At 48.0% G+C, this 115,343-nt stretch carries 91 protein-coding genes, 2 tRNA genes and 1 pseudogene (2 of these 94 cut by a window edge); 41 read left to right on the top strand and 53 right to left on the bottom strand.

Going from position 1 to position 115,343, the window contains the following annotated elements:
• The 9 genes from GV64_RS21385 to GV64_RS21425 all read left to right on the top strand — a co-directional run.
• Positions 1-485, top strand: partial view of a Na/Pi symporter gene (locus GV64_RS21385; protein ID WP_020582298.1) — the final stretch only. The gene continues 688 nt to the left of window position 1, outside the view; 485 of the gene's 1,173 nt are visible here — the last part of the coding sequence; the start codon falls outside the window, past its left edge; the stop codon is at positions 483-485.
• Positions 486-770: 285 nt separating this feature from the next.
• Positions 771-2,000, top strand: a complete 1,230-nt coding sequence (locus GV64_RS21390; RefSeq protein WP_020582299.1) for a lytic polysaccharide monooxygenase — start codon at positions 771-773, stop codon at positions 1,998-2,000.
• Positions 2,001-2,180: 180 nt separating this feature from the next.
• Entirely contained in the window at positions 2,181-2,945 is a 765-nt protein-coding gene (locus GV64_RS21395) for an energy transducer TonB (RefSeq protein ID WP_020582300.1), read from the top strand.
• Between the two features lie 92 nt (positions 2,946-3,037).
• Positions 3,038-4,369: a sensor histidine kinase gene (locus tag GV64_RS21400; protein ID WP_034844443.1), complete on the top strand. Its 1,332-nt coding sequence runs from the start codon at positions 3,038-3,040 to the stop codon at positions 4,367-4,369.
• Between the two features lie 20 nt (positions 4,370-4,389).
• Positions 4,390-4,971, top strand: coding sequence for a response regulator transcription factor (locus GV64_RS21405; protein WP_020582302.1), 582 nt, complete (start codon positions 4,390-4,392; stop codon positions 4,969-4,971).
• Between the two features lie 255 nt (positions 4,972-5,226).
• A complete protein-coding gene (locus GV64_RS21410) occupies positions 5,227-6,087 on the top strand; it encodes a TVP38/TMEM64 family protein (RefSeq protein WP_081622100.1) in 861 nt (286 codons plus the stop codon).
• The gene (locus GV64_RS21415) at positions 6,080-6,571 is read left to right on the top strand and encodes a LabA-like NYN domain-containing protein (protein WP_020582304.1); all 492 of its coding nucleotides are present in this window, start codon (positions 6,080-6,082) and stop codon (positions 6,569-6,571) included. Before GV64_RS21410 ends, GV64_RS21415 begins: the two co-directional genes overlap by 8 nt.
• A 356-nt stretch (positions 6,572-6,927) precedes the next feature.
• Complete coding sequence (locus tag GV64_RS21420) at positions 6,928-7,137, top strand: cold-shock protein (RefSeq protein ID WP_020582305.1); 210 nt, start codon at positions 6,928-6,930, stop codon at positions 7,135-7,137.
• 619 nt (positions 7,138-7,756) lie between these two features.
• Positions 7,757-8,287, top strand: coding sequence for a general stress protein (locus GV64_RS21425; RefSeq protein WP_020582307.1), 531 nt, complete (start codon positions 7,757-7,759; stop codon positions 8,285-8,287).
• A 74-nt stretch (positions 8,288-8,361) separates the two neighbouring features.
• Here GV64_RS21425 and modC read toward each other — a convergent pair whose 3' ends face one another.
• The 8 genes from modC to mobA all read right to left on the bottom strand — a co-directional run bounded on the left by modC (position 8,362) and on the right by mobA (position 13,485).
• Positions 8,362-9,435: a molybdenum ABC transporter ATP-binding protein gene (gene modC / locus GV64_RS21430; RefSeq protein WP_020582308.1), complete on the bottom strand. Its 1,074-nt coding sequence runs from the start codon at positions 9,433-9,435 to the stop codon at positions 8,362-8,364.
• Entirely contained in the window at positions 9,435-10,127 is a 693-nt protein-coding gene (modB, locus tag GV64_RS21435) for a molybdate ABC transporter permease subunit (RefSeq protein WP_020582309.1), read from the bottom strand. The genes modC and modB overlap by 1 nt, the downstream gene beginning before the upstream one ends.
• Positions 10,128-10,946: a molybdate ABC transporter substrate-binding protein gene (modA, locus tag GV64_RS21440; RefSeq protein WP_152554150.1), complete on the bottom strand. Its 819-nt coding sequence runs from the start codon at positions 10,944-10,946 to the stop codon at positions 10,128-10,130.
• 35 nt (positions 10,947-10,981) lie between these two features.
• The gene (gene moaE, locus GV64_RS21445) at positions 10,982-11,425 is read right to left on the bottom strand and encodes a molybdopterin synthase catalytic subunit MoaE (protein WP_020582311.1); all 444 of its coding nucleotides are present in this window, start codon (positions 11,423-11,425) and stop codon (positions 10,982-10,984) included.
• A 127-nt stretch (positions 11,426-11,552) separates the two neighbouring features.
• Positions 11,553-11,804, bottom strand: coding sequence for a molybdopterin converting factor subunit 1 (moaD, locus tag GV64_RS21450; RefSeq protein WP_020582312.1), 252 nt, complete (start codon positions 11,802-11,804; stop codon positions 11,553-11,555).
• Positions 11,801-12,316, bottom strand: a complete 516-nt coding sequence (gene moaC, locus GV64_RS21455) for a cyclic pyranopterin monophosphate synthase MoaC (protein WP_020582313.1) — start codon at positions 12,314-12,316, stop codon at positions 11,801-11,803. Before moaC ends, moaD begins: the two co-directional genes overlap by 4 nt.
• 2 nt (positions 12,317-12,318) lie before the next feature.
• Entirely contained in the window at positions 12,319-12,855 is a 537-nt protein-coding gene (gene moaB / locus GV64_RS21460) for a molybdenum cofactor biosynthesis protein B (RefSeq protein WP_020582314.1), read from the bottom strand.
• A gap of 24 nt (positions 12,856-12,879) precedes the next feature.
• Positions 12,880-13,485 carry a molybdenum cofactor guanylyltransferase gene (gene mobA / locus GV64_RS21465; protein WP_020582315.1) on the bottom strand — a complete coding sequence of 202 codons (606 nt, stop codon included), beginning with the start codon at positions 13,483-13,485 and terminating at the stop codon, positions 12,880-12,882.
• Between the two features lie 170 nt (positions 13,486-13,655).
• Here mobA and GV64_RS21470 point away from each other — a divergent pair, with 170 nt between their 5' ends.
• Complete coding sequence (locus tag GV64_RS21470; protein WP_026258224.1) at positions 13,656-14,414, top strand: HpcH/HpaI aldolase family protein; 759 nt, start codon at positions 13,656-13,658, stop codon at positions 14,412-14,414.
• Positions 14,415-14,440: 26 nt separating this feature from the next.
• On the opposite strand, the gene GV64_RS21475 is transcribed toward GV64_RS21470, so the two are convergent.
• Positions 14,441-14,896: a YcgN family cysteine cluster protein gene (locus GV64_RS21475; RefSeq protein ID WP_020582318.1), complete on the bottom strand. Its 456-nt coding sequence runs from the start codon at positions 14,894-14,896 to the stop codon at positions 14,441-14,443.
• Between the two features lie 231 nt (positions 14,897-15,127).
• On the opposite strand from GV64_RS21475, the gene GV64_RS21480 reads away from it, so the two are divergent.
• Positions 15,128-16,381, top strand: a complete 1,254-nt coding sequence (locus GV64_RS21480; protein WP_020582319.1) for an MFS transporter — start codon at positions 15,128-15,130, stop codon at positions 16,379-16,381.
• A 5-nt stretch (positions 16,382-16,386) separates the two neighbouring features.
• On the opposite strand, the gene GV64_RS21485 is transcribed toward GV64_RS21480, so the two are convergent.
• Positions 16,387-16,998: a YceH family protein gene (locus GV64_RS21485; protein ID WP_020582320.1), complete on the bottom strand. Its 612-nt coding sequence runs from the start codon at positions 16,996-16,998 to the stop codon at positions 16,387-16,389.
• A gap of 309 nt (positions 16,999-17,307) precedes the next feature.
• Between GV64_RS21485 and ushA the strand changes: the two genes are divergently transcribed.
• Positions 17,308-18,864, top strand: coding sequence for a bifunctional UDP-sugar hydrolase/5'-nucleotidase UshA (gene ushA, locus GV64_RS21490; protein ID WP_020582321.1), 1,557 nt, complete (start codon positions 17,308-17,310; stop codon positions 18,862-18,864).
• 61 nt (positions 18,865-18,925) lie between these two features.
• Here ushA and argC read toward each other — a convergent pair whose 3' ends face one another.
• The 6 genes from argC to GV64_RS21520 form a co-directional block, all read right to left on the bottom strand.
• The gene (argC, locus tag GV64_RS21495) at positions 18,926-19,969 is read right to left on the bottom strand and encodes an N-acetyl-gamma-glutamyl-phosphate reductase (RefSeq protein ID WP_020582322.1); all 1,044 of its coding nucleotides are present in this window, start codon (positions 19,967-19,969) and stop codon (positions 18,926-18,928) included.
• Positions 19,970-20,196: 227 nt separating this feature from the next.
• Positions 20,197-20,553, bottom strand: coding sequence for a HopJ type III effector protein (locus GV64_RS21500; RefSeq protein WP_020582323.1), 357 nt, complete (start codon positions 20,551-20,553; stop codon positions 20,197-20,199).
• Positions 20,554-20,603: 50 nt separating this feature from the next.
• A complete protein-coding gene (locus tag GV64_RS21505; RefSeq protein ID WP_020582324.1) occupies positions 20,604-20,819 on the bottom strand; it encodes a hypothetical protein in 216 nt (71 codons plus the stop codon).
• An 89-nt stretch (positions 20,820-20,908) separates the two neighbouring features.
• Positions 20,909-21,124 carry a DUF3820 family protein gene (locus GV64_RS21510; RefSeq protein WP_020582325.1) on the bottom strand — a complete coding sequence of 72 codons (216 nt, stop codon included), beginning with the start codon at positions 21,122-21,124 and terminating at the stop codon, positions 20,909-20,911.
• A gap of 23 nt (positions 21,125-21,147) precedes the next feature.
• Positions 21,148-21,876, bottom strand: coding sequence for an LrgB family protein (locus tag GV64_RS21515; RefSeq protein ID WP_020582326.1), 729 nt, complete (start codon positions 21,874-21,876; stop codon positions 21,148-21,150).
• Entirely contained in the window at positions 21,869-22,249 is a 381-nt protein-coding gene (locus GV64_RS21520) for a CidA/LrgA family protein (protein ID WP_020582327.1), read from the bottom strand. Before GV64_RS21520 ends, GV64_RS21515 begins: the two co-directional genes overlap by 8 nt.
• Before the next feature lie 398 nt (positions 22,250-22,647).
• On the opposite strand from GV64_RS21520, the gene GV64_RS21525 reads away from it, so the two are divergent.
• The 8 genes from GV64_RS21525 (at position 22,648) to GV64_RS21560 (ending at position 31,005) form a co-directional block, all read left to right on the top strand.
• A complete protein-coding gene (locus tag GV64_RS21525; protein WP_020582328.1) occupies positions 22,648-24,402 on the top strand; it encodes a chloride channel protein in 1,755 nt (584 codons plus the stop codon).
• 71 nt (positions 24,403-24,473) lie between these two features.
• Positions 24,474-24,893 (top strand): protoporphyrinogen oxidase HemJ, encoded by a 420-nt coding sequence (gene hemJ, locus GV64_RS21530; protein ID WP_020582329.1) that lies wholly within the window; start codon positions 24,474-24,476, stop codon positions 24,891-24,893.
• Between the two features lie 145 nt (positions 24,894-25,038).
• Positions 25,039-25,872, top strand: a complete 834-nt coding sequence (locus GV64_RS21535) for a DUF805 domain-containing protein (RefSeq protein ID WP_152554151.1) — start codon at positions 25,039-25,041, stop codon at positions 25,870-25,872.
• 295 nt (positions 25,873-26,167) lie between these two features.
• Complete coding sequence (locus GV64_RS21540; RefSeq protein ID WP_020582331.1) at positions 26,168-27,358, top strand: acetate kinase; 1,191 nt, start codon at positions 26,168-26,170, stop codon at positions 27,356-27,358.
• 73 nt (positions 27,359-27,431) lie between these two features.
• Complete coding sequence (gene pta, locus GV64_RS21545; RefSeq protein WP_026258226.1) at positions 27,432-29,522, top strand: phosphate acetyltransferase; 2,091 nt, start codon at positions 27,432-27,434, stop codon at positions 29,520-29,522.
• Between the two features lie 319 nt (positions 29,523-29,841).
• A complete protein-coding gene (locus tag GV64_RS21550; protein WP_020582333.1) occupies positions 29,842-30,138 on the top strand; it encodes a GDCCVxC domain-containing (seleno)protein in 297 nt (98 codons plus the stop codon).
• Positions 30,135-30,635, top strand: a complete 501-nt coding sequence (locus tag GV64_RS21555; RefSeq protein WP_020582334.1) for a hypothetical protein — start codon at positions 30,135-30,137, stop codon at positions 30,633-30,635. Before GV64_RS21550 ends, GV64_RS21555 begins: the two co-directional genes overlap by 4 nt.
• Before the next feature lie 73 nt (positions 30,636-30,708).
• Positions 30,709-31,005 (top strand): hypothetical protein, encoded by a 297-nt coding sequence (locus tag GV64_RS21560; RefSeq protein WP_020582335.1) that lies wholly within the window; start codon positions 30,709-30,711, stop codon positions 31,003-31,005.
• Here GV64_RS21560 and GV64_RS21565 read toward each other — a convergent pair.
• Positions 30,993-31,994 carry a DUF481 domain-containing protein gene (locus tag GV64_RS21565; RefSeq protein ID WP_157236990.1) on the bottom strand — a complete coding sequence of 334 codons (1,002 nt, stop codon included), beginning with the start codon at positions 31,992-31,994 and terminating at the stop codon, positions 30,993-30,995. The genes GV64_RS21560 and GV64_RS21565 overlap by 13 nt on opposite strands.
• A 417-nt stretch (positions 31,995-32,411) precedes the next feature.
• On the opposite strand from GV64_RS21565, the gene GV64_RS21570 reads away from it, so the two are divergent.
• Both GV64_RS21570 and GV64_RS21575 read left to right on the top strand, forming a co-directional pair.
• Complete coding sequence (locus tag GV64_RS21570) at positions 32,412-32,726, top strand: MGMT family protein (protein WP_026258227.1); 315 nt, start codon at positions 32,412-32,414, stop codon at positions 32,724-32,726.
• 4 nt (positions 32,727-32,730) lie between these two features.
• Positions 32,731-32,949, top strand: a complete 219-nt coding sequence (locus tag GV64_RS21575) for a hypothetical protein (RefSeq protein WP_152554152.1) — start codon at positions 32,731-32,733, stop codon at positions 32,947-32,949.
• A 227-nt stretch (positions 32,950-33,176) separates the two neighbouring features.
• Here GV64_RS21575 and GV64_RS21580 read toward each other — a convergent pair whose 3' ends face one another.
• From GV64_RS21580 to GV64_RS21590, 3 genes are all read right to left on the bottom strand, one after another.
• Positions 33,177-34,724, bottom strand: a complete 1,548-nt coding sequence (locus GV64_RS21580) for an AmpG family muropeptide MFS transporter (protein ID WP_020582339.1) — start codon at positions 34,722-34,724, stop codon at positions 33,177-33,179.
• A gap of 383 nt (positions 34,725-35,107) precedes the next feature.
• Positions 35,108-35,593 (bottom strand): YajQ family cyclic di-GMP-binding protein, encoded by a 486-nt coding sequence (locus GV64_RS21585; RefSeq protein ID WP_020582340.1) that lies wholly within the window; start codon positions 35,591-35,593, stop codon positions 35,108-35,110.
• A gap of 164 nt (positions 35,594-35,757) precedes the next feature.
• Entirely contained in the window at positions 35,758-35,973 is a 216-nt protein-coding gene (locus GV64_RS21590) for a dodecin (RefSeq protein WP_020582341.1), read from the bottom strand.
• 126 nt (positions 35,974-36,099) lie between these two features.
• Here GV64_RS21590 and GV64_RS21595 point away from each other — a divergent pair, with 126 nt between their 5' ends.
• The 4 genes from GV64_RS21595 to GV64_RS21610 all read left to right on the top strand — a co-directional run bounded on the left by GV64_RS21595 (position 36,100) and on the right by GV64_RS21610 (position 41,017).
• Positions 36,100-37,014: a ketopantoate reductase family protein gene (locus GV64_RS21595; RefSeq protein WP_020582342.1), complete on the top strand. Its 915-nt coding sequence runs from the start codon at positions 36,100-36,102 to the stop codon at positions 37,012-37,014.
• Positions 37,015-37,175: 161 nt separating this feature from the next.
• The gene (gene nadC, locus GV64_RS21600; protein ID WP_020582343.1) at positions 37,176-38,072 is read left to right on the top strand and encodes a carboxylating nicotinate-nucleotide diphosphorylase; all 897 of its coding nucleotides are present in this window, start codon (positions 37,176-37,178) and stop codon (positions 38,070-38,072) included.
• Positions 38,073-38,103: 31 nt separating this feature from the next.
• On the top strand, positions 38,104-39,120 hold the full coding sequence (gene galE / locus GV64_RS21605) for a UDP-glucose 4-epimerase GalE (RefSeq protein WP_020582344.1): 1,017 nt from the start codon (positions 38,104-38,106) through the stop codon (positions 39,118-39,120).
• 181 nt (positions 39,121-39,301) lie between these two features.
• Positions 39,302-41,017, top strand: coding sequence for a DNA ligase LigA-related protein (locus tag GV64_RS21610; protein ID WP_020582345.1), 1,716 nt, complete (start codon positions 39,302-39,304; stop codon positions 41,015-41,017).
• Between the two features lie 28 nt (positions 41,018-41,045).
• Here the strand turns inward: GV64_RS21610 and GV64_RS26210 are convergent, their stop codons facing one another.
• Positions 41,046-41,396 carry a pilin gene (locus tag GV64_RS26210; RefSeq protein WP_428829081.1) on the bottom strand — a complete coding sequence of 117 codons (351 nt, stop codon included), beginning with the start codon at positions 41,394-41,396 and terminating at the stop codon, positions 41,046-41,048.
• Positions 41,369-41,483, bottom strand: a pseudogene (locus tag GV64_RS26340) (pilin); the annotation flags it as partial. The pseudogene GV64_RS26340 and the gene GV64_RS26210, both read right to left, overlap by 28 nt.
• Before the next feature lie 411 nt (positions 41,484-41,894).
• On the opposite strand from GV64_RS26340, the gene GV64_RS21620 reads away from it, so the two are divergent.
• Positions 41,895-42,359, top strand: coding sequence for a hypothetical protein (locus GV64_RS21620; protein WP_020582347.1), 465 nt, complete (start codon positions 41,895-41,897; stop codon positions 42,357-42,359).
• Positions 42,360-42,565: 206 nt separating this feature from the next.
• Here the strand turns inward: GV64_RS21620 and GV64_RS21625 are convergent, their stop codons facing one another.
• Together GV64_RS21625 and GV64_RS26215 are read right to left on the bottom strand one after the other, a co-directional pair.
• Entirely contained in the window at positions 42,566-43,099 is a 534-nt protein-coding gene (locus GV64_RS21625; protein ID WP_020582348.1) for an REP-associated tyrosine transposase, read from the bottom strand.
• A gap of 600 nt (positions 43,100-43,699) precedes the next feature.
• Positions 43,700-44,206 (bottom strand): pilin, encoded by a 507-nt coding sequence (locus tag GV64_RS26215; protein ID WP_020582349.1) that lies wholly within the window; start codon positions 44,204-44,206, stop codon positions 43,700-43,702.
• A gap of 876 nt (positions 44,207-45,082) precedes the next feature.
• Between GV64_RS26215 and pilB the strand changes: the two genes are divergently transcribed.
• Entirely contained in the window at positions 45,083-46,792 is a 1,710-nt protein-coding gene (gene pilB, locus GV64_RS21635) for a type IV-A pilus assembly ATPase PilB (protein WP_020582350.1), read from the top strand.
• A gap of 179 nt (positions 46,793-46,971) precedes the next feature.
• Here the strand turns inward: pilB and putA are convergent, their stop codons facing one another.
• Positions 46,972-50,178 carry a bifunctional proline dehydrogenase/L-glutamate gamma-semialdehyde dehydrogenase PutA gene (putA, locus tag GV64_RS21640; RefSeq protein WP_020582351.1) on the bottom strand — a complete coding sequence of 1,069 codons (3,207 nt, stop codon included), beginning with the start codon at positions 50,176-50,178 and terminating at the stop codon, positions 46,972-46,974.
• An 835-nt stretch (positions 50,179-51,013) separates the two neighbouring features.
• Positions 51,014-51,385, bottom strand: a complete 372-nt coding sequence (locus GV64_RS24910; RefSeq protein ID WP_034844447.1) for a hypothetical protein — start codon at positions 51,383-51,385, stop codon at positions 51,014-51,016.
• 362 nt (positions 51,386-51,747) lie between these two features.
• Between GV64_RS24910 and GV64_RS24915 the strand changes: the two genes are divergently transcribed.
• Positions 51,748-52,497, top strand: a complete 750-nt coding sequence (locus GV64_RS24915; RefSeq protein ID WP_152554153.1) for a polyadenylate binding domain-containing protein — start codon at positions 51,748-51,750, stop codon at positions 52,495-52,497.
• Positions 52,498-52,839: 342 nt separating this feature from the next.
• On the opposite strand, the gene GV64_RS21655 is transcribed toward GV64_RS24915, so the two are convergent.
• The gene (locus GV64_RS21655) at positions 52,840-53,889 is read right to left on the bottom strand and encodes a PLP-dependent cysteine synthase family protein (RefSeq protein ID WP_020582354.1); all 1,050 of its coding nucleotides are present in this window, start codon (positions 53,887-53,889) and stop codon (positions 52,840-52,842) included.
• A gap of 297 nt (positions 53,890-54,186) precedes the next feature.
• On the opposite strand from GV64_RS21655, the gene GV64_RS21660 reads away from it, so the two are divergent.
• Both GV64_RS21660 and GV64_RS21665 read left to right on the top strand, forming a co-directional pair.
• Positions 54,187-55,326, top strand: coding sequence for a CCA tRNA nucleotidyltransferase (locus tag GV64_RS21660; protein WP_020582355.1), 1,140 nt, complete (start codon positions 54,187-54,189; stop codon positions 55,324-55,326).
• Between the two features lie 208 nt (positions 55,327-55,534).
• Positions 55,535-58,672: a hypothetical protein gene (locus GV64_RS21665; RefSeq protein ID WP_034844452.1), complete on the top strand. Its 3,138-nt coding sequence runs from the start codon at positions 55,535-55,537 to the stop codon at positions 58,670-58,672.
• Between the two features lie 170 nt (positions 58,673-58,842).
• Here GV64_RS21665 and GV64_RS21670 read toward each other — a convergent pair whose 3' ends face one another.
• From GV64_RS21670 to tsaD, 3 genes are all read right to left on the bottom strand, one after another.
• Positions 58,843-59,229, bottom strand: coding sequence for a 2-amino-4-hydroxy-6-hydroxymethyldihydropteridine diphosphokinase (locus GV64_RS21670; protein WP_020582357.1), 387 nt, complete (start codon positions 59,227-59,229; stop codon positions 58,843-58,845).
• A 15-nt stretch (positions 59,230-59,244) separates the two neighbouring features.
• On the bottom strand, positions 59,245-59,616 hold the full coding sequence (folB, locus tag GV64_RS21675; protein WP_020582358.1) for a dihydroneopterin aldolase: 372 nt from the start codon (positions 59,614-59,616) through the stop codon (positions 59,245-59,247).
• A 135-nt stretch (positions 59,617-59,751) separates the two neighbouring features.
• Positions 59,752-60,789, bottom strand: coding sequence for a tRNA (adenosine(37)-N6)-threonylcarbamoyltransferase complex transferase subunit TsaD (gene tsaD, locus GV64_RS21680; RefSeq protein WP_020582359.1), 1,038 nt, complete (start codon positions 60,787-60,789; stop codon positions 59,752-59,754).
• A 529-nt stretch (positions 60,790-61,318) separates the two neighbouring features.
• Here tsaD and rpsU point away from each other — a divergent pair.
• The 4 genes from rpsU (at position 61,319) to rpoD (ending at position 66,187) form a co-directional block, all read left to right on the top strand.
• Entirely contained in the window at positions 61,319-61,534 is a 216-nt protein-coding gene (gene rpsU / locus GV64_RS21685; RefSeq protein ID WP_020582360.1) for a 30S ribosomal protein S21, read from the top strand.
• Positions 61,535-61,628: 94 nt separating this feature from the next.
• Entirely contained in the window at positions 61,629-62,078 is a 450-nt protein-coding gene (locus GV64_RS21690; RefSeq protein ID WP_020582361.1) for a GatB/YqeY domain-containing protein, read from the top strand.
• A 67-nt stretch (positions 62,079-62,145) separates the two neighbouring features.
• On the top strand, positions 62,146-64,104 hold the full coding sequence (gene dnaG, locus GV64_RS21695) for a DNA primase (RefSeq protein ID WP_020582362.1): 1,959 nt from the start codon (positions 62,146-62,148) through the stop codon (positions 64,102-64,104).
• Positions 64,105-64,357: 253 nt separating this feature from the next.
• Entirely contained in the window at positions 64,358-66,187 is a 1,830-nt protein-coding gene (gene rpoD, locus GV64_RS21700; RefSeq protein ID WP_020582363.1) for an RNA polymerase sigma factor RpoD, read from the top strand.
• Between the two features lie 138 nt (positions 66,188-66,325).
• Here the strand turns inward: rpoD and pnp are convergent, their stop codons facing one another.
• The 8 genes from pnp to GV64_RS21745 form a co-directional block, all read right to left on the bottom strand.
• The gene (pnp, locus tag GV64_RS21705) at positions 66,326-68,458 is read right to left on the bottom strand and encodes a polyribonucleotide nucleotidyltransferase (RefSeq protein WP_020582364.1); all 2,133 of its coding nucleotides are present in this window, start codon (positions 68,456-68,458) and stop codon (positions 66,326-66,328) included.
• A 353-nt stretch (positions 68,459-68,811) separates the two neighbouring features.
• On the bottom strand, positions 68,812-69,081 hold the full coding sequence (rpsO, locus tag GV64_RS21715) for a 30S ribosomal protein S15 (protein WP_020582366.1): 270 nt from the start codon (positions 69,079-69,081) through the stop codon (positions 68,812-68,814).
• A 152-nt stretch (positions 69,082-69,233) separates the two neighbouring features.
• Positions 69,234-70,310 carry a tRNA pseudouridine(55) synthase TruB gene (truB, locus tag GV64_RS21720; protein WP_020582367.1) on the bottom strand — a complete coding sequence of 359 codons (1,077 nt, stop codon included), beginning with the start codon at positions 70,308-70,310 and terminating at the stop codon, positions 69,234-69,236.
• Between the two features lie 3 nt (positions 70,311-70,313).
• On the bottom strand, positions 70,314-70,709 hold the full coding sequence (gene rbfA, locus GV64_RS21725; protein WP_020582368.1) for a 30S ribosome-binding factor RbfA: 396 nt from the start codon (positions 70,707-70,709) through the stop codon (positions 70,314-70,316).
• Between the two features lie 145 nt (positions 70,710-70,854).
• Positions 70,855-73,431, bottom strand: coding sequence for a translation initiation factor IF-2 (gene infB, locus GV64_RS21730; protein ID WP_020582369.1), 2,577 nt, complete (start codon positions 73,429-73,431; stop codon positions 70,855-70,857).
• Positions 73,432-73,457: 26 nt separating this feature from the next.
• On the bottom strand, positions 73,458-74,951 hold the full coding sequence (nusA, locus tag GV64_RS21735; RefSeq protein ID WP_020582370.1) for a transcription termination factor NusA: 1,494 nt from the start codon (positions 74,949-74,951) through the stop codon (positions 73,458-73,460).
• Between the two features lie 90 nt (positions 74,952-75,041).
• Complete coding sequence (gene rimP, locus GV64_RS21740) at positions 75,042-75,500, bottom strand: ribosome maturation factor RimP (protein WP_020582371.1); 459 nt, start codon at positions 75,498-75,500, stop codon at positions 75,042-75,044.
• A gap of 134 nt (positions 75,501-75,634) precedes the next feature.
• Positions 75,635-75,711, bottom strand: a tRNA-Met gene (locus GV64_RS21745).
• 612 nt (positions 75,712-76,323) lie between these two features.
• Between GV64_RS21745 and GV64_RS21750 the strand changes: the two genes are divergently transcribed.
• Together GV64_RS21750 and GV64_RS21755 are read left to right on the top strand one after the other, a co-directional pair.
• Positions 76,324-93,960 (top strand): LamG-like jellyroll fold domain-containing protein, encoded by a 17,637-nt coding sequence (locus tag GV64_RS21750; RefSeq protein ID WP_020582372.1) that lies wholly within the window; start codon positions 76,324-76,326, stop codon positions 93,958-93,960.
• Between the two features lie 284 nt (positions 93,961-94,244).
• Complete coding sequence (locus GV64_RS21755) at positions 94,245-94,547, top strand: hypothetical protein (RefSeq protein WP_020582373.1); 303 nt, start codon at positions 94,245-94,247, stop codon at positions 94,545-94,547.
• Between the two features lie 881 nt (positions 94,548-95,428).
• Here the strand turns inward: GV64_RS21755 and GV64_RS21760 are convergent.
• The 3 genes from GV64_RS21760 to tpiA form a co-directional block, all read right to left on the bottom strand.
• Positions 95,429-95,515: transfer RNA gene (locus GV64_RS21760), tRNA-Leu, on the bottom strand.
• 70 nt (positions 95,516-95,585) lie between these two features.
• Complete coding sequence (gene secG / locus GV64_RS21765) at positions 95,586-95,993, bottom strand: preprotein translocase subunit SecG (RefSeq protein ID WP_020582374.1); 408 nt, start codon at positions 95,991-95,993, stop codon at positions 95,586-95,588.
• Positions 95,994-95,995: 2 nt separating this feature from the next.
• Positions 95,996-96,742, bottom strand: a complete 747-nt coding sequence (tpiA, locus tag GV64_RS21770) for a triose-phosphate isomerase (RefSeq protein WP_020582375.1) — start codon at positions 96,740-96,742, stop codon at positions 95,996-95,998.
• Between the two features lie 395 nt (positions 96,743-97,137).
• Between tpiA and GV64_RS21775 the strand changes: the two genes are divergently transcribed.
• Together GV64_RS21775 and GV64_RS21780 are read left to right on the top strand one after the other, a co-directional pair.
• On the top strand, positions 97,138-97,818 hold the full coding sequence (locus GV64_RS21775) for a YadA C-terminal domain-containing protein (RefSeq protein WP_020582376.1): 681 nt from the start codon (positions 97,138-97,140) through the stop codon (positions 97,816-97,818).
• A 124-nt stretch (positions 97,819-97,942) separates the two neighbouring features.
• The gene (locus tag GV64_RS21780; protein WP_152554156.1) at positions 97,943-98,410 is read left to right on the top strand and encodes a hypothetical protein; all 468 of its coding nucleotides are present in this window, start codon (positions 97,943-97,945) and stop codon (positions 98,408-98,410) included.
• A 38-nt stretch (positions 98,411-98,448) separates the two neighbouring features.
• Here GV64_RS21780 and glmM read toward each other — a convergent pair whose 3' ends face one another.
• The 6 genes from glmM to kch form a co-directional block, all read right to left on the bottom strand.
• Positions 98,449-99,786: a phosphoglucosamine mutase gene (gene glmM / locus GV64_RS21785; RefSeq protein WP_020582378.1), complete on the bottom strand. Its 1,338-nt coding sequence runs from the start codon at positions 99,784-99,786 to the stop codon at positions 98,449-98,451.
• A 201-nt stretch (positions 99,787-99,987) separates the two neighbouring features.
• A complete protein-coding gene (gene folP, locus GV64_RS21790; protein ID WP_020582379.1) occupies positions 99,988-100,833 on the bottom strand; it encodes a dihydropteroate synthase in 846 nt (281 codons plus the stop codon).
• A gap of 192 nt (positions 100,834-101,025) precedes the next feature.
• On the bottom strand, positions 101,026-102,981 hold the full coding sequence (gene ftsH, locus GV64_RS21795) for an ATP-dependent zinc metalloprotease FtsH (protein WP_020582380.1): 1,956 nt from the start codon (positions 102,979-102,981) through the stop codon (positions 101,026-101,028).
• A gap of 189 nt (positions 102,982-103,170) precedes the next feature.
• On the bottom strand, positions 103,171-103,791 hold the full coding sequence (rlmE, locus tag GV64_RS21800; RefSeq protein WP_020582381.1) for a 23S rRNA (uridine(2552)-2'-O)-methyltransferase RlmE: 621 nt from the start codon (positions 103,789-103,791) through the stop codon (positions 103,171-103,173).
• Positions 103,792-104,002: 211 nt separating this feature from the next.
• Complete coding sequence (locus tag GV64_RS21805) at positions 104,003-105,016, bottom strand: hypothetical protein (protein WP_020582382.1); 1,014 nt, start codon at positions 105,014-105,016, stop codon at positions 104,003-104,005.
• Positions 105,017-105,163: 147 nt separating this feature from the next.
• The gene (kch, locus tag GV64_RS21810) at positions 105,164-106,372 is read right to left on the bottom strand and encodes a voltage-gated potassium channel protein (RefSeq protein ID WP_201772507.1); all 1,209 of its coding nucleotides are present in this window, start codon (positions 106,370-106,372) and stop codon (positions 105,164-105,166) included.
• Between the two features lie 434 nt (positions 106,373-106,806).
• Here kch and GV64_RS21820 point away from each other — a divergent pair, with 434 nt between their 5' ends.
• Positions 106,807-107,118, top strand: coding sequence for a YhbY family RNA-binding protein (locus GV64_RS21820; RefSeq protein ID WP_020582385.1), 312 nt, complete (start codon positions 106,807-106,809; stop codon positions 107,116-107,118).
• Between the two features lie 209 nt (positions 107,119-107,327).
• Here GV64_RS21820 and GV64_RS21825 read toward each other — a convergent pair whose 3' ends face one another.
• Positions 107,328-107,708, bottom strand: a complete 381-nt coding sequence (locus tag GV64_RS21825) for a PH domain-containing protein (RefSeq protein ID WP_020582387.1) — start codon at positions 107,706-107,708, stop codon at positions 107,328-107,330.
• 62 nt (positions 107,709-107,770) lie between these two features.
• On the bottom strand, positions 107,771-108,157 hold the full coding sequence (gloA2, locus tag GV64_RS21830) for an SMU1112c/YaeR family gloxylase I-like metalloprotein (RefSeq protein ID WP_020582388.1): 387 nt from the start codon (positions 108,155-108,157) through the stop codon (positions 107,771-107,773).
• 200 nt (positions 108,158-108,357) lie between these two features.
• Between gloA2 and GV64_RS21835 the strand changes: the two genes are divergently transcribed.
• On the top strand, positions 108,358-110,589 hold the full coding sequence (locus tag GV64_RS21835; protein ID WP_020582389.1) for a hypothetical protein: 2,232 nt from the start codon (positions 108,358-108,360) through the stop codon (positions 110,587-110,589).
• Positions 110,590-110,702: 113 nt separating this feature from the next.
• On the opposite strand, the gene GV64_RS21840 is transcribed toward GV64_RS21835, so the two are convergent.
• The 4 genes from GV64_RS21840 to rpsD form a co-directional block, all read right to left on the bottom strand.
• The gene (locus GV64_RS21840; protein WP_020582390.1) at positions 110,703-113,552 is read right to left on the bottom strand and encodes a protein kinase domain-containing protein; all 2,850 of its coding nucleotides are present in this window, start codon (positions 113,550-113,552) and stop codon (positions 110,703-110,705) included.
• Positions 113,553-113,807: 255 nt separating this feature from the next.
• Positions 113,808-114,194, bottom strand: a complete 387-nt coding sequence (rplQ, locus tag GV64_RS21845) for a 50S ribosomal protein L17 (protein ID WP_020582391.1) — start codon at positions 114,192-114,194, stop codon at positions 113,808-113,810.
• 68 nt (positions 114,195-114,262) lie between these two features.
• Positions 114,263-115,264: a DNA-directed RNA polymerase subunit alpha gene (locus tag GV64_RS21850; RefSeq protein WP_020582392.1), complete on the bottom strand. Its 1,002-nt coding sequence runs from the start codon at positions 115,262-115,264 to the stop codon at positions 114,263-114,265.
• Between the two features lie 31 nt (positions 115,265-115,295).
• Positions 115,296-115,343 carry the final stretch of a 30S ribosomal protein S4 gene (gene rpsD / locus GV64_RS21855; protein WP_020582393.1) on the bottom strand. It continues 573 nt past the right edge of the window, so the window shows 48 of its 621 coding nt (coding positions 574-621); its start codon lies off the right edge, out of view; it ends in the stop codon at positions 115,296-115,298.

Genomic DNA, 115,343 nt, shown 5'->3' on the forward strand with positions numbered 1-115,343 from the left:
TTCGTCTGGGCAAGTTGCTCAAGAAAGTCATGGTGGGTAAAGCCAAGGATGCACTGCACAAATCCATTGGCCGTGGTCCAATCAGCGGTATTCTATCCGGTATGACCATGACGGTTATGGTTCAGTCTTCATCAACCACCACCAGCCTGATGGTCCCGATGGTGGCTAATGGTCTGTTCACTGTACGACAGATGTACCCTTTCACCCTGGGCGCCAATATCGGTACAACCATTACAGCCCTGCTGGCTGCGACAGCCATCACCGGTCCTGCAGCACTACCAGCACTGACCATTGCCATGGTTCACTTCTTCTTCAACTTCTGTGCCGTGGTTCTGATTTATGGCATCAAGTGGCTGAGAGAGATCCCGCTGTTTATGGCTGACAAATTGTCTGATCTGGCCGTGAAGAATAGAATGTACGCTTTTGCCTACCTGTTCATTGCCTTCTTTATTCTGCCAGGCATCATTATTTTTATGACAGCCTGATCAAGAGATACCGACTCTCTTACCAAAAGACCTGCTATGCTTTTCTTGCACCGCAGGTCTTTTTTATAGGGTCAATGCTATGGAACAAAAATTAAGTTTACTGTTTTCTCCAGACTCCCTCAAAAACACTCCAATAAGAAAAACCCCTCTCCTGAAACAAAAATTCTAGCGTTAATAAACAAAAGTACTGGCACCCTCATTTACTACTTTACTTGGTAAGTAAAACTGCCCCTCTTTGGCATACAAAATCTCCTATCCCCTGAAACATCAACAAGAGCAGTAATAATGATGATGTATTTCACCGATACTCCTTATAGAAAAACATTACTGGCTGCTTTATCACTATCGTTCACCGGTAGTGTCCTTGCCCATGGCTGGATAGCAGTGCCGAAAGCACGACAGATATATTGTTATGAGGATGGGGGTTACTGGACAGACTCTATACCCAACGAAGCCTGTCAGCAGGCTTATGACCAATCAGGTGATTACCCATTTACTCAGAAAAATGAGTTCTCCGCGCTGGTTCCTGATTACAACAACCAGGCAGCCGTTGAGACTGTCATTAAAGATGGCACACTCTGCGCTGCTGGCGACAAGAAAAAAGCAGGGATGGATATACCCGATAAAAACTGGCAAAAAACACCGATAAAGCCGGGTAAACACACCCTTAAAATTCATGTCACTGCCCCGCACCCAAACCATTTCTTTCAGATCTATCTCAGTAAACCCAGATTCAATTCTGCAACTCAGGCACTGACCTGGGGTGACCTGGAACTGATCGCTGAACATGGCGAAAAGCAGGTAATTAATGGATTCTATGAGATGGAATATACCATTCCAGAAGGAAGGACTGGCAGTGCGGTACTCTACACACGCTGGCAACGCAAAGATCCTGCTGGAGAGGGGTTTTATAACTGTTCTGACATTCGATTCTCAGATGATGGAGGCACGGACCCGGGTCCGGACCCAGACCCGGATCCACAACCAGATCTGGTCAAACTGGGACGTTACCTTACCTTCACAACCAACCCTGCTGAGCCAGGCGACAAAGCAAACTTTCGCTTGAGGAACGAATGGGGACAGGATGTGGTCAATGAAACGATCAAGATCACTGAAAAAAATGTTGATTTTACGCTCTGGAGTGCAGAACTAGCCCGTAAAGTAAATGATCTTCATGGAAAGACAGTCCAAATTGGGTTCTGGCATGACGAGATGAATCACTATATGTACGACGAGGTGAATATCTTCAAAAACTCAGTATTCGCAAAAAGTACCGATTACACTTTTTCCACGTCTGTCATTGATAAAGATGTACCACTTCCTCCTGCCAACTACGATTACGTCTATCCAGAGGGTATAGGCAGCTACTCAGCAGGGACAAAAGTACTTGCCAGTGATAATAACGTCTATCAATGCAAACCGTTTCCCGAAAGTGGCTGGTGTAACCAGGCACCTTCTTATTATGAACCTGCTACCGGATTAGCCTGGAATCAGGCATGGGGTAGAGTCCGTTAAATTACTCGCTCATCCCTGCCCAGAAGATGCCCCCCTTCTGGGTTTCATTAATAAAAGAAATCTTTTCAGGATTACCCCTTACCTGAACACATCAGAAATGAGTAGTATTCCCCCCTTACCTTGAGCGACCAAGAAGCCACATAATTCTGTGAGTTTTCCAGTGACCGACTATTCATTCCAATGAGCCACTACACAACAAAAAATATTGTTATTGCCTTGCTGTGTTCAGTGACTCTGCACTTCATGCTTGCTTTTGCACCCAACCGCACAGAGCATGCATTGATAAATAACAATCAGGGCACTTCGCAACTCAAATTGACTCTGGCTAAACAGGCTATCGTAGTACCTCCAGCATCCACTCTTATTGAAAGTGAGGAAGCAAAACAGCAAATCGATAAGATATCCGAACCATCAGAGCCCTCTGAGTCAACACAAAATCTTGTAGAACCGATTATTTCGAAGTCCACAAGTTTCAATAAAACTGTTTCTTCTCCAACGCTTGAAAAAGAAGAGACGAAAATACCCCCACTAAAAGATGCAGGTGTTACGGAAACAACAGAAAAGCGCCTGCCTCTACCTGATGAGCCGTCTGAACCCGTGGCAATGGACAACAGTACTGAAGGTACCGACAGGCATACTGAAATTCCTGCTGAGAGTATGGATAGCAATCTAATGAAAGGTTGGCAGTCGGATCTGATACAGCGTATCAATCAACAAAAACGCTACCCTCGACAGGCACTCCGTCGCGGACTTGAAGGGGATGTAAAAATTAAAGCCATGATTCATCCTGATGGCACTCTGGCAACAGCAGAGATACTGTCAGGGGATAAGCGTTTCAAAACCAGCAGCCTTCAGGCTGTCAGTCGGGCGCTTCCTTTTCCTCCCCCAGTGGCCGTCTTAAAACCGATCACTGTATCGTTCATTATTCATTACACGATCAACTGATCAGGCCGTCTTTGTGAAAAATAAATAAGAGCGCACGGATAAAAAACCATTCTTATTGGTCTAAGAGACCTAAAAGACAGCAATGAAACGCCATGACCCAAAAGACGGCGCTGAATTTATCCACCGGGGCCGGAAACCTTAAGCGCTTATGTTGGCTTCGTGGAATCCTGATTTCCTTTGAAGGTATTGTTTTTCTTCTGACCAGTTCCAGGTTTCAGTTCCCACTAACCGGCCTATATCTTGTTTTATTGTTCAATACTATCCTTATCAGCAGTACTGCTTTTCGGCTGCTAATCAATAAAACAGCAGTCGGTGATCGCGAGTTTTTCCTTCAGCTATTACTGGATCTCTTAAGCCAGACCACGCTGCTTTTCTTTAGTGGTGGTTATACAAACCCACTAGTCTCTGTCTATCTGGTAACCATTTCCATTGGTTCAGCACTGCTGCCCAGACTGTTCAGCTGGAGCCTCACTTGCAGTGCAGTACTGTTTTATACACTCCTTATGAAATGGTATTTACCAGCTGGGCTTGACTCAGCCCCTGAACAATCACTGTTACACCAACAAGTAATAAATATTCATTTATCAGGCATGTGGATAACATTTGTATTAAGTGCACTACTTATTAATTACTTTGTCGAATTAATGGCATCTGCTCTGAGAAAACAGCAGAAAGATATCGCTACTGCCAGGGAGCTCCAACTCCGGAATGAAAACATTCTTGCTATTGCCATTCAAGCTGCAGGTGCAGCCCATGAACTTGGAACCCCTTTAGCAACCATGGCCATCATTCTGGGTGATCTTCAGGATGAATATAAAGATCCCACCCTGAGAGACAACCTGAAACTTCTTAGATGTCAGGTTGATGAGTGCAAAAAAAGACTGCAACAATTAGTGACTGAAAGCCAGTACAACGGTATTGAAAGTATTGAAATCCGAGACTTTCTTTGTCGGGTCATTCAACAATGGCAGCTGATCAGGCCAGAGTCAGAACTTCATTATGATACTTCTCAATGGCCACTCTCTGTGTACCTCTCCTGTGACCTGACACTTTACCAGGCCATTTCCGCTCTGCTCGATAATGCAGAAGATGCCAGCCCGGGCCAAGTTTCACTCGAAGTAAAACAGAATAACCAAAGTTTAACTATACAGATTCGAGATAAAGGCATGGGATTCCCTGAAGCACATGCAGCCCAACGTATGGAAAAACACCCTGACAGCAGCAGAGAAGCATGCTTTAACGCTATATCCGATAGATTCAGCCTGAAAGAAGATGGTCTCGGGATCGGGCTACTGCTCAGTCAGGCCAGTATTGAGCGGCTGGGAGGTCAGGTTCATATCTGCAGTCAGCAGGAGCAGGGCAGCCTGACCGAAATACAGCTCCCCATTACCAGTAAGAAGCTTTTCCAACAGTCTCGAAAATAAATCAGGAATAACGTACTGCAATGAGTATCAAGGCAACCTCCGGGCAGCCTGTCATTTTGATTGTCGATGATGACCTGACCTTTCTACACACTCTCGCAACCTCATTCAGAAAGCGGGGTTTCACTCCAATCACAGCTGATACCAGCTTTAAGGCTACAAGCCTGCAACAACAGCACAGGCCAGACCATGCTGTTGTTGATTTGAAAATTGGCAGTGAGAGTGGCCTCAGACTTATTCCATTATTGCGTGACGTTAATCCAAAAATTGAGATTATTGTACTAACAGGCTATGCCAGCATTGCTACAGCCGTCAGTGCCATCAGACTGGGGGCCAAAGACTATCTCTGTAAACCGGTAGACACCTTACAAATACTCGCAGCCCTTAGCATGAAACAGAAACAAACTTCACCTGAGCACCCATCGGAGCGTGAGTTGTGCCCATCCATTCCCGAACAAAGGATGCCGGTTTATCAGCTGGAGTGGGAGTATCTGCAGAAAGTACTTCTTGAGCACAATGGCAATATATCTGCAGCAGCCCGTAGCCTGGGCATGCACCGCAGAACACTTCAGCGAAAACTCAATAAACGGTCAGGTTCTCGCTGAGAACATTAGGGTCTGTTGACATAAGGTTTCTTTCTCAGCTCAAGCCAGAATGCTTCTGACCAGGCGCAAGAACGCAGGAATACCCATGTCTTTCAAGTTCTTGCAACGACGGCAGAAGCATTCTGGCTTGAGCCCTACGGGTGGTTCGTAAAGCCGCCTTCCAGCTTCGTTGAACCGGTTTGATGTAGAATCACTACACTTGCACCCGTTCGCCTCGTGGAAAGCGGCTTTACGAACCACTGAGCTTGGAACCTTATGTCAACAGATCCTAAGTATTATTGCCTCACTCCCACGAATGCCATTACGATTGTTCGTTTTATGTGCAGCGACCAGTCGTTTCCTGTGAATAGCCCATTTTTTCGTAACTCTTTTTTGCGTAACCCGTTCTTACGCAAGAATCGTCAAATACTCTCACTGATGGGGCTGCTCAGTATTACCTCTATCTTTGGGAGCACGCTTGTCACTACACTGGCTATCACCTGGCAAGATACCCTTAACTCTCTATCCACCAGCCATTGGGTCTGGCTCTTTGCCATTAGCGCCCTGACTATGGCCCTGGCTCTGACACCATCAACATTGATTGCTCTCATTAGTGGCTATTTTCTGGGGTGGAGCGCTTTTTTCTATATAGTCATTTCATATCCGATTGCCTCTGGCATCGGTTATATGGTCGGGAAAACGCTGGATCATGGGAAGCTGATGAGCACATTACCCTCTGAATCCAGAATTCATCGGATTCTTAACGAACTGAGCCATCAACATCAGTGGCCACTGGTCATTCTGACCCGTATATCCCCTATTCTGCCTTTCTCACTGATGAATCTTGTTCTGCCTGCTATAGGCATCCGCCTGCATACCTTTCTGCTGGCTGGCTTTATTGGCATGCTGCCCAGAACGCTGTTTGCCCTGTGGGCAGGTATGCAGGCAAGGGATTTGATCGCTTTACTCGAAAACCCGACACAGGGTAATCTGTCGGTCATTTTCATGATTGTCGTCTCAATCATTTCCATTGGTGGCTTGCTGTATCTTGCCCAAAGAGCATCATCAGCTGTTCTTTTTATAAGAGAGACGGGAGAAGCCGGAATAAAAAGCAGGGAGAGAAAGAAATATGGCTGAGAAGCGTGTTGCGCTGTTTGTTGATGTACAAAACATCTATTACACCACCCGACAGGCCTATGGTAGCCATTTTGATTACAACGCATTCTGGGCTCAAGTGACGGCCGGTAGAAAGGTGACCAAAGCCATTGCCTATGCCATTGACCGAGGGGACCCGAAACAACAGCAGTTTCAAACGATTCTCAGAGCTATTGGCTTTGACGTTAAATTGAAACCTTATATTCAGCGCAGTGATGGCACTTCGAAAGGCGATTGGGATGTTGGTATAACCCTGGACGTGATGAGTTGGGCACCTCAGGTTGATGTGGTTACCCTCGTTTCTGGTGATGGTGATTTTGACCTGCTGCTACAGAGGGTTCAGAAGGATTTTGGCACCGATACAGAGGTTTATGGTGTAGAACCGCTCACTGCGTCTTCCCTGATTCATTCTGCCAACCACTTTTTCCCCATATCCAATGACTTATTATTACCCATCAAGAAGTAAAAAAACGATCATATTAAATGAATAAATATCATATAAATCAATAAATTAATTTCATCAACAATACTCCACTTTTATGACAACGCTCTGTTCATAATTTGTCCTACATTTAGTTTCAAACAAACTCGATAAAATCTTTGACATCCCTTCGGACAGCTATTAGAGTTCCTATTGGCCATTATTGAGAAGAACGAAAAATCGTATCGCTTTTTGAGTACTTCCAGATCGTCACACCACTTCTTAGTTTAAGTTATGCTGCTTTGATTGCTTTACTCTTAAATAGAAATATGAAGATGTGACTACACATTGGCTTAACGCGTGTATAACGCATTTTTATAGAAATATTCAGGAGACATTGCATGTCTAAATCGACCGGAACGGTAAAGTGGTTCAGTGAAGAGAAAGGCTTTGGCTTTATCGCTCAGGACAACGGTGGTCCAGACGTATTCGTTCACTTCCGTGCCATCACTGGTGACGGCTTCAAAACTCTCGCTGAAGGTCAAGCTGTGACCTTTGACGTTGAGCAGGGTCAGAAAGGCCTTCAAGCTGCCAACGTAGAGAAAGCTTAAGCTTTTCCCGTTAACGGGAAAACAGAAAAAGAGCGCTAGAAGCGCTCTTTTTTTTTCCCTTCTTATCCAGCATTATAAATCAATCGACAAAGAACTGATTATTAAAACTCAGTCATACATCAAGACTCTCCCGTGCATTTTTTTCAACACTCTGCTTTTCAGCATTCAATAAACTGATACATGTAGCCCCTGAAGCATTATTTCTCGAGTGCAATACCAATCAAATTTTCTAACCCCGTCATGGGGCATGATGTCCTGTACAGAAAGGCAACGCGAAGGGATGAGTCATAGCCGAAACTATGGCGAGGAGGTTCAACGTAGAACTTCTATTCAGATTACCTGCACAACAGGGGATTAATAAAACGCTATTGGTATAAGACACCTGCCAACCGTTTGACTGATAGATAAAATCATCTATTTTTTTAGCAGCGACTCGCTTTACTCCCTTTAACTTTTGCCAATTGCTCTGTTAAGAAACTTCGGGAAACCTGATCTTCAAGAAATCAGAAGATAGCTTACACCCACAACATACAAATGTTGCGGCATTGGCTTTTTCAACATCCCGTATCTGAGCAGAGCACGGAAACTGATAAGTTTCTTTTCTGGCTGGAGCCTGATCATGAAAACTCCGAACACCTGTGTTGCTGTCTACAAAACCCACCACGCTGCAGATGATGCCGTTAAAAGGCTGCAAAAAGCTGGTTTTGAAATGAAAAAGATATCAGTGATTGGCAATGACTATCATACAGAAGAACATGTTGTTGGTTACTACAACATCGGCGACCGGATGAAAGCCTGGGGTAAAATGGGCGCTTTCTGGGGAGGGCTTTGGGGTATTCTTTTTGGTGCCGCTTTTTTTGTAATTCCCGGAGTAGGCCCAATGGTGGTTGCAGGCCCCTTGGTATCAGCCATTGTCGGAGGGCTTGAAGGCGCTGTTATTGTAGGTGGACTATCAGCCTTGGGCGCAGGCTTGGCCAGCATGGGTATTCCCAAAAACAGCATTGTGCGTTATGAAGAGTCGCTGTCTGCTGGCAGTTTCCTGCTGCTCTATAACGGCACAGAAGAAGATGTCGCTTCTGCAGCAAAAATCTTACTGGAAAACACAGACCATGATGGCGTAGAGACTCATAATAAATCCGATGCTGAATAACAGCATTTAAACGACAACTATTCGATTATTCAGCCATTGCATGTGCAAATGCAGTGGTTGAAGACAGGTGTTCATTAAATAACATCCAGACAAGATCCTTTAAAATGGGCAAAAACTTTTTGCCCCTCAGCCAGATTTAATACCCCTATTGCTCTTCTGGTAACCAGCGCCAGTAACGTCTGCCCTTCTGCCTCCATAAACAGCATGACATTTTTGGAATCAAGCTCCTGTATGGCTCGAATGTTTGTCGCTACTCGATTCTGAACACTTGTGCAGTGGATTTCTTCCACAACAATGCTCACTTCCTGAGCAGGTAATATCACTCTCAGATCTGTTCCCCGTTTTGCTGCTATTTGATTCACCAATAGCTTCTGTTGACCAAACAACAGCTCTGTAAATCCATATTTGTGATCATGACTTCCCACCTGAACTTCCAGGATCGACAGTGCACAATCATCCCTGGTTAATAAAGAACCTGGCCGGCTGAGTAATTGACGACACTCTCCACGGGATAAAACCTGTCCCTGATCAATCAGCACCAGTTTATCAGCTAGCCGTGCAACCTCTTCACGCGCATGACTTACCATAATAACCGGTATTCCGAAGTGCTGATGGATATTTCTCAAGCAGGGAAGAATTCTTGTTTTTGATGACCAGTCCAAAGAAGCCAGGGGTTCATCCATTAATAGAAGGCGGGGCCCACTTAACAGGGTTCGAGCAATAGCAACTCGTTGCTTTTCTCCTCCGGAAAGCTTATCAACGGCTCGTCCAAGTAAATGCTCAATATCAAGCTGTTCAATGACCTCTGATAATGATGGCATGTTGACATCAGACCTAGTCCGCTTCAGCGCAAACTGGAGGTTTTCCATAACGTCCAAATGGGGAAACAACCTAGCTTCCTGAAATATATAGCCAATGCCTCGCTGCTCCGGTGGAACCCATATCCCCTTTTCGGAATCCTGCCAGACTTCATCATTGAACTGAACCAATCCCCGCGCATGAGTTTCCAAACCGGCAATGGTTCGCAAAAGTGATGTTTTACCACAACCAGAGCGCCCCATAATGGCCCAGGTGGTATCGGTATCCAGTAACTCATTAACACTAAGAACAAAGCGATCCCGGGGAAGCTGAATATCAATTCTTAGCATTAACTACGACCAGGGTTTGATTTAAGGGGTAATTGAGCCACGGGCTTACGGTCAAGACTGTAAAGGGTAATCAAAAGCATCATGGCAAATACCAAAAGTCCTGCCGCAATCTGATGGGCTTCAGTAAACTGCTGTGATTCCACGGCATCAAACAAGGCAATAGACAGTACCTGAGTTTCTCCAGGAATATTGCCACCAATCATAAGAACCACACCAAACTCCCCGATGGTATGGGCAAACCCCATACAGGCGGCCAGAATCATTGCCCTTCGGGTGCAGGGAAGCACCACATTAAAGAAACGATCCATTCGCCCGGCTCCCATCATCGCTGCGGCCTCAAGAAGGCCTTTGTCCAACTGCTCAAACGCCCGCTGCAGTGGTTGCACCACAAATGGCATGGAACAGAGAACAGAAGCAACCACCAATCCGGTAAAACTGAATGCCAGCGTTGTGCCAGTGAGAGAAAGCCAGGCCTGCCCAACCGCATGGTTAGGGGAGAAGAACAAAAGCAGATAGAAGCCAAGGACAGTAGGCGGCAATACCATTGGCAGACCAACCAGAGCTTCCAGTACAGGCCTCAGCCGACTCTGCATGTTAGCCAGACCCCATGCCATGGGAATCGCCAGCAGCATCAGAATAATGGTGGTAATGGTTGCTAGCTTCAGCGTTACCCAGACAGCGGTGAGCAGCATTCAGAGCGCTTCCCTTCGATTTTCGAAAGTTGTTTTAGCATTCAACTCGGCTATTTTTGTTGATACGGCGAGATAGCCCTGTTTAGCAATGATCTTCTGAACCGGCGGCGACAAAATAAACGCCACAAACTCCCTTGCCACTTCAGGCTGGCGAGTCCGATTCAAGATAACCAGATCCTGCCGAATCGGATCATACAATGTTGCAGGAATCGCAAAAATATGACCATCGTTGTCTTTATGATCAACCAGCTGTGCTTTCGCCACCAGCCCTGCAGGAATATTTCCACTGGCCACAAACTGCCAGGTCTGCTGGATGCTGGCTCCCTGAACCAAGCGGGACCTGAGCGATGACCAGAAACCCAGTTTTTCCAGAACCTGCTGTGCCGCCAAACCATAGGGTGCCGTTGCCGGATTGGCAATGGCCAGACGTCCCTCGTAGACAGCCAGATCCTCCAGTGTCATGGTGTTATTTTTCCCATCCTTTCCGGAAAAACCAGGACTCCATAGTACCAGCTCTCCCAGGGCATAAGGATGTCGGCTATCTCTAAGTGTCAGCCCTTTTTTTTCCAGCAGTTCAGGCCGAAGACTGTCTGCTGACAGAAAGACATCGAAAGGCGCACCATTGGTGATCTGGTTATACAGCACACCGGTAGATGCTGAGGAGATCAGCAACCGGTGTCCGGTTTCTGCTTCAAACGCCTTTGCCAGCACTTCCAGCGACGGTTTGAAGTTTGCCGCAACGGCCACTTTCAGTTCTTCTGCGTAGACCGATGCCCCCAGAAAAGAGAGGACAAACGCTAAAAATAATGTTCTTAACATGAAGCAGCCGTTGTTTAAGAGTTCACTTTCAGAGGTCAAAGCCAGCGATCAGCCGCTTCCTGGTCAGACTCACGCTCATCCACCCAGCGATCACCCTCTGGAGTCGTTTCCTTCTTCCAGAACGGAGCACGGGTTTTCAGGTAATCCATAATAAACTCACAGGCCGCAAACGCTTCTTTACGATGGGCACTGACGACGCCAACAAAGACTATTCTGTCCCCGGGATGCATTTGCCCTATGCGATGAATAACCCGAACCACCTGAAGCTCCCAACGCTCCATGGCCTCATCAATAATTTCCTGCAGGGCTTTTTCCGTCATCCCCGGATAATGCTCCAGAAACAGGCCACCAACCTCATCCCCAAGGTTCATGTCCCGAACCGTGCCGGTAAAGGTAACAATGGCTCCTGATGACTTATTCCCTTCCAGACGCTCATATTCATGGCCGAGGTTAAAGTCTTCTACTTGAATGGAAATCAAGGCTCTAATCCTGTTTGTGCTTTGGACCACAAAGACACAGAGGCACAAAAAAAAAGCTTTTCCTCGCTCCCACGATCCTCCATGGGAACGGGAACAAGGCTTTGTGCCTTAGTGGTTCAAATAAGAATCACCCCCCGGTGACTGGAGGAAAAAATGCCACTTCATCGCCTGAGTTCAGAGTGACATCCTTGCGAGTCATATTCTGGTTGATAGCAACCAGTGTACGATCACTCATCATCACCTCACGCCACGCTTCACCTTTTTCAGCCAGCTGGCTTTTTAATTCGGAGAGTAAAGTTGAATACTCTCCCTCTTCCAGAGACAGCTGCTCGCAGTTCAGTTGTTCGCGAAAGCTGGCAAAGAACAGTACTTTAATCATGCTGCACCGCCTGACAAAGACGTCTCCTGACCATGAATGTAATGACCACTTCGACCACCACTCTTTTCCAGAACGCGAATGCCTTCAATATGCATCTCTTTGTCCGCGGCCTTGCACATATCATAGATAGTCAGAGCGGCAACCGATGCCGCCGTCAGTGCTTCAATCTCAACGCCCGTTTTTCCACTGAGGCGACAGCAGGTTTCGATACGAATCCTTGAATGCTCGTCTTCAAGCTGAAACTCAACACCGATAAAGTTCAGCATTAATGGGTGACAAAGCGGCACCAGTTGACTGCACTGCTTTGCTGCCTGAATCCCGGCAATTCTGGCCACTGCAAGCACATCCCCCTTTTTCAGGCCATTGTCTTTTACCAGTGCCAGCGTCTCAGGAGCCATGTAGATGTAGCCTTCAGCTCGAGCTTCACGACGAGTGATGTCTTTCTCACCAACATCAACCATGCTGGCCTTACCATCACTGTTAATATGAGTAAGGGACTCTGATTGAGACACGATCAACCCGCCTTTTTCAGTTGTTCAACAAAGTTGCATGGACGGTGCTGACTGTTCAGCTGATCCTTGATAATGCCTTCCCAGGCTGTCTTACAGGCATTATTAGAGCCTGGCATTACAAAAATAACCGTTCCATTAGCCATACCGGCGACGGTACGGGACTGAATAGTCGATGTTTTAATCTGCTCATAAGAAAGCTGTCTGAACAGTTCACCATAGCCATCAATCTGTTTATCAAAAATAGGCAATAAGGCTTCCGGCGTACTATCCCTGCCAGCAAAGCCAGTACCACCGGTAACAAGCACTGCCTGCACACACTTTGGAGCTCCTGCATCACTGGCAATCCAACGGGATACCACTTCCCGGATCTTGTAGATGTCGTCTTTCACAATGGCTTTATCCACCAGCGTGTGCCCTGCGGCAGTCAGGCTATCAACCAGCAGGTGACCCGATGTATCGTTTTCTTCGGTACGGGTATCCGATACCGTCAGCACCGCAATGTTTACAGGAATAAACTCATCAAACTGATTATGAGCCATGGATATTCTCGCTCCCGTCTATTTTCAAAATCTATCCACCAGATCACGCCAGTCTTCAGGCGTATTGGCGTTCACAAAGAGGTCTGCCATGGAGAATGGCAGCGGCATCGTCTCTCCACCCAGCTGCTGGTGCAGCCGCCAGAGCGCATAATCCTTCGGATTATCACTCTGTATGGCCTTTTCAATCATTTGTCGTGACTCTGCATTCACGGGCAGAACCACCGGAAGGTTAAACCCCTCAAAGCAACAGGGTTGCTGATGATCACAAAGCATTCGGATCGCATCAGCAGGAACCAGAGGCATATCAACCGGAATAACCAGCAAACGGTCGTCATCCTGTAAATGCTGAAAAGTGGCATGGATACCACTCAGAGGACCTCTTCCGGGAACAACATCTTCAATGCTCTCAATAGCTGAGCCATCTGTTGGGCCGAGTTCATTGACAGACACCTCACCCGCAAATCCGGATCCACTGATCAAAACATTACCAATCCCGGCCTGAGCTAACAGGGATACCATATGGAGGTAAAGGGGTTTACCAAACCAGCTCAGTCGTGATTTATCCTGCCCCATCCGGGAGGAGCGACCTCCTGCCAGAACCAAACCGTAGAGCGTGCCATGAGCCGTCATTCGTTCACAGACTCTTTCATCCGATATTCATATTCACCGAGGGTAGTGTAAGGTTTTCCGCACCTCTGACAAGCCTTGAGATCAATTATCACGCAGAAAAGCTACGGCTTCTCTGCCTTCACGTTGACTATACTTCAGAGATTCCATAACGCTGATAACAATGATCAACAATGAGAAAGAATCAGGTACTGAGCCTTTTCCAGAAAAACAAGACCGCCCTGAACTGCTGGCTTATCCACCCATGTCCAATGACGGCTGAGTTGATCGCCCATCAGGGGTTTGACTCAATGACCATTGATATGCAGCACGGCATGATCGGCTTTGAATCCGCTCTGGCTATGCTGCAGGCCATATCAACCACATCCGTTACCCCCATTGTCCGGGTTCCCTGGCTCGATCCTGGCATCATTATGAAAATGCTGGATGCCGGTGCATACGGTGTAATCTGCCCGATGATTGAGACAGCAGAACAGACCCGGGAATTTGTCGCCACCTGCCGTTACCCATCCAAAGGCAATCGAAGCTTTGGGCCCAGCAGAGCAATGATCTACGCGGGCAACGATTACCCGGAAAAGGCGGAAGAAACCATTCTGCCCATTGTGATGATTGAAACCCGACAGGCACTGGATAACCTGGATGAGATTCTCACTATAGAAGGACTTGGAGCCGTCTATATTGGCCCCTTTGATCTTTCCTATGCCCTGGGCTGCCAGCCTCAGTCTGACAATTATGAGCCACCGGTTATGGAGGCTATCGATCACATCCTTTCCTGCAGCAAAAAGCATGGCGTACCTGCAGCCATCCACTGCATGGGGCCAGAGTTTGCTGATCGTATGCGAAAAAAAGGATTTAGTCTGGTAACCGCTGGTTGTGACGCAGACTTCGTCAGATCCGGTGCCTCACACACTATTAAAGCGTTGAGGCAGTAGCCAGAAGCTTTCCGGTGACAGGCTGCTCAACTCACCCGGATAATATAATCAAACCAATCCGAAGGGTCTGAAACCTCTTCTTCCGAGGCGATATCCTTGCCCTTGATTGAAAAGCCGGATTCATGGACAGAATCTGGATCCCCAGTATTCAGAGGGTGCCATTCCGGAAGGTCATAACCATGATAGAGCAGGTTATAAGCACAGCTGTCCGGCAACCATGGTAAATGTTCATGGAGGGTTTTCGGGGTAAACTTGATGCAGTCATCCACATACTTGCGACGGTGTTTATAATGCCTGCAGCGACAGGTTTCCAGATCCAGGAGCCGACAGGCCACCGCCGTGGTGTGAATTTCATCAGTATCGGCATCAATTATCTTATTGAGACAGCAGCGACCACAGCCATCACAGAGTGACTCCCACTCTTCAGGTGTCATCTCGGTTAACGATTTTACCTGCCAGAATGCAGGTTTCTGCTCACTCATCAAACACCTTTGAAATACTATTAGCGGGCTTCAACGCAGGGCAGAAATCATACGCCCGAACACAGAGAAGGCAATAAGCGATAGCCATACACTGCACATAAATACTCCGTAATATTGAAGCGACACATCCTGTTAGCGCCCAATTTATCGAAACCCTTATATTCACAGCACCCACCTTTCAAAAGTTCTGCCATACTGACTGATCAGTCAATTCCGCTAAACCATCACTCTGTGCATAAAGAAACTAGGCCCATCTCCATCTTAGCCATTGCTGGCGGCAACTTTATCGAGCTATACGACTTTACCCTCTATGGCTTCTTTACACCGGTCATCGCAGAACTGTTTTTCCCATCAGAAAGCCAGACTATCTCTCTGCTTGCCACTTTTTCAGGATTTGCCCTCGGTTTTTTTATTCGCCCTCTTGGCGCAATACTGTTTGGGCATATCGGTGATGTCTATGGTCGACGACCAGCGTTAATTCTCAGCCTTGGCCTGATGGGGTTAAGCACGCTCACGATTACCCTGCTCCCCTCTTATCAGCAGATTGGTTTTCTGGCTCCCTCTGTGTTGCTGATATGCAGGCTGCTGCAGGGGTTATCCATGAGTGGAGAAGTTGCTGCAACACTCACCTCTCTGGCAGAGCATGCTCACCCCAAACACCAGGGTCTGCTATCCAGTCTGGTTCATGTCAGTGGCATCAGTGGCATGATTGCCGGATCGCTCGTCGCCACCTTAGTTCACTGGACTCTGGCGACTGAAGATATCATGTCGTGGGGGTGGCGTATTGCCTGGCTGATTGGTGCTCTCGGCTGCATTGTGCTAGCAAGCTTACGAATAAAGTCAGGCTCCCCTGAAAACACGAAGAAACCGGAGCAAGCGCCTATCTATCAAGTGCTCCGTAAACACAAGATGGATATGCTGAGGGTCGGTGTGCTGAATGCCCTCAACGGAACCTGCTTCTTTATGGTGTTTATCTATATCAACACGTACTGGTCAGAGCACCTGTTTTTTAGCCGGACTCAGGCACTTGCCATCAATACCGGCAATATGGTTCTCATGGTACTGGCCATTCCTCTGGCCGCCAGACTGGCTGATTGGATTGGCGCCAGGAAAGTCATTATCAGGGCTGTGATAACAGGCATCATTGGTATGGTGCCCTGCTACTGGCTGATGACACAACCTGAACCGTGGAAAGTTGTGATCGGACAGTTAGCGTTTGGCGTGTTGCTGGCAGCAATCTATGGGAGTGGTGCCATCTTATCCACCAGATTACTCCCATCCTCTGTTCGAATGACAGGTTTGGCCCTGGGGTATAATACCGCCCAGGGCTTTCTTGGCAGCTTGTCGCCAATTATCGCGACTTGGCTGGTCAGCACCACTAAGATAGCCTTTTCACCGGTGCTCTACTTATTGGTTATCTACCTGACGGGAATAATAGTGCTGCGAAAGCTGCCAGCAAATCTTGATAGGCCGCTGAATAGCTGAGCCTGTTACCGGCCTAACTCGCGGTTTAGCCTCTCTACTTCAGCTCTTAAAATCATGACTTCATGCTCCAGTTCACGAATCCTGGCTTTGTCATCGGCAACCAGGTCAGCCTGATTCACGATACTCACTTCACCAGAGAAAAGGTGAGCATAACGGCTTTCCCGCTTTCCCGCTTCACGAGGGAGCTGAACTACCAGCCCACGCTCCACCATATGCTGTAAAACGCCTTCAACTTCACGAACGTCCGCAAACTCGGCAAGGCGACCGGTACGCCCGCGCAGTTCGCCAGGAGTCTGTGCTCCGCGGAGAAAGAGCACACAAGCTATGCCTCTTTCCTGATCAGTCAGCTGCAGACTGCCAAACTCCGTATTGCAGAAACGATGCCGGTACTTACTCACACGAGCACCCGTATCTTCACTGACCAGGCGTTCTTTTAAAAGAGCATCCAGAGTCGCCTTCACTTCCGATTCTGCCAGGCTCAACACAGGCTCACGGTTACTCTTCTGATTACAGGCATTGGTCAGGGCATTAAGCGACAGAGGGTATTGATCCGGTGTCGTACTTTCTTTTTCCAGCAGGCAGCCAATCACACGGGTTTCATTCAGAGACAAAGACATATCCACGATTAAGCTCCTTATACCAATCAACCCTAGGACCTGTTGACGCTTCGTTGTGTACTCAGCGTATCAGGGCTCCTCACACAAGGGATTCTATTACCCGCTATTAATCGCATTGCTAATGCCGACGATCATTACGGTAGTTAGAGGGTACGTTGGGTATTACCGACAAATGTTCATGGTTTGCTTATACCATAAAATCAGTTTCCATTAAGTCACCGATAGCAAAAGATGTTTAAAATAACTCCAATTATAAGTCGGTGAAAAAGCGCTTCACCAAGTCAACAAACGATATAACAGGGACTCCTGATGACCCGAAACAAGAACTGGAAGTGGCTCGCAGCCGTTATATCAGCACTGGTAATCAGTGCCTGCACAACAGTGAACCCTCCTGCAGAAAAAGACCAGAAATACAAACTGACCGTTCTGCATACCAATGATCACCATGGTCGCTTCTGGCAGGATAGCAAGGGCCGATATGGCATGGCGGCAAGAATGACGCTGGTTGAGTCAATTCGCAAAGAAGTAAAGGAAGAAGGCGGCCATGTTTTGCTGCTCTCTGGAGGGGACATCAACACCGGCGTACCTGAATCTGATATGCAGGATGCCATTCCCGACTTAAAAGGAATGAACCTGTTGGGCTACGATGCCATGGCCGTGGGTAATCATGAGTTTGATAACCCAAGGGACATTCTGGCAATGCAGCAGTCTCTGGCAGAGTTTCCCTTTCTCTCAGCCAACATATTTGATGCTGGCACAGGCAAACACGTATTTGAGCCTTATACCACCTTTGATCTGGATGGACTGCGCATTGCCGTTGTCGGTTTCACAACCACTGACACACCGAAGCAGACCAACCCTGAGAATGTCAAAGGACTGGATTTTCAATCACCGGTTGCAGTGGCCAGTAAGCTCATTCCTGAGCTAGAGAAACAGGCAGACATTATCATTGCCACTACCCATATGGGGCACTACCAGAATGGGAATCATGGTATCAATGCACCTGGAGACGTAACACTGGCCAGAAGCGTGAAAGGCATAGATCTGATTGTGGGGGGACACTCACAGGATCCCTTGTTTAAGCCAGACCTGCAAAACGACACTTATATCGTTCAAGCACAAGAGTGGGGTAAATATGTTGGACGCGCGGACTTTGAATACACCAACAGCCAACTGATCCTGACCAGTTATCAGCTTATCCCGGTCAATGGGTCTGAAGACGATAAAGTGATCCCGGAAAACCGGGCCATGTTGAGTCTGCTCTCACCCTATCAGGAAAAAGGTCAGCAACTGGTTGAAGGCAAAGTCGGTGCTGTAGATCAACGACTGATGGGAGAACGCAGTGAGGTAAGATTCCAGCCAACTAATCTGGGCACACTACTGACAGAAGCGCTGATGGAAAAATCAGGTGCAGACCTGGCTGTAATGAATGGTGGTGGAATTCGCTCCAGTATTAACAGCGGTGAGATCACTTACAAAGATGTGCTGACGGTGCTTCCTTTTGGCAACACGTTGACAACAGTTGATATGACAGGAAAGGAAATACTTGAATACCTGACTGTTGTCGCTAATAAGCCAGCCAACAGCGGGGCCTTCGCACACTTCTCTGGAGTAGAAATGCTGATCAAAGATCAGCAGCTTTATAATGTGCAAATCAATGGCAAAGCACTTGAGCCTGAAAAGGCTTACAAGATGGCTATTCTCAGCTTTTCTGCCAGTGGTGGCGACAAATACCCCAACCTGATGGACAAGCCAGGCTTTGTGGACACAGGCTACCTGGATGCAGAAGTTCTGAAGGAGTTTATCGAGCAAAACTCACCTCTGCGGGTTGCTGACTTTCAACCGGAAGGCGTGATCAGGCAATAGTGATTGAATGGATGTTCCCTCATAAATTTACGAGGGAACATCAACCTGCCTGTTAGCCTTATCAAGGCATGGCCGCGGGAAAGTCCAGACCAGTCATTTCATCCAGACCAAACATAATATTCATGTTCTGAACTGCCTGACCCGCTGCCCCTTTTACCAGGTTATCAATAACCGACAATATGACCACAGTATCCCCACCCTGTGGACGATGAACCGCTATACGACACTGGTTGCATCCACGAACAGAGCGGGTCTCTGGATGACTGCCCGCAGGCATGACATCAACAAAGGGTTCACCCTCAAAGGTATTCTCATACAGCGCCTGAAGGTCAATACCACGGTCTTTGACAGTGCAATATAGCGTGGAGTGAATACCACGGATCATGGGAGTTAAGTGAGGAACAAATACCAGGTCACCGGTAAATGGGGATACGCCTGTACCTGGCATGCGTTCAATGCCCTGCTGAATTTCCGGCAAGTGACGATGACCCGAAACACCATAGGCCTTAAAGGACTCAGAGGCTTCACAGAGCAAAGTGCCTACATTGGCTCCACGTCCGGCGCCACTGACACCTGACTTGGCATCTACCATGATATTTCCACTGACCAGCCCAGCTCTTACCAGAGGCAACAACCCTAGCTGGGTTGCCGTTGGGTAACAGCCAGGGTTGGCGACCAGTCTGGCATCAGCAATGTCAGCACGGTTCATTTCCGGCAGGCCATACACGGCCTCTTTTAATACGTCCGGACAGGCATGTTCAACACCATACCACTGTTTCCACAGGCTGGTATCACTCAAACGAAAGTCAGCCGCCAGATCAATTACCCGAACGCCTGCAGACAGTAATTCCGGAACAGACTCCATGGCAATACCGTTAGGCGTTGCAAAGAACACCAGATCACACGACGAAAGTTGTTCGTTGTCCGGGAGTGAAAAGTTCAGGTCCAGCTTTCCTCGTAACCCGGAAAAAAGCGCACTGACCGACTTGCCCGCTTCAGAACGGGAAGTGATCATACTCAACTCAACATCCGGATGAACCGATAGCAAGCGCAAAAGCTCTGCTCCGGTATAGCCCGTTCCACCGACAATCCCCACTTTAATCATCTGATGCTTCCGTTACTTCTGGATTATTGTTCGACCCTGCTATCTTACCAGATCTTTCCCGGATAACGTCGCTTCAGTTCTAAGAAGGCAGCGGTGCAGCCGGTGTACTCAGTGTACTTTTCCGGAAAGTTATGACAAAGCCTGATCATGAACCAACCTTGTTCCAGGTGATAAACAGCCCAAATAAAAATGAATATTTTTTCACATTAAATGAATATATATTCAATCTATTTGGTAATCAAGGCAGGCTCATCAAAAGCAACACTCTTCCAGCCGGAAATCATGAAAGCCCGGATGTTACCATGGCTACTCCCATTCGGTTCCTTAAGCACATCATCACGATAAAAGCGGCCGAAACAGGCCAGAGTCTCCTGAGGGCTCAAGTCATGGATCTGGGCGAAGGCAAAGATTTTACAGGATCCCTCGTTGGTGCCAGCTTCATTGATCTGACAGAGAGAACCTCGGCCATTTACAAAACGGGTGGGGGTATAATGATAATGATCCGCTATAACGGCCATCACCGCCTCAAACTCAACTAATTCTGGCTGCTGGCGGATCTGTTCTAACAACTCACTCAATGTCACTGACTTCAGCCTTCTTCATCATGAACGGAAGGACAGTATAGCTGTGAAGACTATCGTTTCCACGAAGCAGGCATTGTTGCCATCATCGCCGGAGTCCGGTTGATCAGAAGGTTTGCATCCTGATAGGAAGCCACTCGAGCCGTATCAGACTCAGCCCAAAGGTTCAGAGACGCTACCCTGCCACTCTGTTCGCTGATAGAAAGACTGAAGCCGCCAACAATAAGCAGGCTCAATGCCTGAGTAATAAGAGAAACAAGCTTTTTCATTGTTATTGTTTACCTGTTGTTCTTATATTTTTTATTTTATCTGATCATATGGTAACAGCTTTCCAATACAAATAGTCTGAACGGCTGAATTAGTATTTTTTCAATGGGGTGATCAGATCATTCAGCCCATTCACCTGAACCTCCAGTGTTAATGCCAGCAGTTTACCCAGCTCCCCCTCCGGAAATCCTTTTCCTGCGAACCACAGAAGGTAAGGTTCTGGTAGATCAATCAACCTTCTGCCCTGGTACTTCCCAAAGGGCATGGTCTGGTTGGCGATTTTGATCAGGTCTTCTTTATCGAACATCAAGATTTCTCTGAGAAATTTAATTACAGTAATAGACTGATCAGCCATGGTACAAGGAGTGGCATGTAGATAGCGCACAGGCACATCCCAAGGCTGGAATAGACTCCCATGGTCAGATCCAGTTCGAAAGCTCTAGCAGTACCTCCTGCATGAGCATTCACCCCCATGGCAAAGCCAATCGCCCTTGGGTCGGTCACACCAAACATACGACACAGTGAAGGCCCCACCAGCGAACCATAAACGCCGGAAATAATGACCACGGCAGCTACCAGAGGGATAATAGCGCCGTATTGTTCTCCCATCACCAGGGCAACTGCTGTGGTTACGGCCTTGGTAGAAATGGATAACACCACCTCTCTTGAGCCTCCGGTTGCCAGCGCCATTCCCATACCAATAAACGCAGCAAGAAACCCACCGATCAGCAATGAACACATCAAGGGCCCTGCCAACTGTCGAAGGGTATGGAGCTGCCGGGAAAGAGGAACCGCCAGTGATACGGTAAATGGCGCCAGCAACATCTTCAGCAACTCACTGTGCTTTGTGTACATGTCAGGCTGAAGTGGAGAGAAGCGAATAACCAGAAAAACCAGGAGACTGGTGGTAAACAGTGGATGAAACCAGCCTTTGCGCCCCATACGGATAAAAAACTTTTCCGCCAGCAGGTAGGCACCCAGATTAATAAGCAGGATCACAACCGGGTTGTTCATTTGCCGCTGCAATAATCCGTAAGAGAAACTGATAACTTCATCCATGATGGTTCTCTCCGCTCTCAGCAGCAAAACGTTTAAGCAGCCATTGCAGGAGAACAGCCGTTATTACCAATGAAACAGGGGTCGCAACCAGCATCGCCAGAGTGATAGGTAGCCATTGCTGCAAGAGAAGGTCACTCAGGAAGAAAATACCCACACAGCCCGGGATAAACAGTACGGCCAAATAGCGGATACAGAACTGACTAACCTTATCCAGAGACTCACTGACGCCTCCGGATATTTGCAGGTAGATCACCAGAAGTATCAACCCCATGACTGAACCCGGAACCGGAAGGCTTAACGCGTCGCTTAATACATCACCCAACACGGTGAAAAACAGCAACGTGACAATGCCCGATAATGTTCCTGATGACATCGTTTAACCTCTCCCGAAGCAGCCATGTGCTGCTCTCTAAAAACTTGTCAGGATCTATATGCTTCGCCGCTCACCCAACCCAATTGAAGATATAGCATCAACAGATCCTGAGATTAACCATCCAAAATGGCGTATTAAGACGGATCAATGGTGATTGAGAAGAAAAGTTATTGTGTTTTACCGGTAGAGAGACACAATGACAATCCGGTAAACTGCAGACTCCACCCTCCTTCAGCCGTCATTGAAAACACTTACAAACGAATACTGAAGTACATAAACCTGAAATAGTCACATTTCCACCGCTTTGTATGCAAGGAAGCAAGACCGTCCGATAACCACTTAGAAACGAGTCAACCTTACCGAAATAACACCATAAAAGGAGGAAGCAAAGCTGCTCCATGTTTAAGAAACCCTCAATACAGAACTTAAGGCTGCGTCTTGCACAATCAGAAGCCCTGCCACAACTGACCCTGATGGCACTGATTACCGGACTGCTTGCCGGAGGCTTTCTTATCGCTTTCGAGGAGCTGCTTTTTTTCTTTGGCGTTGTTTCTCAGCGTGCTTTGATTCCCGATCATGTATTTTCAACACTGGCATCGGTTGAAAGTGGTTATGAAGCCCTCCCCCCCCTTGTCCGCTTTTTCTCACCTATCGGGGGTGCCCTGGCATTGGTCCTGTTAATCAAGAGCCGCCCACCCAAAAGAAGAAGTTTTGGTATTGCTCATGTGATTGAGCGTTTAACGTTGAACAGGGGCTGGTTACCCATTACCAGTACCATTACTCAGTTTTTTGGCGTACTGATTGCGTTGGTCAGTGGATTTTCGGTGGGGCGTGAAGGCCCTGCCGTGCATATGGGAGCAGGAGCCGGCAGTTTTCTGGGCCAGATACTGAAACTGCCAACCAACACTCTGGGGGTACTGGCGGGTTGTGGTACTGCTGCAGCTATTGCTGCGCTGTTCAACACCCCCATGGCCGGTGTTATCTTTGCCATGGAGGTGGTTATGAAAGAATATTCGCTGGAAAGCTTTATTCCGGTAATGGCTTCTGCAGTTGTGGCTTCAGTGCTGACACAGACAGTCTACGGACCTAACCCAGCATTCCAGATCCCGATTATCCCCTCTGCAACACCCGAAGAACTGGCAGTAACGGCTATTACCGCTGTCATTATTGGCCTTCTTGCTGCGGCGTTTATTCAAATTAATATCTTTGCCATTCAAAAGCGCCAGCATAAGGTCGTCTTCCCACTGTTAATCGCTGGTCTTTTAATGGGAATCGTTGCCGTTCTGGTTCCTGCAACGATGGGTATTGGCTATGACACGATTGAAGCGCTGTTGATCGGCGACGATTTAAACCTGTCGTTTCTGTTTATCCTGCTGGCAACCAAACTGGTTATTACCGCTCTGGTCATCGGCCTTGGGGTTCCCGGTGGAATGATTGGTCCATCGTTGATGATGGGGGCTACAGCCGGTGCCTGCAGCGTTTTACTGGCTGAGCAGTTCCTAGGGATCTCTGCAACCAATATTACCTTTCATGTCATGACCGGAATGATCGCTATGATGGCTGCAATCTTTCAGGCCCCATTGACCGCGCTGATTACCGTCCTGGAACTCACCCACAGCTCACAGATTATTCTTCCGGCCATGCTGGCTATCGTCATTGCCTGCCTTACTTCCAGCCAGATCTGTAAACAACAGAGTATTTTTGCCATGCAGTTCATGGCTCGTGGACAGAGTATTCAGCTTTCTCCGATGACTCAGCTTTTGAATAGAACAGGTGTGGCCAGCTTAATGGATAGCCGTTTCATCCGCCTTTCACCTGACCTCACTGTAGATAACGCCAAAGCAGAGATATCCGAAAATATTCAATGGCTCGTTTTTAAAAAAGATGAGCAGTTATATATTCTCAGTGCAAACACGCTATTTGATAGTGAAACTGCTCCAGCAATCAGAACAATAGGATCTTTGAAAGGCCTTAAAAGAGCCGGAATGATCAGTTCCCAAGCCTCCGCTGATGAAGCGCTGTCCATCATGAAAAAAAATAGCATTGAGAATTTGCTGGTAGTGTCCGGCAACAGTGAAAGGGAGTTTTTTGATCCGGAAAAGTCAGGGATCCTCAACAAAGGAATGATCGATACACTCTATAAAGATGACTAATTGTGAACAGCCCTTGATTTCCGCTACTATCCAGAGGATTCCTAGACCTTAATAATTATTTGGGACACTCTATGCTCTGGATTAAAGCTTTCCATATTATTGCCATGACCTGCTGGTTTGCCGCCCTCTTTTACCTTCCCAGGCTTTTCGTCTATCACGCTATGAGTGAAGACCAGGTCAGCAAAGATCGCTTTGTCATCATGGAAAGAAAGCTTATGCGAGGTATCGCCACGCCCTCCATGATTGTCACCCTGATTCTTGGCCTGTGGCTATTACACTACATCCCGGGCTATATGAGCGCTCCCTGGATGCATGCAAAACTGACTCTGGTTGCTCTGACTCTGGGCTATCACCATATGTGTGCCCGCTATATGAAGCAACTGGCCGCCGGCACCAGCACCCATAGTCATAAGTTTTTCAGAGTTTTCAATGAAATCCCTGTTATCTTCCTTGTTGGTATTGTCATTCTGGTCGTTGTTAAGCCCTTCTAGCCAAACCGTAGAGGGCATAAAGTCCCACGAGGAAAAGCTTTTCTTTTGTGAGTTTTGTGATCTCTGCGGTTAATGACAAAAAAGCCTCAGTCTCTCTCATGCCAGCCGATAACCTGTCTCAGGGCATTTATTGGGACTGGCCATCATGGACGAAGCATTCTACAAACTGATTTTTGAAGGAGAGACTCTGCCAGGCTTTAAGGAAAAAAACGTCCGGAAAAACCTGAAAGAGCTCCTTAATGCCGATAAAGAAAAACTGAATCGCCTTTTCTCAGGCAAGCCAGTGGTTATTCGAAAGAACCTGCCAGCCGATGATATACGCCCTTACGAAAGAGCCATGATGAAAGCCGGGGCGGTCTGCCGAATTCTCTCGATTAATGGTGATGAAGAGCTTGCTCCCACACCATTAGAAGCTGTAATAGAAATAGAAGAAGGTCAGCCTGATACAATCAAACCCGCAAAATCGCCTCGTAAATTTCAGCTGATTCCAAGAATGGGCAGAATCCGATTTACCGCCTCTCTCTGGATGGTCGCGCTATTAGGCGTTGGTGCCTGGTGGGTGCCAGAGCGGATAACCCCACACCTGATAGCCTATTATCCGCCTCTCGAGTCACTGTACCTCACTCTGGGCATGATCGCTCTTGCCTCTCTGCTTTTACTGGTTGTTGCTGCCAGAAGACTTCACGATATCGACATCAGTAGCTGGAGAAGTTTTTTCCTGATCATACCCGGAATTAACCTGCTATTTCTTCTATGGCTTTCTCTTTCGTCTGGTACCAAAAATACCAACATGTTTGGCCCAGTTCCAAGGAGTGCAGGAACCATCGCACAGCTTTTTGGTCTATGGGTTCCATTACTGGTTATCATTGCCTCTGGAGCATACGGCTGGCTTCATCAGGAAGAATTGCAACAGCTGGCCTCAAACCTTCCGGAGATGATAACGCAGCTGGACATTCCTTTATGGAAACAGGACAGCTAGAGCCTGCTGATGCTTAAAAGCCACCATGACACTGGTGAACAATTAACCACAGCCTCGCTACGATATACGCATCAATACGCAGTCCACTGACACAGGTCAATGGTTATAATGTTTTTCATACCGCTTCTCTACTTTACAAGCCGTGATCACCTTTTGTGATCGGTTCAGGCCGCTGCGTTTAGCGATATTCGTGACAATCCGCTTTCATTAAAAGCATTACACGAGAGTTTCCACAAACAGCACGGTCATTTTCACTGGTACCCTTTTTACCCGTAAGGCACTGGAAATAGTTTCTATGAGCAAAGACAGCGTTCTGGTTATTAACTGTGGCAGTTCTTCCCTGAAGTTCGCAGTAATCAACCCGAAAACCGAAGAGGAAAGCATCAGCGGCATCGCCGAGCGCCTCGTGGGCAACGAAGCTTTTATCACCTGGAAACTGAACGGTGAAAAACAGACTCTGAATCTTGGCGCCGCTGGCCACGAAGGTGCTATCGAAGCACTGGTGGGTGTTCTGCGTGACAACAACCTGATGGAGCATATTGAAGCCATCGGTCACCGTGTTGTTCACGGTGGTGAGAAGTTCACTGAATCTACCCTGATTAATGATGACGTCATCAAAGGCATTGAAGACTGCAGCCATCTGGCGCCTCTGCACAACCCAGCTCATCTGCAGGGCATCCGTGCCTGCTTGAAGTACTTCCCAGGCCTGCCGCAGTCTGTTGTGTTTGACACCGCATTCCACCAGACCATGCCTGCTGAAAGCTACCTGTACGCTGTTCCTTACAGCCTTTACAAAGAGCACGGCCTGCGTCGCTACGGCATGCACGGCACCAGCTACCGCTACGTCAGCAAAACAGCTGCTGACATGCTGGGTCTGGACTACGACAACAGCGCTATTCTGGTTGCTCACCTGGGTAACGGTGCCAGCGCCTGTGCCGTTAAGAACGGTAAGTCTGTAGACACCACTATGGGCCTGACACCTCTGGAAGGTCTGGTGATGGGTACCCGTTCCGGCGACATCGATCCGAACGTATTCAGCTTCCTGAACAAACAGCTTGGTTACTCTCTGGATGAAATCACCGACATCCTGAACAAAAAGTCTGGCCTGCTGGGTCTGTCCGAAATGGATAACGACTGCCGCGTGATCGAAGATGCAGCGGCCCAGGGCAATGAGCGCGCCCAGCTGACTCTGGACGTATTCTGCAACGTTCTGGCCAAGAAACTGGCGGGTTTTGCCGCTGAAATGGGTCGCATTGATGCACTGGTCTTCACCGGTGGTATCGGTGAAAACTCCAGCGTTATTCGTAAGAACGTGCTTGAGCGCCTGTCCATCTTCGGTTTTGAGGTTGACGAGAAAGCCAACGAAGAAACTTTCCGTGGTAAGAGCGGAGTCATCACCAAGTCAGGCTCAACCGTAGCTATTGTTGTAGCGACCAATGAAGAGCTGATGATTGCCCGTGATACCGAAGCGCTGATTGCTGGCTAAACTGGTTATCTAAACGACTTAAACAACAGGAGGTTCCACCTCCTGTTTTTATATGAGAAGGATTTTTCAGGATATGCGTACATTTTTCCTGGCGCCAACACGTTACGGTGTTGGCCTGACCTCCGTAACACTGGGTCTGGTTCGAGCACTCGACAACCTCGGCCTGAGAGTCAAGTTCTTCAAGCCCATTGCCCAGCTGCATGTTGGTGATACAGGGCCTGAGCGTTCAACCAAGCTGGTTCAGCGCATCATGGATCACGAACCACCTACGCCCATCACTTCACATCGTGCTGAAGACCTGCTGGGTGATAATAAGGGTGATGTCCTGATGGAAGAGATTGTTGCTCTGTTTGAGCAGGCCTCTCAGGACTGTGACGTTATGGTGGTGGAAGGTCTGGTACCGACCCGGGAAATGCCTTACGCCAACCGCCTGAACAGCAATATCGCCAAAACCATCAATGCCGATATCATTCTGGTATCTGAGCCAGGCAATGACTCTCTGGAAGATCTGGCTGATAAGCTGGAAATCGCCGCAGACAGTTTTGGTGGTATCAAGAACCCGAATGTTGTCGGCTATGCCCTGAACAAACTGTCTCCGGAAATAGTCGCCCGCCTGAATAAGGATGGTCACTTCCAGAGCCTGCCAGAGTTTGCACGTAAGCCCTTCCAGCCACTGGGCTACATTCCATTCGACACTAACCTGGCTTCTCCCAGAACCATGGATATTGCCGAACACCTGAAAGCAGAATTGATTAATGCGGGTGAAATGGATACCCGCCGGGTGACTTCATACACTCTAAGCGCCAGAACCCCTACCAACATGATCCACCACCTGAAGCCAGGTAACCTGGTTATCACGCCAGGAGATCGTGATGACATCATTCTTGCTACCTGTATGGCTGCACTGAATGGTGTACCACTGGCCGGCCTTCTGTTGACCAGTGGGATCACACCATCCAAGCCCGTGATGGAGCTGTGCAACAAAGCCATCAGCACAGGCCTTCCGGTTATGCTGACTGAAGAAGATTCTTACACCACAGCCACCATGCTGGATCGTCGCCATAATGAACTGCCGGTGGATGACACTGCCCGTGTTGAAATGGTGATGGATAGCATTGCTGCCAACCTGAACACCGAGTGGTTGAAACAGCAGTGTGCAGCCTTGGCCGAGCGCAGACTCTCACCACCTGCATTCCGTTACCAGCTGGTACAGAGAGCCCAGGGCGCTAACAAGCGTGTTGTTCTTCCAGAAGGTGATGAGCCCCGCACTATCCAGGCTGCAGTTATCTGTCAGGAGCGCGGCATTGCCCAGTGTATTCTTCTGGGTCAGCGCAGTGTTATTGAGCAGGTTGCCAAAGATAATGGCATTACCCTGCCCGATGGCCTGGTTATTATGGAGCCTGAAAGCATTCGCGCTCGCTATGTAGCCCCTATGGTTGAACTTCGCAAGAGCAAAGGCCTGACTGCCCCCATGGCGGAAGCACAGCTGGAAGATACCGTGGTACTCGGTACCATGATGCTGGCTCTGAACGAAGTTGATGGCCTGGTTTCCGGTGCAGTACACACCACAGCCAATACTATTCGCCCAGCATTCCAGCTGGTTAAGCCAAAGAAAGATGCTGGAGGTCTGGTTTCCTCTATTTTCTTCATGCTGCTGCCTGACCAGGTTCTGGTTTACGGTGACTGTGCGGTGAACCCGAATCCAGATGCCGATCAACTGGCCAACATCGCCATTCAAAGTGCTGACTCAGCCGTTGCCTTTGGCATTGAACCACGCATTGCCATGATCAGTTACAGCACAGGCACTTCCGGTATTGGTGCTGACGTTGAGAAAGTACGTGAAGCCACGGAAATAGTTAAAGCCAAGCGCCCAGACCTGATTATTGATGGCCCTCTGCAATATGATGCAGCATCGGTTGAATCCGTTGCCCAGAGTAAAGCACCAGACAGTAATGTTGCGGGTCGTGCTACGGTGTTTATCTTCCCAGATCTGAATACAGGTAACACCACCTATAAAGCAGTACAGCGCAGTGCTGACGTTATCAGTGTAGGCCCAATGCTTCAGGGTCTTAACAAACCAGTTAACGACCTCTCTCGTGGTGCGCTGGTTGACGATATCGTTTACACCATTGCCCTGACTGCCATTCAGGCTGAAAACGACTAATATCGTATACAATCTCCTCTACAAAGCCGGACTAAATGAGTCCGGCTTTTTTTTGCTGTCAGCAAACTGTCACATTCTTTTCTTATGCTCTCGAAGGAAGCAGTAGAAACTGGCCCGATTCCTGCTGCCTTTTCGATAAGACGATTTATAGGTTATTTTGGAAAGTGTGAGATTTTCGCCATTTTTCCAAACCAGAAAAAGGTATGTTTCAGCTTTTTAAGAGCTTGTAGTCAATAAACCAACAGGGAGGCCGATAACTCTATCCTATGCCCAAGAAGAAAAAGCAATGAACGGCACAGGGAGTGCCAGGAGATAGTATATGTTAACGAAAAACCATAACTCACATTCAAAGAACCATTCATCAACATCCATCATTACCTGTCCGGATTGCATGCATCACGCCATTGAAACCATGCCACAGGATGCGTGTATTTATCTTTATGAATGCAGAAACTGCCAGAAGCTGATTACACCCCAGCAGGGAGACTGCTGCGTTTTCTGTTCACACGGAAATCAACCATGCCCAACCTCACAGCGGGATAAAAAAGCCTACGCTGAAATGACACCATTCTCCGAAGAAGCCACTGAAAACATGACCGCCTCTAGCCACCTATGACCTCTTCCAATAATCAGGAAACACTGGATTCAAATAGAAAAGCATACCCGGATGGCGACCCCGTCACCCGGTTTTTACGAGCCCGTGGTTTTGAAGTATCTGCCTACTATATGGGCAAAACCTCTTTACTTCTGGGTGCCCGCTTTGAATATCAAGGCGTTGAAATCGTATACCGCGTGGAAGGTGATACACTGATTATGGCCATCTACCGGCGTCTGCACAGCAGTGAAAGCGGGTTGAAAAATATCTTTGAGCCATTTATCTGGTTTTCAGAAAGACTGATTTATGACATCCCGGAAATTCGATTTATGCGGGGCAACCCTGATGCGCTATCAGCCCCTGATGGCAAAGGCCTGACAACCAGAAAGCTCCATCGTTTTTACCGCCACTTGATGGGGGCAGAACCAGATCCGGAACCAGGCTGGTATCGCTTTGAGCTGATAAACTATAAAACCATGCGTCAACGACAACAGGAACGAAGTTCAAAAAAAGACTAGTACCCGTTGTTAACCAATAGTCATTGCTGCCGTTATTAAAAGAAGTAACTTCTGAAAAAGTACCGTCATCGCAATGAAAGTCAGAAAAACCCTGATTTTTCCACTGGAAAGCCAAACTCCTGAGAACTTGACCAGAAATTCGCTGCTTTACCGCGCAGCCAACTGGCTGGAGACTGCCATGCGTGCTTTACAGGAACACAAAGAAGCCGAAAAAAAAACAGAGTACTCATCTCTGAGTAAAAATCTTATCACTCCATCAAGACACTTCCCCTTTCGACGACACTTGATGAAATCCAGATACTTTATGCCTGTCAGAGGGCGCTTGCCCGTTTGCACCAACCTGAGGCGCATGGGGCCTCACCACTGGTAACCAATCCCCATCTTGACCCGACTGTCTATTTTTTGCGTTTTATCAACCGGGTCACTGTCGTAATCCAATATATGCGTCAGATTCCAGGTAATATGATCAGTCAATCCAATTTTAACCCCCTGATTAACATTAACCAGTGTCGTTGATTGCTTTAGCCGGAAGAACGTTCTGCTATTCGCAAAATACTCCCAGTTATTAATAATTCGTGTCCGGTAGTTAAAGACCCAAGTCAACGCATAATCCTGCTGTGACTCATTCGTCTTATAATCCTCCCAGAGCCTGCTGATACCCCCACTAGTTTTCAGTGCCCCTTCTGCGGTCTCCCAAAAGCGGTAACCCAGAGTACCACCCAGCGATGTCCGGGTTCTCAAATCCTCATCAGAATCATATTCCTGCTCAGCTGCACCCTGCACAAACCAGTGTTCATCGAGATAGCGACTGTATGAATAGCCAACTTTCCACTCAGAGCTTTTAACACCGTCATCATCTTCAGCTTCGATATCCCAATAGAAGGCATTTTTATTCCATTGGTCATCTATATTGAGTTTACCTTCAACACCAATTAACAGCTCATCATCATTGCCGGACTTGCTGTCCAGCGTAGCCACCAGGTTACCTCCCAGCTCCCAGGTATCCGCAATAACTGGCTTTTCAATGTGAATAGCAGCAACGGGCCAGACGGCAGAAAATGAACGCTTTCGCCCATTGCTATCAATTACCGTGACGCCGGTTTCCTGCCCTTCGAACTGTCTTAGCCTGGCCTCTTCTTCGCCAATCAAACTGACCCAGAAACTTTTATCAGAATCCAGGGCTGTCACATAGCGCCAGTCCAGCTCAATAGTACCAGCATATTTGGTTTGCAGGCTCAGCTTTCCAGAATCCAGCTTCATAATATCGCCAGACAGTACATCGCCATTGTTCATCCAGACGGTATCAGCCCACGCCTGACTAGTGAAAAACAGACACAATCCCCCCAGCGATCTGTACAAACAGCGAAGGCTCCTTTGGAGCAACATAGAGCTCACTTCCCCCGAACAGGCTTTATCAACCTGTAAAAATCATAAATGCGACAGAATCCACAATATTGATGAGCAAATCAATGGTAATTACAGCTATATAAATATCCTGCCATATGAAATCACACTTTCAGTTTCATTGTTCAGCCACACTCGGCAACTTCTCCGTGCGCTGCTCTAGCTTCTGCATCCATGCAGTCGTGCTGCGTTACAATTCTGGTCACATAGCCCTGCTATGCTCCCGTCATTGTGCCTTGCATAGTTGCTGTTCAATAAGCCAGAAACTTCTGATTTCATATGGCCGGATACTTAATTTCCTTTCCCATTCCATACTTTTCAAATATCCTGAAATCTGTTGTTTATCATGAACCTTATAGTGGAGAACCAACGTTGACTGCCCCCTTTACCCCTTCGGAAATATGGTATCTGCTCAGCAGAATTCCGAAAGGCTGTGTTGTCACCTATGGCCAACTGGCAAATATGGCAGGTGCTCCCGGCTATGCGCGTGTAGTGGGCAATATTCTCAAGCAGCTACCCGCAGGGACCGACCTTCCCTGGCACCGTGTAATTAACGGTAAAGGCCAGATTTCGTTTCCAGACGGATCCAGTCGATATAATCTTCAGAAACTCCGGCTGGAGCAGGAAGGAGTTAATATCTCCTACGGAAAGGTCAACCTGAAAGCCCACCAATGGCATGGAGAATAAGCACATGGATGGAGCACCGGAAGATATTGCCCTGGCCGTAGAGATTATACGCCAGCTTGAAAACCTGAATTATCCTGAAGAAAGTATTCTCAGAGCAATGGTTCATATATTTCAAGATACGCTGAATAAACTGCCAAATGATGGTACCAGGGAGTACTGGCAGCAAAAGCTGATCACAGAGATTATGGCCTCAACACCCAATAGACCTACAGACTCCCATTAATACCAATCGAACATTCTAACGATGCTATTGCGCTGGCAGTATGAACATCTGCCCCGCGCTGAAACTCCTCGCAATAACCCTCTATTACTCGTCATTTCGCCCTGTTCTGAAGTCGATTCCTGCCATACTCATTGCGTTAGTTAGAAAATTCGTTCTGTATAAGACGTTTTTAAAACCTATAAGCCATGTCTTTGCTCGCCTCATACAACGACGAGCAAAGGCCAACCCTACCGAGTTTCAAGCAGCCGCCCAACATACGTCACAAGCCATATAACAGGCAGCCCCAAAAGTGCAGAGCCAATAAAGAAGACCGGATAATCCAGGGCATCCACAAAAGTGCCGGAATAACCCGCGAGCAACTTCGGCAACAACGTCATTAATGAACTGAAAATGGCGTACTGCATGGCCGTAAAGGCCCGGTTCGTCAGACTGGATAAGAAAGCAATGAAAGCTGCTGACGCCAAACCACCACTGAGATTATCCGCGGCAATAACCATACTGAGATAGAGGCTGGATGGTTCAAGATTGGCCAGAAATGCAAACAGAACGTTGGATAGTGCCGCCAGCAACGCCCCCACCCACAGAATGCGCATTACCCCATAGCGAATGGCAAGCACACCTCCCAGAAAGCCTCCCGCAATGGTCATCACCAAACCGAAGGTTTTAGTGATCGTTGCGATTTGCTCTTTGGTATAACCCATGTCGTTGTAAAACACATTCGAAATGGTTCCCATCACAATATCAGCAATGCGGTATGTCCCTACCAGCAACAATATATAAACAGCAACCTTGCCATATCGTTCAAAAAAGTCGGCAAAGGGTGCAATATACGTTTCCTGAACCATGCCTCTTGGGGCCAGATGAATTTTCACCAGAGCCCAGGCAATAAAAGCTGCAGCTATAATACTACATACCAAGCGCCCTGCCCCCACCAGAAAGCCGGCCAGCGGAGCGGAAACACCACCGTCAATCAGCACTGTTTTCAGAGTCTCAAGCGGGGTCGCCAGCTGAGTAAACGAAACAATGAAAGTGGTCGCGGCAAAAGCAAAGAGCAATAAAAAACGAAGATAATCAGTAATGCTATTTTGAGATTCAGAAGCACGATTGTTATTAACAGGCTCAGCCACAACCAGAGTGGTGATAATACCAATAAGCATGAAGCCAGCCATACAGCGGTAGGCCCAGGCCCAGGCCAGATAGTCATAACCTGCTTCTTCGGTCATGGTAAACCAACTGGCCAACGCCAATGTACCAGCCCCAGCCACCAGCATACCTACACGGTAGCCAGCAATATAGGCTGATGACATCATCGCCTGCAAATCATCATCGGCGGCTTCTATCCGGTAGGCATCGATAACGATATCCTGAGTTGCTGAAGAAAAGCCAAGCATAACGGCCCCACTGGCAATCCAGAACAGACCGTCAACAGGATTATGTGCTGCCATAAACAGCAAAGCACCAATAATGGATATCTGGGATAACAACAGCCATGAACGCCGACGACCAAGCAAGCCATGCAGTATTGGCAATGGAATACGGTCCACCAGCGGAGCCCAGACAAACTTAAAGGAGTAGCCCAGGGCAGCCCAACTGAAAAATGTCACAGCACTTCGCTCAACACCGGCCTCACGAAGCCAGAGGGACAGACTACTGAAAATCAACAGAATTGGCAGACCTGCTGAAAACCCGAGAAAAAGAAGAGCAATGACCCGGCGATTAAAAAAACTCCTACAGGCGTCTCCCCAGCTTTTCGAAGAATCTGCTGTCAGCCCCATTTAATATGCTCCATAGCTAAGCTCCCAACCACATGAATCATACTTTCTGGCTAATTGCACATCGGCGCTCGACAACGGCTTCTGCATTGCTCCACCTCTTGCAGCCATGCAAGTCGTCCTGCGTTACAACTCTGGGCACATAGCCCTGCGATGCTCCCGTCGCTGTACCTTGTATAGCAATCGCCCAACAACCCAGAAATATACGACTCCATATGATCGGACACTTAATCTTGTTAATTAACGGTGCCACGTCTCTTCTTATTAGTTTTGCTGGCATAAATTAAGGTTCAACAAAGAAGATAACAGCTTATCCGAAGAATAAAAAACCGTTTTCACTGTGCTGTGAAAACGGTTTTAGTTATCGAAAGCCAATGACTCTGAAGTCAGTCTCTGAAATTGTTGTACTGCAGCGGCATATTCAAATCTGCCTCTTTGAGAAATGCGATAACCGTCTGTAGATCATCCCTTTTCTTTCCCGTCACACGAACCTGATCGCCCTGAATGGCTGCCTGTACTTTCAGTTTTGCATCCTTGATCATCTTGACAATTTTTTTAGCCAGGTCCTTATCCAACCCCTGACGAACCACAACTTCCTGCTTGACCTGTTTTCCAGAACCGTAGTGATCCTTCACTTCTAAACACTTAACATCAATACCCCGTTTAACCATTTTGGTTTTCAGCATCTCAACCATTTGGGCCAGCTGAAAATCAGCATCAGCTGCCAGAGTGATTCCTGCCTCACCACTCTTCTCATAACTGGCATCAACACCACGAAAGTCAAAACGGGTAGTTAACTCACGATTGGCCTGGTCAATTGAGTTAGCCAGTTCATGCATATCCACTTCAGAGACAATGTCAAATGAAGGCATAGCTGATGATCTCCTTAAGAAATCGAAAAAATAATTAACAACTATTGTATCCAGAATTGTATTCGAAAGACCATGGAGAAAACCAACACACCAACAACAAGGTTCAGGCTTAATATGCTTATTGATGTTAACAAAACCATCCAGTTCTGCCAGGTACGCTCATTTCACTGATCTTTACCTTTGAGCCTGAAGCCAATCTTTACAGTGACCTGCCAATGGGCAATCTTACCATTCTCAATATGCCCCCGCTGTTCAACCACTTCAAACCAGCCCATATGCTCTATCGTCATGCCTGCAGCAGCAATTGCATTCTGAATAGCATCATCACTACTGACCGTCGAGCTACCCACCAGTTCAGTCAATTTATAGGTATGAGTCATTTTCTTTCTCCCATGCATGTAAAAAACGTTGTAAAAAACAACAGCTGGAAAACACCAACTGTTTGAGTATAGGCAGCAAATGGTAGACTCGACGACTCTTGAGCCCCTGATGGAATACACACATTCATGCACGCTGATAACTGGTATATTTTAGGCGCTGGCAGTATCGGCTGCCTTTGGGCTGCGAGCCTTTGCCATAAAGGGCTCACCCCGCGCCTTATCCTGAGAGAAAGCAGCTATCAGCGATTTGAGCACAAGCGTATTCCACTCAAACTATCGACTCAAAAACAAGTTAAGTGCTTTGATATTGATATCGTCTCTCCCGGAGCCATTGACAGCCCAATCAATCGGCTGATTGTTTGTACCAAAGCCCACGATGCACTGGCCGCTGTGTGTAGTGTGGAGTCACACCTCACGGATAGCTGCCAGATACTGCTGTTACAGAATGGAATGGGAAGCCAACAGGCTATTAGTGATACATTTCCAGAGCAAATTGTTTGGGCGGGATCCAGTACCGATGGTGCTTATCTTTCCGCCCCTTTTGACGTATGCCATGCTGGTCAGGGACAAACGTGGATTGGCCCCATTAGAAAACATAAAGACTCTACACAGGGATTTAATGGACTGTTGGAAAACTTCAGGCTGAAGGTCAGCCAATACGACGCCATTGAACAAAAATTATGGGAAAAACTGGCAATCAACTGCTGTATTAATGGCCTTACGGCACTGTTCAACTGTCGAAATGGTGAACTACTGGACAATGATGAGAAACAGACTTGGCTTAATCAGTTAATTGCTGAAACCAGTAGGGTTCTGACTGCACTTGATATAGAAACACCTTCACTGCAAGAGTGCGTTTACGGGGTATGTCAGGCTACAGCCAACAACATCTCTTCTACCTGCCAGGATGCCAGACAAGGGAGAGCAACCGAACTTCCTTTCATCAACGGCTTTCTGATCGACAAAGCTCATGCACTGGGCATTCCTGTGGACAACCATCGAAAACTGATGGATCAATTGAGAGCCTCCGGTATCCAATAGAGCAGCACTCAGGGGGCGTTACCTGCTGGCCATACAACCAGTTGATAACGCCCCCTAAGCTATCGGACCTACGCTGAGGCTGTTGGTCTCTATACAGGTCATTTATAATCCCCCGCACAAAATAAAAGTTCGCGACCAAGCCTGTAACTTCCGGAATAACCATGAAAGTATCCTATACCCTGCCTGAAAACCTGAGCCCAGTTCTGCGAGACCAGATAGACAGCGCCGTAGAAACCAATGTTCGTCAGGCATTGGCTGAAGATATTGGCTCTGGAGATATTACTGCATCCTTGATTCCAGACACCCAGCAGTCGGTGGCCAGAATTATCTGTCGGGATCATGCCATTATCTGCGGGCGTCCCTGGTTTGATGAAGTATTTCGCCAAATCGACCCGGCTGTTCAGCTGGAATGGCATATCGAGGAAGGGGAGCGGGTTGAGCCGAATCAGGTACTTGTGGTTCTGAAAGGTACTGCCCGTAGCCTGCTGACCGGCGAGCGAGCGGCCATGAACTTTCTGCAAACCCTGTCTGGCACCGCAACCCGCTGCCAGCACTATGCTAATCTGGTCAGTAGTACTGAAGTCAAACTACTAGACACTCGCAAGACCCTGCCAGGCCTGCGGGTGGCCCAGAAATACGCGGTTGCTGCCGGGGGCTGTCACAATCACCGAATCGGGTTATTTGATGCCTTTTTAATTAAGGAAAATCATATTGCTGCCTGTGGTGGTATTGCTCAGACAGTAACTAAAGCTCGCGAGATTGCACCTGGCAAGCCGGTAGAAATCGAAGTGGAGACTATGGAAGAGTTCAACGTTGCCAGAGAAGCAGGAGCCGACATTATTATGCTCGACAACTTCCCGCTGGCACAGCTGGCCGAGACCGTTCGGCTGAACAGGAACCTTCCAGGAAAAGCCCCAAAACTGGAAGCCTCTGGCGGTATTAATGATCAAACCCTGGTGCCCATCGCAGAGACAGGGGTAGATTTCATCTCCATTGGCACACTGACTAAAGACTGTCAGTCTGTGGACCTGTCCATGCGGATGGTTGAGCAGCTTTGAGTAAAAAGGACACCTTGAACAGGGAAAAAGCATGAGCAAAATTTTGGTAACCGGTGGTGCAGGCTATATTGGCAGCCACACCTGTGTTGAACTCCTTAATGATGATTATGAGATCATTGTTCTGGACAATCTCAGCAATAGCAGTGAGGAGTCCCTGAGACGCGTTCAGGAGATCACCGGTAAAACAGTGGAGTTTGTGAAAGGAGATATTCGTGACCCTGAACTGCTGAACACGCTGTTCAGCAATCATGACATATCATCTGTGATTCATTTTGCCGGCCTGAAAGCCGTGGGCGAATCCGTCTCCATGCCGCTGGCTTACTACGATAACAATGTGCATGGAACCCTGGTATTACTGGAAGCCATGAAACAGGCCAATGTAAAAACTCTGGTCTTCAGCTCTTCAGCCACAGTGTATGGTGACCCTGCCAGCCTACCCATAAGTGAGCACTTCCCAACCTCAGCCACCAACCCATATGGCCGATCCAAGCTGATCATTGAGGAAATACTTCAGGATCTTCACGTTTCTGACAACAGCTGGCGTATAGCGTTACTGCGCTACTTTAATCCAGCCGGTGCCCACCCCTCCGGGAAAATTGGTGAAGACCCTAACGATATTCCCAACAACCTGATGCCTTATATCTCCCAGGTGGCCATTGGCAAACTGGAAAAGCTCAGCGTCTTTGGTAATGACTACCCGACTCATGACGGCACAGGCGTGCGTGACTACATCCATGTGGTTGATTTGTCCATCGGCCATGTTCGGGCCATTGAGAAGTTGCAAAAAACCGAAGGTATTCATACCTGGAACCTGGGCGTTGGCAAAGGTTACAGCGTACTGGAAATGGTTGCTGCTTTTGAAAAAGCTTCGGAGCAGCCAGTGCCTTATCAGATTGCCCCCAGACGCTCCGGTGATATTGCCGCCTGTTATGCCAACCCTGAAAAAGCCTTGAAAGAGCTGGGCTGGAAAGCTGAAAAAGGTCTGGAAGAAATGGTGACTGATAGCTGGCGCTGGCAGTCTGCTAATCCAAACGGCTATCACAGTTAATCATCCTTCTAAAAAAAGCTAAAAGAAGGGAACCACAGAGAGCACAAAGCACACGAAGAAAAGCTTTTTTCTTACTTTGTGATCTTTGTGCTCTTCGTGTTTAACATTCCTGGGCTCTTATCGTGCCCCACTCTTATTCGTCATAATGTAACCACCCGCCTTTTCATGCTTTAATCAGGGCATGAAAAAAATAATATATCTCCTGTGGATAACGCTTCATCTACCAGTCTGGGCAGAAGACTGTCCACAGTGGGATAAAAAAGAGGCAGCCGAGAACATTAACCGGCTGTCTGGTGCAGTAGCTCATCATGACGAACGGTACTTTAATCAAAATGCCCCCATCATCAGCGATAGTGAATACGATGCTCTTGCAGCCAGACTAAAACATTGGCAAGCCTGCTTCCCTGCCTTGGAAATAAAGACTCACTTTCCCCAGGATCCTCAAAGCAAATACACGGTTAACCATCAGGCTCGGATGGGCAGCTTAAAGAAAGCCCGGTCTGATGAAAAAATGAAACGCTTTTTAGCGCGTATTTCGGGTAGTGAAGTGTTGGTGCAACCCAAAATAGATGGTATTGCGGTTGAGCTGGTCTATGAGAATGGCCAACTGATACAAGCCTCCACCCGCGGTAATGGCGAAACCGGAGTGGATATTCTAAATCATATCCGGCAAATACCGCTGATCCCAAAAATGTTAACCCATCTGGATATTCAAACGATCATCCTCCATGGCGAACTATTTGCGCGACTGGATAAAGTCGCACCCTCGATTCTTAAACAATACGCCAGTGCCCGGCACATGGTTGCCGGCCAGTTGAACCGATCCGAACCAGAAATTGAAACCATCAAGGCCTTTGATTTTTTCCCATGGCTCTGGATAAACAGCTCCTACTCCAGTGATCTGCAGTCTATAAAAACACTGGCCACAATGGGCTTCCCTCTCCCTCTTGAATACACCCACAAAGTTTCATCCTACCGTGACGTTAAGCAACTCCTGCAGCACTACTCCGCGATCAAAAAACCGCTGTTTTTAATGGATGGCATTGTCATTAAAGCTGAAAGCAATGTGTTCAGGAATAAACTGGGTTGGACAGACAACACGCCCGCCTGGGGCATAGCGTTGAAGTTTGCACCGGAAAGTGCAATATCTGAAGTAGAGAAGATAGCGTTTACGATTGGGCGAACAGGCCATATCACACCAATACTTCACGTTTCTCCCGTGGTGATTAAAAACCGAGCGATCACCAAAGTGTCATTAGGGAGTATCCAGAATCTTAAGAAGCAAGAGATAGCCCTTGGTGACCAAGTCAGCATCCTGCTAAAAGGGAGTGCGATACCCGTCTTTGGAAAAGTTCTATTTCGGCCTGAAAACAGAGTACTCGCAAAACTTCCGGATACTAACCGATATACACCCTTTACCTGCCTTAGCATTTCACCCGGTTGTGAAGAACAGTTTATCGCTCGTCTGATCTGGCTGATTGGAAAACAGGGGCTTGACCTCCCCCCTATAGACAAACCAACCATTCACCAGTTGGTAAGCACCGGAAAAGTTAAAGCGCTCGAGGATATTCTGCAGTTGGATCACCAGTCATTGCTTAACGCTGGCATGACACAGTCAGAGAGCCAACAGTATCTGCAGTCCATAACTGAACCTAAAAGCCTCAGGCAACAAATAAGAGCTATCGGTATTCCGGGGGTTGGTAAAGCAAAAACCAAACAGCTGGCAACTTGCACTCAACACTTAAACGAATTACCCAGACTAAAGGCTGAACACATGGAAAAATGTTCATTACATGGAGTACAGGCAGAACTTACTGAATTTACCAACAAGGCAGAAATAAAAGCATTAATAATGCATCTGGAAAAAAATATTCCCACGCGTAGCGTGGGAATATAGGATCACTCAAGACATCAAACAGACAGTCTTAAGGAATATCGGCGTAGGCCTCTGTTGCACACAGGTCAGCACTACCGTTGGTTGCAGAGCCAGCACAAGTTTTTGCCCAGGTCCACTGACCGGTAGCAGCAGCTAGCGTTGGTGTCAGGGTTATTGCATCGGTTCCAAACACAGTTGCTGCACCCGGAGTGACTACGATAACGCCATCGGTAACACTGGTCACTCGGCCAGCTGCAGGAGGAATACCTTCAGCTCCGCCATCACAGCTAGCAAGCGCTTCACTCTGCAGGCAGATGCTGACAGCAGTCTGATAAGCCTTAGCCTCTGATATTGCTGCAGTAGCTTCCGCATTACGGGTATAGTTTTGATACTGTGGAATCGCAACAGCAGCCAGAATACCGATGATCGCCACAACGATCATCAATTCAATCAGGGTAAAACCTGATGCTTTACGGATATCCGACATCCTTGTCTTCATAATATTATCCTCGACCAATGAGTTTCTTTGCCAAATTTGCTGAAGTCCATTGCTCAATCTGTCGGCACCGACCTACAGCCCTTTAAATATTAGAGTAGTTAAGATTACGAACAATGATTTTCTATTCAGTACAAAATCCAGAAAACACCCATTAAATAGAGCCACAAAACACCTGACACAAATATCCGAAAACCCCACACAACCTATTATTTTAATTAAAAAAACTAAAGATTTAACCAATTTATGGCTCATTCTTATTATCACAGCCCATCGTGAAATATCCCCAATCACTCCTTTTTTGACATATCAGCTATTTTTTTTTGCCATTCGTCCGATAGCCAAAGTAATGACACTTTTCTTATTTAAGACGTTATTAAAGAGCGACTAAAGAAGGCTGATATGGCTATTCAAAATAAGACCTTAGTAAATAACAGGCTAGGTTCATTGCTATCCCGAGTTGGTATATTATCGATCATCGCGTTATCAGCTCTTATTACCGGATTTATCAGCCTTCAGTTCTTTTACCAGCAGAAAGTCGATGGTTATTTCTCCGACTTGGCTATTCACACTTCCTTAACCGATGAAGCAGCCCTGATCATCAGAACAAAAGATCATTGGATCACCACAGCTGGTCAGCACAGGGAAACCTACAAGCCTCTGCTGGCCAAAGAGCTGGGAGAATACCGAAATCATCGTTATGTAGGTTGGTTTTCCAGTTACGAGGATTGGTTAAGAAGCAATGATGGGTTGCCTTTTACTTTAATGTACGAAGTTCAGTACGAGCATGGCATCAGTCAGGAGGCTTTTTTCTTTAAGGGAATAGTACCTGCGAGACTGATGGCCAGAGAAGTAAATATCAACTAATTGTTCTTTGTGCCCTTGCATGACCTCCTCGTTCCCACGCTCCGCGTGGGAATGCATACCCGCCCCACCACCGGAAGCGTCCAACCGCCTTGCACCGATTTTAGATTCATTACAGATCTCCGGGTAGCGCCAGAAACTGGTCAACCGGTTCACTGTTCAACAAGTATGCTATGCATTACCACACTGTAGAATGGACGTGCGCACACTCACCAAACTGTGATCACATCCAGCAAACGGTCCTCACACCCAGCATAATTCCGGGCACTGGAATAACGCCAATGCTCCGGAAAATCAACATACCCACGCTTTACCGGATTCTGGTGAATATATTCCACCTTCTGACTCATCATATCTTCATCAATGACCCATTCTGGACGAGAGCCTTCCTGCCAGAACTGAAGCACCCGATCTGATTTATGTTTCTTCTTATAAAAAGCCAACTGATCAAGAATGGTACTGACCTTTCGCTGCTTTAGATAGTCTATCAGCTGTCTGGCCGTATAAGCCTTGAACCTGGCAATATCTTTGTCCAGCTGTGGACTTTGAGCTAATAAATGAAGGTGATTTTCCAGTATCACATAGGCATAGAGCCGAAACTCCTCCTCCATCAGCCAGCGCAGAGAATCCAATAAAATGGCTACCGTATTCTGACGGGTAAACACCGGTATCCAATGAAGCACTGTAAGGGTAAGAAAATGAGGTTTATCTGGCTGGGTGAATGTATAACGGCTACGCCCCATTTATTGACCTTACGTTTATTGCAAGTAATGGTCATAGGACAGGAGGAAATGAGAAGAGTTCACTTACCCTCGTCCCCATGCTTTTAGGCCCTGTGAGTCCAACTTGGGAATGCATACGGGAATTTACAGACACGCTCATAGCAGATATTTTGCCGAGAGCTCGGGTAGGCATTCCCACGGAGAACCCTGGGAGCGCGGTCATATCACCTACTCTCGTTCCCATGCTCTGCGTGGGAATGCATACGGAAGTTCGCAGACATTCTCGTCGCAGGTAATTGGAGGGAGCTTGGGGTAGGCATTCCCACGGAGGACCGTGGGAACGAGGTTATACGGGAATTTACAGACCACGCTCATCGCAGATATTTTGCCGTGAGCTGGGGTAGGCATTCCCACGCCGGAGCGTGGGAACGAGATCATGTAATCCAGATTTCCAACTAAGGAAGAGGTTGCGAGTTATTCATCCCGTACTTTCACCCCTCGTTCCCATGCTCCGCATGGGAATGCATACGGGAGTCCGTAGGCTTTTCTGTAGTCGGTGTTTTTCTAGGAAGTTGGGGTAGGCATTCCCACGCCAGAGCGTGGGAACGAGGTCAGGTAAGATCAACCGCAGTTGATACCTCTTCCAGGTGTTCCTGTGCTCGCAGCAACAGCAGGGTTAACTCCTGCCTCAAGAGCAACCGCAGCAACATCTGCATTGCAACCAGTACCAGACATAAGCCAATCAATAGCACCATCGCGTGTAAACGGTGTCATGATAACTGTAAGCTCAGCATTCGCAGCAGTTCCGTCAGTTGCAGTAGTTTCAAGAGTGATAACACCATCATCAATTGCCAATGAGTTCACATAGCTGATAGTAGCACCAGCATTGTCTGCAGCGATCGCAGCAGGAATATCACGGGTAGCAGCATCACAACCAGCCATTGTTCCAGTTTCTTGGAAACACATAGCTACGCCAAACTTATATGAAGAAATACCCGCGACAGCACCAGTAACAATAGATCTCTGGGTGTAGTTCTGATACTGAGGAATTGCCACAGCCGCCAGAATACCGATAATCGCCACAGCGATCATCAATTCGATCAGAGTAAAACCCTGTTGTTTTTTCATCTTACCTGTCCCCCAGGAACGTAAAATTTGCCCGTAATAAGCCCTATGACTTACTTAAGGCACCAGAAGTTTGTGTACCTGCTGTCGTCCGTTCCCTGAACAAATCTTAAGAGTCCGCCTGAGTAATTTCGACGCTACGAGCCTGATAAACAACCCGGATAACGCACAATATTCTCCGACGGTCTCCTCAAGACGGTTGCAAAAATACAGTGAGCGCCAAAGAGTGACTGAAAAAGATGACAAAGAGATGAACCTGGTAGACTACCAACCTATGACACTTCCCATTTCTTCTTTTTAACTATCCTGCGATTCTGTAACAGCCCTGCTAACCTCCTGTTTCCCCCGCCGGAAATCATCTACAGAGTGACGTATTTTTATCCAACGGAATGAGTACGCTGGCAACAATATCACGGCAATCACAGCCTCTCAAGAGGCTTTACGCGTAGCCGTTGGCCTATGTCAACCAGAGCACATTTTTACTGTGTAAAACTGTCGTATTTCACTCGACAATTAAAGTTCTCTCGTTCCCACGCTTCGCGTCGGAACGTATACCAAAACGACAATGTATAACCTATCCACTCAGCCTAAGCTCTGACACAGCAGAACAATTAATGCAGCAACCCGGAGCCTGTGGAGTTTTCTGCAACTGCGGCTGGCGTTCCCAAGCCCCATGGGAACAAGGGCTGACTCCCCACCTACGCAACTCCCGCAAAAATGGCGTATGCCTGTTAATTCGGGTGGCGTCTCCTTTAGGGAGCAGGCCTACGTAGCTTTTCGATCTCTGTGCCCCCACCACAAACCCCTTAACTATCCGCCATTTATGCTGATATATTACTTGTTAACCACGAATTTAATTCCTATGGACAGACACGGGTTATGGCAAATAAACCTCTGACTGGGCTGGCTGCCCGCCTGCTGGCCGATCAACTGATGGATGAGGCCTCTATTCACGAAGCTGAAGCGGCCGCAGCTAAAGCACAAAAGCCCTTTTCCCGGTATTTGCTGGAAAAAAAGCTCGTAGACCCCAAAGCCCTGATGCTGGCCACAGCAGAAGAATTTGGCCTGCCCGTTCTCGACCTCAGTGCTTTCGATAAAGAGCACATTGCCAAGGGCGAGGTACAGGAAAAGCTCATTCGTAAACATAGCGTGCTCCCACTGATCAAGCGGGGATCGCACCTGTTTGTGGCCATCTCCGACCCTTCCAACCATCAGGGGCTGGATGAAATTCGCTTTAATACCGGCCTGACCATTCATTCGGTATTGGCTGAACCCGCCGTGTTGGAGAAGATGATTGAGACGTCTCTGGATGATACCGGAGATGCCTTAACGGACCTGGGTGATGAAGAGTTTGGCGATCTGGAAGATCTGGAAGTCAGTGCCGTTGACGATGCCGCTGATGATGTTCAAGGTGGGGATGGGAAAGATGACACCCCGGTGGTTAAGTTCGTCAACAAAATGCTGCTTTCCGCCATCAAGGGCGGTGCCTCAGACCTTCACTTTGAGCCCTATGAGAAAGCTTATCGGGTACGTTTTCGGACCGACGGCATTCTCTTTGAAGCGACACGCCCACCGGTCTCACTGGGGCCAAGAATTGCCTCCCGCCTGAAGATCATGTCGGCCATGGACATTTCCGAGCGCAGAAAGCCTCAGGATGGCCGGATAAAAATGAAACTGTCGAAAACCAAGGCCATCGACTTTCGTGTTAACACACTACCCACGCTGTGGGGCGAAAAAATTGTACTGCGTATTCTCGACCCCTCCAGTGCCAAGATGGGGATTGATGCCCTGGGCTATGAAGAAGTCCAGAAAGCCATGTACATGACGGCGCTTCATCAGCCACAGGGCATGATTCTGGTTACCGGCCCAACCGGCTCGGGAAAGACGGTATCGCTTTATACCGGTTTGAATATTCTGAATACCACCGAACGAAACATCTCCACAGCTGAAGATCCGGTGGAAATCAACCTGGAAGGTATTAACCAGGTTAACGTAAATCCCAAGCAGGGCATGGACTTCAGTCAGGCACTGAGAGCCTTCCTGCGTCAGGACCCGGACATCATCATGGTGGGTGAGATACGGGACCTGGAAACAGCCAACATTGCGATCAAGGCTGCACAGACTGGTCACATGGTACTCTCCACCTTGCACACCAACAGTGCTGCTGAGACTCTGACCCGTTTGCAGAATATGGGGGTACCCTCATTCAATATTGCGACGTCAGTCAGCCTGATCATTGCCCAGCGTCTGGCTCGAAGGCTCTGTAATAACTGCAAAACCAAAGTTAAAATCCCCAAAGAAACCCTGCTGGAAGAAGGTTTCACAGAAGAACAGGCAGCCAATGCAGAGATTTATGGCCCTAAAGGCTGTGATAACTGCAATAACGGCTACAAGGGCCGTGTAGGCATTTACGAGGTGGTGGCTATCACACCCGGCATGCAACAGATCATCATGGAAGAAGGGAATTCTCTGCAAATCTCTGCGCAGGCCGAGAAAGAAGGATTTAACAACCTTCGCCAATCAGGATTGCTCAAAGCCTTGCAGGGTGTCACCAGTCTTGAAGAAGTTAACCGGGTAACTCAGGATTAACCCTCACGCCCGCACCTTAGGCTGTCGCGAAAGCCTGGAACCACAAAGAGCACTAAGACCAGAAAGCAACCTTTCCCTTAGTGTTCTTCGTACTCTTTGTGGTTCCAGAAAATGCTTTAAGGTAATCCTTTCGTACTTTGCAACAACCTCACTCTGTATAGATACAAAGCATCAGTTTTTCACAAAGACTCACTTCCTAAAGAGAGCAGTGTGGCATTACCACCAACGGCCGTTGTATTAATCGAGACGGTTTGCTCTGTAGCAAAACGCAGCAGATAGTTTGGCCCACCCGCCTTCGGACCAGTACCTGAAAGCCCCTGACCACCAAATGGTTGAACCCCAACTACAGCCCCTGTCTGGTTCCGGTTAATATAGATATTCCCGACCTTAACCCGCTCTTCAATATACGTGGCAGTCACTTCATTACGGCTATGTATCCCCAGGGTGAGTCCATACCCCGTACTGTTGATCTGATCAATCACCTCCGGCAACGCTTGTGCATCATAACGAATAACATGGAGAACAGGGCCGAAGTGTTCCTTCTCCAGCTGACCAATATGGTCGATTTCAAACGCCACTGGCGCAACAAAACTGCCATTGGAGCAAGCAGCTGGCAACTCACACTCAAACAGCAGCTTTGCCTCTTTTTTCATTCTCTCAATATGCGACTGAAGAGACTGCCGGGCTTTTTCATCAATAACAGGACCAATATCGGTTGAGTGAAGGCTAGGATTACCAATAGACAGTTCCTGCATCGCTCCCTGCAACAAAGAGATAACCCGATCGGCAATATCTTTCTGTACATAAAGCACTCTCAGTGCAGAGCACCGCTGCCCAGCACTGCCAAAAGCTGACAGAATCACGTCCTTAACCACCTGCTCTGGCAGTGCGGTAGAATCCACAATCATGGCATTCTGACCACCCGTTTCCGCAATCAACGGTACGATCGGACCTGGACGATTGGCTAATGCCAGATTAATGACTCGAGCGGTTTCTGTGGAGCCGGTAAAAACGACACCCGCAATCCGAGTATCAGTAACCAGTTGATGACCAACCTTAGCACCAGCTCCGGGCAGTAATTGAATGACACCTCCAGGAATACCGGCCTGAAGCATCAGTTCAACCGCCCTGCCAGCAATAAGCCCCGTCTGTTCCGCTGGCTTGGCAATAACCGTATTACCCGCGGCCAATGCGGCGGTTACCTGCCCCAGGAAAATCGCCAGGGGGAAGTTCCACGGACTGATACACAGAAATACGCCCCGTCCGGAGAGCCGAAGTTCGTTAGACTCTCCAGTAGGCCCGCCAGTAGGCTCCGGCATCATCGTAGATGATGAAAATCGTTCTCGTGCCTGATTGGCGTAATAACGGCAGAAGTCTACCGCTTCACGCACTTCATCAATAGCATCGTGCAATGTTTTCCCCGCTTCCCGATGACAAAGGGCAACCAGTTCTTCACGGTTATCTTCCAGAAGATCAGCCAGCCTTTCCAGACATTGCGCACGTTCCTCCGCTGGCGTCGCATTCCATTTATAAAAGGCCGCGACAGCAACTCCGGCTGCAGTGTCAACCTGAGCGTCATCGCTCCACCTTAAATGACCTGCGAGTTGTGACCGGTCATAGGGGCAGGAGACTTCAGAAACCTCAGATGTCTGCGCAAGGTGTCCATCAACCCATGGCCCCTGATGCCAGTCATACTCCATAAAGCCCTGAACTTTCTGCTGGAATGTCTGCCACTGGCTTTCAATATCCACATTCACACCCAGTGAGTTTTTGCGTTTCTGTCCATATATATCGGGTGGGAGAGGGATTTGGTCATTCTGGAAACAGACCCGGCTCTTCAATGTTTCAACCGGGTGCTGAACCAGGGATGCAATAGGCGTTTTGGCATCCACCAGGCGGTGCACAAACGAGGAATTGGCGCCATTCTCAAGCAATCGCCGTACCAGATAAGGCAGCAAATCCTTATGACTACCCACCGGAGCATAGATGCGAACCGGATGGCCATGGTTGTCCAGCACCAGGTTATAAAGAGCATCCCCCATACCGTGAAGGCGCTGGAATTCAAAGTCATCTGTATTCTTATTATCAAGACCTGCCTGTTCTGCCATGGTAAGAATGCTGGCGACGGTATGGGCATTATGACTGGCAAACTGAGGATAGAGCGTTGCTCTGACAGGTTCTGACAACAGAAACTTCGCACACACCAGGTAAGCAACATCGGTTGCCTCCTTTCGGGTATACACCGGATAACCGGGAAGTCCCTGCTGCTGACAAAGCTTAATCTCACTGTCCCAGTATGCCCCTTTGACCAAACGAACCGGTATGCGGTCTCCCTGCTCCCGAGCCAGGGCTGACAGCCAGCACAGTGACGGAAGTGCACGTTTACCATAGGCCTGGATCACCAGGCCAAGCCCTCCCCACCCGCGACAATCCGGGTGTCGATAAACCCGCTCAAACACTTCCAGAAATAGCTCATGACGATCCTGTTCCTCTGCATCCATATTAATGGCAACATTGCCCGCCCTGGCTTCACGCACCAGATCCAGCAGCGCCGGTACCAGCTCCTGAAAAACCCTGTCTTTTTGTGAAACTTCGTAGCGTGGGTGGAGAGCAGAAAGTTTGATGGAAATCCCGGCCCGGGAGGAACTTTTATGATCAGGCTCGGAAGCTACAGCCCTGATAGCTGCAAGGTATTCGTCATGGTAACGCCGGGCATCTTCCATCGTCAGGGCAGACTCACCTAACATATCAAAAGAGTAGGTATACCCTTTGTCTCGTTGTTTTAGACCATTCTTCAAAGCCTCTGAAATGGTGCGCCCCAGCACGAAATGACGCCCCATAATTTTCATAGCCTGATTGACGGCCTGACGAATCACCGGCTCTCCCATCCGATTCACCAGCTTTCCGATAACTCCTCCGGCAGAGCCATCTTCACCAGCTTCAAGGTTTACCACCTTACCCGTTAATAACAGTCCCCAGGTAGATGCATTAACAAGAAGCGAATCACTCTGGCTTAAGTGTTTCTTCCAGTCAGCCACACTCAACTTATCACGGATCAGAGCATCAGCCGTTCGATTATCAGGAATACGCATCAAGGCTTCGGCCAGACACATCAACAGGATACCTTCCCGAGTATCCAGACTATACTGCAACAGCAATGCATCAATCATATGAATGCCATCATCACTTTCCCTGACTTTCTCAATCATCCTGCTTGCTCTGCTGGCAATAGCGGTATAATCACTGGACTGAGCATCCAGCACCTCGACCAGCGCCTGCAACCAGGAAGCCTCATCAACCGAGTAATGAGGAGAGATTATCGACCAGAGCTCAGCCGGACTCTGCTGGACACTGTCTACAGTGAATGCATCTTTCGCCTGGAACATACCCTTCTCCGATGGGAGAGTGCAGAAAAAGTCAACAATGCTGCACCCAATAATTCTAAAAGTTTATTTTGAATACCTGTCACTCTTCCTGAGCACTTATTGGTTTCCTGTTATCTGTACGACAATACTTAATTTAATACATATACACATAAGAACCAGACTAAAACACTAAACCCTCATGATAAATTAGCAAATACAGTATGCTATAAACGACACGACTCCCCAATAACAAAACAATCGTAATAATCTTACGCTGGTACTGGTAGTCGGTACATACGAAAATTTCATCAACAAACGTATAGAACAATATCCCTACGATATAAACGAAGTTTATTGGACATCCAGCATTTTTATTCTCAGAAATCAGCCATAATATATTTAAGTACTTTCACACATTAAATAAAAGCAATAAATCAGCACCTAAACAAAAGTTCAGAACATGCCAGTCCATACAAACAACATTTTTCTAAAACAAGAACAGTTACAGGCAAGTAAAAAAGTCATCTGTCCTATAATCAACAGTGAGAAAAAGCTCACAAAATAAATATTCACAAGAAAACAAACCAGACAAAAAAAACACTATATAAGTGTAAAAAAATAATTACTAATTGATATAGAACCAATAACTTCACTGCCTGTCGAATGTTGTCGCCATCTCGGCAAAAATGAGATCCGTCACAATTTTAAATCCAAATTCGTTCATCATTTAATAAGGATTCAATAATGAGCTTTCCTTCAGTTCAACAACCGCCGGTAGCGGCGTTTAACCCTAGTTTGCAGAGTGGCCAGCTCCAGCAGCCCCAACAGCAGGGGCAATATGGTGGCTATAATAACGTTACCCAAAACCCAAACCCACAGAATCAGATGACCGTGGGGCAGCAACAATACAATCAACCGCCTCAGGGTCAGGGCGCATACCATCAACAAAATGTTGCAACAGCCCAGCCCCAAACTTATGTTCAAGGCCAGCAACCACCAGTTCAAGGCCAGCAACCACCAGTTCAAGGCCAACAACCACAAGTTCAAGGGCAACAACCACAAGTTCAAGGGCAACAACCACAAGTTCAAGGGCAACAACCGCAAGTTCAAGGCCAACAACCGCAAGTTCAAGGCCAACAACCGCCAGTTCAAGGCCAACAACCGCCAGTTCAAGGCCAACAACCGCCAGTTCAAGGCCAACAACCACAAGTTCAAGGGCAACAACCACAAGTTCAAGGCCAGCAACCTGGAACTCAACCGGCCCCGAGTGATAATCAAGGCTCTAACTGGTTTGGCGTAGACGTTAAAAATCTCTTTAGCAATAAAACCTACGAACAAAGAGGTGAAGCTCGTCCATCGATTTATAACCAACCTCCGCAACAGCAGTCACAGAACCAGCAACAACAGCCGGTTACTAACCCGCAACAACAGCCGGTTACTAACCCGCAACAACAGCCGGTTACTAACCCGCAACAACAGCCGGTTACTAACCCTAACCAGCAACAACAAATGCCTGTCGGTGTTCACCAATCTTTACAACAACAGCAGTATGTTCAGCCGCAGACTCCCCAGCCCACTCAACAGTCTGTAATGCCTCAATATACGCAGGCTCCTAACCCACAACAGATGGCTCCTAACCCACAACAGATGGCTCCTAACCCACAACAGCTGGCTCCTAACCCACAACAGCTGGCTCCTAACCCACAACAGCTGGCTCCTAACCCACAACAGATGGCTCCTAACCCACAACAGCTGGCTCCTAACCCACAACAGATGGCTCCTAACCCACAACAGATGGCTCCTAACCCACAACAGATGGCTCCTAACCCACAACAGCTGGCTCCTAACCCACAACAGCTGGCTCCTAACCCACAACAGCTGGCTCCTAACCAGCAACAACAGCAGATGCAGAACCCACCGCAAGCTGTGCCATACCAGCCTAACCCTGCCTTGCTGCAAGAAGCCAACCAAAATGTTGCTAATTTAGCGCAAGCTTTGCAGGGGCAGGGATCGGGACAGAATCAAACGTCTCCGGCTAGTGAAAAATCGATAACACTGGAACAGCAGGTAGCTCAGAATGTTAGCCATCAACTGGAAACGCAGTATAGACCTCTGGTAAAAGGCTCTGAGGACTTCTTAGCAAAATATTATGGCTCCCAACCACAACCACAATCAGCTACGACGCCAGCACCTGGGCAGCCTGCTGCACAAAATGAAAATACTGAGCCTAGTTTTGATCAGATGAAGCAAGCCGTCATGGAAGCTATGCTCAAGCATGATCAACAAAAGGCTCAAGCAAAGGCTCAAGCGATGTTGAACCTAGGTGGAGGGAATAGCTAAGTTTGATCTTAAATCCATAATTCTACAATAAAACTAGTCTGATATTCTGCGGTCGCTGGTTTGCGACCGCTTTTTATTCAAAAACCTATAATCTCTGCATAAGCACCTGGATGCTTTGCACTAAGTTTTCTCTCATACAGACGGGTAATCAATTCTTGCTTATTCAGTGAGTCAACTAATGTCATGCATCAATACCCGTCACCTTTCTATTGCTGGCTGCACTCACGGGAACGGCAGCTTGGCCTGATCACCTACTACCTACTATTTGTATTGTGGGCTCACGGGACTTTGCTTACCTGCCGCAGCGTATCTACTTGAAATCCTTTGAGTATATGATGCCGCTCATCCTGCCAACTGCGAAAGCTTATCTAACCATGGCTGTATATCTCCCACTTGGGCGACAACCCAGTCAGGGTTATAACAAGTATCAAGGTAGCGGTCACCAGGGTCACACAGTAGAGTAACTATAGACCCCTCCTTATTACTTGATTGCATCTCTGTGGCGATTAGCAGGGCACCATAAAGATTCGTCCCTGTACTTGGGCCAGCCTTTCGGCCAAGAATCGTTTCAAGCCAGTGAATGGTTGCAATAGCCGCTGCATCAGGTACCCGACGCATATCATCAACTACACCGGGAATAAACGATGGCTCAACCCTTGGACGACCAATACCTTCTATACGAGACCCCTGATCGATGGTCAGACTATTGTCACCACTGAGGTAATAGTCCATAAACACGGAATGATCAGGATCGACAACACATAACTTGGTATCCAGCTTCTGATATCGAATGTATCGCCCAATGGTGGCAGACGTACCACCGGTTCCCGGGCTCATCACAATCCAGCTTGGCACAGGATATTGTTCAGCCTGCATCTGCCGAAAAATGGAATCCGCAATATTATTGTTACCTCGCCAGTCTGTCGCTCGCTCAGCATAAGTAAACTGATCCATATAGTGCCCATTCAGCTCTTTGGCCAGCCGCTGAGACTCTGCATAAATCTCACTGGAACAATTGACCAGATGGCACTGTCCACCATAAAACTCAATCTGTCGTATCTTTCGGATTGATGTAGATCTGGGCATCACTGCGATAAATGGCAATCCCAGCAGTCGGGCAAAGTAAGCTTCAGAAACAGCAGTACTTCCTGAAGAGGATTCAATAATGGTTGTATGCTCATTAACCCAACCATTACAGATAGCGTAGAGAAATAATGATCGAGCCAGACGATGCTTCAGGCTACCAGTGGGGTGTGTACTTTCATCCTTGAGGTATAAGTCAATCCCATTTAGCCTCGGAAACTCCAACCGTATCAGGTGTGTGTCGGCACTGCGCTGAAAATCAGCTTCAATTTTGCCAATGGCTTCGTTAACCCACTGATGACAACTCATAACCTTACCCTCCCTTCAGGGCTAAAATACATCCATATGAACTTATCGGGCAGGAAAAGCTTCATCAGAACCATGAATGCTTTCGCACGCTTCTATACCCGACCAACTAGTAATGAGTACTTTATTCTTTTCAATAGAGAAAAGTATTTCAAAACATTCCTCAATCTCTTGTTATTTAGAAAAATACCCCCCCTAAAACCACCTAAAATAAAATAATATTCTACATAGAGAAAACCTCACCACGTTTTGCTATAAAAACATCTCTTACTTCTTTTATATCTGGAATAGTCCTCATTTATGCAAATATATAAGGTGGGTGGTGCAGTTAGAGACAAATTATTGGGTTTGCCGGTTAAAGACAATGACTGGGTTGTGGTTGGCGCCACCCCAGAGCAAATGAAAAACAAAGGTTATCAACCTGTTGGGCGAGATTTTCCGGTATTCCTTCATCCTGAAACCAAAGAGGAATATGCCCTTGCCCGAACTGAGCGTAAAACCGGTCACGGTTATGCCGGTTTTAGTTTTTATACTTCCTGCGACATTTCGTTGGAAGAGGACTTGCTGAGACGAGACTTAACCATCAATGCCATGGCGGAAGATCAGTCTGGGAACATCATTGACCCATATGGTGGTCAGGACGATCTAAAAAGCCGTCAGCTACGCCATGTATCTCCCGCTTTTCAGGAAGATCCACTTCGAATTCTCAGGGTTGCCCGATTTGCAGCAAGGCTCGCTCCACTTGGCTTTCATGTTGCTGAAGAAACATTTGAACTGATGAGAAACATGGTTAAGAGCGGTGAAGCATCCCATCTGGTACCGGAAAGAGTTTGGCAGGAGACATCGACCGCACTGATGGAACTCACCCCTTCTGTCTACTTTGAAACCCTGGAAAGTTGCGGCGCTCTTCAAGCCGTACTGCCCGAATTCAAGCCCTTTATCCATAGCCAGACTTTACAACACCTTAATCTGGCCGCTCAGGCAAACAGCACAGCACTGATACGGTTTGGTTGCCTGTTCATCCCTCTTTTACCACAAACCGAAGCCGCAAAAATCAATAACATTCTTAGTATTCAAGCAATTACATCCAAGCTGCGCCCACCTGCAGAGTATGCAGACATGGCTCTTCTGGTAACAGAACACTCTGACAGGATTATTTCTATTTCCCGAAGCCCAGACGCCGAGTCCCTGATGTCCCTGTTTGAAGCAACCGATGCCCTGCGGCGTCCAGAGCGCTTCACCTGCCTTTTAACGATTCTTTCGTACAGCTTTGAAACAATCAAGCTTGGAAAAAACCAAATCATTGAACTCTTAAATGATTGTTTAGCAATTAAAGCCAGAGATATTATCTCTAAAAAGATTAAAGGAAAGGCAATCGGCGAAGCGGTAAGAAAGAACAGACTCCAATGGATTGAATCAAAAATCCACCAGAAAAAATAAGTTTGTTATTTAAAATCATAACATTAAGAGCAATTGAAGTTTACTCCATGCTCTTAATGCTTTTCCAAGATACATTACAATGCCTGGTATTTCATTAATTAATATCAAACTGGAACAAAACTCCAAACAAACTGTCCAAACGTTCAGTCAATAACAATTGATGCAATTAAATCATAAACACAACCAAACTGAATAAGGACATATTACCATGGCAAACCAAGCTCCAACTGCTGGAGGAACACCTGCGGTTACTACAGCACAGCTGCCCCAGCCTGTCCCACAGAGCAACCAAAATATGCAGCAGAATTCTGCTGTTATGAACCAAAAACAAGTGACATTTGCTACACCGGTAGCTCAGACTGTCCAGTCTGTAACCGGACCTGCAGATGCCGCAACTCAAACGGAACCAGCTCTATCTATAGGCCAGCGCATCGCCGCGCCGTTTAAAAGCGCCTACAATTATATGTTTGGTGGCAAGCCAGCACAGAGTGCTACTGGTGGCCAACAAACTACCCAGACTGCGCCTGCTCAGACCATGACTAATGGTCAGCCTACTCAAGCTGCTCCTGCTCAGACCACTACTACTGGTCAGCCTGCTCAAGCTGCTCCTGCTCAGACCACTACTACTGGTCAGCCTGCTCAAGCTGCACCTGCCCAGACCATGACTAATGGTCAGCCTGCCCAAGCTGCACCTGCTCCGACCACAACGACTGGTCAGACTACTCAGGCTGCACCTGCCCAGACCATGACTAATGGTCAGCCTGCCCAAGCTGCACCTGCTCCGACCACAACGACTGGTCAGACTACTCAGGCTGCACCTGCTCCGACCACAACGACTGGTCAGACTACTCAGGCTGCACCTGCTCCGACCACAACGACTGGTCAGACTACTCAGGCTGCACCTGCTCCGACCACAACGACTGGTCAGACTACTCAGGCTGCACCTGCTCCGACCACAACGACTGGTCAGACTACTACGACTGGTCAGCCTGCTCAAACTGCACCAGCAGCAACTAATGGGACCAGCACGCCTACCGCAGAGACTAAGAAGACTGTTGTAGAATTCCACAAGCCTAGCTGGAAAGAGCGCTTTGTTACTGCATTAAAAACCGTTGGTTCATACATTGCTGCACCGTTTAAATTCGCAGCTAAAGTCATTGATTTCCTGGTATGGAAGCCACTGAAGAACTATGTCATCACCCCGATTTACGTTGGATTCCTCTATATCTTCAACCGTGCAAAGTATGATGCACGAAAGATGGGTCAGGAAGCTGAGGCTAACAAAGCTGCCCATGAGCTTAAGCAGGCTAATGATCGTGCATTAGAAAACGAGTGTATCAATCTGGCTCGGGCTCGACTTGATGACGTTACCACTCAACTCATGTACACAAGACTGGCCGCCAAGTACGGTGTTGACGCCGAAGATGTCAAGAAAAGGGTTGAGTCACACAAGCCTCGTACGAATACGAATAAAGAGTTCCATACGAAACTTGCAGATGGCAGCCTTGCCCTGATGAAACAAGTTGGCGTGGACCCTGAGACCGGTGAAAAGCAATACAGAACCCATACTGTACTCAAAGCTACAGACCAGGTTCTGGATGCTGACAGAGCAGACGTTGCCAAAAGACTGGGTAATGATTCAAACCCAGAGCTCAGAAAGCAGTTGGATGAGTACAATAAGGCAGTAGAAGCTCACGCTAAGGCAATGGCAGAACATGCCAAAGCTGTTAAGAAGGCCGAGAAGAAAGGCGAGCCTGCTCCAGCAGCGCCTGTACTGACTGCCACGGCTCCTGTATTCAAATGTACAGATAAGAGCGTGATTGAGGCGTACAACAACACAAGTCCAAAGCATCTCGAGAACGTTAAGGCAAAAGCAGCCGCGCTGGATAATGAACTGATCAAGATGAGAGCTGAATTCAAGGAAGCTCATCCTGACGGACATGATCACAACTACGTTATTCACAGTGAACAACATAAGGTCGAGCTGGAAGGCACTCTGAAGGAGCTCCAAAAGGCTCTACAGGAGCAGCAGGCAGAATTGGCCAAGTATCAAGCCCAAGGGGATAATCATCCGATGGTTCCATCAATTAATGAAGGAATCACCGAGCAGAAAAGAAGGATCAATATCCTTGAGCGTAATCTGGCCATCTATCCAAAAGAGCGCGAACTCTTTGCTGTTCGTAAAGAAATTAGTGATCTTGAGGTGGTTACTCCTGTTTATCAAAAGCAGATGGCTGAAGATGTTCTCGATCGCCAAAACCGCGACCGCCTGAACACCAAGGACTGGAAGGCTCCTGTTACCAAGGATGAGAGCGGAAACGCCACTAACGATCCGAAGAAAATCACCCATTCGGAAAGAACGTTTGAGCAGATGATGACTCCGGAATACAACGGAAGGAAAATGCCAAACCCTGTTCCTTACAAAGACCAGAAAGGCGAGAGCTGGAGTAAGACAAGCCCCGAACAGCGTCCATATGGTAGCTATATGGCGGTTAAAGGTGAAGATGGGAAAATCCTGAAAGATCGCGAAGGCAATGTCGCGGACTGGGAAGCAGCTGCTGGCCAGCTTAAAAATCACTGGGTTGTTAAGCATAGTTATGTCAATGGTAAGCATGAGGGTTACGATAAGTACACGCTCACTGTCAAAAAGCCAGAAGCCACAGTTTATTATGAGCCAACGATTCCCAATGATGGAAAGCCAGCTGCTCCCTTAACTGAGGAGGACAACCAGGACATAGCTAAGCTCCAGCAGTGGGTAAACAAACCTGGCCAGGAGAAAATAGACCCAGAAGGCCTGCCTGCTGTGCCTACTCCCCCTGCGCCAAAACCAACTATTGTAAAGGAGCTTGAGAAAAACCTGGACCTCTTGGTTAAAGAGATGGAACCGGGCAGACGGCACTCATTCTCTCTGACGACTGAAAACCTGGCACGTCATAATAAAATGGTCGGTGTCCCCGACCAGCGAAAGACAGCAGCTTCGTTGCCTGATTCACTTGATAGGAGGGATTTGGGTGAAGGGTTTAACACAATGCTTACCCTCCCTTTCTATGCTGATGCATTTGAACCAAATAAAGCTGGGGAAAAAGTGCGCCTAAAGCTTGAAGCCAAAGAACAGCGCCGCCAAGCATATCAGCAGAAGCAGGAAAAGCTCAAAATGGAAGCTGAAATTGGCGAGACCATGGCGGGAGTGGATAAATGGGTTGCTGATGTGGACGGTTCCAACAGTGGAGTAAAAGAGCCTGTTATCGAGCCTATCATCGTACCTGAAGTAGTTACGACGAAAAGTGCCTGGAAAGAACTCGAAGAAAATCTTATTCAGCTAGAGGGGTTCCTTGAGCAAATGTAAATATAGAGAGTATCCCCCCGGGCAGTGAGTAACCCGGGGTTAAACAACATCGGTTTATAGCCATGTTTTATCAGGCTAACCCCCTGAAATACTCTGGCCGTCTTTTAAAGACGGCCTTTTTTTGTGCTTTTTTCCTGAAGAAACGCAAGGGTATCGGAAGTCCTATTCATTCAGATATCATGACATAACAAGCCAACGACTAAAGGCCGAAACCAAGGCTCCTTTATCTGGTTTACACTATCTTCCGTTGGCTGCTCCCCAGTGCAGTCGAAGGCCAGTAAAAGGTCAATATCGGCAGCACAGAGATTCTGATTCCGATCTCTTCCCAGTTGTTTCTCGAGCGCCTTGCACCACAGCAACAATGCTTCAACATGAATATCTGACTCAAAGCAGACAACCCCGTTCATATAGTCAGGTCCTTCAACACCGATGGCTTTGGTCGTCACCAGTTCACTGACCCTGACCTTGTCAAATGCCTGCTTTATTGAGGCGATCATTTGGCGGCACTTGTACTCTGCGTTTAGGTTTGAGCCAATACCAAGAACATAAACAGTCACTATGGATTCTCTTCTTTAGTGGCCCTGCCCCACCATTTGCGAACGGGTTCTTTCACACCAGACAGTAGCAAGTGCATTCGTCAGCGCCTGGGGCTTACGGATGGTCACAGCCACTGTATCCACAGGGTAATGTTCCATCAGCAGCGTGATGATACCGCCAGCCAGTGCCTCAATCAGCTGGTATCGTGACGCTTCACAAAATGCCCTCACTCGCTGGGTAATGGCATCGTAATCCAGGGCATCCTGCAGGTCGTCACTGGTAAACGCCCTGGTAAAATCAGTAGTCAGTTCCAGGTCCAGTATTAATGACTGGGGTGCTTCATGTTCAAACTCATAAACACCGATAACGGCTTGAGTTTCAATGGCTTCTATTCGGACTTTATCCATGGGGCATGGCTCATTATTCTTTAACCTCAAAGACACGGAAACATAAGGGCTTTGCCGTTCTGAATCCATCGTACCTATTACTCCCACACTCAGCGGGAATATCTGATCTGTGCATCATGATCCATTCTTGTGAACTTAGCTGACCGGCTCAAGCTGCTCCATTGGCCAGCGGGGTACTGGCACCACTTCCGGACCATCACTTTGCCCTGCTAACAATCGCTGACAGCCCGCGTAAGCAATCATAGCCCCATTATCAGTACAGAACTGAGGGCGAGCATAACGTAATACGGCCCCCTCTTTCTCAACCATGGCTTCCAGTGCTGCCCTCAGTGATTTATTGGCACTCACACCACCGGCAATAATCAGCTGCTTCATACCGGTCTGCTGCAGTGCCCGGCGGCACTTGATGGTCAGCGTTGCCACAACAGCCTCTTCAAATGCCCTGGCGATATCAGCACGGTCCTGCTCAGCCAGCTCAGTGACTCCCGCTTCTTGCTTGCACTTTGCAACGGTATTAAGGGTAAACGTTTTCAAACCACTGAAACTGAAATCCAGACCAGGACGATCAGTCATCGGCCGTGGAAAACGAAATCGTCCTTCCTGACCTTGTTCAGCCAGCCGCGCAATAGCAGGACCACCGGGGTAATCCAGCCCCAGCATGGCAGCAACTTTATCAAAGGCTTCACCTGCAGCATCATCCACAGACTCCCCCAGCAGACGATATCGACCAATACCACCCACCTGCACCAGCTGAGTGTGGCCGCCGGATACCAGCAGAGCAACAAATGGAAAGTCCACAGGTGTTTCTTCCAGCATCGGGGCCAGCAGATGGCCTTCCATATGGTGCACTCCCACTGATGGTATGCCCCAGGCCCAGGCCAGTGCCTTACCAATACAGGCACCAACCATCAAAGCCCCAACCAGTCCAGGGCCACGGGTGTAGGCAACAGCATCGATTTGTTCCTTGCTGATACCGGCCTGATCCAATACTTCATTGATCAGGGGCAAAACTCTCTGGATATGATCCCTGGATGCAAGTTCAGGCACTACACCACCGTAATCGATGTGCATATCAATCTGGCTGAACAGGGCATCACTCAGCAGGCCTTTCTGGCTGTCATAGAGGGCAATACCGGTTTCATCGCAGGAAGTTTCTATCCCGAGAACAATCATTTAACAAACCTGTGCAAGAAATGTCTGTAGTAAGCACCCACCATTTTCTGGTTCATTGAGCACTTAGAGACCACCTGAAAAGTCTGTGCGTGGCGAGGGCGTGGAAAATGAGGGTAAAAAATCGCTTCTGTGTGAGGAGAATAGTGGTTCTATTTAACGAACAAAAGCGATTTTTTAGACCCATTTGCTACGTTCGAAGTAGCCACATGACCTTTCAAGCGGTCTCTTTATTTCAGGGAGAAGAATCATACGCCAAGCCGGCGTTTTTTGCATTTTTGTTGAATAAGCTTTAAAATTCGCGCCCTTGAAAAACTGCGACTAATCTGTCTTGTTAGAGTGAGTATTAACGTCCCGCTTTGAGTAAAGCACCGTCTTTATATAGAGCGAAAATTAGTAATCACAGGGGCGGATCATCGCATTCGCGCAGCATTGGCTGTAATCCAGCCATGAGTTTTTTTAGCCTGTAGTCATACCGACTTTGGCGGATTCATGGTCAACAACTTGTTATTAAAAGGAAGGTGATCTCTGCATGCCTGCTGTTAAAGTTAAAGAGAATGAACCGTTTGACGTAGCCCTGCGCCGTTTCAAGCGCTCTTGTGAAAAAGCTGGTATCCTGGCTGAAGTTCGTCGTCGTGAGCACTACGAAAAGCCAACTACCGTTCGCAAGCGCAAGGCCGCTGCTGCTGTTAAGCGTCATCTTAAAAAACTGCAGCGCGAGCAGCGTCGTCGTGAGCGTCTGTATTGATCCATTGACTTCACGGTCTATTGAATCAATCGTATGATTTACTCTTTGACCTGAATAAGCTTCAGACCCATTTAAGCGAATAAAGGAACGTGTCATGAGTGATTGCATTGTCAGGGACCAACTGACAGAAGCCATGAAGGAAGCCATGCGCAATCGCGACAAGTCACGACTGGGTACTATCCGTTTGGCTCTGGCCGAACTGAAGCGAATTGAGATCGATGAAAAATCATTAGACGATCAACGTGCCCTGGCAGTACTGGACAAAATGGTAAAGCAACGTCGCGATGCCATTGAACAGTTCGAGTCTGCCGGGCGCACGGATCTAGCTGATCAGGAAAAGCTGGAGCTTAACGTTCTTGCCGACTTTCTCCCCACACCGCTTTCTGAATCCGAAATCACTGAACTGGTCGACCTTGCCATTACAAGCACCGGCGCATCCAGTATGGCCGACATGGGCAAAGTGATGGGCATTGTCAAACCACAGGCTCAAGGCCGGGCTGACATGTCATCCATCAGCAAAATTGTTAAATCCCGATTAGGCTGACACTCACCCAGACGGGTGATAAACTCAATTCATTAATCGCATTCTGTTTCAGGCGCAGCGCTCTATTATGGCCGGACGGATTCCTCAATATTTTATTGATGACCTACTCACCCGCATTGATATTATTGATGTCATCGATCACCGGGTTAAGCTGAAAAAAACTGGCCGCAACTACTCCGCCTGCTGTCCTTTTCACAAAGAGAAAACACCATCCTTTACGGTCAGCCCGGACAAACAGTTTTATTACTGCTTTGGCTGTGGAGCCAGCGGCAATGCACTCGGCTTCGTAATGGATCACGACCACCTGGATTTTCCGGAAGCCATAGACACACTGGCCGGACAACTTGGACTTGAAGTCCCCAGGGAAGAAAACTCACAAAAGCAACGCGGCCCGGATCACAGCGAACTCTACAACCTGATGGATCGATCTGTTGATTTTTACAGCCGTCAGTTAAAGCAGCACGAGCAATCGCCACGAGCATCCCTATATCTGAAAAACCGCGGCCTTGATCAGCAGACCTGCCAGCACTTTGCTATCGGTTTTGCACCACCGGGGTGGGACAACCTGAAAAAAGAACTGGCCACATCGCCAGAAAAAGAACAGCAGCTGATCACCACAGGCATGCTGGTCAAAAACGAAGATCGCAACACAATATATGACCGCTTTCGCGACCGCATTATTTTCCCCATCCGGGATAGTAGAGGTCGCTACATCGCCTTTGGCGGCCGTGTCCTGGGAGATGAAAAGCCCAAATACCTTAACTCCCCTGAATCCCCCATTTTCCATAAAGGGAAAGAGCTCTATGGCCTCTTTGAAGCTCGACAAGCGAACCGTAAGCTGAGTCGAATTCTGGTGGTCGAAGGCTATATGGATGTCGTCGCCCTTTCACAACAGGGCATCACGAACGCAGTGGCGACATTAGGAACTGCAACGACCCCTGATCATATGCTGAGGTTGTTTAAAGTCGTTCCCGAAGTGGTTTTCTGTTTTGATGGCGACGATGCTGGCCGGAGGGCTGCATGGAGAGCCCTGGAGTCGACCCTCCCCAATATGCAGGATGGCCGCCAGGCTCGCTTCCTATTCCTCCCCCAGGGAGAAGACCCGGATAGCATGGTGCGCCAAGAAGGTGCCGAGCACTTTATTGAGCGCATTAAAAACCAGGCCATCAGCCTGGACAACTTACTATTCAGAGAGCTGGAAGCAGATCTGGACCTGAGCACTATGGATGGCCGCGCCCGCCTTGCCAAACTGGCACAGCCTTACATCGACAAGTTACCAGAAGGCCTTTTCCGCCAACTCCTCCTGAAAAAGCTCTCGGACCATACAGGGCTGGATACTCACTACCTGGAAGCTCACTTTCAGGAGAGCATTCGTACCAAAGAGCAACCTGCCACTACTCGGCCGCCAGAACCGGAGCATTACGATTCATCAAACAACTATGGAGAAATCTCCCATAGTGGGCATTATGAGCCTTGCCCACCTCATGATGCTGGCTACAGCGAGCCACAGTACACATCAGGACAGCAGCAACGCCATAGTGCGCCGACCATTGCTCGCAACTCGGCAAGGCTGGCAACCTCTGGTTATGCCATACGACAGCTACTTTGTAATCCAGAGTTCGCTCAGGAAACACTAGAGCCATTCGATGATCTACAACTGGAAAACGACGGTGATAGTCAATTACTGATCGATCTCTTGAAAATACTCAAGAAAAATCCGACACTGAAAACCAGCACCCTGATTGCCCAATGGTATGGCACCGAAAAAGGCGAACGCCTGCAGGCCTTAGCTGCTTTGGATCACGGCACTACAGCACACCGGGATGAGTTTCTGGAAACACTGACCAGCATTCGCAAAAAAGCGGGACTAAACCTTCAGCAGAATCAATATAAAAACCTTCTGCAAAGTCTTCAGAATAAGAAACCAGGACAGCTGGACGAAGATCTTCGAAGGCAATTTCGTGAACTACAGGAGCAACTAAGACGACAAAAGCTGGGGGTAAATAGTGATGCACAAAAAAAATAACTGCACAACAAAAAATATTAGGTATACTTGAATTTCACTGTGTCCCGTGGAACTGCATTATTGGCCACATTTCTAATTCAAACCCGGTCTGAAAACACCAAGGAAAGGTAACCCGCGTCATGGAATGCATTCCGGTGCCTCGTCCAACTAAGTCGGGCCGCTGCCCTGTGGTACTTTACCCAGTTTATGAGCTATAATTGCCTGCTTACGTTTTTTTGTCCGGTTCGTCAATATCCGCTGTTAAAGGGTTGATATGTCAGCTAATTCGCAACAACAATCCAGATTAAAAGAGCTTATCGCCCGTGGTAAGGAACAGGGGTACCTGACTTACGCGGAGGTTAATGACCATCTTCCGGAAGATATTTCCGATCCTGATCAGGTGGAAGACATTATCCGCATGATCAATGACATGGGTATCAGCGTCTACGAGACCGCTCCAGATGCTGACACCCTGCTCATGGCTGAAGCCGACACTGATGAAGCCGCTGCTGAAGAAGCGGCTGCGGCACTCGCCGCTGTTGAGCAGGAGGCTGGCAGAACTACTGACCCGGTGCGTATGTATATGCGCGAAATGGGTACGGTAGAACTATTAACCCGTGAAGGCGAGATTCAAATTGCCAAGCGCATCGAGGAAGGCTGGCGTGAAGTCATGTCTGCGCTGGCTCAATTCCCAGGCTCAGCCCAGATTGTTCTCGATGAGTACGATCGTCTTACTGAAGAAGAAGGACGCCTGACGGATATCATCAGTGGCTATATTGACCCCGATGATGATACCCCTATCGCGCCGCCCACCATCGAAGAGGTAACGATCGATGAAGACATCGACGATGATGGTGAGAATGATGATGAAGATAGCGAAGAGGACGAAGCCGATAGTGGCCTTGATCCTGAAGAAGCCAAAGAGCGTTTCACTCTTCTGAGAGAAGCCCTGGAAAAGACTACAGCAATCATCGCCAGTCATGGGCGTGAAAACAGCCAGGCCGCCCTGACTGAACTGGCTGAAGCCTTTATGCCTCTGAAACTGGTTCCGCGCCTCTTCGACATGCTGGTTTTCAGAATCCGCAATGCGGTCGAGCGTATTCGCGACAACGAACGCTCTGTCATGCAACTGTGTGTTCGTAAATCAAAAATGCCGCGTAAAATTTTCCTGAAGGCATTCCCAGGTAACGAGACCAATCTTGAATGGATCGACGAACTCGCTAGCGGTAGTGGTGGTTATGCTGAAGCCCTTCAGAATTATCGTGACGAGATAATTCGCGCCCAGAAGAAACTAACCAACATTGAAAAGGAGTTTGGTCTCTCCCTGGTTCAGATAAAAGACATCAATCGTAAGATGTCTCTTGGCGAAGCTCGTGCTCGTCGAGCCAAAAAAGAGATGGTAGAAGCCAACCTTCGTCTGGTTATTTCCATTGCCAAGAAATACACCAACCGGGGCCTGCAATTCCTTGATCTGATCCAGGAAGGCAATATCGGCCTAATGAAGGCTGTGGACAAGTTTGAGTATCGTCGCGGTTACAAGTTCTCAACTTATGCCACTTGGTGGATTCGTCAGGCAATTACCCGCTCTATTGCAGACCAGGCTCGTACCATCCGAATACCGGTTCACATGATTGAAACCATCAATAAGCTGAACCGGATCTCCAGGCAGATGCTGCAGGAGATGGGACGCGAACCTACGCCGGAAGAGCTGGCTATCCGCATGGAAATGCCCGAGGACAAAATCCGTAAGGTTCTAAAGATTTCCAAAGAGCCAATCTCAATGGAAACCCCCATCGGTGATGACGAAGACTCACACCTGGGTGACTTCATTGAAGACGCCACTATGCAGTCTCCAATTGACCGCGCAACTGGCGAAGGCCTTAGAGAGTCTACCCGGACAGTGCTGGCCGGTTTGACCGCCCGTGAAGCCAAGGTATTAAGAATGCGCTTTGGGATCGATATGAACACTGACCATACCCTGGAAGAGGTAGGTAAGCAGTTCGACGTTACCCGTGAGCGTATCCGCCAGATTGAAGCGAAGGCCCTGAGAAAATTGCGCCATCCAACTCGATCCGACCACCTCCGAAGCTTCCTTGATGAGTAATCATCAGGCATAAAAAAAGCACCGAAAGGTGCTTTTTTTTGAGCTAAAGAACACCGCTTTAACCACAAAGACGCAAAGGAAAAAGCAAAAATCTTTTATTCCCTAGCATCTTTGCGATTCTAAAGCCCTTATTCGCTCTTACTCAGAAACCGCAGCAGCCTGCTGTTCTTTAATACGAGCCACTTCCTTCATACTCAGCTTGATACGACCACGGTTGTCGAGATCCATAACGACAACTTCAAGCTTCTGACCCATCTTAACGTAGTCAGCAACATTCTCAACGCGGTGATCCGCAATCTGGGAAATATGCACCAGACCGTCCTGACCAGGCAAAATATTTACGAAGGCACCAAACTCTACAATTCGAGTAACAACCCCTTCATAGATCTTACCAATCTCAGCCTCAGCCGTTACACCATAGACACGATCATAAGCCGCCTGACAGGCTTCACGCGTTTCCGCATAAATCTTAACAGTGCCATCATCAGCAATATCTACAGACGCACCGGTATCTTCACAGATAGAACGAATGGTCGCACCACCCTTACCAATAACATCACGGATTTTGTCCTGATCGATCTTCACAGTCATGGTCATTGGCGCATTAGGTGATAACTCACTGCGAGAAGTAGCAATCACCTTATTCATCTCCGCCAGAATATGCAGACGAGCCTGCAAAGCCTGATTCAGAGCAATATCCATGATCTCTTCTGTGATACCGGCAATCTTGATATCCATCTGCAGAGCAGTCACACCGTGAGCAGTACCCGCCACTTTGAAGTCCATATCACCAAGATGATCTTCATCACCCAGAATATCGGTCAGAACGGCAAAGCGCTCCCCTTCCTTAACCAGACCCATGGCAATACCAGCCACTGGCGCTTTCAAAGGCACACCAGCATCCATCAATGCCAGAGAAGAACCACAGACAGATGCCATTGAGCTGGAGCCATTGGACTCAGTGATTTCAGAAACCACTCGAATGGTGTATGGAAACTCTTCATCAGTTGGCAGAACAGCCTGAATACCACGACGAGCCAGACGGCCATGACCAATTTCACGACGCCCTGGAGGCCCCATGCGACCGCACTCGCCCACAGAGAATGGAGGGAAGTTGTAGTGCAGCATGAAAGGATCACGACTTTCGCCTTCGAGCGCATCAATAAACTGCGCATCTCGGGCAGTACCGAGAGTCGTTGTAACGATGGCCTGAGTTTCACCACGGGTAAACAGAGCAGAACCATGGGTCTTTTTCAAAAGACCAACTTCTACATTAATTGGGCGAACCGTTTTAGTGTCACGACCATCAATCCGTGGCTGACCACTAATAATATTGCCGCGAACGACAGACTTTTCTAACTTGCTGAAGTAAGTCTGAACATCATCAGCACAAAACTTACCTTCTTCTTCACCGACCAGCGTTGCTTCAGCTTCATTACGAAGGGCTGACAGCGTGTTGGTGCGATCCTGCTTGATGGTAACGGCATAAGCATCACGAATTTTCTGCTCAAATGCAGCAGCAACCGCTTCTTTAACGGCTGTTTTTTCAGCTTCAGGCTGCCAGTCCCAGGCAGGCTTGCCAACTTCAGCAGCAAACTCTTGAATAGCCTGAATAGCTACCTGATATTCCTGCTGAGCAAAAAGAACCGCCCCCAGCATTTCGTCTTCGGTGAGCTCCTGAGCTTCTGATTCAACCATCAGCACCGCATCATGAGTACCGGCAACCACCATGTCCAGCTCAGATTTTTTCAACTGCTCGAAAGAGGGGTTCAGAATATAACCCTCATCTTCAGTGAAGCCTACACGGGCAGCACCCACAGGGCCGGCAAAAGGAATGCCGGAGATAGACAGCGCCGCAAAGGTAGCAATCATACCCAGAATGTCCGGATCATTTTTCTTATCAACAGACATTACTGTGATGATCACCTGAACCTCATTCATGAAACCTTTCGGAAACAGAGGACGGATAGGTCGATCAATCAAACGAGAGGTCAGTGTTTCTTTCTCACTAGCCTTCCCTTCACGCTTCAAAAAGCCACCAGGAATCTTACCGGCAGCATACACCTTTTCCTGATAATGAACCGATAATGGGAAAAAATCCTGACCCGGACGGGCGCTTTTAGCACCAACAACGGTTGCCAGAACCTGTAATTCACCCATAGATGCCAGAACAGCACCTGATGCCTGACGGGCCACACGCCCGGTTTCCAGAGTTACGGTTTGATCACCGAACTGGAAGGATTTTGCAAATGCTTTTGGAGCAATACTCACGTTATTTTCCTTTATAGCCAAACGTTATTACCCCCACCCGCATCCACACTGTCATAGAGATGGATGCAATCCACAAACTTCTACAAAAACCGGCTAAATACTCTCAACCTTACTGAAGCCTCTGAATTGCACCCCATGCAGACAGAGTGCAGGCATGGGCAACCTTTCGTACCAACTACCCCCAAAGAATCCAATATACTTCTGGATACAAGAAGAATAATCAGTATCAGGCTTAAATTTATCAGCCTGTAAATAACAAAACACCGCCAGCCACATATTATGCAGCTCGCGGTGCCTTGACTGAGGGAGGTGATATCAAGACACCACCACCCCTTTATGAACGCATCTAATGATCAGCGACGCAGACCCAGACGCTGGATCAGAGAACGGTAACGTTCAACGTCCTTACGCTTCAGGTAGTCCAGCAGATTACGACGCTGGTTTACCATGCGAATCAGACCACGACGAGAGTGGTGATCCTTATGGTTCGCCTTGAAGTGCCCCTGCAGGCCTTCAATGTTAGCGGTCAGCAGAGCCACCTGAACTTCAGGGGAACCAGTATCGCCTTCAGCGCGAGCGAATTCCTTCAGGATTCCAGCTTTCTTTTCAGCAGTCAAAGCCATTGTTCAATCTCCAAATAATATGCAATACAGAAAACCGGCATGACCGCGCATATTTACAGCCAGCCATTTAAACAAGCGACGAATTCTATCACTATGTTGCGAACGCGTCCAAAAAAACCGTGCCTGGGTGGCCATTCAGTGGCACTGCAAACTCAACCTTTAATCAGACGCTTTGGTGCAACCAGACCATCATCCGTAATTTCACCAATCCCAAGAAATACCAAGCCCTCAACACCCTCAGCCACACCGTAGATACGCACATTACCACTGGTGGGCGCTTGAGGTACCTGAACCGGGTTTCCCTGGGAAATATAGTAGCTACTGGTCTCTCCAAGCTTTACCTGAGGCCAGTCACTGACCGCGCTATCCTGCGTCAACAAGAGACCATCGATAACCCGGTCACCGGCTTTATTTCGAGCCCGCGACAGTTCTTTCAGGCGCTCAGACTGAGACTTCTCCATACGGTCACGCCCCAACTCATCAGCCAGACCGGACAATTCTGCAAATTCAATGCGTTCTTCAACATTCAGAGCGGTATCACGAGCGTCATCGCGCATAGCCGCAAGCTCATCCAGAGAATAAGCCTGATGCTCAGTGTAAGGCCCTGCCTTAAGACGCTTGAGCTCAGCAACATGCCCAAGACAGCCAAGCGCCTCACCAATGTCCTCAACCAGAGTGCGAATATAGGTTCCCTTAGTACAATCGACCTCGAAAACGCACTCATCCCCATCGAAATCCAACAACTCAAGACGATGAATGGTAATCGTTCGAGCAGGGCGCTCAATTTCAATACCTTCACGAGCATACTCGTACAGAGGCCTGCCGTTATGCTTGAGCGCTGAGAACATACTGGGTACTTGCTCAATCTCACCACGGAACTGCTGTAAGATAGCCTCAACATCAGAGCGAGTAACCGTCACAGGACGCTCATCCACTATCTCACCTTCACGATCACCGGTGGTGGTTCTAGCCCCCATCTTCATGGTGGTTCGATAGGACTTATCTGAATCCAGAAGGTACTGGGAAAACTTGGTTGCCTCACCCAGGCAGATAGGCAAAACGCCGGTTGCCAACGGATCAAGGCTACCCGTATGCCCCGCCTTGGCTGCATTAAACAGACGTTTTACCCGCTGAAGCACTTCATTGGAAGACGCCCCATAAACCTTATCTACAACAATGATACCGTCAACTGGACGGCCACGGTTAACGCGTCGACCTCTTCTGGCCATGACTTACTCCTCAGAACCTTCTATGCCTTTACCCGCTTGAGCGTCTTTAGCAACAGCCTCATCAATCAACGAAGAAAGGTAAGCTCCCCGCTGCAGACTGCTGTCATAGTAGAAGCGAAGCTGGGGGGTAAATCTCAACTTTATCGCCCGAGCAAGCTGTGAGCGCAAAAAGCCCGCAGCCTGACCCAGTATTTTCAGAGATTGATCTATTCTTTCCTGCTCATCAACCCCAAGAAAAGAAACATAAACATCAGCGAACGCCAAGTCCCTGCTTACCTCAACGGCACTGACGGTGACCATACCAAGACGAGGGTCTTTCATTTCCAGCTGAATAAGCTGAGCCAGCTCTTTTTGAATCTGCTCCGCTACTCGCTGCTTACGACTGTACTCTTTAGCCATTGGAAAATTACTCCAGAGCAAACCACAAAGGCACAAAGGCACAAAGCAGCCTTTTCTCTTTGTGACTTTGTGCCTTTGTGATTCTTAAAAAAACCCGCGGGTCAGGCCGCGGGTTTTATTTTATTAATTCAGGCCTTAAGACGAATTAAAGCGTACGCTGAACTTCAATCGTCTTGTATACCTCAATCTTGTCGCCGGGCTTAACATCGTTGTAGTTCTTAACAGCAATACCACACTCCATACCGTTACGAACTTCACTGACATCGTCCTTGTATCGACGCAGAGACTCCAGCTCACCTTCGAAAATCACCACGTTTTCACGCAGCACACGAATACGGTCATTCCGGTAAATAGTCCCCTCGATAACCATGCTACCCGCAACCGCACCAAACTTCGGCGAACGGAAGACTTCACGGACCTCGGCAACACCGACAATCTGCTCACGGGTATCAGACCCGAGCATACCGGTCAGCGCTTTTCTGACATCGTCGATGATGTCATAGATAACGCTGTAGTAACGCAGGTCCAGCTCTTCAGATTCAATAACTTTACGGGCAGTAGCATCAGCACGAACGTTAAAGCCAACAATAACCGCATTGGAAGCAAGGGCCAGGTTCGCATCAGTTTCAGTAATACCGCCAACACCGCTGGAGATAACTCTGACTTCAACTTCTTCATTGCCCTGCTCTTGCAGCGAGCTGGTCAGCGCCTCAAGAGAACCCCGAACATCCGCCTTAAGCACAATATTCAGCTTCTTCGTCTCTTCAGTACCCATTCTGGAGAAAACATTCTCCATCTTGGAGGCCTGTTGACGAGCCAGCTTAACTTCACGGAATTTACCCTGACGGAAGAGTGCAATTTCGCGAGCCTTACGCTCATCACGAACCACCAGCATTTCATCACCGGCATCCGGAGTACCATCCAAGCCCAGGATCTCTACCGGAATAGAAGGACCCGCAGCCTTGATTGGCCTGCCATCTTCATCCAGCATGGCACGAACACGCCCGAACTGCTGACCCACCAGGATATTATCACCCTGATTCAACATGCCTGCCTGAACCAGTACAGTTGCCACAGGTCCGCGCCCCTTATCCAGACGAGACTCAACAACAACCCCCCTGGCCGGACCTTCATCAGGCGCAGTCAATTCAAGCACTTCAGCCTGAAGAATCACTGCTTCCAGCAGCTCTTCCACACCCTGACCTGTCAAAGCAGACACTGGCATAAACTGAGTATCACCACCCCACTCTTCAGGGATGACATCACGAGCAGACAGCTCATTTTTAACACGGTCTGGGTCAGCGTCTTCTTTATCCATCTTATTGACGGCGACCACAATCGGAACACCAGCGGCTTTTGCGTGCTGAACCGCTTCTTCGGTCTGAGGCATTACACCGTCATCCGCAGCAACAACAAGAATAACAATATCCGTTGCCTTGGCTCCACGAGCACGCATGGCAGTAAATGCGGCGTGCCCCGGGGTATCCAGGAAGGACACCATGCCTCGATCCGTTTCTACATGATAAGCACCAATGTGCTGGGTAATACCACCCGCCTCACCAGCCTGAACACGACTCTTACGGATATAATCCAGTAGCGATGTCTTACCATGGTCAACGTGACCCATAACGGTAACAACCGGTGCACGAGGCTTGGCTTCATAACCCGTCTCAACATCCTGATTGTCAATCAGCGTATCTTCGATCGCATCCGCCTTGGTCAGCTTATATGTGTGGCCCATCTCTTCAACCACAATACTGGCAGTTTCCTGATCGATAACCTGGTTAATGGTTACCATCGAGCCCATTTTGAACATGGCCTTGATTACATCTGCCGCTTTTACTGCCATTTTATTGGCCAGCTCAGCAACAGTGATCGTTTCCGGAATGGAAACCTCTCTTAACACAGGGGCTGTCGGCTTGGTAAAACCATGAGCCATGGATTCAGGCGCAATGCGTGCAAACTTGCGACTACCACCACGACGATCTTCACGCTCATTACGACCACCGCGTCGACGAGGCTGATCATCATTATCATTACGACGATCTTTGCCTTTAGTAGCGCGCTTGTTACGAGACTTACGATCATCAGCCGGGGCCGGAGGGGCATCACCAAAGGATGGCGCCGCTGCACCTGGAGCACCACTCGGACGAGGACCACGATCACCCGCTGGACGAGGACCACGATCACCCGCTGGACGAGGACCACGATCACCCGAAGGACGGGGAGCGCGATCACCCGCTGAACGAGGACCACGATCACCCGAAGGGCGGGGAGCGCGATCACCAGCTGGACGAGCACCACGATCATCTCTCTGACCGCGATCATCCCTACGCTGTCCACGATCATCCTGCCTTCTATCAGTCTGCGGAGCACTGGCCTGACCAGCCTCATCCGCCTTCTGCTCTTCGGCATCACGCTTAACGTATGTACGCTTTTTACGTACCTCTACGTTAACTACCTTATTCTTACCAGTACTGCCGCCCGAAACCTTCATACGGCTGACAGTCTTACGCTTCAGCGTAATCTTGGTTGGTTCAGAACCGGTACCAGCATCACCATGAGCTTGCTTCAGGTGGGCCAGCAGCTGCTGTTTTTCTGCATCGGACACAGACTCTTTGCCGCTGTTTTTAGTCAGACCAGCGTCTTTCATCTGCTGCAACAACCGCTCCACTGGAGCGCCGACCACTGCCGCGAGTTGCTCTACGGTTACATCTGCCATTCACACTTCTCCTCTCAGTGGCCCGCTCAGTTACCCGCTTCTTCAAACCACGGTTTCCGCGCCGTCATGATCAGCTCACCAGCCCGATCTTCATTCAACCCTTCAATGTCCAGAAGGTCATCGATCGACTGTTCTGCCAGATCTTCCATCGTGACAACACCGCGACTGGCCAGCTCGTATGCCAGATCTTGCTCCATACCTTCCATATTCAGAAGGTCATCAGCAGGCTGCACACCGTCGAGCTTTTCTTCCTGGGCAATGGCCTGAGTCAATAACTGATCCTTGGCCCTTGAGCGCAACTGTTCGACAATATCTTCATCAAAGCCTTCAATGGCCAACATCTCCTCCAGGGGAACATATGCAATCTCTTCCATGGAGGTAAAACCTTCTTCAACCAACAGCTCAGCCAGATCGGCATCAACATCCAGTCGGTCAACAAAGGTCTGAACGACCTTACCTGCTTCCTGCTGCTGCTTTTCGGCCGCTGCTTCTTCCGTCATAACATTCAGCACCCAGCCCGTTAACTCACTGGCCAGACGAACATTCTGTCCACCACGACCAATAGCCTGAGCCAGATTGTCTTCACTGACAGCGATATCCATCGTGCCTTTATCTTCATCGACAACAATGGAGGCGACTTCTGCTGGCTGCATGGCATTAATGACATACTGAACCGGATTATCATCGTAAAGAACGATATCAACCCGTTCATTACCCAGCTCACCAGAGACCGCCTGAACCCGAGCGCCGCGCATACCAACACAGGCACCCACCGGATCAATACGCCCATCATTGGTTTTAACTGCAATCTTGGCCCGAGATCCCGGATCCCTAGCAGCGCCACGAATCTCAATAACCTCTTCAGAAATTTCCGGAACCTCGATATGAAACAGCTCCACCAACATGGCAGGCGCTGTTCTGGAAAGCATCAACTGTGGACCACGGCCTTCCGTTGACACCTCCTGTAGCAGCGCACGAACATGCGCCCCCATTCTGAAGTTTTCCCGAGGCAACGTCTGATCTTTCTTTAAAACTGCTTCAGCATTATTACCCAGATCAACAATAATACTGTCCCGGGTCGTTTTCTTGACGGTACCGGAAACCAGGGAGCCCATCTTATCGCGGTACTGCTCAACCATCTGAATGCGCTCAGCTTCGCGTACCTTTTGGACAATGACCTGCTTGGCGGTCTGAGCAGCAATACGCCCAAAGCCTACAGACTCAACCGGCTCTTCCCAGATGCTGCCTATTTCCAGGGACTCATCCTGCTCCTTGCCTTCATCCAACGTCAGATGCATGCCGGCGAATTCAAAATCCTCATCAGCAACTACAGTCCAGCGACGGAAAGTATCGTACTCTCCACTGGCTCGGTTGATCGCCACCCGGATATCCACTTCGGTTTCATACCGCTTTTTGGTCGCTGTCGCCAGAGCGGTTTCCAGCGCCTCAAAGATAACTTCGGGCGGTACTCCCTTCTCATTGGATACGGACTCTACGACCAACAGAATCTCTTTACTCATACTCTGCCTCGCCTATGCTGAACCAGTCCATGCCTACGCCAACACACCCCTGGCCACTAACCGGGATATCCGCCCAGCCTGAAGGATAATTCAGTCGAACTGTGGTATCACCTGCGCCTTCTCGATACTCTCGACAGGCAGCAGAAGCTCATGGCCATCGGCCTCTATAACGACATCCTGATCTTCAATTCCCTTGATGATGCCCCGATACTTTCTACGGCCTTCAAAAGGCACTCTCAGGCGCAAACTGACCATATGGCCAGCCATCATCTCATACTGCTCAAGCCGAAACAGCGGCCTGTCCAATCCCGGAGAAGATACTTCCAGGGTATATTCATCCGCAATTGGGTCTTCTACATCCATAACAGCACTCACCTGACGACTGACTTTTTCACAATCATCAAGAGCAATGCCATTCTCTGCATCGATAAAAACCCGAAGCAGTGAATTCCGCCCACGGGAAACAAACTCAATACCCCAGAGACGGTAATCAAGCGACTCCACGATCGGCTCGATAAGTGCCTCCAGCTGCGACTGCTTACCTGCCACGACTGAATACCTGCTAAAAAAAACAAAAAAAGGGCTATAAAGCCCCATACATTTGCACAATGACCAGATCGGCCATCACACATCAATTACTCGCTACCTAATAAAAAACCCCGCAAAGGGGGTTTTCATGGGTTTGGTAGCGGGGGCTGGATTCGAACCAACGACCTTCGGGTTATGAGCCCGACGAGCTACCAGGCTGCTCCACCCCGCATCAAAGTGTTCATCAGTATACTGCGGCAAGAGCCAGCTGACAACCTCTCCCAAACATCAAATCCACGGTTTTTTCAAGTACTGAAAGCGCCGGATATTCGATCTAAGAAACTTGAAGAAACAATATGTTAACCAGTAATGGTAAAACTCTATTCCATAAAAACCGCACTATTATGTACTTTTTCTCAGGGCTGTCAATACAAGTTTGAACTTTCAACCCAGATGACATCTAGTACTTTTAGTACTTTAAATTAGAGGCCGCCAGTCATCGCAGTTAAAAGAACAATTTAATGCACTAAAGCCTGACAAAAGGTAGCAACCAACGGTACAAGCGGTGCTTCTATAGTAAATATCAGTTTCAATTGAAATAAAAAAACAGCCTTAAGTTTAAATAGGCAATATAAAAAAAATAGGCAGTGAGAATTGCTGACGAAAAAACCAAATATTTTAGCTACACATCAATTCAAAGCTAATATGAGAATTAGGGAAATTTTAATAACAACAACATCAATCACACCTGTCACGTCATAAAACAGTTGATAAGTCTGGAAAACTTATAAAAACCAAGATTTATCAAAAAAACATTTAAACCTGACAAGCTGATATAAATACTATGGATAGTCAAAACAGCGCAAGCATCATCGGATATATCTCCGAAGCAGAGGGAACGGTTCTGGTGGCCAATGAAAAAGGCGAGATAAGAACCGCCCAGGTGGGCGACCCTCTTTTCTTAAATGAAACAGTGGTTAACGACTCAACTGCAAACGTTGTGATTGAGTTGGTTAACAACCAGTTATTATATTTAAATTCCCAGCAGCAAATTATTTTAAATCTGGAATTATTTGGCAGCACCGCAGCAGGCAACCAATCAAAAGACTCAAAACAAGAAAACCCAGCCGACACATCAAACACCGAGCCTTCTGCCAGCTCAGAAACCACTGACAGTGATACACCGGAACCCGCCAATGATGACGGTCCGGAGGACAGTAATGCTCCAATTGAAGACACCTTCATTCAGGAAGTCATTATATCCCATGACGCTGAGCAGCCAGATACCTTCCGACAATCATCACAAATAGAAAGCTCTGACAGCGTCAAAGTGCAGCAACAACCTGCTGATCCAATTGAAGCCTCAACCCAAATCAACCTGAAACCGGAAATTACTAACCAGTCCTTCAATATTGACGAAGGTGTCGACACAGATGGCTCTGTGGTGGTCGGAAGCGTGATTTCCAGAGACCCCGAGGGACAGGATCTCAGCTACGCTATCATTTCGGGAAACGAGGATGGCAAATTCACAATCAACCCCGCCACAGGTGAAATCACAGTTACCGGGGATCTGGATTTCGAAACCCGCAATCTTTATAACCTGACAGTAGAAGCCACCGATGCAGGAAACCTGAGCGAATCAGCAACGGTTACTGTATCAATCAACAATGCAAACGAAGCCCCCGAACTGCAAGATCAAACCTACAGCATTGATGAAAATGTCATCACAGATGGTTCACAGGTTGTCGGTACCATAACGGGTACCGATACCGATGCTGGCCAGACGCTGACTTACACCATTACAGCCGGCAATGATGACAACCGCTTTGCTATTGATCCAAACTCCGGTGAAATTACCGTCGTCAATGGGTTGGACCATGAATCCACCGACAGCTACCAACTGACCGTTACGGCCACTGACGACGGCATCCCCTCTTCAAGCACTAGCGCCCAGGTTACCATCAACATCAACGACCTGAACGAAGCACCGACGGTTACCGCGCCAGCCAGTGCCAGCTATACCGAAGGTGGCACCGTCAATTTGTTCAACACTCTGACGCTGGATGATCCGGAAGGTACTCTTGAAAGTGCAACCGTACAATTTACGGAGTATGGAAAGCAGCTCCATACCACTGAAGATCAGCTGAACTTCACCAACCAGAATGGCATATCTGGAAACTACGATTCCACCAATGGTGTTCTCACGTTAACCGGCACGGCAAGTGTTGCAGATTACCAAACAGCCCTTCGCAGCATTACCTACAGCAACCTCTCTGATGCACCTGATACGGATAGCCGTATCCTATCCGTATCGGTGAACGATGGGTTTATCGAAAGCAACGTTGGCAGCACAACCCTGAGCATCACCGCCGAAAATGATGCTCCTGTTATTACTGGAGCGGGAGAATTACTGGGAGAATCAATCGATACTGCCAACGTGGAGGGCGTTGCCCAGAATATTCGAGTAACTGGCTGGGGCACTTTTACAGTTGGGCAAAGAATAGAGCTAACATTTACAAACAGCGAAGATACCAGTGAAGTTTACACTGTCAACTATACAATTTCCGACACAGCCACTTGGCGTATTGCTCCTGGCTTAACAGCTGCAATCATCAACGATACCCCCGGCATTGGTAGTCTCGTAAGTGTAACGTCCAACAATGGTCAAATAGTTGGTTCCAGCTATTTAAATTTCGTCGGCTTCGATAATCCAAACTTACCTCCGTACAACCTGACATCTGTCCTTATGGATTCAGCTGGCAATGTAATCGACTCCAGCATAACCATGATCAACAGCACCACCATTGGTTCAGCAGGTACTGCTCAGGTTGAGACGTTAACTATTCCCTCTGTCCTGCAAGCCGGACAAACAGTCAAACTCTTTATCAACGACTTTGAACTCAGCCATACGGTCACCGCTGGGCAGGCTACAACGGATGTCCGTGATGCACTGCTCAGTCAGTTCACCAACTACGACCTGAGCCAGGCTGTTTCCGCAGTCTCCAGTGGAGCAGACGGGATCACCCTCACTTCTGAACAGCCCGGCGAGCCTTTTGACGCATACGGTGTCACCACTTCTGCCTCAGATCTGTTTACCCTGGCCGTCGATGAAAACACCAGTAATGGAACGGTTGTAGGTAGCGTGGGCGCTGAAGACAGGGACGGTGATAGCGACACGCTTACCTACACACTGACCGATGATGCCGGAGGCCGGTTTACCATAAATAGCAGCACCGGTGAAATCACCGTGGCCGGAGCACTCGACCATGAAAGTGCTGCCAGCCATACCGTCACCGTCAGGGTGACCGATGCCCAGAGCGCCTTCTCCGAGCAGCAAATCACCATCCAGGTTAACGACAGCAATGACGCCCCAACCGTCGCAGATCAGACGCTGACAACTGACGAAGACACTGCCCTGCTGTTTACTGCTGCCGACTTTTCCATTTCAGATCAGGATGCCAGCGATACTCATACCGTTACTATTGAAGCCATAAACGGTTCAGGCAGCCTCTATCAGACACCACGCCCCGATCTGGAATTCCTGTTTGAAGAAACCACAGGTACGACAACCACCGATGACAGGAACAGCACCCAGGGAACACTCAGTAATGTCACCTGGTCCAGCGAGGTTGGCAGAGGAGGATTTGTTACCTTTGATCAAAACACAGACCATATTACGCTGAGCCAACCTTTTGATCTGGGTAGTGAATGGACGGTTGCAACAGAGTTTAGAAATCTGCGCACCGATGGAAATGGCTACCACTCATTAACCGGAAGCGATAGTGACGTTCAGATTGTGGTACAGAGCGGCACCGGTGAAATAGGCACCTGGCAGGACTCCGTCGGTTTCCACAGCACCGGTGTCAGTCTGAATGGCATAAGTGCTGACTGGCACTCTTTAGTTGTTGTTGGTCAAAATGGCCAGACAGACTTCTATCTGGACAATACCCTGTTGGGGTCGGCCAGTTACCAGTCAACCGGAGAGATCGATACCGTTGGTAACAACAGCCACGGTAACGATCAGGCCTTTGCCGAAAACCTCAACAACTTCCGTATATACAATGTTGCTCATCCTCCTGTCACGGCTCCCTCAGTCGAACTGAGCTTTGATGACTCGGCGAATCCGCTCACTGACTCTGGTAATGGCGTTACCGGCACCGTCAGTGGCGCTCAGGTCGTCACCGACACCGAGCGCGGATCCGTACTGGAGTTTGATAACAGCAGCGACACAGCACTGTTGACGACACCACACTCACTGGGCAGTGAGTGGACCATAAGCACTCAGTTCAAGGATCTTTCATCCGCCACCTGGAAGACTCTGGCCAGAGGTTCCACTCACAGTCACCACATCATTATTGATAGCTCTGGGGAACTTGGCGTTTTTGATGGCGGCAGTAATTCCGTCGGTTACACCGGAACCGGCTTTATTGGCTCAGGCTTTGATACCAGCGCACTGGACGATAACGCCTGGCACTCCCTCACGGCAGTGGGTAAGGATGGTAAAACCCATTTCTATATTGACGGTGCTTACGTAGGCACGTCAGATTTCCAGATTACCGAGAATGTCTACTCAATAGGCAACTACCAGAGCGGCTCCCAGCCGTTTGCCACCTATCTGGACGATTTCACTATTGTCGATACGGCTCAATTCCCAGGCACAGGAACCGCACTGCCTAACGGCTCACTGATCACAGCGGGCGATGTTATCAATGCTGAAGACCTGGGCGACCTGCGTTTTATTCCAAATCCCGATGAAAATGGCAGTAACTACGCCAGTATCGATTTTAAAGCGACCGATAATAACGGCGCTGACAGCACAACCGAAACCCTGACCATCAATGTCACCGCTGTCAGCGAGGCACCCACTGCCAGTGATAAAACACTGAGCATTAATGAAGACAACAGCCATACATTTACCGCTGCCGACTTCAGTTTCAGTGATGCTGACGCTGGTGACACGCTGCAGTCAGTCACCATCACTCAATTACCTTCAGCTGGCACCCTGACCCTCAGCGGCGCTAATGTCACTGCTAACCAGGTGATTCCCACAGCCGATATTGGCAATCTGGTCTTTACACCAGTTACCCATGCCAATGGCACCGGGTATACCGATATCCAGTTTACCGTCAGTGATGGCGCTCTTAGCAGCGAACCACATACATTCACCATTGATGTCACCGCGGTTAATGATGCCCCTGTATTAGAAGCAACCCTGGACACAGTCGTCAGCTCTGAGGGCATCATTAATACGGTGACCGGTAGTGATCAGTCTGAAGCCGTATTAACGCCCATGGCCGATGGCGGCTATCTGGCGGCATGGCACTCTGAAGAAAGTGGCAGCCACGCGATTAAAGCTCAACGATACAGCGTTCAGGCAACCAGCAGAAACGTAACCATCGCAGACCACAGCTTTGAAAGTGTGACATTGATCGATGGAGAGCCAGTACTGAATCCGGCTGCAAGCCCCTGGTCATTCAGCAGCACCCACAGTGGTATATGGAACCCGACATCTGGCCAGATCACCCAGGAAGCTCCCGATGGCAATAACATTGGTTATGCCACCAATGACAACGAAACCCTATCCCAGACGCTATCTGAAAGCTTCTCAAATGACACCCAGTACCAGCTGCAGGTAGAGATAGGCAATCGAAGTGACACTGCCGGCTTTGCGAATTACGAAGTACGCATCACGGCGGGCGGTGTTGTGCTGGCTTCCGACGGCTCTGTATCCCCGGCAGAAGGACAGTGGCAAACCCTGACCCTGAATCTGGATGGTTCAACCATCCCGGCAAACTCGGCCGCTATTGGCCAGCCTATCACTATTGAACTGGTGAAGATCAGCGGGCCACAAATCCATTTTGATAATGTTCGGATGACGGCCACATCCAATGAGCTGCAGCCGGATGGTGCTGAGTTTCAAGTGGATACAACCACACTGGTCGACGATCAGTTTGTTCAGCACCCACAAGTTGCAACCTTGGAGAATGGCAATTATGCAGTTGCCTGGGAAATATTTGACCCCAACAGCTTTGCCAAAACCAATATGCGCATCTTTGCTGCCGACGGGTCTGAAGTTAAAAGTGAATTTGAAATCCTTACTACCAGCGGAAGTCATTACAAACCCGACGTCATTGCCCTGAGTAACGACCGTTTCCTGGTTACTAATGTTCATAGTCTGGATGTCAAAGCCACCATTCTTGATGAAAATGGCAACACAGTCAGCACCAGTACAGCAGGCAATGTTGGTGGCTGGCAATGGGGTGGGCCTGAGGCTACAGCACTCAACAATGGCGGCTTTGCACTGGTCTGGCGACTCAGCGGCACTACAGCGGATGATAGTGCCCGCATCCAGTTTTTCGACAGTAACGGCAACAATACCACCAGCGAAATCTCATTCGGCGGTGCAATAAACGACAGCGACCCCCATTTTGAAATTGATATCTTAAGCAATGGTGAAGTGGTCACGGTTTATCAAAGTGGTGAAAACCTGTTTTTCCAGCGCTGGTCAGATACCGGCACAGCCCAAGGCTCAGCAGTACAGATTAACACCTCTGTATCTCCAGACATTAACGGTGTCTCAGAAGCATCCATTGAAACATTAAGCGACGGCGGGTTCTTTGTTGTATGGCGCAGCACATCTCAAGACAGTGGTGCTAGTCATGGTGTCTACGGACGCCGGTTTGATGCCAGCGGTAACCCGCTAACTGATGAAATAGCCATCAACACCACAACAGCAGGCAACCAGTTTGACCCGTCGGTCATTGAGCTGGAAAGCGGTGCACTTCAAGTAGTGTGGACATCAAACCAGGACGGTAATGAAAACATCTATGGCGCATCCATTGGCCTGGGCGGCAACCAGGTATTGGAAAATGCCCCCTATGGCACTCTGGTCGGCAGGGCCACCGCAACCGATGTGGAAGATGGCACCACGCTGACTTACGAGCTAGTTAATGATGCTGGCGGCCGATTCGCCATCGACAGCACCACCGGTGCCATCATCGTATCCAGCCCATCATTATTAGACCATGATTCGGCTGACGCCCACACCATTCGCGTCCGTGTTACCGACAGTGGTGGGCTAACGGCTGAACAGGATATTGTGATTCAGGTGTGGGATACGAATGAGGCACCACAGGATATAACCCTGACTCTTGATGCCGGTGTCGTCTCCTCCACACCGGAAGCACAGGCTACCTGGGCATTTGATAATAACTACAACAATGAGGCCGGTGGAAACACCTTCTCCGGTGCCACACCCACCTTTGTCTCTGGTCCTAACAGCCGGTTCTCAAATGCCATTGAGTTTGATGGCAGTGCTACCGACTTCAATGTACCGCTGGATGTATCCGAAACGGCCTACACTGTTTCCTTCTGGTTCAAGGCCGACAATGCCGGTGGACTCATGCAGATCCAAACAGCCGGCGCCAGTGGCCATGACCGCAACATCTACCTAAATGCCGACGGCACGATTACCTCGCGTATCTGGACAGAAGAAAGCATCACCAGCTCCGTCGGAGAAGTATACAATGATGGACAATGGCACCATGTCGTGCATACCTTCGGCACCTCCATTAGCGGTCAGGCACTCTATGTCGATGGGACTCAGGTTGCGACCGGTTCAAAAACGTCATCTGACTTTACGACTCAAACCCAGTTACGCCTCGGATTCTCCTCAACCGGCGGCACACACCTTGATGGTGCAATCGCTGGCCTGCAGGTGTTTGATCAGGCCGTTACCGCGAGCCAGGTAGCTGACCTGCTAGCAGGGGCAAATGGTACAAATGCCATTGTTGATGAAGATACCACCACAGCGACCATTATCGGAACACTCACAACCACCGACCCAGACGATGCTGCGGACGCCTTTGGCCAACACAGCTACAACGTATCGGACAACCGCTTTGAGATTTCCGGTAATCAGCTCCAGCTCAAGGCTGGGCAGTCACTGGATTACGAAACCGAGCCAACCATTTCCGTAACGGTCACCGCAACCGACGACAATGGCAATGGGCTTTCCACCAGCAAAACCTTCACTATTCAGGTACGTGACAGTAACGAAGCGCCCACGGTTGCAGACCAAACCTTCACTATCAATGAAGATAGCCAGTACAACCTGAAAACCAGCGATTTTTCTATTGCTGATCAGGATGCCGGTGATACCCATACGGTAACGATTACCGCCATCAACGGCTCAGGCACCCTGATGAAACAGCCCCGCCCTGATCTGGAGCTGCTGTTTGAGGATGACAACACCGCCACCAGCGCTTATGACGGACGAAATGACATCCGGGGTAATCTGACTGGCGTTACCTGGGGAACGGATGCAGAAAAAGGTGGCATCGTCACCTTTGACCAGAACTCCGATCGCATTAACCTGACCCAGGCTTATGACCTTGGCAGTGAGTGGACCATCACCACCGAATTCAGAAACCTTCGTTCTGATGGAACCACATGGCAATCGCTGGTGGAAGGTAATGGCGACGTTCAGGTTCTGATCAATCAAAGCACTGGAGAAATAGGCACTTGGCAGAACGGTGTAGGTTTTCACGGCACTGGCTTTACTGTTTCTGGCTTAGGCAACACCTGGCACTCCCTGACAGTGATTGGGCGTGATGGCAAAACCCATTTTTATCTGGATGATGAATACCTGGGGACAGCCAATTATCAGTCAACCAGCAGCATCGAGACGATTGGTAATAATAGTGTGGCAAACAGCCAGGCCTTTGCCGATGAACTCAATGATTTCAGAATCTATAACTCTGCCAATATGCCGGATCTGGACTTATCTCAGATTGCTGAGGCGAACACGCCAGAACTGTCATTAACCTTCACTGACCAAACCGACCCGGTTAATGATATTGCCAATAACATTCGTGGAACAGCAACGGCAGGCGTTGAATGGCAGAATGATGCCCAGCAGGGGCCAGTTTTACGCTTCGATAATGAAAATGATTACCTGACACTGGACAATGATTTTGCGGTAGGGTCTGAATGGACCATCAGCACACGATTTAAAAACCCAATTCCTTTATCCAGCAACGGCGATCAGGCATCCCTCGTACGCGCGGGGGGTGGAGATAGTCATGTCATTATCAATAACAGTGGGGAACTGGGGGTACTGGACAGACTCCCATCCAATACCTTTCATGGTTCTGGATACACCATCACTGCGCTGGATAATAACTGGCACGACCTGACCGCTGTTGGCACTAATGGAAAAACCTACTTCTACATTGATAACCAGCTGGTAGGTATCAGCAACTTTCAGGCAACCGATGCGATTGACCATATTGGTGGTGATGACAGCACCTTTATGAGTCCATTTGCCGAGTTTATTGATGATTTCCAAATTCATGATCAGGCATTTTTTGGCGATCTGGGCGATGTCCCTCCTGGCTCTACAACCGTCAATGCCAATGACACCATTCCTGCTGATGACCTGAACGACCTGATCTTTGTGCCAGATGCCCATGCCAGCGGCAATACAGTGGCCAGTATCGATTTCAAGGCAACCGACAGTGGTGGCCTGGAAAGTAGTACTGAAACATTGACGTTTAATATCACACCGGTTACTGATGCGCCGGTGATTACCTTGAATAACGCTGCCTACAGCAATCTGCAACTGGATACAGAGCTGATCACCAGTGGAAATATGACCAGCGCTAGTGGCTGGAATCTCAGTGGAAACGTAGGCGTTGCCAGCGGTGTAATGCGATTTAGCGGAGGCAATACTCCCAATGATGGGATCGCTGAAAGTCATTTCACCATCCATCCGGATGTGAATTACAACTTGTCTCTGGATTACAGAACCTCTGGTTTAACGACCCCACAATCCGGCCTGATAGAAATTGTGGATATCTCCACTGGCAATATACTGGCCAGCCAGACGGTGAATACCAATACCGGAACATTCCAGACTCTTAGCCTTAACTTTGCAGGCATTGCTTCGGGCCATGCCACCTTGCGAATCACGGATACTTCGACGGCAACCAGCGGTATCGACCTGCACATCGACAACATCTCCATTCAAGCCGCAGCTGTAGATAACAACCATATTCCTTCAGGTATTGGCGTCTTTGGCCAGGAAGACCAACCGGTTGCCGTTAATTTAAGTGCCGCCACTCCGGATGCCGACGGCTCAGAAACCTTTGCTGTTGAGCTCACCGGTATTCCTTCCGGTGTAGGACTCAGCGATGGCAGTAATAATATAACCTCTACCGGCGCCGCTATCGATGTATCTGCCTGGAACCTGAGCAACCTGACGTTTACATCTCCGGCCAACACCAGTAATGACTTTACCTTTACCGTCAGCGCAACCGCCACAGAAGCCGCAACAGGAACACCGGAAACCACCAGTCAGGTAATTAATGTTCATATCCAGTCAATCAACGATATTCCGGTTTCTGCAGACAACACAGTTACGATTACAGAAGACAACAGCCATACATTTACCACGGCCGATTTCGCCTTTACCGATAACGATACCGGCGACAGTTTACAGTCTATAACCATCACCAGCCTGCCTGCTGCCGGTACTCTTGAGTTGAACACCAACCCGGTGACTTTAAATCAGGTCATTACCGCTGCAGATATCAGCAACCTGGTATTCACACCCGTTGCCCAGGCCAGTGGTACTGGCTATGCCAGCTTTGGTTTTACCGTCAGCGACGGCACAGACAGCAGCACAGCACAGACCTTGACCCTGGATGTCACACCAGTGACCGACACAACCACCGTGACACTCAATAACAATATTATTGATACCAATGTGGTTCAAAATGGTGATGTCGCCACCACCAGCGAATGGACAACATCAGGGGCGATCTCATTAAGTAATGGGCGTCTGCAGTTTGGCTCTGGGTCCGCTAACAGCGATGGTATTGCAGAACAGGGAATCTATCTGAACAATGGCCTGGACTATTCGATTTCACTGGATTATTTCCGCATCGGAACAGCACTCACTGAATCCGCCCTGATAGAGGTGGTTGACTCAGCTACCGGCAGCACCCTGTTTTCACAGTCGGTATCGACAAATTCAGCATCCGCTCAAACCCTGAATGCCAACTTCACCACCACCTCGGCCGGATTTGCCACCCTGAGGATTTCAGATACCAGTTCAGGCAGCCGACCATCAACCGATCTCGGCATAGACAACATTAGCCTTATACCGGAAGCAGCCAATAATGCGGGTTACACACCCACGGTATCAGTACCTGAAGATCAACCGGTTCCCGTTGAACTGGATATTGCCAACCCCGATACCGATGGCTCTGAAACGCTGGCCATTCAGTTAACCGGTATTCCTTCCGGAATACAGCTCAGTGATGGCACTAATAACTTTACCTCCACCGGCGCAGCAATTGATGTCAGTTCGTGGAACCTGAACAACCTGGTTCTAACGCCACCGGCGAACTACGACAACGACTTCACCATGACAGCCACGGCAACGGCAACTGAGACAGCAACCGGAACACAGGTAGTCACCAATCAGGCAATTAATATCCATATTCAAGATATTAATGCACCTCCGGTGATCACTGTGCTGAACCCAATAACCGATGTCGATGCCGCGTTCAGCTTCTCTGAAGGAACAGGCACAACGGCAGCAGATATCAGTGGTAACAGTCAGGATCTCTCAATGTCCGGCAGTGCCACCTGGGGAACCAGCCGCTCCGGATCAGGCACTGCCTTTGAAATGAACGGAACGTCTGGCGCAGGTGAAATCAGTGGTGTTCAGACCGGCGGCGAAATGACCATTGCCGCCTGGGTACGGTTTGACAGCTTCACCCAGAGCTGGTCCCGGGTGATTGATTTTGGTGATGGACAGGCCAGCAACAATATACTAGTCGGTCATGAAACCACGACAGGCGATTTGGGTTTCCATGTCCATGATAGTGGTGGTACTCAGCATAGCCTGACGGTAAGTAACTTCTTCACCACCGGTGAATGGGTGCACATGGTGGCCACCATAGACAGCACTGGCCTGTTCACCGTTTATAAAAACGGTGAACAGGCGGGCACGCTTCAGGGTGGAGTACCCACTGAGAAAGTCCGTAACTTTAATTACGTGGGCAAAAGTAACTGGTCGGCTGATGGTTATCTGGACGGTGCTATCGATGACCTTGCCGTCATCAGCGGCGCACTGGATGCCACAGCAGTATCCAATCTTTATCAGGCCAGTCAGCTGTCTGATTTTGTGGATGCCAACTTCGTGCTTGACGAGAACAGCAGTAATGGCACTGTGGTTGCCCAGCTATCAGCCAACGATGAAGAAGATGGCACCAATGTCACCTATACGCTGGTGAATAATGCCGGTGGTCGCTTTGCCATCAGCAGTACCGGTGAGATCACCGTAGCTGACAGCAGCCTTCTGGATCATGAAACCACAGGCAGCCATACCCTTCGGGTTCGTGTAACCGACTCCGGCGGGCTGACCGATGAACAGGATGTGGTTATCCAGATTGCAGATATTAATGAAGCTCCCACAGCGATTGTGGAAACCAGTGCTGACAATCCAAACATCCCTAATCTCACCTCAAACAATGACCAGGGGTTTATTGTCTCGGCAAGCGGAGAGCACAGCGCCAGTTACGCAGCATTCAGAGCATTTGATGGTGTTGACGCCAGCTCTGCAGATAATACCGGCTCCTGGGCTGTTAGCGGTTCTACCGGATGGCTACAAGTTGATACAGGAAGCCCAACGGCTATCTGGAAGTACGACCTGAAGGCAATTGGCCGTTCACAAGGTCGCGAACCGGAAGACTGGCAGTTACAGGGCAGCAACGATGGCATTAACTTTGACGTTATTGATACCCAGAGTGGTATCAATAACTGGACAGTCAGGGAAGTCAAAGAGTTTGAGCTGACAACTCCCGCCATGTACCGGTATTACCGCTTAAATATCACCGATAATAACGGAGATTCTTTCACAGGACTTGACGGTTTTCAGATTCATCAGGACATTACGCTCACCGATCAAAACACTCCGCTGACTCTGGATGTGCTGGCCAATGATATTGATCAGGATGATACAGACGACGTTTCAAACTTCTCTCTTGATTCGGTAGTCATTGTTGATGGCAGTGATAACCCGGTTACCGGTCAGGGCACCGCCACTGTCGTCAATAACGAGATCCAGTTTGATCCGGGCAGTGACTTTGCCTATCTGGCTGGCGGAGAAAACGCCACCGTGAATCTGCGCTATACCATGAGCGATGATGAAGGTGTTACCTCTACTGTCACCACCACCATAACGGTCAATGGTATCAACGACGCCCCCGTGATCAATGAAACCATGAACACGCTGGATGTCAATGCGGCCTATACCTTCACCGAGGGCAGTGGCACCACTGTGGCCGACGCCAGTGGTGACAACCAGCCAATGACCTTATCGGGTACACCCACCTGGGTGAATGGCAGAACCGGGGCAGGAACCGCCCTGGAACTTGATGGAACCAATGACTTTGGAACAATTAATGGTCTGCAGACCGGTGGCGCTATGACCGTTGCCGCCTGGGTTCAGTTCGACACAACAGGAAACTGGGCTCGAATTATCGACTTTGGTAATGGCGCTGGTAACCAGAATATCCTGCTGGGCTCTAGCACAACTGATGGCCTGGAAATCCATGTTTACAACAGTTCATCAACATTGATCGGTCAATTGACTGCCCCAAATAGTATTCAGACAAACCAATGGACTCACATTGCTTTCACGATTGATGATGCAGGTGTAATCACACTCTATGTTGATGGCACTTCTGTCGGTTCCGCTACCATGACCACCAATGCCCCACCTGATGTCATGGTCAGAACCAGCAACCTTGTTGGGGCAGATAACTGGAATGCCAATCAACGTCTGGACGGCCAGATAGATGATCTGGTTATTCTTAACGAGTCGCTTGATGCAACAGAAATAAATAACCTTTTCCAGGCAACCGAGTTTACTGATCTTCTGCTGGACATCGACGAACACAGTGCAGATAACTCCGTCGTCGGCACGGTACCAGCCACGGAGCTGGATACGTCCGACACTCTGACCTACACGTTGCTGGATGATGCCGGTGGTCGCTTTTCCATCAACAGCAGCAATGGTGAAATCACCATTGCCGATGGCAACCTGCTGGACTTTGATGACAACACCTCCCATAAGGTTCGTGTCAGAGTCACCGATAATGGCAACCCATCACTGAGTGATGAGCAGGATGTGACCATTGTCGTTAATAATATCAATAACACGCCTGTGCTCAGCACATCGCTGGATACAGCCACCAGCACTGAACAGCACATTAATTCCATCACGGCCGGCAGTCAGGAATCCTCAGCGCTTACTCCAATGGCCAATGGAGGGTTTATGGCGGTATGGCGTGATGCAGGTGCGGATCAGGTCAAGGCTCAACGGTATAACTATACCCAGACCCGAGATGTAACCATTGCCGACCACAGCTTTGAAAGCGTAACTTACAGTGATGGAGGATTCTCTAATAATCCCGGGGCCAGTGCCTGGACATATACAGGTACTGGCGGAGATATTGGTACCTGGAATCCGACTTCTGGCAACATTACACAACAGGCTTCTGATGGCAGTAATGTTGGTTATATCACTCCCGATAACGGTGTCATTTCACAGAGTCTGTCGGAAAACTTCTCTCGTCTGAACAGTTTTCAGCTTCAGGTAGATATCGGTAACCGGAGCGATACTGCAGGGTTTGCAGACTACGAGGTGCGTATTACTGCGGGAGGGGTTGTTCTGGCAACCGGAGATTCTGCCTCACCTGCGGAAGGGCAATGGGAAACACTCACCATTGACCTTGATGGCTCTTCAATTGCAGAAGGCTCCGCAGCCATTGGACAACCACTTACCATCGAGCTGGTGAAAAACAGCGGTCCGCAGATGCATTTTGACAATGTACGCATGTCCGTTACCGAGCCTTCTCTAGAACTGAATCCTTTGGGTGATGAGTTCCAGATCAATACCACCAACCCCACCAGTAGTCAGAACATATTAAGCCCGGAAGTAGCAACCCTGGATAATGGCAACTATGCCGTTGTGTGGCAGCTGATTGAGCCTGGTTCATGGATTGAGACCCGAATGCGGGTGTTTGATGCTAACGGCAATGAAGTCAGGGCAGAGTTTAATTTAGGGACAAGCCACTACGCTACGGATGTGACAGCGCTCAGCGATAATCGATTCGCTACGGTCTCTATCGACTCGTCTGACTCATTCAATGCCAAAATTCATATTTTTGATGCCTCAGGTAATGAAACCTCTGTTGTAAGTGCCGGCAGTGCGGGCGGTTGGGCTTACGGATCTCCAGATATCGAACCACTGGATAACGGTGGCTTTGTGGTGTCCTGGCGCAGCAACAGCACAGCGAATGACAGCGCCTCGTTCCGTATTTACGATGCATCCGGCAGCCCCACCACGAATGCCATCAGCTTTGGCGGCAGTAACCCAACAAATGAGCGGGCAACCAAGATTCAAGAACTGGATAATGGCGAGCTGGTCACGGTTTACCAGAGTGGGGATGACCTCTTCTTCCAGCGCTGGAGCAGTACCGGCACGGCTATTGGCAGTGCAACCGCAGTGAACACCACCACTGCCGACACTCAGAGCCAATTCAACATTGAAACCCTGCCGGATGGTGGCTTCTTTGTTATCTGGAAATCCAGTGGTGGTCAGGATGGCGACGGTCAGGGCATTGTAGGTCGCCGGTTTGATGCCTCCGGCACCGCAGTGACCGACGAAATTATTATCAACTCGACCACCGCCGGAGAACAGTTTGACCCTCAGCTGGCTCGCCTGAGCAATGGGGCTCTGGAAGCCCTGTGGACATCAGACCACACCGGCGACAATGAAATCTTTGGCAGCACCATCGCCCTTGGTGCAGGCACTGGCCCCAATCAGGTACAGGAAAATGCCATGAATGGCCTTCTGGTGGGCAAGGCCGCCGTTTCTGATTTTGATGACCCGGATACCCACACCTACACACTGGTGAATGATGCCGGTGGCCGTTTCGCCATTGATGTCAATACCGGCAATATCTCTGTGGCAGATGGTACGCTGCTGGATCATGAAACCAATGACTCCCACACCGTTCGCGTCAGGGTAACCGACAATGGCGGCCTGTTCAGTGAACAGGACATTGTGATTCAGGTTCAGGACGTAAATGAAGCACCGGATGTTTCTGGCCCGATGACCATCACCGCACCCCAGAATCTGGCGACTCACACCGTAAGTCAGGCCTTCCTGCTCACCAATGCATCGGATGTGGATGATGGGGATACGTTGAATGTGCAGGATATCAGCATTAATGGCATTACGGCCCATCGGCATGATTTCCAGAACAGTTTTGCAACAGGTACCGGTGGTAGCGTAGCCATCAGTGGCAATACACTAACATTGACTTCTGGAACCGATGAGAATGTCGTACTGATCGATACTACCGGGGGAAGCAGCTGGGATACTAATTTACACATGGACTTTACCGTGACTCCTACCAGTGGTCACTCTACCCGCAATGCATTTATTGTCTTTGATTATGTCGATGCCAATAACTACAAAACCATTGGCAGCTATGATGGTGACGGCACATCCGCATGGGAAATAGAGCAGTGGACCAATGGAGTGAATAGTGAAATCGCCAGTTATAACAGTAGCGATAGTTCAAATATTAACACTCCCCGTCACGTTGAAATCGATATTATCAATAACCGAATCACAATGACGGTAGACGGTGTTGAAAAAATAGCCCATCAATTCAACGAAAATATTACCGATGGTCAGTTCGGCGCAATGAACAGAGGGAATGCGGTATCAACTTATACACTGAACGGTACAGAGTGGGATATCTACCCCGATAATGAGCACGCCGTCTATGACAATAATGACGGTACCTGGACCATTATGCCCGGTGAAGACCTCAGCGGTGATCTGACACTGGATTACAACGTATCCGATGGCGAACTGACCACAGCAGCAACCGCAACATTACCTGTTGAGCGCACTGCAGATATCACCATCAACCTGACTCAGAGCAGTGTGACCGATGATGTATTGCCCGTAGAAACCACTGCTCAGGGCAATCCACTGACCGTCTCGTCCGTCAATGGTCAAGCCATTGCCAGCTCTGGCACCACAAGCATCAACGGTGAGTTCGGCACCCTGGATATTGCCGCGGATGGCAGCTGGACCTACACACCGGACAGCGCCTATACCAGTGTCGACCTAGACAGCAACCTGATTGCCGAATGGAACTTTGACGGTAATGCCAACGACAACGCCCCCTCAGACAGCATTGCCGACAACGGGGTACTCACCGGTAATGCTGCCTACACTAATGACAGTGTTTCAGGCTCTGCCGTTACATTGGATGGTACGGGTGACTATGTCCAGATTGCCACCACCACAGAGCTGGGCAATTATGCAACGTCACCCAGCGAAAGAACCATCAGCCTGTTCTTCAAACTGGACCCATCGAACTCGAAAGATGGCAAACAGGTTCTGTACGAAGAAGGTGGCAGTTCTCACGGCTTTGCCATCTATCTTGATAATGGAAAAATTTACGTGGGCGGCTGGGAAAACAGCAACACGGCTTACGTCAACACCGATATCACCTATCTGGACAGTGACAACTGGCACCATATCGCACTGGTGATGAACGACAATGCCAATACCCTCAGAGGTTTTCTGGATGGAGAAATCTTTGGTAATGCGGCAGGTATTACTGTTCCCGCACACACAGGGACAGTTGCCTTTGGTAGCCCAAGTGAAGGGAATCAGGCATTCGACTTTCATGATCTGGATGATGGTGTTGGTACCCAGTTCCACGGCCTGATTGATGAAGGACGGGTTTATAACCGGGCACTGACCGAAGCTGAAGTGCAGATAATGGGGCAGCTGGATCAGACAGAAACCTTTACCTATGAGGTGTCTGACGGCACTCATACCAGTACCTCAAACCTAGAAATCAATACACTGCATACCCTTGATACGATTAATAGTGCCGACGGCTCTAATGGTGTCAATGACACCATCAATGGCACATTATTCTCCGAAAGACTTCGCGGCTATGATGGTAACGACACCCTGAATGCAGGTGGCGGGGATGACCGGATAATTGGTGGCATTGGCGATGATATTCTGACCGGTGGCAGTGGCGGGGATGTCTTCAAGTTTAATATCGGCGATATTGGTACTGCTGCGATACCTGCTCAAGACACCATTACTGATTTCAATATGTCTGAAGGCGACAGCCTTGATCTGAGCAGCATACTGGTGGATGAAGAGAATAATGACCTGACCCAATACCTTTCATTTGATCAGGCTGACCCAGCCAACCCAATTGTCGAAGTTCGCGACACGGCTGGCGGCGATATCACCCAGAAAATCACGCTGCAGGGCGTAGACCTTTCACTGTTGGGCAGTACAGATGCAGAAATCATCAACAGTATGCTGAACAGTGGAAATCTGAGCACGGATTAAAAGCGTCCGTCCTTTCAGCAAACAACCGGTAATTCCACTGAATAAAGCTTATATTTTTATAAAAAATATAAGCTTTATCTCAATTTAAAATAAAAGAAGTTCTGCCCACATTCACCCGCTGTTTCTCTACGTTACATAACCCCATCCCTTACCCATTCAAAGGGTTATATCCAGAAAGAGAAAACCTGATGAATACCGTAATAAATAAGGCAATAGGTCACAATGGCATGAGTGATGCTTAATAAATACGTTGAGAACATTAGGTAATAAAAAGAGACTTGAGCATGAATCTCAGCGATCTGATTCAGTTTTTTTCCCGTCAGGACAAACAGGCATTTTCTCTACAGGGCAATTTCGGCATCATTCACGTAACCCCCGAATCACACGACAAAAGCAGCACATATCTGATTAACTGTAATTATAAATCGCTTACGCGCTATGGCTGGCACTACAAAACCCAACAGGCCGGTGGCTTCCGTTTATCCACAGCTTGCTGTCTGGCAGCCTGTGTTATGTTTGGGGAAGAGCAGGTTACACAGGGGATGATTCACAAAATCAATAAAGGCCTTGGTAGCAACTCTGACTGATAGTCTAAAGCATTACTTAGTATGTTTGCTTTTCATATGCATGCAGAGCGCGGGACGGGTCGAAAGCGTATACTCACATATTTCACACTTATACTCTTTTAACTCACTGTGCTGAGAACGAAAGTGATTTTTTAAATGAATCTGCTGCCTGAACCGTTTATCACAATCGTTGCAAGCGAATGGCTTTTCTCCAGTATGTATCATCATATGCCCCTTAACCCCCTTTAAAGACTTTAAATGGCGATGACACACACGGCATGAATAGCCGCCATTCTCCTTCCTGCCAGGCTGATCAAGAAGGTTCTGGGGAAAAATCGCTGCAGGAGGACTTGGGGTCAAAGCAGAGGCAACACTATCAACAGAATCCTCAGAACAGGCTTCCTCACAAGTGTCAGGTCGAGTTAGCCAGTTGCCAGATAAGCTGATGTAACCACAGACTCGCACCGGTAAAGTGACAGATCGAACACTAACACTTTCATAACAAGCACTATCCACACGCTGCACTGAAGCTAAACCATCTGCCGGGTACTCTGTTGTTATATAACTATTGTTATATCGACAGCACGATTCAACGTAACATGCAGCATCGGCCAATAAGGATAATGACAATTTGTTATTTGGATATACATATCGGCTATCTATCATTACTTGAATTAAAAACTAGATTTCCAAAATATCCAGTTAAATGATGATATACCTGAAGAGTAAACTTGATGCTTAACCAAGCTGGGGAGAGGTAAGCAAAAAAAGAAACTGCTCAAAAGTTCAAACTTTCGAGTTTTGATTGAAGGTCATATTCATTACAAAAAAGGGGAAAGCAATACTGGATATTTATTCCAGACACAAAAAAAGCCGTAAGAATAATTCTTACAGCTTTTATTTGGTGCCGAAGACGAGACTCGAACTCGTACGCCCATACAGGCACTGCCCCCTCAAGACAGCGTGTCTACCAATTCCACCACTTCGGCCTTAACTGCCGCTCTCAGCGACAGTGAAATTATTTCTGAAAACCCTTTGTAAATCAATAAGATTTTAATCTTACTTGGTGCTTTCAGAGTTGTTGGAGCCACTGCTCTCAACGGGCTGAGACTCTAACACAGGCGCATCGCTTTCGGTAGTACTTTCTAAAGCATCTACCGAAAATGGTGCATCATTAGCAGGTACAATCTGCTCAATCTGAACAGAGGGCAAACCGGCATCTGCAACACTATCAGCTTTCTGCCTGGCCATCATCGCCAGACCAATACTGGTGACAAAAAAAACTGTCGCCAGTATGGCAGTTGTTCGGCTCAGAAAATTAGCCGAGCCCTGACTCCCAAACACCGTTTGAGAAGCCCCTGAGCCAAAACTGGCCCCTGTTTCTGCACCTTTGCCTTGCTGCAGCATGATCAGAGCGATCACACCAACAGCTACCAGCACGTGCACAAGAAGAATAATGGTTTCCATTACTAGCCCGCAGCGTGACAAATCACCTTGAAATCAGCAGCTATCAATGAAGCACCACCGATAAGACCACCATCAACATCAGGCTGGCTCATCAGTTCTGCTGCGTTGTCAGCCTTCATGCTACCACCATACAGAACACGGGTTCTGTCCGCCATGGACGGATCGTTCTCTGCCAGCAGCGCACGAATATCAGCATGAACTTCCTGCGCCTGTTCTGGTGTTGCAGTCAGGCCAGTACCGATAGCCCAAACTGGTTCATAGGCAATTACAAAATTAGCCAGACGCTCCGGACCTGCAGTCCGAAGCACAGTATTTATCTGGTGGGCAACTATCTTCATAGTGTCACCAGATTCGCGCTCAGACAGGGTCTCACCAACACAAAGGACGGGGACCAGACCCTGATCAACCAGAGCACAGAATTTCGCTGCCACATCTGCATCCGTTTCTCCAAACAGAGAACGACGCTCAGAGTGACCAATCAAAACATATTCACAGCCAAGATCTTTGGCCATTAGAGGAGAGATCTCACCAGTATAGGCACCTGACAACTGATCAGAGACGTTCTGTACACCGAACTTAACAGATGAACCACTCAACAGATCGCGAACCTGCTGAACATATACGCTAGGTGGAAAAACAAGCACCTCAGCCTTGGTTTCAAGCCCAGAAAGGATTCCATCAACAAGCTCACGGATACTGTCTGAAGATCCATTCATCTTCCAGTTTCCGGCTACCAGTGGCTGACGCATACCGCTTACCTCTTTGATCGCGAGGCGGGAATACTAACCCGAAAGCTAGGAACATACAACAAATTCACCTTGTCTCAGAGCAAGAAAGCACTCGACTCAGAGCGCCACTATTACTGGCTTTCAAGCTATTTTTACAGCTATTTTCACTACTAACCAATTCAACAATTTGCTGAAAATTCACCAAGTAGCTATATATGTCATCAAGGTACTTTTCAAGTCCTCAGAAGCTATTTTCAGTTAATCGTGAGGCCAACTCTTTGGGTAGGATTATCATATAGTCACAATTTCGTTTTATTCCGTTGGTTTATCTGGAATTACCACGGCCCGCCGAACACTACCCAAACCACACACATCATTTATACCACCCTTTTAGTCCTGTCATGAGGACGTTAAGTATGAAATCCCTGATAGCCATTGCCATAGCTATCCCGCAAGTAATTACACTTGCCCAGGCTGATACAAGCCCCCAAACTACCCTGCCCTCTGTTGAGATTAATGCTCCCAGTAGTGATCAAGAGCCTTTGAATTCACAGCTCAAGGAGATGGCTGATGAGAACCGCGATGCGATTAACATGCAGCAGGTTTACATGAATACCCAATACCCCCACCTTAGCAAAACCGTATACAAGAACGGACTGCTAACTTTAAAGCCCAGCTGGCCAGAGGGGAACTATAGCTACAATAGAGATGGTCAAACTTATACGGCCTCCGCCCGAGACCTTTCCATACAGCTTTTTAACCCCCAGCAACAACATAAAGCAACGGAACAGGTAACACAGGAAATCGCTCACCTGACAGAACAGTTAAACCTTACTGCAAGCATCTATGACTCACTCTCCCATCAGGTCGAAAAACAAGCCAGAGCCATTAGTGTGAATGCAGCACTTTCTGCAATCCCCTCCGACTATCGACCTGAGAAAAGCTTCATTGGAATAGGTTTTGGCTATTTCGACAAGCATTCAGCCATTGCAGTAGGCATATCACGTCGCTTTGATAGCGGGGTGATTATTCAAGGGCGATATGGAAGTTCAGAGGGCACATCCGTGGTATCAGCAGGCGCAGGCATTAGTTTTTAACGTCAGCCTTAAACACTCATCATTCAACTAAGCAGACCTTCCTGGAAGTGACTATCGAGAATTTTAAAAGTGTGCGTCATAAAGACTAAATTCACTGCCCTTAAGTACATATCCAAAAACAATAATGCCTACCATCTCAGTTATACAACCCACTACTACTAACTTTCAAATCAAGTCCACGGCTCCACCCCCAGCAAAAAAACTGTTTGGCTCACGAGTGGTCAGGATTTCAGGCGCAGTGATTGGCGGCACTTTCGCTGTACTGGGAACCATTGCAAAAGACTGTTATGAAAACAACCACACCCTTGCTAACTGTAAAAATATAGATAGCAGGACTAATTATCTGGAAGTCACTACTTTGGGTGCTCTAACTGGCTATGCCTGTATTCACATTCTGCAAAGTGTTTACAGCTACTTCTTCCTGAACACAGAAAAGAGCCCTACCCCAGAAAACAACCGACACTCTGAAGTAAAGGCTCTCAATGGCTATAATGAGACGACAGATATAGAAGAGAGCACTTACCAACCAGCCCCATCAGACAATAACAACATTACACGACAAAAAGGAGGCCACCTTGAAACTCCAGTGTGAAGCACAGCCAAAACCACGCTGCCAGCCCTTGTCCACCCTTAGCTCATTTCTTTTTCAACAACCTTCGCCAGCTTTTCTACCTGAGCCTGTACCTGAGCACCATCTTCACCTTCCACCATCACCCGAATGACTGGCTCTGTGCCTGAAGGTCTCAGCAGTACACGGCCTTTTCCAGCCATTTGTTCTTCTGCTTTCTTTACCGCCTCAACAATACCCGGGATAGTGTCGGTATCACGCTTATTCTGAACGCGGACATTAATCATGATTTGAGGATAAAGCGTAATTGCACCAACCATTTCAGAAAGCGATTTACCTGAGGTCTGCATCGCTTTCAACACCTTCAGCGCGGCAACAATCCCGTCCCCTGTCGTCGAAGCATCACGACAGATAATATGACCAGATGACTCTCCGCCCAACTGCCAGTCATTGGCTATCAAAAGCTCATTCACATAACGGTCTCCAACATTCGCCCGGGCAAAGGGGATACCAGCAGCCTCCAGGGCTTTTTCCATGCCGAGGTTTGTCATCAATGTGCCTACAACACCACCATTCAGCACCCCTCTAGAGTGACGATCCATGGCAATAATAAAGAGCAACTGATCACCATCAACGATTTCGCCCTTATCATCCACCATGATGACCCGGTCACCATCACCATCAAAGGCTATACCCAGGTCCGCACCGGCCTCTTTAACTCTGGCAGCCATACCTTCTGGTTTGGTAGAGCCCGCATCTTCATTAATATTGACACCATCCGGACTGGTACCCATGGCAATAACTTCAGCGCCTAATTCACGAAAGACCGCGGGTCCGACCTGATACGTTGCGCCGTGGCCAGCATCAATTACAATTTTCATACCACGCAGATCCAGCTGCTGAGAGGTACTGCCTTTGCAGTACTCAATGTATCGACCAGCAGCGTCGTCCATCCGGGTGACTTTCCCCAGACTCAGGGAATCCACCACATCGATCTCCGATTCAAGCAACGCCTCAATTTTCAACTCAACGTCATCGGAGAGCTTGGTACCATCACCTGCAAAAAACTTAATACCATTGTCGTAAAATGGGTTATGAGAAGCACTGATCACAATGCCTGCCTGCCCATTGAATGTACGAGTCAGATAGGCAATAGCAGGGGTTGGCATTGGCCCAGTCAGCACAACATCAATACCGGCTGCAGACAGGCCTGCTTCCAGGGCAGACTCAAACATATAACCGGAGATGCGGGTATCTTTGCCAATAATTACCTTCCCCTCACCTTCTTCAGCCAGAACACGGCCAGCGGCCCAACCCAGCTTAAGGACAAAATCTGGTGTAATTGGAAAGTCACCAACCTTCCCACGAATCCCGTCGGTACCAAAATATTTGCGCGCCATAGCCGTTTACCAAAAGTATATTTGAAAGCAATAACGGGTAATCATCTCACTCATTCAAGTGAACCACCAGTACCATGAGATAGCTTTGGTAATAAGAAAGGAATTATGAAAAGAGTAAAACCAGAGGCATCATGGGTAAGTGACTCCCCACCACCTCAGTGACACATCTCTGAGCTGGCAGGTGCCATAGATATCAGACAGTTATGCTTCGTCAACGGCTTGCAGAAAGCGGAGAACATCTACCGTTTCCCGCACGTCATGCACACGGATAATATGGGCTCCGGCCTGTGCAGCAAGCATGGCAGCAGCCAGACTACCGGGAAGCCGGTCTTCAGTGTCTCGGTCAAGCGTTGACCCAATAAATGACTTTCGTGACATACCAGCAAAGACTGGCAGACCCAGCTCATGAAAGCGACGAAACCCTTTCAACATTTCAAGGTCATAAACCGGTGTTTTACCAAACATCCCACCACCAAACCCCGGATCAAGAATCAGCCGCTCTCTAACAATCCCCGCATTTTCACAGCGCTCTACACAATCCATCAGGTACTGACTGACCTCTTCGACCACATCGCCATAGACTGGTACAAAACCTGGCTCCGGCTGATTAATCAGCGAATGCATAAGAATCACCGGAACATTGGTATCTGCCGCCGCTTCCAGAGCCCCCTCGCGATGTAACGCACGCACATCATTGATAATCCCTGCACCGGCTTTTACCGCCTCTCTGATCACCAAAGGAGAGCTGGTATCAATAGAAATAATCACATTAAAGCGTGATGCCAAGCCTTCAATAACTGGCAGCACACGCTCCAACTCCTCTTCCTGAGTAGGTGCCCCTGCTGCACCTGGCCGAGTTGATTCACCACCAATATCGAGAATATCTACCCCATCCTTAATCATCTGTTCTGCGACATTCAGCCAGTCATCAGGACAACGACTCCCTTCATAAAAAGAGTCTGGCGTAACGTTCAAAACACCCATGACCCTGGGCTTACTCAGATCCAGTATTTTCCCTGCACAATTCAACTTAAATTCACTGCTCATGAAAGCTCCTCAGATCTAGGGACAGCCAGACGTTTTTATTCGCAGATAACTGCCCTGATAAATCACTACCCCTGAAATTGATATACCAAAAGTAGTCACAAATGCAGATAGCAATGATGTATTTACAAATACGGAAGGTATAAAAAAGGGCAGGAAATACCTGCCCTTCACAATCATAGACCTGACTTCAAATCAGTGCTCCCCAGCAGGACCACCAATTGAGCTATCGCTGTCTTTTTTATCAGTCTCTTCAGTTTTCACGTCCGGCTCGTCTGCAGCAGCCTTAACTCCACCGTCGTTATTATCCTGGTCGCCAGGATCCTTAGGAGGACGAACTTCCCGACCAGCCATGATGTCATCGATCTGATCACTGTCGATGGTTTCATACTGAATCAGCACTTCCGCCATCTTATCCAGCTTGTCACGGTTATCCACAAGAATCTGATTAGCCCGGCTATAGCACTCATCAATTAGCTGGCGAACTTCCTGATCAATAAGCTTGGCAGTTTCACCGGAAACATTAGAATGAGAACCACCACTCCCATAGCTTTTACCCAGAAAGACTTCACCTTCATCGTTATCATAAAGCAGTGGCCCCAGCTTTTCAGACAACCCCCACTTGGTCACCATACTTCGAGCAATTTGAGTAGCACGCTGAATATCATTGGAGGCACCGGTTGTAACACCATCTTTTCCAAGGGTCATTTCTTCAGCGATACGACCACCAAACAGGGAGCAGATTTGACTCAATAATGCCTGACGGCTCTGGCTGTAACGATCTTCTTCCGGCAGGAACATGGTAACACCCAGCGCCCGACCACGAGGAATAATGCTCACTTTATATACAGGATCATGGTCAGGTACCAATCGACCCACAATAGCATGACCAGCCTCATGATAAGCAGTATTACTCTTTTCCTTATCACTCATCACCATGGATTTGCGCTCAGCGCCCATCATGATTTTGTCTTTTGCCTGGTCAAACTCTTTCTGACCCACTGTGCGTTGGTTCGCACGGGCTGAAAACAGTGCCGCTTCATTGACAAGATTCGCTAAATCAGCACCGGAGAAACCCGGAGTACCGCGAGCAATTACTGATGGCTTGACATCATCGGATACAGGCACCTTGCGCATATGCACTTTGAGAATCTGCTCACGGCCACGAATATCTGGAAGACCAACAACAACCTGACGATCAAAACGACCAGGACGCAATAGCGCTGGATCAAGAACATCTGGACGGTTTGTGGCAGCAATAACAATGACACCATCGTTACCTTCGAAACCATCCATTTCTACCAGCAGCTGGTTAAGAGTCTGCTCACGCTCATCGTGACCACCACCCATACCCGCGCCACGATGACGACCCACTGCGTCGATCTCATCGATGAAGATAATGCAAGGCGCCTGCTTCTTAGCCTGCTCAAACATGTCACGAACACGTGAGGCACCAACACCCACAAACATTTCAACAAAGTCGGAACCGGAGATGGTAAAGAACGGTACCTTCGCTTCACCGGCAATGGCTTTGGCTATCAGCGTTTTACCGGTACCTGGAGGTCCAACCATCAGAACACCGCGTGGAATACGTCCACCCAGACGCTGGAACTTACCTGGGTCTTTCAGAAAGTCCACCAACTCCTGAACATCTTCCTTGGCTTCTTCTACACCGGCAACGTCAGCAAATGTCGTCTTGATCTGGTCTTCAGACAACAGGCGAGCCTTACTTTTACCAAAGCTCATCGGGCCTCCACGACCGCCGCCGCCACCTTGCATCTGACGCATGAAGAACATGAAGACCGCCAGAATAACCAGGATCGGGAAACTGGCTACCAGTAGCTGAGTCCAGATACTTTGCTTTTCAATAGGCTTTGACTCAACCTGAACTTTGCCAAGTAAAAGCTCATCCATCAGCTTATTATCCGGCACAGTGGGTGGCAGGTTAGTTTCGAAGCGCTCACTGTTGTTCAACAGGCCGGTAATGGTAAAGCCATCAATAACAACCTTACTGACTTGCCGGTTTTCAACCATACTGATGAAGTCAGAGTAGGCAACCTTCTGAGTAGACGACTGCATACCATCGAAATTTTTAAAAACGGTCAATAGCACCAAGGCGATTATGACCCAGAGAATCAGATTTTTTGCCATATCATTCAAGGGGCTAACCTCTCTTGAGCGTACTTAAGCCTCAGGTAATCGTTTAGAATGAGCACGTTCCCCTGGCTCGCTGGAATTATGTATTAATGCTTATCTGCAACGATACACGATCAGCAATCTGTGTAACAGTGATTGTCTTCTATCAAGCTGATTAATGTACCCTATAAATAAGATTCCGTATTATCCCCTGAAGCCTGTGGCCAGCAGATACACTTCTCTTGAACGCGCCCTGGAAGCCGAAGGCTTTCGGGTCTGCACCTTGTCAAAGCTGGTTTTCATATCCTTCAGGTAGGCATCAAAGCCTTCTCCCTGAAAAACTTTGGCTAAAAAAACACCACCTTTACGCAAAACCTGCCGAGACAAGTCCAATGCCAGCTCTACCAGGTACATTGCATTAGGCTGGTCAACAGTCAGTGCTCCACTCATATTGGGGGCCATATCAGAAATTACAAGGTCTACCTTATCAGAACCGATGGTTTCCAATATCTGTTCCAGTACAGCGTCTTCTGTGAAATCGCCCTGGACAAAATCGACATCAGCAATAGCATCCATGGGTAATATATCAGAAGCAACTACCCGCCCCTGATCACCCACGAGCTGAACTGCTACCTGAGACCAGCCTCCCGGAGCAGCACCAAGATCAACCACCTTCAGACCCGGTCGAAAGATTTTATCTTTCTCCTGAATTTCCAGCAGTTTATAACTGGCTCTGGATCGCCACCCATCTTTTTGCGATTGCTTTACATAATGGTCATCAAAGTGCTCTTTCAACCAGCGACCACTACTTTTGGATCTCGCCATAGTCTTTTTGCAAACTGCCTATATGAACCTGATAGTTGTAAACAGACAACTATTAGCCAGAAAACTGAAGGGGATAGAAGTCAATATACGAAAAGAACAGCTGAGCAATCAGCTGATCAAGTGAAAGCCATGCGAATAATATAGTATCCATCCTGACTGCGATAGAAGGAGAAGGCAAAAGATTAAGAGGCAAACTAGGTATTACTGTGCATTACAAGTTAACACATACCGCACATTTCTGCTGGTCAAACTCTTTGGCAACTTTATCTTTATAAAGCTCGTAATAACCAACAGTAGTAACCCCATCAGCAAGATAAGTATTATTCAGCCACTGCTGGAAAAACAAATGCCCATTGGAGCGGGCAGCTTCCATAACCCTCTGGTAATAGCCTTCTCGCGGAAGAAGTCGGGCTGCCGTGTACTGACTCGGTGTTGGCGAACTCAAGACATAAGCTACTCGATAATTTCCCATGCCATGAACTGCGGATATATTTACCATTTTCCCTGTTAGCGGCTCGACCCAGTCCTCGACAACAACCGGCTTCAAGTCATAGCCCACTTCCCTGGAAAGCAGGGCAGGTATTTCATCAAGCGGAATATCCAGGAGTACACCCAGTGCAACCTCTGCCGAATGCCCTGTAACAATGGTGTTCAACATAGCGATCGCATAGGGGTTGTCAGGCTCACCCCAGTGAGGTGTGAAAATATAGGGAACTGATCGGTTATAAATTGTTTTTACGCCATAGGCCTTTGCCAGCTTGCGTGTTTTTAATGTACTTTCACTCAACGTCTGCTTGGCAGACTTAAAATCCATAAGACTTCCGTAAACGAAAAGCTTTATAGACTCCTTTCCCTCGGCTTCCAGCTGAGATGGCAGATGATCATAGGGGTATTGATAGACTGGCAGATCGGAAAGGTTCTCCGAAAGGTCATCATAACTATCAAAAGAATCCTCAGACAGGTCACTATCAATAAAATCTTCATCAGGAAAAGGGCTTACATCAATCTCTTGATCATCACACTCTGAACCACAATCAATAAACCCCTCATCTGGAAACGGCTCAATCTCAGTATATTCATCTGCTGGAATCAACTGAGCCGCTAGAAAGTCACCATCAGAATCCGGCTCTTCATAAAATGTGCTTGAAAAGACCGGCCCAGCCAGAATAAGCAGGGTTAGGAATAATGGTCGAAAAGAAAAAAGCATCCCTCTTTGATTTCTCATAAAAGCTCCCTTATTTAGCATTTTTTAGCTATATAGGGGATTTGACCTTTTGGAGTTAAAAGAGTTCAGCGGGAAAGACCTTAGTATTAGACACCCCCCCTCAGGAGGGTGTCCGAGAGTAGCGCCCGTAGCGAGGACGGCAGCCTCCTAGCCCTTGTCGAAAAGGCCATGCCCAGAGGTCAGCAGCATGGAGGTCAGCTTATCATGGTCCAGTGTTTCACCATTTAGAACACAGGCTAGAATCTCACTGCCAAATAATTGGGGAGACAGAATAACATCCGCCTTTACCTGTCTGATTTTATTCATATTTTTTGCATCATTCACAACGAGCACAGTTCTAAGGTCAGGATTCATTTCCCTTGCCGTCAACACAATAAATGCATTCGCTGCATCATCATCAGTAAGCGCTAACAGAGCACGACAACCCGCCAACCCGGCACTATCAAGCACAGTATTGTCAGTACTGTCACCAGAAATCAGGTCCAGTTTCTGGCCTGCTTTCTGCTCTATCTGGGGGAACTCATCTTCCGGGCGTACCGTGACCACCGTTAAATCGAGCCCTCTTTGCATCAGCTGACTGATGGTCCCCATCGCTAAAATAGATGTCCCACAAACGATAAAATGATCTTTCCTGCTCATGGCCTGCTCTCTACCCTTCACCAGTTTACCGATACCACTGCGAATTACTGGACCGAAAACGGTGGTTAACGATGTCGCGAATACAGTAATACCCGCAATAATCATTGAGACAGTAAACAGCCGGGCCGGCTCTGTTTTTGGAATAATGTCGCCATAGCCAACGGTTGTCATCGTCACAATCGAAAAGTAAAAAGCCGTTACCAGATTATCAATTTCGGGTGAAAAGCCACTGCCAAAATAGAGTGAGCCATAACTGGCATAAAACAACAGAATGGAGAAACTGATGATGGCAAAAATACCACCGGCGGTTGCACTGGAACGTTTAAAGTCTTTTCCCAGTAATAGAATACCAATAAGAGTCACGGCACAAAACAGACTTCTCGAGCGTAGCAATGGGTAAAAATGCATGGTAAATGCCAGTGTAATGATTAAAAGAAACACACTGACAGCCCAGGCAATTCTTGCTCGAAACAACATACCCAGGGCATTCAACATTAAAAAAACACCGAGTAAAAACCAAGGACCATCCGCAACATCAGCCCAGTCCACATCAACAAGATTGTTGATCTGAAATAGATTCAGCAGGTTAACCGGCATCCCCCAGATGGTCTTGAAAATCAGCAATCCATTGACAAAGACGGCGAAAGCCACAACCGAGTGCCTGAACTCAAACCAGAAACTAACCAGCCTCTGCCACAAATGAGTGTAATCGCTCAATGAACTACCCCACCCTGCACTTAATTACCAGTAGCAAGTGTAGAATAGTCAACAGGAGCTTGGCTCGAGCGCTAAAAGCACCTTAAAACTCACTAAAAATGGTCTTTTCTGACAAAAATACACGGTGTATCTGAACGGTAGATAGACTTCCCTCAACAGCCAGAAAGCGATAGCATGCCTCACCAGAAGCTTGATTATGTTGTCGAGTGACTTTTTGTGAACAGCCACTACCATAAAGTAGTCAAAAGCCGCTGCACAGCGACCCACTCTTTTCAGCATCCAGCCCAAGGCAGAAAAGTTCAATTTTTTAAAAATTACTTCACTGTCCCCAACCTGTATTAACGAAAACTTCTCCGGAAAAATCAGGTCATACCCATTATCAAGAAGTCGCGTATGACGATTCGTTATTGAAGATATTATCAGGAATAGCAAACATGAGTTTGAACGCAGCAAAAAAGAAGCATTTTCGTGCAATTGGCCATAACTTGAATCCGGTCGTCATCGTGGCTGATAAGGGGCTGACGGATGGCGTGGTTGAAGAAACACTGCGCGCACTGAATGACCATGAACTGATCAAGATTAAATTTGCCATTGGTGATCGGGAAACCCGACAGCAACTGATCAGTGAATTGATCAGTGCCACAAACTCCGACCTTATTCAAACCATTGGCAAAATCGCCCTGATATTCAAGGCAGCTGATAAGCCTAACCCGGCGCTTTCGAACCTATTGAGAGTTCAGGGGTAATACAGATATGGCCACAAACGTGGCCTTTTGCTTTAACCAAGACTTAGGTGTTGAGGTGAGGTTTCTGACTCAGCCCAAACCAGAACTGTTTGGGGCAAGGCATAAGAACTCGGGAATACCAATCACAAGCCCTCTGGTTTAAGCCCGGAAAGGTGGCTCGTATAGCCGCCTTCCAGCTCAATTGAACAGGCTTGATGCAACCGAAAAGCCTACTGCCCTGCCACCTTTGCAGCCAGTATTGCCTGCAGAGAATAAATATTAGTCTTACTGTTAAACTCCATCTGCATTGGCTCTGGCTGGCCTGAAATCCAGATTTTCAATTCGGCATCCAGATCAAAGTGACCAACAGACTCTACCGTAAACATAGTGACTGATTTATACGGTATTGAACGGTACTCAACCTTGCGACCAGTCAACCCCTGCTTATCAATAAGAATCAACCGGTGATTCGTCAGCACCACCATATCGCGAACCAGTTTATAAGCAAGCTCAACAGATTCTGACGGGTTGAGAATAGTCGCCAGGTCGTCCATTGCTTCCGCATTGGTCATTTCGCCCGCATTACCCAATAGGGCATCAAACAGACCCATGGTAAATCTCCTTAATATTTAACAGGTTATAACCAGATAAGCACCTGCAGAGTCAAATTTACTCATTCAGGCTGGTAAAGTTCAACTGGAAGGCCATCCGGATCCTTTATAAAAGTGAATCTGGCCTGAGTATATGGATCCACTCTGACTGGCTCTGCCGCAATGCCATTTTTAGAAAGATTACTCAACGTTTTATCAAGGTCATCAACTTCAAAAGCGATATGACGAAGCCCTCTGGCTTCAGGGTAACTCAGGCGGAAGGGGGCATTTTTGAAAATAAACAGCTCAAGTTGCCCACCCCCGGACATCACAAGATCAATCTTCCAGCTTTCTCTGCCCTCCTGATAGTACTCTCCTACCACTTCAAAACCCAAAAGATCGCGATAAAAATACAAGGAGGCGGTCTTATCTGTACCAATAATTGCCAGATGATGGAGCTTCGTGATCATAAATAACCTGAAAAGGACTGGTTTTCATTTAACGCTAAACAATTCAGGGAAACAATCTAGCAGGCTGTTTTTTAAGAGCCAAGATACAGATGCATTATAAAAAAAGTATAAGGAAATTTATTTTATAAAATAAAAGAATAAAAATCAGGATGGCTACACTTTAAGAGGGAGAAGGTCAGGGATATTTTCTGGAGACAAGGATGGCAGCGAGAGTCGAGGGTCCAACAGTACAGGTAGTTGATATAAGCACCAAAGAGCTGGATAAAAACGCACGGCCACCAGAAGGCAAGCACAAGCACCGCTCTGTCCAAAGTAATCATTCAGGTGATAACGCAGTTAAACCGACAAAAAACACAGAAAAAACTGAACCTAGCAATACCGTTACTGGCAGACAAGTTTCAGAGAGGAAGGCTGTAAAAACGAAAGGGTTAAACCACCCACTTGGAGATCTTCCCCCTCTGACCGGACAGACCAAAGCAGAAAGCAAGACCAGCCATAAAGGCATCCCAGCTAATGAGCTGAAATTACTAGAAGCTGAAATCAAGGAAGCCAACAGCCTGAGTCAGCTCGGTAAGACTTATAGAAAACTATCCGGTTTGCGCAAAGAGTACCTTCCCGAATGCCCTACCGATCGGCAAATAATGCCATTTCATAAAGTAAGAATGTCCGTAAGAAGCCAAGCTTCCAACCTCGTCAAAAAGCACTTCAAGGACCCAGCTCACCCCACCCAAAAGGAACTGAGCAAAGTTTCAAAGCAAGTCAGTAAATTTCCAGATCCCAGGGCTAAGCGTGCGCTCAAAATAACTTACAATCTTCCAGATACAGAAAACAAAGCCAGCAAAGAATCTGCCAACCAGTCCATCAAGAACGGCATCACTGCATCAGAGCAGCTAATTGCCACTTTGGATAGCGCTCTTGGGGAAAGTATCAGTTCAGGAGGTTTGGTAAAAAGCCCTACTGAACAATATCCAAAATCACCAACTGCATTCCGGCAGCAATCATTTTCACAGCCCAAAAAGATAAATACCCCACACACTGCAAACACTGCACGAGCAAGCCAAAAAAGCATTGATCGTTTATTTGCTGAAGCGCGAAACACGCATAGCTATACCAAGCTGGCTAGTCATATACATCAACTCTCAAATAACCCGGCATGGGCAGCACAGCAGAGTAGCGTAAACCAATTAACAAAGAGACTGGTTTCAGAAGTATTGGCATCTCCAATTGACTGTCAGGCTCTGGAATTCATTTACCATAAGTTTATTTCCGACCAACACCCAACCGATGCATCAGCTGCTGTATTGAATGGTATTCTTGATAACTGCCGTGTCATATTGGCCCAGGAGCCTGAACAGGCAAAGTCTCTGGTATTTAATATCTGCCGTGACCTAGCTAAAGCAAGTCGTGAATACCATCCACAACTTGAACAACTTACGACGGCAGCATCCCTATATCGCCATACCAGTCAGGCAATTAATAACGGCATTCTTAATATTCAAATGGCTGTCAGCTTCAACTGGACCGATTCAGACCTACAGGAAGAACAGCATGCCTGGGTTCTGGCAAGGCACCAGTTAAATAACCCAGAAAAATATTCTCCTGTGGATGAACAGGTTGTGGACGAGGAAGTATTAGACGACGATTATGATTTATTCATTGAAAAGCTCGAAGAGTTAACTGCTTCGTTTAAACAGGATGCCTTATCAACAGAGGACACCTCATCGCCTGATGAGGCGCTCCCCTCTGCAGAAAGTCTTAATGCCGAGACATCCAAGCCCAAAACGTTACAGCATGATGTTCTGTTTACCCGGACAGCACCTAAACTCGACAGCAACGAGCAATATGCTGGGCCAGTTAACTTATCTCCAAATGACTTGGTCTCAAGAAGAAAAGCAATTGCTGGCGATTCAGATTCGGAGAGTGAACTTGAGAGCACTTTTAACAGCACATTATCTACAACAGCTCGTTCGTTGGAACAAGACTCTATCACTCTGGTTGATCTTGAAGCAGAAGAAGACTCAATTGAACCATCAGATATGGTTAACCAGAAAGCCGAAGACATTCCACCTTTGCCTCAAAAAGCCCCCCCCCCTTCTGTACCTTACATATCTTCTGCACCAGCCAGTGACGATCGAAAAAACCTGCTTCTGGACATTCAAAAGGGCATGATATTAAGACCTGTAGAAACTGATAAACATCCAAAGACTTCTAAAAAGCAGCAAGGTGATAAAATTGCTAGCCCGGTTATGAATGCATTAGCAAACAACCCGATGCTTCAAAACAAGGATATCGGCAGCACCGAGCAGCAATCACCAGTAGTTGAAGAAGATAGTTACCAACCGCCATTGGATAAAGCAAAAAAGCCTCCTCTCGGAGGAAATATAGATCTTATGTCAGAGCTTAGGGGCAGGCTGAATGAGAAAAAGCGGTAAATAGACACATGGTAAAATATACTCGCTTTCAAGTAGTCAGAAACTTAACTATGCACGGTATAAAAACTACTAAATTCCAAACACAAAGCCTTATCAGCTTAAATAAACTGATACTATGAAGCAGAAAATTCTGCCCCGTACTTTTTATGCAAGCAATCCTTATAGGTTTCAAAGTTCTGCTTTGATTCCAGAAGTGTAGTAACTACATAAGTGAGTTCATTTTGAAAGCCTTGAAGCTCATGCTGGTATTGCACGGGAGAGAATTGAATTAGACGACTATCCAATAGCACTTCCACTTCCCTTAAAGTCAATTCCTTATCTACCAATAGTTTTAAAGCCTCTTCATATGCAGACCGAAGCAAAGTAATATGCTTCATTTTGGTTGCCGATGGAGAATCAATATCAACCCGAATATGCTTTTCTCCAGCAACACTTTCCCACATAGATTCAGCAAGCCAAGCGACAGTTCCTTGCTCACCTCTAGTATAAGCTGTGGGCCTAGTGAGAATAGACAAAAACTCTTTTTCCAAAGCAACAAGCTTATCAAATGGCTCGTTACCCGGCAGCATCTTTAGCAAACTCTTAGCAGCATCAGATTGATTCATCGTTTCCAAGCTTGTCAAAAAACCAGTAAGTTGTTTACTTTTCCCGGGATTTCCACCCCTGCCATCTACTAACTCTTTGCAGAGGTGAGATTGACTAAACGTTGCTACCTGTTCTGGCGTAAACTGGAAATTTGAAATTCTAGGCGTAGATGCAAGCAGAAGCTCAGCCCAACCACTGTCTTTTGTTAAAACATCAGTAACTTGAACTCGTGTAACGAAACCTTCATGTAAAAAGCGGCAAGCCTCATGCTTACTGTTGTCATCACCACTTAGCATTTTTGCTGCCAGCGCTTTAGCCTCTAGCACAACGACCTCTAGGTGCATTCGTTGCGTAGTTGTAAAGTCAACCTGCTGTCGGCGGGAATATAATGAAAGAGACCTTAAATAGGACTGATGTGTATATGGTTTATCGGAACCATCAAGAGAAGCATTGCAAAAAATAAATTTGGCAAGTTCTTCCAAATATAAAATCTTCTCAGAATTGGATTGTTGTGCTTCTAAAATTCCGGGAAGTATCTTGCTGAACTCAGTTTTATCTACACCAATACGGTTAGTTGCCAACGCTTTCAATCTGTCCAATGGAGCCTTCAGATTTTGAGATAACTTGCTTGAAAGCTCCTGAACTTTTTGGGCTTCAGATGTCTTCTCAGACTCTAGTTTTTTCTTTTGAGCTTCTGCATCAAGCAACCTACCCCTGGCTTCTTTATGGCCTTCTCTCTCAGCACCCAACTCTAATTCATATTCAGTAATTTTTTCCTCTGCCTTAACCCGCGCTTGTTCTTCTTTCAGTTTCTGGCTCTCAACCGTTGCCACCTCCCCAATTAGTTTTTCTACCTTTTGATCCTTATCATAAAGGCTTACTTCCATTTTTTTGGCTTCGTCAGTCAGCTGCTGAAGCTGCTCTGAAATATTTTTTCTACTGCTTTCTGCTGCTACCGCCCTCCTTTCAAGAAGAGCTGTTCGTTTCTGCAACTCTTTATTTCTCTCTTTTTCCTTTTCGAGTGCTCTACCCTGCTCACGCATCATTTCATCAAGCTCTTTTTTCTGTGCCTCCCGCATATCACAAAGCGCCTTTTCCTGTTGCTCAAGTGTTTCCTGCAAAAGCCTTTGTTTCTCTTCCCCATCTTTTTTAAGCTTTGTGATCTCCTGTTGACTTTTAAGATCCGCTCTAGGGGCAGCATTAGCTCTTTCCTGTTTAGAAAGCTGCTCTTTCAGACGCTTAACCTGCTCACATTGCTGTTTAATTTTACTTTCAGAGCTCTCAATGACTTTGTATGCACTTTCGAAAGCGGCAAGCCGTGTCACACAAACAGTCAAATCAGGGCGCAATCGATGATCATCAGAAACCATTTGTATCAGGAAGCCTTCAAGCTGTTCGACAAAATCAGGACTTACCTTCCTGAGCTCAGGAAGCAGCTTTGCAGTATCTAGCATTGTCTTCTTTTTTTGTAACACCTGTGATTTAGCCACTGCGTAATCATCAGGTCTGTTAGAAAAAAGATTTAGCTGAATAATTCCAAGTGAATACACCATCGCCTTAGGCGTAATATTCATTCGATTATATTGCTCGGGGGCAATAAAATATGGTGTCCCTCGAGGTCCAATAGGCTTGATGGCAGTTGGACCCTCAAGGTCATGCACATGAGCATTATCAATAAAGCTCACTTCTTTTTTATCAGCGTCGAAAATCATATTGTCAGGCTTAACATCAGGGTGTGCTTTACCTCCTGTTTCATAGACCTGCGCACACTTCAACATAGCAACAGCGCATTCAAACCGATTACCAATAGGCCAATCATGATTTTCAAATAACTTTTGTAAACAGTTCCCAGGTAGACGCAACTGGTCTAAATACTGAACTCCCCCAACACGCCCTGCTCCCAACGAGCCTGGCTGTTCTAATTGAAAGTTTATTTCACTCCGTGCATCACTTGAGTCCTCCTGTACCTTCATTACCCTCTTATATTGATCTCCTTCAGGGATTCCCCACTTCCCTGCTGAGTTTTGCATTAGCTTACTACTTTCATACACATAACCATACGCACCACGCCCTAAATGCTGATGGTTTTTATCATGCATCTGAATAATAACAGGCCTTTGACCCGGCTTTCTAAAGCCTACTAATGTATCAGAATCACTATACTTAACTGCACAGTGACAAGAACGATCAGAACGGTCACTATGATGCATACCTGATAGTTTCTTACATAATTCATCAACCATCCCTGATTCAAGAGGACCTAGCATCCTTTCGAATTTAATACACTTATCTTTTGAAGGCTCAGATCTTGCTGCATGCCCAGAGTAAGCTTGTGGCTGCCTCGTAACAACACTGGAATGATTAGGATGAGATAACATTATTAATACCTTTACCAAATAATTGGATAATGAAAAATTTGATTCTAGAAAGTATTAATAGTTCTGAATTGTTCAAAATTAACCAGAATTAGCCATATGCCAAGTTAAAATAGCTATGTTTAGGCGATTCTAAATACTTTACGAAGGGTGAGGTGCGCTGAACACGCTGGGAATTGAAATTAAGACTTCAGGAGGGATCAGTACAATAAATAAAAAAGCCGGGATAATCCCGGCTTTTTTATATCTGACTTATGCTTAGTCTACGGATTCTACTGCTTCAACAGCAGGACGATCCAGCAACTCAACGTAAGCCATAGGCGCGTTATCACCATGACGGAAACCGCACTTGATGATACGGATATAACCGCCTGGACGCTCTTTGAAACGCGGACCCAGATCAGTAAACAGCTTGCCAACTACAGCCTTGTTACGGAGACGATCGAACGCCAGCCGACGGTTAGCAACGCTATCTTCCTTAGCCAGGGTGATCAGCGGTTCAGCAACACGACGTAGCTCTTTAGCCTTTGGCAGTGTTGTCTTGATTACTTCGTGCTCAACCAGGGAAGCAGCCATATTCTTGAACATCGCTTTGCGATGAGAGCTGTTCCGGTTAAGCTTGCGGCCACTCTTACGATGACGCATGGCACAAACTTCCTCTTCTTACTGAGAGCTGCCTCTGTTTCTTCAACGGTGGCAACCCTCAGCTGCAATTAAGCAGAAACCTTGTCGTCACTCTTCAAACTGGCAGGTGGCCAGTTGTCGAGACGCATACCTAAGCTCAGACCACGTGAGGCCAGAACGTCCTTGATTTCAGTCAGGGACTTCTTACCCAGGTTCGGGGTCTTGAGCAACTCAACTTCTGTGCGCTGAATCAGGTCACCAATGTAGTAGATGTTCTCTGCCTTCAGACAGTTCGCACTACGTACAGTCAGTTCGAGATCATCAACTGGGCGGAGAAGAATAGGATCAACCTCATCTTCTTCCTTCACAGGCTCAGGCTCGGACTCACCTTCCAGATCAACAAAGACAGCCAGCTGCTGCTGTAGAATTGTAGCAGCACGACGGATAGCTTCGTCAGGATCCAGAGTACCATTGGTTTCCAGATCAATAACCAGCTTGTCGAGGTCAGTACGCTGCTCAACACGAGCACTTTCTACGACATAGGAAACACGGTATACAGGGCTATAGGTGGCATCCAACTGCAGACGGCCGATAGCGCGAGTTTCCTCTTCATCCTGACGGCGGCTGTCGGCTGATTCATACCCACGACCACGAGCAATCTTCAGTTTCATGTTGAGATTGCCCTTGTCATTCATGTGGGCAATAACATGATCAGGATTCACAATTTCAACATCGTGATCCAGCTGGATGTCAGCCGCTGTGACGACACCCTCACCTTTTTTGCTCAGAGTCAGAGTAACGCTGTCACGGCCAGTCATGCGAATAGCCAGGCCTTTCAAGTTGAGCAGGATTTCAATAACGTCTTCCTGAACACCTTCAATAGCACTGTACTCATGCTGCACGCCATCAATCTCAACTTCAGTCACGGCACAGCCGGGCATTGAAGAAAGAAGAATGCGACGCAGGGCATTGCCTAAGGTATGCCCAAAACCACGTTCCAGCGGCTCCAGGGTGACCTTAGCCCGTGTCAGACTGATTTCCTCAACATCAATGTGTCGAGGAGTTAGAAATTCAGTAACCGAATTCTGCATGGATGTTACACCCCACCTAACTGTCTATCCCTTACTTGGAGTACAGCTCGACGATCAAACTTTCGTTGATGTCAGCCGC

This window comes from Endozoicomonas elysicola (assembly GCF_000710775.1).
Lineage (GTDB): Bacteria > Pseudomonadota > Gammaproteobacteria > Pseudomonadales > Endozoicomonadaceae > Endozoicomonas > Endozoicomonas elysicola.

Bases quoted from the DNA above. Each gene is read 5' to 3' on its own strand.
- GV64_RS21510 (WP_020582325.1), bottom strand. From the start codon at position 21,124: ATGTTCGATAAAGAAGACCTGATCAAAATCGCCAACCAGACCATGCCC.
- GV64_RS21780 (WP_152554156.1), top strand. From the start codon at position 97,943: ATGCCTACCATCTCAGTTATACAACCCACTACTACTAACTTTCAAATC.
- GV64_RS21405 (WP_020582302.1), top strand. From the start codon at position 4,390: ATGAGTATCAAGGCAACCTCCGGGCAGCCTGTCATTTTGATTGTCGAT.
- GV64_RS21775 (WP_020582376.1), top strand. From the start codon at position 97,138: ATGAAATCCCTGATAGCCATTGCCATAGCTATCCCGCAAGTAATTACA.
- GV64_RS21525 (WP_020582328.1), top strand. From the start codon at position 22,648: ATGTTTAAGAAACCCTCAATACAGAACTTAAGGCTGCGTCTTGCACAA.
- GV64_RS21585 (WP_020582340.1), bottom strand. From the start codon at position 35,593: ATGCCTTCATTTGACATTGTCTCTGAAGTGGATATGCATGAACTGGCT.
- truB (WP_020582367.1), bottom strand. From the start codon at position 70,310: ATGGCCAGAAGAGGTCGACGCGTTAACCGTGGCCGTCCAGTTGACGGT.
- glmM (WP_020582378.1), bottom strand. From the start codon at position 99,786: ATGGCGCGCAAATATTTTGGTACCGACGGGATTCGTGGGAAGGTTGGT.
- dnaG (WP_020582362.1), top strand. From the start codon at position 62,146: ATGGCCGGACGGATTCCTCAATATTTTATTGATGACCTACTCACCCGC.
- GV64_RS21420 (WP_020582305.1), top strand. From the start codon at position 6,928: ATGTCTAAATCGACCGGAACGGTAAAGTGGTTCAGTGAAGAGAAAGGC.
- galE (WP_020582344.1), top strand. From the start codon at position 38,104: ATGAGCAAAATTTTGGTAACCGGTGGTGCAGGCTATATTGGCAGCCAC.
- GV64_RS21470 (WP_026258224.1), top strand. From the start codon at position 13,656: ATGAGAAAGAATCAGGTACTGAGCCTTTTCCAGAAAAACAAGACCGCC.
- GV64_RS21425 (WP_020582307.1), top strand. From the start codon at position 7,757: ATGAAAACTCCGAACACCTGTGTTGCTGTCTACAAAACCCACCACGCT.
- GV64_RS21665 (WP_034844452.1), top strand. From the start codon at position 55,535: ATGGCAAACCAAGCTCCAACTGCTGGAGGAACACCTGCGGTTACTACA.
- rbfA (WP_020582368.1), bottom strand. From the start codon at position 70,709: ATGGCTAAAGAGTACAGTCGTAAGCAGCGAGTAGCGGAGCAGATTCAA.
- modC (WP_020582308.1), bottom strand. From the start codon at position 9,435: ATGCTAAGAATTGATATTCAGCTTCCCCGGGATCGCTTTGTTCTTAGT.
- GV64_RS21505 (WP_020582324.1), bottom strand. From the start codon at position 20,819: ATGAAAAAGCTTGTTTCTCTTATTACTCAGGCATTGAGCCTGCTTATT.
- GV64_RS21555 (WP_020582334.1), top strand. From the start codon at position 30,135: ATGACCTCTTCCAATAATCAGGAAACACTGGATTCAAATAGAAAAGCA.
- putA (WP_020582351.1), bottom strand. From the start codon at position 50,178: ATGTTCCAGGCGAAAGATGCATTCACTGTAGACAGTGTCCAGCAGAGT.
- GV64_RS21515 (WP_020582326.1), bottom strand. From the start codon at position 21,876: ATGGATGAAGTTATCAGTTTCTCTTACGGATTATTGCAGCGGCAAATG.
- rpsU (WP_020582360.1), top strand. From the start codon at position 61,319: ATGCCTGCTGTTAAAGTTAAAGAGAATGAACCGTTTGACGTAGCCCTG.
- argC (WP_020582322.1), bottom strand. From the start codon at position 19,969: ATGATTAAAGTGGGGATTGTCGGTGGAACGGGCTATACCGGAGCAGAG.
- GV64_RS21395 (WP_020582300.1), top strand. From the start codon at position 2,181: ATGAGCCACTACACAACAAAAAATATTGTTATTGCCTTGCTGTGTTCA.
- folP (WP_020582379.1), bottom strand. From the start codon at position 100,833: ATGAGCAGTGAATTTAAGTTGAATTGTGCAGGGAAAATACTGGATCTG.
- rpsO (WP_020582366.1), bottom strand. From the start codon at position 69,081: ATGGCTTTGACTGCTGAAAAGAAAGCTGGAATCCTGAAGGAATTCGCT.
- pta (WP_026258226.1), top strand. From the start codon at position 27,432: ATGCGTACATTTTTCCTGGCGCCAACACGTTACGGTGTTGGCCTGACC.
- GV64_RS21540 (WP_020582331.1), top strand. From the start codon at position 26,168: ATGAGCAAAGACAGCGTTCTGGTTATTAACTGTGGCAGTTCTTCCCTG.
- moaB (WP_020582314.1), bottom strand. From the start codon at position 12,855: ATGGCTCATAATCAGTTTGATGAGTTTATTCCTGTAAACATTGCGGTG.
- rplQ (WP_020582391.1), bottom strand. From the start codon at position 114,194: ATGCGTCATCGTAAGAGTGGCCGCAAGCTTAACCGGAACAGCTCTCAT.
- GV64_RS21590 (WP_020582341.1), bottom strand. From the start codon at position 35,973: ATGACTCATACCTATAAATTGACTGAACTGGTGGGTAGCTCGACGGTC.
- GV64_RS21475 (WP_020582318.1), bottom strand. From the start codon at position 14,896: ATGAGTGAGCAGAAACCTGCATTCTGGCAGGTAAAATCGTTAACCGAG.
- GV64_RS21625 (WP_020582348.1), bottom strand. From the start codon at position 43,099: ATGGGGCGTAGCCGTTATACATTCACCCAGCCAGATAAACCTCATTTT.
- nusA (WP_020582370.1), bottom strand. From the start codon at position 74,951: ATGAGTAAAGAGATTCTGTTGGTCGTAGAGTCCGTATCCAATGAGAAG.
- secG (WP_020582374.1), bottom strand. From the start codon at position 95,993: ATGGAAACCATTATTCTTCTTGTGCACGTGCTGGTAGCTGTTGGTGTG.
- gloA2 (WP_020582388.1), bottom strand. From the start codon at position 108,157: ATGATCACGAAGCTCCATCATCTGGCAATTATTGGTACAGATAAGACC.
- nadC (WP_020582343.1), top strand. From the start codon at position 37,176: ATGAAAGTATCCTATACCCTGCCTGAAAACCTGAGCCCAGTTCTGCGA.
- pilB (WP_020582350.1), top strand. From the start codon at position 45,083: ATGGCAAATAAACCTCTGACTGGGCTGGCTGCCCGCCTGCTGGCCGAT.
- ushA (WP_020582321.1), top strand. From the start codon at position 17,308: ATGACCCGAAACAAGAACTGGAAGTGGCTCGCAGCCGTTATATCAGCA.
- GV64_RS21805 (WP_020582382.1), bottom strand. From the start codon at position 105,016: ATGAGAAATCAAAGAGGGATGCTTTTTTCTTTTCGACCATTATTCCTA.
- GV64_RS21520 (WP_020582327.1), bottom strand. From the start codon at position 22,249: ATGTCATCAGGAACATTATCGGGCATTGTCACGTTGCTGTTTTTCACC.
- GV64_RS21410 (WP_081622100.1), top strand. From the start codon at position 5,227: ATGTCAACAGATCCTAAGTATTATTGCCTCACTCCCACGAATGCCATT.
- GV64_RS21835 (WP_020582389.1), top strand. From the start codon at position 108,358: ATGGCAGCGAGAGTCGAGGGTCCAACAGTACAGGTAGTTGATATAAGC.
- GV64_RS21850 (WP_020582392.1), bottom strand. From the start codon at position 115,264: ATGCAGAATTCGGTTACTGAATTTCTAACTCCTCGACACATTGATGTT.
- GV64_RS21560 (WP_020582335.1), top strand. From the start codon at position 30,709: ATGAAAGTCAGAAAAACCCTGATTTTTCCACTGGAAAGCCAAACTCCT.
- GV64_RS21750 (WP_020582372.1), top strand. From the start codon at position 76,324: ATGGATAGTCAAAACAGCGCAAGCATCATCGGATATATCTCCGAAGCA.
- GV64_RS21825 (WP_020582387.1), bottom strand. From the start codon at position 107,708: ATGGGTCTGTTTGATGCCCTATTGGGTAATGCGGGCGAAATGACCAAT.
- folB (WP_020582358.1), bottom strand. From the start codon at position 59,616: ATGGATAAAGTCCGAATAGAAGCCATTGAAACTCAAGCCGTTATCGGT.
- GV64_RS21660 (WP_020582355.1), top strand. From the start codon at position 54,187: ATGCAAATATATAAGGTGGGTGGTGCAGTTAGAGACAAATTATTGGGT.
- GV64_RS21575 (WP_152554152.1), top strand. From the start codon at position 32,731: ATGGATGGAGCACCGGAAGATATTGCCCTGGCCGTAGAGATTATACGC.
- GV64_RS26215 (WP_020582349.1), bottom strand. From the start codon at position 44,206: ATGAAAAAACAACAGGGTTTTACTCTGATCGAATTGATGATCGCTGTG.
- rpoD (WP_020582363.1), top strand. From the start codon at position 64,358: ATGTCAGCTAATTCGCAACAACAATCCAGATTAAAAGAGCTTATCGCC.
- GV64_RS21390 (WP_020582299.1), top strand. From the start codon at position 771: ATGATGATGTATTTCACCGATACTCCTTATAGAAAAACATTACTGGCT.
- GV64_RS21755 (WP_020582373.1), top strand. From the start codon at position 94,245: ATGAATCTCAGCGATCTGATTCAGTTTTTTTCCCGTCAGGACAAACAG.
- GV64_RS21535 (WP_152554151.1), top strand. From the start codon at position 25,039: ATGGACGAAGCATTCTACAAACTGATTTTTGAAGGAGAGACTCTGCCA.
- GV64_RS21655 (WP_020582354.1), bottom strand. From the start codon at position 53,889: ATGAGTTGTCATCAGTGGGTTAACGAAGCCATTGGCAAAATTGAAGCT.
- ftsH (WP_020582380.1), bottom strand. From the start codon at position 102,981: ATGGCAAAAAATCTGATTCTCTGGGTCATAATCGCCTTGGTGCTATTG.
- mobA (WP_020582315.1), bottom strand. From the start codon at position 13,485: ATGACGGCTCATGGCACGCTCTACGGTTTGGTTCTGGCAGGAGGTCGC.
- modB (WP_020582309.1), bottom strand. From the start codon at position 10,127: ATGCTGCTCACCGCTGTCTGGGTAACGCTGAAGCTAGCAACCATTACC.
- GV64_RS21415 (WP_020582304.1), top strand. From the start codon at position 6,080: ATGGCTGAGAAGCGTGTTGCGCTGTTTGTTGATGTACAAAACATCTAT.
- modA (WP_152554150.1), bottom strand. From the start codon at position 10,946: ATGTTAAGAACATTATTTTTAGCGTTTGTCCTCTCTTTTCTGGGGGCA.
- tpiA (WP_020582375.1), bottom strand. From the start codon at position 96,742: ATGCGTCAGCCACTGGTAGCCGGAAACTGGAAGATGAATGGATCTTCA.
- GV64_RS21820 (WP_020582385.1), top strand. From the start codon at position 106,807: ATGAGTTTGAACGCAGCAAAAAAGAAGCATTTTCGTGCAATTGGCCAT.
- GV64_RS21400 (WP_034844443.1), top strand. From the start codon at position 3,038: ATGACCCAAAAGACGGCGCTGAATTTATCCACCGGGGCCGGAAACCTT.
- GV64_RS24915 (WP_152554153.1), top strand. From the start codon at position 51,748: ATGCCTCAATATACGCAGGCTCCTAACCCACAACAGATGGCTCCTAAC.
- GV64_RS21620 (WP_020582347.1), top strand. From the start codon at position 41,895: ATGGCTATTCAAAATAAGACCTTAGTAAATAACAGGCTAGGTTCATTG.
- infB (WP_020582369.1), bottom strand. From the start codon at position 73,431: ATGGCAGATGTAACCGTAGAGCAACTCGCGGCAGTGGTCGGCGCTCCA.
- moaD (WP_020582312.1), bottom strand. From the start codon at position 11,804: ATGATTAAAGTACTGTTCTTTGCCAGCTTTCGCGAACAACTGAACTGC.
- rlmE (WP_020582381.1), bottom strand. From the start codon at position 103,791: ATGGCGAGATCCAAAAGTAGTGGTCGCTGGTTGAAAGAGCACTTTGAT.
- GV64_RS21550 (WP_020582333.1), top strand. From the start codon at position 29,842: ATGTTAACGAAAAACCATAACTCACATTCAAAGAACCATTCATCAACA.
- GV64_RS21485 (WP_020582320.1), bottom strand. From the start codon at position 16,998: ATGTCTTTGTCTCTGAATGAAACCCGTGTGATTGGCTGCCTGCTGGAA.
- GV64_RS21690 (WP_020582361.1), top strand. From the start codon at position 61,629: ATGAGTGATTGCATTGTCAGGGACCAACTGACAGAAGCCATGAAGGAA.
- tsaD (WP_020582359.1), bottom strand. From the start codon at position 60,789: ATGATTGTTCTCGGGATAGAAACTTCCTGCGATGAAACCGGTATTGCC.
- hemJ (WP_020582329.1), top strand. From the start codon at position 24,474: ATGCTCTGGATTAAAGCTTTCCATATTATTGCCATGACCTGCTGGTTT.
- GV64_RS21595 (WP_020582342.1), top strand. From the start codon at position 36,100: ATGCACGCTGATAACTGGTATATTTTAGGCGCTGGCAGTATCGGCTGC.
- GV64_RS21580 (WP_020582339.1), bottom strand. From the start codon at position 34,724: ATGGGGCTGACAGCAGATTCTTCGAAAAGCTGGGGAGACGCCTGTAGG.
- GV64_RS21840 (WP_020582390.1), bottom strand. From the start codon at position 113,552: ATGTTATCTCATCCTAATCATTCCAGTGTTGTTACGAGGCAGCCACAA.
- GV64_RS21610 (WP_020582345.1), top strand. From the start codon at position 39,302: ATGAAAAAAATAATATATCTCCTGTGGATAACGCTTCATCTACCAGTC.